The organism is Leucobacter sp. BZR 635, assembly GCF_048061935.2.
In the GTDB taxonomy this organism is placed as follows: Bacteria; Actinomycetota; Actinomycetes; order Actinomycetales; family Microbacteriaceae; genus Leucobacter.
In genome coordinates this window covers 1-115,343 of sequence record NZ_JBLUNZ020000022.1, presented here as the reverse complement: position 1 = coordinate 115,343, position 115,343 = coordinate 1, and the positions used below count along the sequence as shown (strand labels likewise).

The 115,343-nt window shown below is 66.2% G+C and carries 94 protein-coding genes and 1 other RNA gene (1 of these 95 running past the window's edge); 62 read left to right on the top strand and 33 right to left on the bottom strand.

The window, feature by feature from the left end:
• Positions 1-152: the 5' end (the start) of an N-acetylglucosamine-6-phosphate deacetylase gene (nagA, locus tag ACI1US_RS03700; protein WP_461638257.1), read on the bottom strand. Its footprint begins 1,039 nt before the window's first position; the window shows 152 of its 1,191 coding nt (coding positions 1-152); it begins with the start codon at positions 150-152; the stop codon falls past the left edge of the window.
• A gap of 114 nt (positions 153-266) precedes the next feature.
• Here nagA and ACI1US_RS03695 point away from each other — a divergent pair, with 114 nt between their 5' ends.
• Together ACI1US_RS03695 and ccsB are read left to right on the top strand one after the other, a co-directional pair.
• Positions 267-1,010 (top strand): VTT domain-containing protein, encoded by a 744-nt coding sequence (locus tag ACI1US_RS03695; protein WP_461638255.1) that lies wholly within the window; start codon positions 267-269, stop codon positions 1,008-1,010.
• A 90-nt stretch (positions 1,011-1,100) separates the two neighbouring features.
• Complete coding sequence (ccsB, locus tag ACI1US_RS03690; RefSeq protein WP_461638332.1) at positions 1,101-2,033, top strand: c-type cytochrome biogenesis protein CcsB; 933 nt, start codon at positions 1,101-1,103, stop codon at positions 2,031-2,033.
• Positions 2,034-2,201: 168 nt separating this feature from the next.
• On the opposite strand, the gene ppk2 is transcribed toward ccsB, so the two are convergent.
• The 10 genes from ppk2 to ACI1US_RS03640 all read right to left on the bottom strand — a co-directional run bounded on the left by ppk2 (position 2,202) and on the right by ACI1US_RS03640 (position 12,011).
• The gene (gene ppk2 / locus ACI1US_RS03685; protein ID WP_461638252.1) at positions 2,202-3,152 is read right to left on the bottom strand and encodes a polyphosphate kinase 2; all 951 of its coding nucleotides are present in this window, start codon (positions 3,150-3,152) and stop codon (positions 2,202-2,204) included.
• Positions 3,153-3,185: 33 nt separating this feature from the next.
• The gene (locus ACI1US_RS03680) at positions 3,186-3,500 is read right to left on the bottom strand and encodes a metal-sensitive transcriptional regulator (protein WP_461638250.1); all 315 of its coding nucleotides are present in this window, start codon (positions 3,498-3,500) and stop codon (positions 3,186-3,188) included.
• Between the two features lie 10 nt (positions 3,501-3,510).
• Positions 3,511-4,467 (bottom strand): EamA family transporter RarD, encoded by a 957-nt coding sequence (gene rarD, locus ACI1US_RS03675; RefSeq protein ID WP_461638248.1) that lies wholly within the window; start codon positions 4,465-4,467, stop codon positions 3,511-3,513.
• Positions 4,448-4,900: a GNAT family N-acetyltransferase gene (locus ACI1US_RS03670; RefSeq protein ID WP_461638246.1), complete on the bottom strand. Its 453-nt coding sequence runs from the start codon at positions 4,898-4,900 to the stop codon at positions 4,448-4,450. The genes rarD and ACI1US_RS03670 overlap by 20 nt, the downstream gene beginning before the upstream one ends.
• A gap of 40 nt (positions 4,901-4,940) precedes the next feature.
• Positions 4,941-5,849 (bottom strand): ROK family protein, encoded by a 909-nt coding sequence (locus tag ACI1US_RS03665; RefSeq protein WP_461638244.1) that lies wholly within the window; start codon positions 5,847-5,849, stop codon positions 4,941-4,943.
• Positions 5,846-7,444: a glycoside hydrolase family 3 protein gene (locus ACI1US_RS03660; protein WP_461638242.1), complete on the bottom strand. Its 1,599-nt coding sequence runs from the start codon at positions 7,442-7,444 to the stop codon at positions 5,846-5,848. The genes ACI1US_RS03665 and ACI1US_RS03660 overlap by 4 nt, the downstream gene beginning before the upstream one ends.
• Complete coding sequence (locus ACI1US_RS03655) at positions 7,441-8,361, bottom strand: carbohydrate ABC transporter permease (RefSeq protein WP_461638240.1); 921 nt, start codon at positions 8,359-8,361, stop codon at positions 7,441-7,443. Before ACI1US_RS03655 ends, ACI1US_RS03660 begins: the two co-directional genes overlap by 4 nt.
• Entirely contained in the window at positions 8,358-9,299 is a 942-nt protein-coding gene (locus ACI1US_RS03650) for a carbohydrate ABC transporter permease (RefSeq protein WP_461638238.1), read from the bottom strand. The genes ACI1US_RS03655 and ACI1US_RS03650 overlap by 4 nt, the downstream gene beginning before the upstream one ends.
• Positions 9,300-9,376: 77 nt before the next feature.
• A complete protein-coding gene (locus tag ACI1US_RS03645; protein ID WP_416550070.1) occupies positions 9,377-10,720 on the bottom strand; it encodes an extracellular solute-binding protein in 1,344 nt (447 codons plus the stop codon).
• A 100-nt stretch (positions 10,721-10,820) separates the two neighbouring features.
• The gene (locus ACI1US_RS03640; protein WP_461638236.1) at positions 10,821-12,011 is read right to left on the bottom strand and encodes an ROK family protein; all 1,191 of its coding nucleotides are present in this window, start codon (positions 12,009-12,011) and stop codon (positions 10,821-10,823) included.
• 311 nt (positions 12,012-12,322) lie between these two features.
• Here ACI1US_RS03640 and ACI1US_RS03635 point away from each other — a divergent pair, with 311 nt between their 5' ends.
• The 5 genes from ACI1US_RS03635 (at position 12,323) to ACI1US_RS03615 (ending at position 21,702) form a co-directional block, all read left to right on the top strand.
• Positions 12,323-16,849 (top strand): ExeM/NucH family extracellular endonuclease, encoded by a 4,527-nt coding sequence (locus tag ACI1US_RS03635; protein ID WP_461638234.1) that lies wholly within the window; start codon positions 12,323-12,325, stop codon positions 16,847-16,849.
• A gap of 207 nt (positions 16,850-17,056) precedes the next feature.
• Positions 17,057-18,124, top strand: coding sequence for an ABC transporter ATP-binding protein (locus tag ACI1US_RS03630; protein WP_416550072.1), 1,068 nt, complete (start codon positions 17,057-17,059; stop codon positions 18,122-18,124).
• A 184-nt stretch (positions 18,125-18,308) separates the two neighbouring features.
• Positions 18,309-19,523 (top strand): NADP-dependent isocitrate dehydrogenase, encoded by a 1,215-nt coding sequence (locus tag ACI1US_RS03625; protein ID WP_416550073.1) that lies wholly within the window; start codon positions 18,309-18,311, stop codon positions 19,521-19,523.
• 247 nt (positions 19,524-19,770) lie between these two features.
• The gene (locus ACI1US_RS03620) at positions 19,771-20,568 is read left to right on the top strand and encodes an SDR family NAD(P)-dependent oxidoreductase (RefSeq protein WP_461638231.1); all 798 of its coding nucleotides are present in this window, start codon (positions 19,771-19,773) and stop codon (positions 20,566-20,568) included.
• Between the two features lie 204 nt (positions 20,569-20,772).
• Complete coding sequence (locus ACI1US_RS03615) at positions 20,773-21,702, top strand: acetamidase/formamidase family protein (protein WP_461638229.1); 930 nt, start codon at positions 20,773-20,775, stop codon at positions 21,700-21,702.
• A 136-nt stretch (positions 21,703-21,838) separates the two neighbouring features.
• On the opposite strand, the gene ACI1US_RS03610 is transcribed toward ACI1US_RS03615, so the two are convergent.
• Both ACI1US_RS03610 and ACI1US_RS03605 read right to left on the bottom strand, forming a co-directional pair.
• Positions 21,839-22,915, bottom strand: a complete 1,077-nt coding sequence (locus ACI1US_RS03610) for an LLM class flavin-dependent oxidoreductase (RefSeq protein ID WP_461638330.1) — start codon at positions 22,913-22,915, stop codon at positions 21,839-21,841.
• A 272-nt stretch (positions 22,916-23,187) separates the two neighbouring features.
• Positions 23,188-23,556 carry a DUF2568 domain-containing protein gene (locus ACI1US_RS03605; protein WP_461638227.1) on the bottom strand — a complete coding sequence of 123 codons (369 nt, stop codon included), beginning with the start codon at positions 23,554-23,556 and terminating at the stop codon, positions 23,188-23,190.
• 167 nt (positions 23,557-23,723) lie between these two features.
• Between ACI1US_RS03605 and ACI1US_RS03600 the strand changes: the two genes are divergently transcribed.
• The 10 genes from ACI1US_RS03600 (at position 23,724) to ACI1US_RS03555 (ending at position 36,816) form a co-directional block, all read left to right on the top strand.
• Positions 23,724-25,358 (top strand): ABC transporter substrate-binding protein, encoded by a 1,635-nt coding sequence (locus ACI1US_RS03600; protein WP_461638225.1) that lies wholly within the window; start codon positions 23,724-23,726, stop codon positions 25,356-25,358.
• A gap of 38 nt (positions 25,359-25,396) precedes the next feature.
• On the top strand, positions 25,397-26,425 hold the full coding sequence (locus tag ACI1US_RS03595; protein WP_461638223.1) for an ABC transporter permease: 1,029 nt from the start codon (positions 25,397-25,399) through the stop codon (positions 26,423-26,425).
• Entirely contained in the window at positions 26,422-29,133 is a 2,712-nt protein-coding gene (locus ACI1US_RS03590) for an ATP-binding cassette domain-containing protein (RefSeq protein WP_461638221.1), read from the top strand. Before ACI1US_RS03595 ends, ACI1US_RS03590 begins: the two co-directional genes overlap by 4 nt.
• A gap of 58 nt (positions 29,134-29,191) precedes the next feature.
• Entirely contained in the window at positions 29,192-30,556 is a 1,365-nt protein-coding gene (locus ACI1US_RS03585) for a sigma-54-dependent transcriptional regulator family protein (RefSeq protein ID WP_461638219.1), read from the top strand.
• Between the two features lie 141 nt (positions 30,557-30,697).
• The gene (gene adh, locus ACI1US_RS03580) at positions 30,698-32,221 is read left to right on the top strand and encodes an aldehyde dehydrogenase (RefSeq protein ID WP_416550074.1); all 1,524 of its coding nucleotides are present in this window, start codon (positions 30,698-30,700) and stop codon (positions 32,219-32,221) included.
• Between the two features lie 108 nt (positions 32,222-32,329).
• Positions 32,330-33,349 (top strand): alcohol dehydrogenase AdhP, encoded by a 1,020-nt coding sequence (adhP, locus tag ACI1US_RS03575; protein WP_416550078.1) that lies wholly within the window; start codon positions 32,330-32,332, stop codon positions 33,347-33,349.
• 87 nt (positions 33,350-33,436) lie between these two features.
• On the top strand, positions 33,437-33,853 hold the full coding sequence (locus ACI1US_RS03570; RefSeq protein WP_416550075.1) for a DUF779 domain-containing protein: 417 nt from the start codon (positions 33,437-33,439) through the stop codon (positions 33,851-33,853).
• A 66-nt stretch (positions 33,854-33,919) separates the two neighbouring features.
• Positions 33,920-34,480, top strand: coding sequence for a hypothetical protein (locus ACI1US_RS03565; protein ID WP_416550076.1), 561 nt, complete (start codon positions 33,920-33,922; stop codon positions 34,478-34,480).
• 51 nt (positions 34,481-34,531) lie between these two features.
• Positions 34,532-36,103 (top strand): flotillin family protein, encoded by a 1,572-nt coding sequence (locus tag ACI1US_RS03560; protein ID WP_461638216.1) that lies wholly within the window; start codon positions 34,532-34,534, stop codon positions 36,101-36,103.
• Between the two features lie 50 nt (positions 36,104-36,153).
• Entirely contained in the window at positions 36,154-36,816 is a 663-nt protein-coding gene (locus tag ACI1US_RS03555; protein ID WP_461638214.1) for a PH domain-containing protein, read from the top strand.
• Between the two features lie 180 nt (positions 36,817-36,996).
• On the opposite strand, the gene ACI1US_RS03550 is transcribed toward ACI1US_RS03555, so the two are convergent.
• Positions 36,997-37,593 carry a YqaJ viral recombinase family protein gene (locus ACI1US_RS03550; protein ID WP_416550080.1) on the bottom strand — a complete coding sequence of 199 codons (597 nt, stop codon included), beginning with the start codon at positions 37,591-37,593 and terminating at the stop codon, positions 36,997-36,999.
• A gap of 183 nt (positions 37,594-37,776) precedes the next feature.
• Here ACI1US_RS03550 and ACI1US_RS03545 point away from each other — a divergent pair, with 183 nt between their 5' ends.
• The 3 genes from ACI1US_RS03545 (at position 37,777) to rplL (ending at position 39,782) form a co-directional block, all read left to right on the top strand.
• Positions 37,777-38,499, top strand: a complete 723-nt coding sequence (locus ACI1US_RS03545; protein ID WP_416550081.1) for a response regulator transcription factor — start codon at positions 37,777-37,779, stop codon at positions 38,497-38,499.
• Between the two features lie 323 nt (positions 38,500-38,822).
• Positions 38,823-39,332 (top strand): 50S ribosomal protein L10, encoded by a 510-nt coding sequence (gene rplJ / locus ACI1US_RS03540; protein ID WP_059060291.1) that lies wholly within the window; start codon positions 38,823-38,825, stop codon positions 39,330-39,332.
• A gap of 72 nt (positions 39,333-39,404) precedes the next feature.
• Complete coding sequence (gene rplL, locus ACI1US_RS03535; protein ID WP_059060289.1) at positions 39,405-39,782, top strand: 50S ribosomal protein L7/L12; 378 nt, start codon at positions 39,405-39,407, stop codon at positions 39,780-39,782.
• A gap of 393 nt (positions 39,783-40,175) precedes the next feature.
• Here the strand turns inward: rplL and ACI1US_RS03530 are convergent, their stop codons facing one another.
• The 3 genes from ACI1US_RS03530 to ACI1US_RS03520 all read right to left on the bottom strand — a co-directional run bounded on the left by ACI1US_RS03530 (position 40,176) and on the right by ACI1US_RS03520 (position 43,305).
• Positions 40,176-41,285: a baeRF11 domain-containing protein gene (locus ACI1US_RS03530; RefSeq protein ID WP_461638210.1), complete on the bottom strand. Its 1,110-nt coding sequence runs from the start codon at positions 41,283-41,285 to the stop codon at positions 40,176-40,178.
• A 143-nt stretch (positions 41,286-41,428) separates the two neighbouring features.
• A complete protein-coding gene (locus ACI1US_RS03525; protein ID WP_461638208.1) occupies positions 41,429-41,566 on the bottom strand; it encodes a putative transporter small subunit in 138 nt (45 codons plus the stop codon).
• Between the two features lie 8 nt (positions 41,567-41,574).
• Entirely contained in the window at positions 41,575-43,305 is a 1,731-nt protein-coding gene (locus tag ACI1US_RS03520) for a sodium:solute symporter family protein (RefSeq protein WP_461638206.1), read from the bottom strand.
• A 577-nt stretch (positions 43,306-43,882) separates the two neighbouring features.
• Between ACI1US_RS03520 and ACI1US_RS03515 the strand changes: the two genes are divergently transcribed.
• The 3 genes from ACI1US_RS03515 (at position 43,883) to ffs (ending at position 47,918) form a co-directional block, all read left to right on the top strand.
• The gene (locus tag ACI1US_RS03515; RefSeq protein ID WP_416550082.1) at positions 43,883-45,619 is read left to right on the top strand and encodes an ABC transporter ATP-binding protein; all 1,737 of its coding nucleotides are present in this window, start codon (positions 43,883-43,885) and stop codon (positions 45,617-45,619) included.
• Positions 45,619-47,808 (top strand): ABC transporter ATP-binding protein, encoded by a 2,190-nt coding sequence (locus ACI1US_RS03510; protein WP_416550083.1) that lies wholly within the window; start codon positions 45,619-45,621, stop codon positions 47,806-47,808. Before ACI1US_RS03515 ends, ACI1US_RS03510 begins: the two co-directional genes overlap by 1 nt.
• A 13-nt stretch (positions 47,809-47,821) precedes the next feature.
• Positions 47,822-47,918, top strand: an RNA gene (gene ffs / locus ACI1US_RS03505) — signal recognition particle sRNA small type.
• 174 nt (positions 47,919-48,092) lie between these two features.
• Here the strand turns inward: ffs and ACI1US_RS03500 are convergent.
• Positions 48,093-48,686, bottom strand: a complete 594-nt coding sequence (locus tag ACI1US_RS03500; protein ID WP_461638203.1) for a MarR family winged helix-turn-helix transcriptional regulator — start codon at positions 48,684-48,686, stop codon at positions 48,093-48,095.
• Positions 48,687-48,827: 141 nt separating this feature from the next.
• Here ACI1US_RS03500 and ACI1US_RS03495 point away from each other — a divergent pair, with 141 nt between their 5' ends.
• The 14 genes from ACI1US_RS03495 (at position 48,828) to ACI1US_RS03430 (ending at position 69,388) form a co-directional block, all read left to right on the top strand.
• Positions 48,828-49,643 carry a hypothetical protein gene (locus tag ACI1US_RS03495; RefSeq protein WP_461638201.1) on the top strand — a complete coding sequence of 272 codons (816 nt, stop codon included), beginning with the start codon at positions 48,828-48,830 and terminating at the stop codon, positions 49,641-49,643.
• A gap of 141 nt (positions 49,644-49,784) precedes the next feature.
• Entirely contained in the window at positions 49,785-51,890 is a 2,106-nt protein-coding gene (pta, locus tag ACI1US_RS03490; RefSeq protein WP_461638199.1) for a phosphate acetyltransferase, read from the top strand.
• Positions 51,887-53,104, top strand: coding sequence for an acetate/propionate family kinase (locus ACI1US_RS03485; RefSeq protein ID WP_461638197.1), 1,218 nt, complete (start codon positions 51,887-51,889; stop codon positions 53,102-53,104). Before pta ends, ACI1US_RS03485 begins: the two co-directional genes overlap by 4 nt.
• Before the next feature lie 100 nt (positions 53,105-53,204).
• On the top strand, positions 53,205-54,032 hold the full coding sequence (locus tag ACI1US_RS03480; protein WP_461638195.1) for a nitrilase-related carbon-nitrogen hydrolase: 828 nt from the start codon (positions 53,205-53,207) through the stop codon (positions 54,030-54,032).
• Between the two features lie 271 nt (positions 54,033-54,303).
• Positions 54,304-54,858: a hypothetical protein gene (locus ACI1US_RS03475; protein ID WP_461638193.1), complete on the top strand. Its 555-nt coding sequence runs from the start codon at positions 54,304-54,306 to the stop codon at positions 54,856-54,858.
• A 104-nt stretch (positions 54,859-54,962) separates the two neighbouring features.
• Complete coding sequence (locus ACI1US_RS03470) at positions 54,963-55,571, top strand: S24/S26 family peptidase (RefSeq protein WP_461638191.1); 609 nt, start codon at positions 54,963-54,965, stop codon at positions 55,569-55,571.
• Positions 55,572-55,576: 5 nt separating this feature from the next.
• On the top strand, positions 55,577-56,230 hold the full coding sequence (locus ACI1US_RS03465; RefSeq protein ID WP_461638189.1) for a hypothetical protein: 654 nt from the start codon (positions 55,577-55,579) through the stop codon (positions 56,228-56,230).
• 104 nt (positions 56,231-56,334) lie between these two features.
• Positions 56,335-58,887, top strand: a complete 2,553-nt coding sequence (locus tag ACI1US_RS03460) for a LuxR C-terminal-related transcriptional regulator (protein ID WP_461638187.1) — start codon at positions 56,335-56,337, stop codon at positions 58,885-58,887.
• Between the two features lie 133 nt (positions 58,888-59,020).
• Positions 59,021-61,507, top strand: coding sequence for an RCC1 domain-containing protein (locus tag ACI1US_RS03455; RefSeq protein WP_461638185.1), 2,487 nt, complete (start codon positions 59,021-59,023; stop codon positions 61,505-61,507).
• 152 nt (positions 61,508-61,659) lie between these two features.
• Entirely contained in the window at positions 61,660-64,944 is a 3,285-nt protein-coding gene (locus tag ACI1US_RS03450) for a DNA polymerase III subunit gamma and tau (RefSeq protein WP_461638183.1), read from the top strand.
• 3 nt (positions 64,945-64,947) lie between these two features.
• A complete protein-coding gene (gene recR, locus ACI1US_RS03445) occupies positions 64,948-65,556 on the top strand; it encodes a recombination mediator RecR (RefSeq protein WP_461638181.1) in 609 nt (202 codons plus the stop codon).
• Positions 65,557-65,655: 99 nt separating this feature from the next.
• Positions 65,656-66,933: an aspartate kinase gene (locus ACI1US_RS03440; protein ID WP_461638179.1), complete on the top strand. Its 1,278-nt coding sequence runs from the start codon at positions 65,656-65,658 to the stop codon at positions 66,931-66,933.
• A gap of 136 nt (positions 66,934-67,069) precedes the next feature.
• Positions 67,070-68,137 carry an aspartate-semialdehyde dehydrogenase gene (locus ACI1US_RS03435; RefSeq protein WP_461638177.1) on the top strand — a complete coding sequence of 356 codons (1,068 nt, stop codon included), beginning with the start codon at positions 67,070-67,072 and terminating at the stop codon, positions 68,135-68,137.
• Positions 68,138-68,164: 27 nt separating this feature from the next.
• Positions 68,165-69,388, top strand: coding sequence for an LL-diaminopimelate aminotransferase (locus ACI1US_RS03430; RefSeq protein WP_461638175.1), 1,224 nt, complete (start codon positions 68,165-68,167; stop codon positions 69,386-69,388).
• A 305-nt stretch (positions 69,389-69,693) separates the two neighbouring features.
• Here the strand turns inward: ACI1US_RS03430 and ACI1US_RS03425 are convergent, their stop codons facing one another.
• Together ACI1US_RS03425 and ACI1US_RS03420 are read right to left on the bottom strand one after the other, a co-directional pair.
• Positions 69,694-70,683, bottom strand: a complete 990-nt coding sequence (locus ACI1US_RS03425; protein ID WP_461638173.1) for a metallophosphoesterase — start codon at positions 70,681-70,683, stop codon at positions 69,694-69,696.
• Positions 70,684-70,686: 3 nt separating this feature from the next.
• The gene (locus ACI1US_RS03420) at positions 70,687-73,218 is read right to left on the bottom strand and encodes a transglycosylase domain-containing protein (protein ID WP_461638171.1); all 2,532 of its coding nucleotides are present in this window, start codon (positions 73,216-73,218) and stop codon (positions 70,687-70,689) included.
• Between the two features lie 185 nt (positions 73,219-73,403).
• Between ACI1US_RS03420 and ACI1US_RS03415 the strand changes: the two genes are divergently transcribed.
• On the top strand, positions 73,404-73,571 hold the full coding sequence (locus ACI1US_RS03415; RefSeq protein ID WP_416550086.1) for a DUF4177 domain-containing protein: 168 nt from the start codon (positions 73,404-73,406) through the stop codon (positions 73,569-73,571).
• A gap of 1 nt (position 73,572) precedes the next feature.
• On the top strand, positions 73,573-74,049 hold the full coding sequence (locus ACI1US_RS03410; RefSeq protein WP_416550087.1) for a RidA family protein: 477 nt from the start codon (positions 73,573-73,575) through the stop codon (positions 74,047-74,049).
• Between the two features lie 76 nt (positions 74,050-74,125).
• On the opposite strand, the gene acs is transcribed toward ACI1US_RS03410, so the two are convergent.
• From acs to kdgD, 3 genes are all read right to left on the bottom strand, one after another.
• A complete protein-coding gene (gene acs, locus ACI1US_RS03405) occupies positions 74,126-76,132 on the bottom strand; it encodes an acetate--CoA ligase (protein WP_416550088.1) in 2,007 nt (668 codons plus the stop codon).
• 513 nt (positions 76,133-76,645) lie between these two features.
• Positions 76,646-77,848, bottom strand: coding sequence for a pyridoxal phosphate-dependent aminotransferase (locus ACI1US_RS03400; protein ID WP_461638168.1), 1,203 nt, complete (start codon positions 77,846-77,848; stop codon positions 76,646-76,648).
• Between the two features lie 68 nt (positions 77,849-77,916).
• Positions 77,917-78,831 (bottom strand): 5-dehydro-4-deoxyglucarate dehydratase, encoded by a 915-nt coding sequence (gene kdgD / locus ACI1US_RS03395; protein WP_461638327.1) that lies wholly within the window; start codon positions 78,829-78,831, stop codon positions 77,917-77,919.
• A 255-nt stretch (positions 78,832-79,086) separates the two neighbouring features.
• Between kdgD and ACI1US_RS03390 the strand changes: the two genes are divergently transcribed.
• Positions 79,087-80,541 carry an aldehyde dehydrogenase (NADP(+)) gene (locus ACI1US_RS03390; RefSeq protein WP_461638166.1) on the top strand — a complete coding sequence of 485 codons (1,455 nt, stop codon included), beginning with the start codon at positions 79,087-79,089 and terminating at the stop codon, positions 80,539-80,541.
• A 42-nt stretch (positions 80,542-80,583) separates the two neighbouring features.
• Here the strand turns inward: ACI1US_RS03390 and ACI1US_RS03385 are convergent, their stop codons facing one another.
• The 5 genes from ACI1US_RS03385 to ACI1US_RS03365 all read right to left on the bottom strand — a co-directional run bounded on the left by ACI1US_RS03385 (position 80,584) and on the right by ACI1US_RS03365 (position 86,104).
• Positions 80,584-81,498, bottom strand: a complete 915-nt coding sequence (locus tag ACI1US_RS03385; protein ID WP_461638164.1) for a LysR substrate-binding domain-containing protein — start codon at positions 81,496-81,498, stop codon at positions 80,584-80,586.
• 118 nt (positions 81,499-81,616) lie between these two features.
• Positions 81,617-83,275, bottom strand: a complete 1,659-nt coding sequence (locus ACI1US_RS03380) for a M24 family metallopeptidase (protein WP_461638162.1) — start codon at positions 83,273-83,275, stop codon at positions 81,617-81,619.
• Positions 83,276-83,325: 50 nt separating this feature from the next.
• Positions 83,326-84,108 carry an ABC transporter ATP-binding protein gene (locus ACI1US_RS03375; RefSeq protein ID WP_461638160.1) on the bottom strand — a complete coding sequence of 261 codons (783 nt, stop codon included), beginning with the start codon at positions 84,106-84,108 and terminating at the stop codon, positions 83,326-83,328.
• A gap of 28 nt (positions 84,109-84,136) precedes the next feature.
• Positions 84,137-85,198, bottom strand: coding sequence for an ABC transporter substrate-binding protein (locus tag ACI1US_RS03370; protein WP_461638158.1), 1,062 nt, complete (start codon positions 85,196-85,198; stop codon positions 84,137-84,139).
• Positions 85,199-85,246: 48 nt separating this feature from the next.
• Positions 85,247-86,104, bottom strand: a complete 858-nt coding sequence (locus tag ACI1US_RS03365; protein ID WP_461638156.1) for an ABC transporter permease — start codon at positions 86,102-86,104, stop codon at positions 85,247-85,249.
• 245 nt (positions 86,105-86,349) lie between these two features.
• On the opposite strand from ACI1US_RS03365, the gene ACI1US_RS03360 reads away from it, so the two are divergent.
• The 6 genes from ACI1US_RS03360 to ACI1US_RS03335 all read left to right on the top strand — a co-directional run bounded on the left by ACI1US_RS03360 (position 86,350) and on the right by ACI1US_RS03335 (position 90,742).
• Complete coding sequence (locus tag ACI1US_RS03360; RefSeq protein WP_461638154.1) at positions 86,350-86,814, top strand: RidA family protein; 465 nt, start codon at positions 86,350-86,352, stop codon at positions 86,812-86,814.
• Between the two features lie 354 nt (positions 86,815-87,168).
• Positions 87,169-88,167 carry a CpaF family protein gene (locus ACI1US_RS03355; protein ID WP_461638152.1) on the top strand — a complete coding sequence of 333 codons (999 nt, stop codon included), beginning with the start codon at positions 87,169-87,171 and terminating at the stop codon, positions 88,165-88,167.
• On the top strand, positions 88,148-89,155 hold the full coding sequence (locus ACI1US_RS03350; protein ID WP_461638150.1) for a type II secretion system F family protein: 1,008 nt from the start codon (positions 88,148-88,150) through the stop codon (positions 89,153-89,155). The genes ACI1US_RS03355 and ACI1US_RS03350 overlap by 20 nt, the downstream gene beginning before the upstream one ends.
• Before the next feature lie 236 nt (positions 89,156-89,391).
• Complete coding sequence (locus tag ACI1US_RS03345) at positions 89,392-89,913, top strand: DUF4244 domain-containing protein (protein ID WP_461638148.1); 522 nt, start codon at positions 89,392-89,394, stop codon at positions 89,911-89,913.
• Positions 89,914-89,921: 8 nt separating this feature from the next.
• Positions 89,922-90,377 (top strand): TadE/TadG family type IV pilus assembly protein, encoded by a 456-nt coding sequence (locus ACI1US_RS03340; protein ID WP_461638146.1) that lies wholly within the window; start codon positions 89,922-89,924, stop codon positions 90,375-90,377.
• Positions 90,374-90,742 (top strand): Rv3654c family TadE-like protein, encoded by a 369-nt coding sequence (locus ACI1US_RS03335; RefSeq protein WP_461638144.1) that lies wholly within the window; start codon positions 90,374-90,376, stop codon positions 90,740-90,742. The genes ACI1US_RS03340 and ACI1US_RS03335 overlap by 4 nt, the downstream gene beginning before the upstream one ends.
• Here ACI1US_RS03335 and ACI1US_RS03330 read toward each other — a convergent pair.
• Complete coding sequence (locus tag ACI1US_RS03330; protein ID WP_416550089.1) at positions 90,732-91,670, bottom strand: DUF808 domain-containing protein; 939 nt, start codon at positions 91,668-91,670, stop codon at positions 90,732-90,734. The genes ACI1US_RS03335 and ACI1US_RS03330 overlap by 11 nt on opposite strands.
• A gap of 256 nt (positions 91,671-91,926) precedes the next feature.
• On the opposite strand from ACI1US_RS03330, the gene topA reads away from it, so the two are divergent.
• From topA to ACI1US_RS03315, 3 genes are all read left to right on the top strand, one after another.
• A complete protein-coding gene (topA, locus tag ACI1US_RS03325) occupies positions 91,927-94,755 on the top strand; it encodes a type I DNA topoisomerase (protein ID WP_416550090.1) in 2,829 nt (942 codons plus the stop codon).
• Positions 94,756-94,762: 7 nt separating this feature from the next.
• Entirely contained in the window at positions 94,763-95,383 is a 621-nt protein-coding gene (gene tmk, locus ACI1US_RS03320) for a dTMP kinase (RefSeq protein WP_416550091.1), read from the top strand.
• A gap of 392 nt (positions 95,384-95,775) precedes the next feature.
• Positions 95,776-96,615, top strand: a complete 840-nt coding sequence (locus ACI1US_RS03315; RefSeq protein WP_461638141.1) for a lysostaphin resistance A-like protein — start codon at positions 95,776-95,778, stop codon at positions 96,613-96,615.
• Positions 96,616-96,636: 21 nt separating this feature from the next.
• Here the strand turns inward: ACI1US_RS03315 and ACI1US_RS03310 are convergent, their stop codons facing one another.
• Positions 96,637-97,974 carry a glutamyl-tRNA reductase gene (locus ACI1US_RS03310; protein ID WP_461638139.1) on the bottom strand — a complete coding sequence of 446 codons (1,338 nt, stop codon included), beginning with the start codon at positions 97,972-97,974 and terminating at the stop codon, positions 96,637-96,639.
• Between the two features lie 110 nt (positions 97,975-98,084).
• On the opposite strand from ACI1US_RS03310, the gene hemE reads away from it, so the two are divergent.
• The 6 genes from hemE to ACI1US_RS03280 are packed head-to-tail and all read left to right on the top strand — an operon-like array spanning position 98,085 to position 105,011.
• Complete coding sequence (hemE, locus tag ACI1US_RS03305; RefSeq protein ID WP_461638137.1) at positions 98,085-99,194, top strand: uroporphyrinogen decarboxylase; 1,110 nt, start codon at positions 98,085-98,087, stop codon at positions 99,192-99,194.
• A complete protein-coding gene (locus tag ACI1US_RS03300) occupies positions 99,184-100,812 on the top strand; it encodes a protoporphyrinogen/coproporphyrinogen oxidase (protein WP_461638135.1) in 1,629 nt (542 codons plus the stop codon). The genes hemE and ACI1US_RS03300 overlap by 11 nt, the downstream gene beginning before the upstream one ends.
• Entirely contained in the window at positions 100,809-101,819 is a 1,011-nt protein-coding gene (gene hemC / locus ACI1US_RS03295; RefSeq protein WP_461638133.1) for a hydroxymethylbilane synthase, read from the top strand. Before ACI1US_RS03300 ends, hemC begins: the two co-directional genes overlap by 4 nt.
• The gene (locus ACI1US_RS03290) at positions 101,816-102,643 is read left to right on the top strand and encodes a uroporphyrinogen-III synthase (protein ID WP_461638131.1); all 828 of its coding nucleotides are present in this window, start codon (positions 101,816-101,818) and stop codon (positions 102,641-102,643) included. The genes hemC and ACI1US_RS03290 overlap by 4 nt, the downstream gene beginning before the upstream one ends.
• A complete protein-coding gene (gene hemB / locus ACI1US_RS03285) occupies positions 102,640-103,614 on the top strand; it encodes a porphobilinogen synthase (RefSeq protein WP_461638129.1) in 975 nt (324 codons plus the stop codon). Before ACI1US_RS03290 ends, hemB begins: the two co-directional genes overlap by 4 nt.
• Complete coding sequence (locus tag ACI1US_RS03280; RefSeq protein WP_461638127.1) at positions 103,611-105,011, top strand: glutamate-1-semialdehyde 2,1-aminomutase; 1,401 nt, start codon at positions 103,611-103,613, stop codon at positions 105,009-105,011. The genes hemB and ACI1US_RS03280 overlap by 4 nt, the downstream gene beginning before the upstream one ends.
• 77 nt (positions 105,012-105,088) lie before the next feature.
• On the opposite strand, the gene purL is transcribed toward ACI1US_RS03280, so the two are convergent.
• Positions 105,089-107,416 (bottom strand): phosphoribosylformylglycinamidine synthase subunit PurL, encoded by a 2,328-nt coding sequence (gene purL, locus ACI1US_RS03275; RefSeq protein WP_416550093.1) that lies wholly within the window; start codon positions 107,414-107,416, stop codon positions 105,089-105,091.
• A 127-nt stretch (positions 107,417-107,543) separates the two neighbouring features.
• On the opposite strand from purL, the gene ACI1US_RS03270 reads away from it, so the two are divergent.
• From ACI1US_RS03270 to ACI1US_RS03245, 6 genes are all read left to right on the top strand, one after another.
• Entirely contained in the window at positions 107,544-108,590 is a 1,047-nt protein-coding gene (locus ACI1US_RS03270; RefSeq protein ID WP_461638125.1) for a hypothetical protein, read from the top strand.
• A gap of 102 nt (positions 108,591-108,692) precedes the next feature.
• A complete protein-coding gene (locus tag ACI1US_RS03265) occupies positions 108,693-109,751 on the top strand; it encodes a GNAT family N-acetyltransferase (protein WP_461638124.1) in 1,059 nt (352 codons plus the stop codon).
• Positions 109,752-109,914: 163 nt separating this feature from the next.
• Positions 109,915-110,928: a siderophore ABC transporter substrate-binding protein gene (locus ACI1US_RS03260; RefSeq protein ID WP_461638122.1), complete on the top strand. Its 1,014-nt coding sequence runs from the start codon at positions 109,915-109,917 to the stop codon at positions 110,926-110,928.
• 5 nt (positions 110,929-110,933) lie between these two features.
• Positions 110,934-112,010, top strand: a complete 1,077-nt coding sequence (locus tag ACI1US_RS03255) for an iron chelate uptake ABC transporter family permease subunit (protein ID WP_461638120.1) — start codon at positions 110,934-110,936, stop codon at positions 112,008-112,010.
• A complete protein-coding gene (locus ACI1US_RS03250; RefSeq protein WP_461638118.1) occupies positions 112,003-113,031 on the top strand; it encodes an iron chelate uptake ABC transporter family permease subunit in 1,029 nt (342 codons plus the stop codon). Before ACI1US_RS03255 ends, ACI1US_RS03250 begins: the two co-directional genes overlap by 8 nt.
• The gene (locus tag ACI1US_RS03245; protein ID WP_461638117.1) at positions 113,028-113,789 is read left to right on the top strand and encodes an iron ABC transporter ATP-binding protein; all 762 of its coding nucleotides are present in this window, start codon (positions 113,028-113,030) and stop codon (positions 113,787-113,789) included. The genes ACI1US_RS03250 and ACI1US_RS03245 overlap by 4 nt, the downstream gene beginning before the upstream one ends.
• A gap of 206 nt (positions 113,790-113,995) precedes the next feature.
• On the opposite strand, the gene purQ is transcribed toward ACI1US_RS03245, so the two are convergent.
• The gene (gene purQ / locus ACI1US_RS03240; RefSeq protein ID WP_416550094.1) at positions 113,996-114,700 is read right to left on the bottom strand and encodes a phosphoribosylformylglycinamidine synthase subunit PurQ; all 705 of its coding nucleotides are present in this window, start codon (positions 114,698-114,700) and stop codon (positions 113,996-113,998) included.
• Complete coding sequence (gene purS, locus ACI1US_RS03235; RefSeq protein WP_416550095.1) at positions 114,700-114,966, bottom strand: phosphoribosylformylglycinamidine synthase subunit PurS; 267 nt, start codon at positions 114,964-114,966, stop codon at positions 114,700-114,702. The genes purQ and purS overlap by 1 nt, the downstream gene beginning before the upstream one ends.
• Before the next feature lie 114 nt (positions 114,967-115,080).
• Here purS and ACI1US_RS03230 point away from each other — a divergent pair.
• Positions 115,081-115,343, top strand: a 263-nt coding sequence (locus ACI1US_RS03230; RefSeq protein WP_461638114.1) for a nitronate monooxygenase, incomplete at its 3' end; no start/stop codon positions are given.

The window sequence follows — 115,343 nt, the reverse complement described above, 5'->3', positions numbered from 1 at the left end:
ATTGAACCAGCTGCTTCTCCGGTGCCAGCACTCCGCCAGGAATTGCCCATCCCAATCGCGCTCACGCGGCCGCCCGCAAACCGCACCCAGGCATTTGACGCTGGGACGCCGCCGGTGATGAGGAGGACGCTGTGGATCACGGTTGCGGGCATATGCTCTCACTCCGAACTGGCTGGCCTCGGTCGTTGAGGCGGTGCGAAGCGGGAAATCCCGCAATTCATGTCGCCTCCAAGTTTACGCGAGGCTGCTGCTGGTAGCTTAAAGACGTGATTTCGCTTCTCGCTCTGACCCCCGCGCTCCTCGGCATCGACTGGCTCGACCCCGAGACCCTGCTCAAGGCCGGTGGGTGGGCCGCGCTCGTGCTCGCCTGCGCGTTCGTGTTCCTCGAGACAGGCGTGCTCGTGCTCGCCTTTCTCCCCGGTGACTCGCTACTCTTCACTGTCGGGCTCTTCAGCGCCACTGGCATTATCGACGTGCCGATCTGGATCACCTGTGTCCTGCTGTTCATCTTCGCCTTTGCTGGCGATCAGCTCGGCTTCTATCTCGGGCGAAAGCTCGGTCCTTCGATCTTCAACCGGCCGAAGAGCAGGCTCTTCAACCCTGAGAACATTGCCCGCACGCACGAGTTCTTCGAGAAGCACGGCCCGAAGGCGATCATCATCGCCCGCTTCCTCCCGATCTTCCGCGCGTTCGTGCCGGCCGCAGCGGGCGTCGGCAACATGACCTACCGCCGCTTCGTCGCGTATAACGCGGTCGGGGCGCTGCTCTGGGGCGTCGGTGTCACCCTCATCGGCTACTTCCTCGGGCAGATCCCGTTCGTGCAGCAGTACAGCGAAGTCTTCATCATCGTGCTCGTGCTCATCCCGGGCATCCCGATCCTCTTCGAGATCTACCGAGCGTTCAAACACTCACGCGCGAAGAAGAAGGCAGCCGCAGCCGGGGAATCGACTGCGAGCGCCGACACCTCAGCCGCTGACGCTACGGCAGCTGATCCCGAGAGCATCGCCTAACTCTCAGCGAGCAGTCCGGGGCAGCGGGTAGTCTGGGGAATTGTGCTGACAGAGCTTGAAACCTATTCCACGATTGCCCTGTATTCGGGGATGATCGTGTACGCGATTGCCTTCGTCTTCTACGTTGTAGATCTCGCGAACCGAAGTGGCGATGCCCACCTCGCCGCCGCGGTACCGGCCGCTGGAAATGCCCAGGCCGGGGCCCAGGGCGGCACCGCCACCCTGGTGAAGGCTTCGCGCGCGGGTGCGCCCACGAAGCTGCCGCGCTCGCGCTGGCTCCGCGCGGGCTTCGCACTCACCGTGCTCGGCTTCCTGCTGCACCTTGCGGCAACCGTGCTGCGCGGTATCGCCGCGGGTCGTGTGCCCTGGGCCAACATGTACGAGTTCGCGCTCACCGCGACGCTCGCCGCCGTCGGCATCTTCCTCATCGTGCAGTTCTTTGTGGATCTCCGATTCCTCGGCACGCTCGTCACCGGCATGACGATCATGTTCCTCGGCATTGCGAAGATCAACTACTACGTCGCGATCGTGCCGCTCGTACCCGCGCTGGACTCGTACTGGCTCGTGATCCACATCATCGTTGCGGTGCTCGCGGTCGGCTTCTTCACGCTCTCGTTCGGCCTCTCGATTCTGCAGCTGCTGCAGGCGCGACGCGGCGCGAAGGTGAAAGCCGGCGACACGAAGTCGATGGCGTTCATGGTGAGCTACCCGAATCAGGTGCGGCTCGAAGACCTCGCGTACCGGCTCGCGATCATCGGCTTCGCGTTCTGGACATTCACGCTCATCGCCGGTTCGATCTGGGCGGAGGCCGCCTGGAGCCGCTACTGGGGGTGGGACGTCAAGGAAGTCTGGACCTTCATCATCTGGGTGCTCTACGCGGGCTTCATCCACGCGCGGGCGACGCGCGGCTGGCGCGGCACCCGGTCGGCCTGGCTGAACATCGTGTCCTACGCGGCAGTGATCTTCAACTTCTCGGTCGTGAACGTGTTCTTCAAGGGGCTGCACGCTTACTCGGGGCTGTAACCCCGGGCCAGACGCAGCCACCCTGCTTGAGCCCTGCCCGGCTCTCCCCGGCCTGACGCAACTGCTGGTCAGTCTGCGCCAAAACGCTGCAGAATCGCAGCGTGTCTTGGCGCAAACTGACCAGCAGTGGGGGCGGTGGGCAGGCCCGCCGCCCACCGGCAGCCCCGCCTAGTCGCCGTTGACGACCGGGAACGACCCGGTAGGGGTCTCCCCGTCGTCGTAGACGTCATCCGGCGAACCGATGATCTTGGTGTCTGGCGTGCCGACGAGCGCGTGATCCTTATTCGGGTAGTCAAACTTTGCGAGCACCCAGCGCATAGCTTCGAGCCGCGCGCGCTTCTTGTCGTTCGACTTCACGACCGTCCACGGCGCGTGCGGAGTGTCCGTGTAGAAGAACATGGCCTCTTTCGCGCGGGTGTAGTCCTCCCACTTGTCGAGGCTCGCGAGGTCCGTCGGTGAGAGCTTCCACTGCTTCACCTTGTCCTGCGACCGGGAGGCGAAGCGGGCGCGCTGCTCTGCCTTGCCGACCGAGAACCAGAACTTGATGAGGTGAATGCCCGAGTTCACGAGGAGCTCTTCGAAGTCGGGGGCCGAGCGGGTGAACTCGAGGTACTGCTGCGGCGTGCAGTAGCCCATGACGCGCTCCACCCCTGCCCGGTTGTACCAGGAGCGGTCGAACATCACGATCTCGCCCGCGGCGGGGAGGTGCGTCACATAGCGCTGAAAGTACCACTGGGTCTGTTCGCGCTCGGTCGGGATCTCGAGGGCGACGACGCGCGCCCCGCGGGGGTTCATGTACTCGGTGAAGCGCTTGATTGCGCCGCCTTTGCCGGCGGCGTCACGGCCCTCGAAGACGATGACGATCTTCTCGCCGGACTCCTTTACCCACGCCTGGAGCTTGAGGAGTTCGATCTGCAGCTTGCGCTTGGTCTTCTCGTACTCTTTGCGCCCGAGCTTCTCGTCGTAGGGGTAGCCCTGCCGCCAGGGTGCGTCGGGGGCGTTGTTGTCAATGTCGGTTCCGAGGAGCTCGCCGAGCTCGTCGATCTCGGGGGTGATGTCTACCTGGCCTGTGGTGGCCATCTCAAACTCTGGTGCCTGGTGTTCGGGGTGCTGACGCATAGCGCTCCTTGCCTGCTGGAATTGGCGCGTCAATCATCCCACGAAGCGTGAAATTGCCTGGGTAGCTTCGCGCAGTTTTTCCTGAGCGACCTCGCCGCCCTCAGCGGCGGCTTCCGCGACACAGTGCCTGAGGTGGTCATCGAGGAGCGACAGCGCGACCCGCTCGAGCGCCTTCGTGGCTGCCGAGACCTGGGTGAGGATGTCGATGCAGTAGGTGTCTTCTTCGACCATGCGGTGCACACCGCGTACCTGGCCCTCTGCTCGACGGAGTCGCTTGAGAAGGTCCTCTTTGTGGTCGATGTACCCGTGCTCGTTGCCCGAATGCCCGTGTCCCTGCTGCTCACCCATGTATCTGAGCTTACCCTGTCGCTGTTTCTGGTGGATCTGGATCGGCTGGGCCGCGACGCCGCCCTCGGGCCGTGCGAATGGCCTGCACGGACCCGCCCACGACGAGGATGCCGACCGCGCCCCAGACGGCGATGTACATGGGCCACTCGCCGCTGCTGATGCGCTCACCGATGAGGAGCGAGGCGACGACGAGGAGGGCTGGTTCGAGATAGCTCATGAGCCCGAAGATGCTGATGGTCAGGTACCGCGAGGCGAGGAGGTAGCAGATGAGCGCGATGCCGCTCCAGACGCCGAAGAGGGGAGCGAACCAGGCGAGGCTCGGGTTTGCTTCGAGCACGTCGCCGCTTGCGAACTCGCGCACCGCCAGCACGACCGCGAGGGGTACGAGCAGCAGAAACTCCCAGAGCATGCCGCCGAGGTGGTTGGTTCCGATCGCTCGACGCAGCACGAAGTAGATGGGGTAGCCGAAGGCGACAAGCATGGTTTCCCACGACACCGTGCCGACACGGAATACCTCAAAGATCACGCCGATGGCGGCGACCGCTGCTGCGGCCCAGTGCCACCAGAGCAGGCGATCCCGGTAGAGAAACTTTCCGATGATGACAAGCACGAGCGGCAGCAGGAAGTAGCCGAGCGCGACCTGGAGGCCTCGCCCGTTCAGGGGTGCCCAGCTGAACAGCCACAGCTGTGCGGCGACGAGAAAGCCGCACGCAATGAGTGGCAGCAGCAGGAGTGGCCGCGCCCTGATCCGCGATCCAATCTCGGTGAACAGCGGCAACTGCCTGAGCGCCGCGAGGATCGCCACGATGAGCGGGATCGTCACCATATTTCGCACAGCCCACAGCGACTCGGCCGAGGCCGGGGCGAGCATGGGTGTGACGAAATAGACGCCAGCGAAGAGGAAGGATGAGACAACCGAGACGACGAGACCGCGCTCGGTAAAAGACTTAGAGGGCGATTTCTCCAATGACCTCTCCGTACGGGGTCTCGCCCACCGGCTTGAAGCCGATGTGGAGGAAGAACTCTTCCGGCCCTTCTTCGCCGCGCTCCCAGAGCACGGTGAGGCGATCTACCTCGCGGCGACGCGCTTCCTCGATGAGCGCGTTCACGGCAAAGGTGCCGACGCCGCTGCCCTGAACGCGGGCGTCAACGTTGATGCGCCAGAGCGCAGCACGGAACTCCTCCTGCGTCGCATCCGGGTCGAAGTTGCCGTGAATAAACCCGACGACCTTGTCATCAAGCAGCACGACGCGCTGCCACGCGCTCTCCGCTGGGGTCACAGCGGCAGCCGCAGCGTAGGAGACGGGCGTGATGAACTGCTCCTGGCCGGGCTTCAGGCCAAGGGTGTTCACCGCAACGATCGTCGCTGCTGAGAGTTCTTCAAGTCGCAGTTCACTCATAACGACAGGCTACCCTGTGAAGCCGTCTTCGCAACTGTGACTAGTCATTTACTGCAATAGCTGCGCCGATTGCGGCGGCCGGCGAACCCTCAGGCAAGACCTGCACACGCTCTGCGAGCCGCAGCGCCGCAATAAATTCGGAAGCTCGGGCCCAGCCGGTGAGCGTGTCGCGCACGCCGGCAAAGAGCGGCTCCCCGATGAGGCGCAGTCCGCCCCCGATGACGATCGTGCCTGGGTTGACCGCGAGGCCGAGCACCCGCACCGCCTGGGCTGCTCCGTCGATGAGGTAGTCGAGCGCCTGTTTCGCGTCCGAATCCCCGGCCGCTACTGCTGCGAGCAGGGTGCGCCCGGGGTGTGCTCCTCCCGCGGGCCAGTGCGTCTTCAGCGCGGATCCACTCGCGACGGTCTCGAGACAACCGAACTGGCCGCAGAGGCACGCACGCTGCCGGGGGTCGACCGCCAGATGACCGATCTCTCCCGCGTAGCCGTCGGTACCGCGAACGGGCACACCGTCGATCGTGGTGCCGGCGGCGAGCCCCGTGCCGAGGTTCACGTAGGCGACGGTGCCGCCGAGCTGCATGATGTGGGCGGCACCAATTGCTGCCGCAGTGACATCGTTGTCGAGCGAGACGGGGATCCCGACCCGAGCGGCGAGCTCCTCGCCGAGTGCGAGCTCCGACAGCCCCATGTTGTAGGCGTTGCGCACCGTTCCGCTCGCGCGATCGACCTGGCCGGGGATCCCGATCCCGACCCCGGCGAACTCGGTGAGTGGCAGGCCTGCCGCTGCGGCGAGCGTGTCGACGAGGCCGCGCGTGGACTGCAGTACCGATTCGGGCCCGGGCACGGTCGGCACGACCTGGCGGGCGATGATTTCGCCGGCGGCGTCGAGTGCAATGCCCTCAATCTTGGTTCCGCCAATGTCGAGGCCGATGCGTGGGGCAGTGATCATGGGAGAGTACTTTCGAACAGCTGAAGGAGCGCGGCGCCAACGAGCGCCGACGATCCGTAGGTTGAGAGACCGGCGTAGGTGCTCCCGGATCCCTCTGATAGTAGTGCAGCGGGCCAGCCCATTTCGATGACGAGTACGTGAACGCCGTCGCTGCGCAAGGCGTCGATGGCGCTGCGCGCAAAGTCGTGCCTGTGGATCTCCCGGCCGACGATGATGACCCCGGAAGTGAGCGCTTCGGGGGCGGGGAGCAGGATCGGGGCGCTATTGCTGGCATCGTCGGCCTGCGGCGTGAGCTCGTGCTGGGGCCGTGCGGCGAAGCCCGCTGCGGCATCTTCTTGCTCTGGGAACGGCCTGCTGGCGGCCGCGAAGGGGCCCCACGGAGCGAACCCGACGGCCATGTTTGCTTGGGTGTTCACGCGCATCACGGCGGCCCCGGGGTGCGCGCGCAGCCACGCGCGTGTGTCGTCCACGCCCGCGAAGGAGGCGGCGATACGCGCGAGCTCCGCGGGTGTGACGGCCGCGCGGGGCTCGGCCGCGGGCGGGTCGCCGTCGGGCTGCGCCGCGCCTGCCGAGGTGCCCTCGCTGGCCGCTGCGCTCAGCGTGCGCACACGCTCGGCAGCCTCCGCGACCCGCGCTCGTTCGAGCCTGCCCTCGGAGACGGCGACCGCGATTTGCTGGGTGATCTCCGCGAGCTGCTCTGGGGTGGTATCAACTCCGACGCAGAGCAGGTCGCAGCCGGCTGCGAGCGCCCGCACGGCGGCCTCGGGGATGCCGATGCTGCCGCTTGCGCCCTGCATGTCGAGCGCGTCAGACACGATGACCCCTGAGAAGCCGAGCTCCTCGCGGAGGAGGCCCCGGAGGATCTCCTCGCTGAACGTGGCCGGCCGCTCGGGGTCGAGTGCGCTGAGCACGATGTGCGACGTCATGACCGAGCGAGCTCCCGCGCGGAACGCTGCGCCGAACGGTGGCAGGTCGCGGCGCGTGAGGAGTTCGCGCGAGGCGTTGACTGTCGGCAGTTCGTGGTGCGAGTCCTGCCCCGTGTCGCCGTGGCCCGGGAAGTGCTTCGGACAGGCGATCGCGCCCTCGCCCTCGAGTCCGCGCACCCAGGCGGCGACGTGGCGCGACGCGAGCTCGGGTGTCGCCCCGAAGCTTCTCGTGCCGATCACGGGGTTCAGCGGATTGCTGTTGACGTCGGCGACCGGGCCGAGCGCCAGGTTAAATCCTGCGCTCAAGATCTCGCGTGCCACCCGCCGCCCGATCTCCTCTGAGTACGCCTCGTCGTCGATACGACCCATCACGGCCGCTCCGGGGTACGGCGAGCCCTCGAGGTAGCTCAGACGCGTGACCTCACCGCCCTCCTCGTCGATCGCGAGGAGGGCGTGCGGGGCAGCCTCGCGTAGGGCCTGCCCGAGCGCACGTAGCTGGGCGCGGTCGCGCACGTTGTTGCCGTAGACGCACGCGGCCATGAGGCCGCGGCCGAAGGCCTGCGAGAGCCACTCGGGCGGCTCGAAGCCGACAAAGCCCGGCATGAGCGTCGCGAGGACGTCGCGCTCGAGCGCGGTCTGATCCGCTGCGCCGTGTTCCGTCGCGGTCATCCCTTCACCGCCCCGCTCACGAGCCCGCTCGTCATGCGGCCCTGGACGAACATGAAGAAGATGATGACGGGAACGGCGACGAGCGTCGAGGCGGCCATCACCTGGCCCCAGTCGATCGAGGAGCTCGCCGACTGCTGGATGAAGCCGCGCAGCCAGAGCGGCAGCGTCTTATTGTCTGCGTCGAGCAGCACGAGCGCGACGGTGAACTCGTTCCATGCCTGCAGGAAGGCGTAGATGCCGCTCGCGACAAGGCCGGGCGCGAGTAGCGGGAAGGTGATGCGCAGGAACGCCTGGGTGCGGCTCAGCCCGTCGACCATCGCCGCCTCCTCGAGGTCGGCGGGGATGCCCGCGACGAAGCCGCGCAGCATCCAGATGGTGAACGGCACCACCGCGGCGATGTAGATGATGCTCACGCCGATGATCGAGTTCAGCAGCCCCAGGTTGCTCATGAGCTTGTACTGGGCGATGAACATGCCCTCAGCCGGGAGCATCTGAATGAAGAGCACTGCAAGCACGAAGCTGCGGCGGCCCTTGAACCTGAAGCGGCTGATGGCGAGCGCCGCGAGAAACGCGAACAGTAGACACACGACGACGACGATTGCCGCGATCGACAGGCTGATGCCGAGCGACCGGAAGAACGAGCCGTCGGCGACGACCGCCTGGAAGTTCTTGAATGACCCGCCGAACGGCAGCAGCGTCGGCGTGGTCTTCTCGAGCACCACGTTTGGCAGGAGCGCGGAGTTCACCATCCAGTACACCGGAAACGCCCAGATGAGCGCGAGCGCGATCGCGAGCGCGTTGAGCGCGATCCGCCACGGCTTCGTCGCGCGGAAGCTGCCGCGCGCCCGAACAATGTCGACGGGGGCGGTCATGGTTTCGGTGCGCGGTGCTGCGCTCGTGAGTGAGGCCTGGCTCATGACTCGTCATCCTCCTTGATGAGGTTGCGCACATAGACCCAGCTCAGCGCGATCGTGAGCAGGAGCACGAAGATCGACATTGCGCTCGCCATCGCGAAATCGCTTGAGCCAACGCCGAGTTGGTAGATGTAGGTGCCGAGCACGTCGGTCTGTGACGCGATCGATCCGCGATCCTGCAGCAGCTTGATCTGCGTGAACACGCGCAGGTCCCAGATGATCTGGAGCAGCATCACAATGCCGAGGATCGGCTTGATGATGGGAACGATGATGAGGCGCAGGCGCTGCCACGGGCTTGCGCCGTCCATCTGGGCAGCCTCGAGAACCTCGCCGGGCACCTGGGTGAGACCCGCGTAGACGCTGAACGCGACGAAGGGAACGCTCATCCAGACGACGATGATGAGCGCGACGAGGAAGAAGCTCAGCGGCTCCTGCAGCCAATTGTGGCCGTTGAACGGGAGCCCGAGAGTCGTGAGCAGCCAGTTCACGAGCCCGCGCCGCCAGTCGAAGATCCAGTTCCAGATTGTCATTGCCGCGACCACGGGGGTCGCCCAGGCGAGCAGCAGCGCGATCTGCAGGGCGATCCGGATCCCCTTCGACGTCGCCTGCATGAGGAGCGCGAGGCCGATACCGATTGCCATCGTGACCGAGGCAGCCGCGAGGCAGAACGCCACCGAGCGGGCGACCACGAGCCACGTCGCGGGGCTCGTGAACAGCGTCACGTAGTTGTCGAACCAGACCCACTCCGGGGGAGCGCCGAACTGTTGGGCGAGCCCGAAGTGCTGCATCGACGTGATGAGCTGCCAGAAGACGGGATAGGCCATCGCGACGAGCACGATGATCGTTGCCGGGATGAGGAGCAGATACGGAGTGAGATGCTTGGGCCGTCTGCGCGAGACCGGGGCTGTGCCGGCGGGTGACGTGGTGGCGTCAACGCTCATCACGGCTCTCCTTTGCGGGGTTGGGGTGTGGCCGGGGCCCGCGTGCGCCGATACGCACGCGGGCCCCGGTTCAGACGTTACTGCTGGTTGAGCAGGCCGTCGAGCTTCGCGTTCGTCTCAACCGCGAGCGCCTTCAGGTCGCTCGCGTCGCGGATCTGCGCGAAGAACTCCTCCATGATGTTCTTCGACTCGATCGCTGCCCAGCCCGGTGCGGCGGGGGTGAGCTTCGAGTTCGATGCCGACTCGATGAGTGCCTTCGCGAACTGGTCGTCGCCGAGCGAGTCAGCGTACTTCGAGTTCGCCGGGCCCAGGCCGTTCTCGCCGAGCATCGTCTGGTACTCCTCGGAGTAGATGATGCGCATGAGATCCTTCGCGAGCTCCGGGTTCTGCGTCTTCGCCGAGATGCCCACGTTCGAGCCGCCCGCGAACACCGGCGCGGGCTTGCCGTCGTTCCCGGGGAGCACGAGGGTGCCGAAGGTGTCGTCATTCCACTTGCGCACGGGCTCGCCCTTCTCGTCCGTGGTGAGGTCGCCAATCGACCAGTGCGCCCAGCCCGGCGCCATGATGGTGGCGGCGGCGAGCGAGAGATCCTCGGTGACGTTCCCGTCCTCGTCCTTCACCTCATCCGAGTCGTTGAGGAACTGGTACTGGTTCGCGTCCTTCATATCGTTCGGTGCGAACGAGGCGTTCTTGTAGAGGTCCTGCAGCTGCTCGAGGCCCTTGAGCGACTCCGGTGAGTCCAGGGTTGCCGTCCACTTCTCGCCGTCGAACTCGGCGATCTCGCCGCCGTTGGCGAAGATCCACGAGATGCCGTCACGCCAGTCCTGACCGCCCAGGAAGAAGCCGGAGAAGTTGTCGATCCCCTTCGGGTTTGCCTCGGCGATGGCCTTGACCGACGCGTTGAAATCGTCGAGCGTTGCGGGGTTCATGTCTTGGCCGGCTGCCGTCCAGACGTCCTTGCGAAGGAAGGTGTAGCGCGACCCGAAGTAGTAGGGGAGCGTGTAGTTCTTGCCGTCGACCGCGCCGACCTCGACGAACGACTGCAGCAGGTCGCTGCCGCCGAGCTCGTCGTACATGTCGCTGATGTCGAGGAACGCGCCCGCGTTGGTGAACGCCGGCGACTGCGTGTTGCCGATCTCGGTGACGTCGGGGGTGTTCTTGGCGTCGGGGAGCTTGGTGGTGAGGTTTGTGATGATGTCGCCCCAGCCCTGTTCCTGGATCTTGAGCGTCGCGCCGGTCTCTTCCTTGAACTCCGTTGCGAGGTACTCACGGAGCTCTTCGGGGGTGTCTCCGCCGATGACCCACATGGTGAGGGTCTTGTCCGAGCTCTCGCCGCCGCCCGAGGCCGCCGGGCTGCAGCCCGCGAGGACGAGAGTGGAAGCCATAGCCGCAGCCGCGAGGCCTACGAACTTTCTCTTCATGATTGCTTTCCTTTCGGTGTGCGGCTCGGACGGTGCCGAGTCGCGGTTTCGTGTCTTCATCGATACGGGTTGGTCGGTGTGTCTGGGGTGGCGGTCCCGGTTAGCTGACGCCGAGGCGTTCCTTGATCACTACTGCGGTAGCGCCGCGGAGGATGAGGTCTTCCCCGTGGCTGCTCGTGCGAATCACGAGGGCGTCGTGCGAGGTTGGCATCGTGCGCCGGGTGAGGATCTCAAACGCCGCGTCGGCGAGCGTTCCCTCGACGAGCTCCGGCGGTCCGGCGAGCACGATCTCGGCGAGGTTGAGCATGCCAACGACGGCGGTGAGCGCGACGCCGAGCCGGTTGCCGGCCGCGCGGAGCACCTCGTCGCGGTTCTCGGGCCCGGCGTCCGCGAGTGCGCGGGTGAGCGTCGGAACAGAGAGCCAGTGCTCCAAGACCTGATCGCGGGCGTAGGGGGCGTCGATCCCGAGGTCGGTTCCCACCATGACCTGCCCGATCTCGCCCGAGGCGAACTGGCTGCCGGGTACGCTGCGGCCGCCGAGGATGAGGCCTGCGCCGACGCCGTATCCGATGCGAACGAGCACGAAGTCCTCGCTCGTGTCGCCGAAGCTGTACTCGGCGAGGGCCGCGACGTTCGCGTCGTTGCCGACCGTGGTCGCGAGGCCGGTGCGCTCAGTGAGAATCTCGCGCAGGGGTAGGCTCTCCCAGCCGAAGTTGGGGGCGACGCGCACGACGCCCTCGTCATCGACGACGCCGGGGGTGCCGACGCCGAGCCCCAGGATCGGGATCTCGCATCGGTCGCGAAGCGTGAGCGCGAGCTCAACGACGAGCTCGCAGGCGGCCTCGCCTGTGACGGCGGAGCCGTCGGCGTCGAGCCGCGGGGTTTCTGCGCGAGCGAGCGTGCGGCCGGCAAGGTCGATTACCGCGCCGCGGAGCACCTGATCGTCTGAGAGGTCGAGCGCGACGACCGCGTGCGAGGATCTGGCGAGGTCGACGAGAATCGCGGGCTTTCCTGGCCGGTGCGACTCTTGCTGGCCGAGCTCCTGTACGAGGCCCTCAGCGATGAGCTCTGCCACGAGGCCGGAGATCGTGACCTTCGTGAGCTCGGTTGCGCGGGCGATGTCGGCGCGGCTCAGGGGGCCAGAGATGAAGAGTGTCTGAAGCACGAGGGTGCGGTTATGCACCTTGGCGTCACCGGGCGTTGCTTTTGGGGCTACCCTGAGAGTGCGGGCCCGGCGAGGGTTGATGCCCCATTCGGTTGCATCCTCTGGACGCGTCGTTACGTGCTTCATAAAGGTTAGTAAAACTAATGAACTAAATAAAAGCAAGTCCGGGCACGAAGTTTTTTCACCCGTGACGCAACCGTAATGATGAGCGAGCCGCGGGATGACGGCTTTCTGTCCGTTGTATGACGCTCATGGTGTTCCTGGGGCCGAACTGCTTACGATTTGCAGGGCGGCGCGAGCGAAGCGATTTGTTGTGCGAGCCAGCTGCCCAATCGACAAATCACTCACAACCGAGGAGCGCAGGATTCATGAAGCCAGTATTTGGCCGAACAACGGGCGAAGTATGCCTCAGGCAACATCGCCGCCGACCAGCCCTCGTGGCATTCACAACTGCTGCGCTCAGCCTCGGCATGGCCGGACTGGTCGGCATCGCCCCCGCGAGTGCGACGACCCAGCCGGGGGCAGAGTCGACCACCGGGGTCGTCATCAACGAGGCGTACCTCTCAGGCGGCAGCACCGGGGCGGCATTCACGAATAAGTTCGTTGAGCTGTTCAACCCGACGGCTGAGGCGATCCGGCTCGACGGCACGTCGTTGCAGTACCGCAAGGCGACGGGCGACGGGCCATTCAGCGGGATTGCGCCGCTCACCGGCATCATTCCGGCGGGTGGTCATTTCCTCGTCTCGGGTGGGAGCAACGGTGCGCAGGGGGCCGAACTTCCGGCTCCAGACCAGACAAGTGGCTTGAACCCGAGTGGAACAAGCGGCACGATCGCCCTCGTCGAAGGTACCGCTGCCGTGGCTCTCACGCCCGGTTCAGTCGCTGGTGTCCCGGGCGTCATCGACGCGATCGGTTACGGCAGCTCGAACACGTTTGAGACCGCTCCGGCGACGGCGCCGAGCGGCAACTCCGACGTGAAGTCACTGAACCGCACAGCCGCAGCCGATAGCGACAACAACTCCGCTGACTTCGTGCTCTCAGCGACGATCACGCCGACGAACGCCTCGGGCGCGACCGCCCCAGACACCGGCACCGATCCGGATCCCGATCCGGGTCCGGGCCCCGACCCAGATCCGGGCGAGACCACGAAGCGTAGCATCGCCGAGGTGCAGGGCACGAGCGATGTCTCGCCGCTGGTCGGACAGACCGTGCAGGTTGAGGGCGTCATTACCGCCGACTACCGCACGGGCGGCTACGCAGGCGTCGCGATCCAGACCGCCGGCTCAGGCGGCGACGCCGCACCGCGCGAGGCATCCGACGGCATCTTCGTCTACCTCGACGGGAAGGATGTCGCGGGCGAGATCGGCGACCTCATCTCCGTGACCGGAGCGGTCAGCGAGTACTTCGGACAGACCCAGATCACCCCGTCCGCCGTCAGCGACGTCGCACTCGTGCAGCAGGAGGCCGGCGTTCCCGCTGCGACCCCGCTGCCCGACTCCGTCGTCGGTGACGCCCGCGAGGCCTACGAAAACATGCTCGTCGCGCCGACCGGCGACTACTTCGTCGCATCCAGCCACCAGCTCTTCAACTTCGGCGCGCTCTGGCTCAACCCCGGCGAATTGCAGGTGAAGAGCACCGAAACGACGCGCCCAGGCCCGGACGCCGACGCGATCGCGCAGGCAAACGCCGACGCCCGCATCTTGCTTGACGACGGCTACTCGATCCAGACGACGAACAACGCCCACCCCGGCGAGCAGCCCTACTTCACGAAGGACACGGTCGTGCGTAACGGCGACACCGTGAACTTCGCCGAGCAGGCGTTCGTGCTGCAGTATGGCTTCGACGAGTGGCGGCTGCAGCCTCAGGCCCCGCTCGACAACACCTCGGCCGAATCGCAGCGCGTGAGCTTCACCGCGAAGAACGCCCGGCCCGCGGCGCCGACGGTCGGAGGCGACGCGAAGGTCGCCGCGTTCAACGTGTACAACTACTTCACGACGCTGCAGAGCGACAACAAGAACGCACGCGGTGCGAAGACCGCCGCGCAGTTCAAGACGCAGAAATCAAAGATCGTCACCGCAATCAACGAGCTCGACGCCGACATCGTCGGCCTCATGGAGATCGAAAACTCGGTGAAGTTCGGCAAGCCCGCAGACACGGCACTCGCTGATCTCGTCGACGGCCTGAACGAGGCGGCAGGCGGCGCGGTCTGGAGCTACGTGCCGACGCCGAAGGCGCTGCACAACGCGGGCACGACCGACTTCATCACGAACGCGATCATCTACAAGAACGACGCCGTGAAGCCGAAGGGCGACAGCCAGACGATCATCGACGAGAACGTGTGGGGCAACGCTCGCGAACCCATCGCGCAGGCCTTCGACATCGACGGCCGCACCGTCACCGTCGTCGCGAACCACTTCAAGTCGAAGTCGGGCAAGGGAGCCGAGCCCGCAGACGGCCAGGGCCACTTCAACGGCGACCGCGTCGCGCAGGCGAAGTCGCTGCTCAGCTTCACCGAGCAGCTCGAGACCAGCTCGGGCAGCCCCGACATGCTGCTCGTCGGCGACTTCAACGCCTACGGCCAGGAGGACCCGGTCTTCGAGTTCACCTCGCAGGGCTGGATCAACACGGTGCCGGCGCTCGCCGCAGGCCAGTACAGCTACACCTTCAACGGTGAGCTTGGTTCGCTCGACCACGTGATCGCCTCGCCGTCGCTTAAGGACTCGCTCACCGGTGCCGCGATCTGGGCATCGAACTCCGCAGAGTGGGGTGACCGCGGTTACGGCTTCGGCGCCACCGATCCGGGAAGCCCGTTCCGCGCGAGCGATCACGATCCCATCGTCGTCGGTGTGAACGCTTCCGCGACTGCACAGCCCGTGAGTATCGACGTTGCGACGATCAACGACTTCCACGGCCGCATCGAGGCTGACGGCAAGGCGGCTGGCGCAGCCGTCATCTCGGGTGCAGTCGCGGAGTTCCGCAAGAACAATCCGAACCTCATCTTTGCAGGCGCGGGCGACCTCATTGGGGCGTCGACGTTCACGTCGTTCATCCAGAAGGATGAGCCGACGATCGATGCGCTGAACCTCGCGGGCCTCGACGTGAGCGCTGCGGGCAACCACGAGTTCGACGAGGGCTGGGAGGACCTGCGCGACCGCGTGCAGGACCGCGCAGACTGGGAGTACATCTCCTCAAACGTGTTCGTCACCGAGACGGGCGAGCCAGCGCTCGCCCCGTCATGGGTGCGCGAGGTCGACGGCGTGAAGGTCGGCTTTGTCGGCGCAGTCACCGAGGATCTCGACACGCTTGTCTCGCCCGAGGGCATCAAGGACCTCGAGGTGCGCAGCGTCGCCGAGTCCGTCAACGACGCGGCAGCAGCGCTGCGCGACGGCGACGACGCGAACGGCGAAGCTGACGTCGTGATCCTGCTCGTGCACGAGGGCGCGGCCACCACCGATCCCGCGACCATCACGCCAGAATCGCAGCTCGGCAAGATCGTGAACGGTGTCGGAGACGACGTCGACGCGATCGTCTCGGCGCACACGCATCTTGCATACAACCACGTCATCGACGGCCGGCCCGTCGTCTCGGCGGGACAGCATGGCGAGAACCTCGGCCTCATGAACCTGCAGGTCGACCGCGACACCAAGGAACTCATCTCGATCAAGAACGAGATCAAGCCCCTCGTTGTCGACGGCGAGCCACAGTACCCAGCCGACCCCGCGGTGCAGGAGGTCGTTGACGCGGCAAAGGCCGAGGCCGACGTGCTCGGCGGCGTTTCGGTCGGATCCATCACCGGCGACTTCAACCGTGCTCGCCAGAGCGACGGCAAGACTGAGAACCGTGGCGGCGAGTCGACGATCGGTAACTTCGTCGCCGACGCACACCTCTGGTCGACTGACGCGGATATCGCGCTCATGAACCCGGGCGGCATCCGCGCGAACCTCGCCCACGCCTCCTCAGGCGAGGGCGATCCCGATGGCAACGTCACCTACCGCGAGGCCGCAACCGTGCAGCCGTTCGCGAACGCGCTCACCACGATCCAGCTCACGGGAGCCCAGGTGAAGAGCGTGCTTGAGGAGCAGTGGCAGCCTGAGGGATCAGCCCGGCCGTTCCTCAAGCTCGGCGTCTCGAAGGGGCTGAACTATCAGTACGATCCGGCAGCCGCGCGCGGCGAGCACATCACCTCGCTCACGCTTGACGGGAAGCCGCTCGACATGGCGAAGACCTACACGGTTGCAGCGAACGCGTTCCTCGCGGGTGGCGGCGACAACTTCGTCACCTTCCGCGAGGGTACCGACCTCCGCGACACCGGCCGCTCCGACCTGCAGTCCATGGTCGAGTGGTTCGCCATCAACAAGGAGGCGACGCCGGATCTCGCACAGCGCGCCGTTGGGGTTCAGATCAGCGCACCCGCGGCTCAGGCGGCCGAGGCGGCCAAGGCGGCTGCGGCCGACGCAGGTGAGTACGCTGCAGGCGACAAGGTGACGGTCGATCTCAGCTCGTTGGCGTTCTCCGCTGGTGAAGCAGTGCCTGAAGCGGTGACTGCGACGCTCGCAGGAAAGGAGATCGCGACGGCCCCCGTCGACACCGCGGTCACTGACGCCTGGGATGAGGCTGGACGCGCAACCCTGAGCTTTACTGTCCCAGCCGGGCTTGCGGGCGCGCAGCAGCTTGAGATTGTCACGAGCGATGGTCTCACGCGGGTTGCTGTTCCGCTTACCCTCGCTGGCGGCGACACTGATCCGGTCGATCCGACCGATCCCACCGGCCCGACCGATCCGACCGATCCCACCGACCCGACCGGTCCGGCCGACGGAGACAAGAACGGCGACGTGAAGCGGGGCGACATCGCCACGACCGGCGGTGACGTGAGCTGGGTCTTCGTGGCCACGCTGGGGCTGCTCGCCCTCGGGGGCGGTTTGCTGCTTGCAGCGCGACGTCGCTTGGTTCGCGATTCCGAGTAATCACTACCCCGCACAGCGGTCCGCCCGTCGCCCTTCGCGGGCGGCGGGCGGACCGCTTGCTGTGTCCAGCAGTGACCCTGAGAGCGTTCACATCGGCGACGCATTGCCGTGCTAGTCTGACGATGCCCAATGACGGGCAGCGGCGGGGACACCCGCCGTCATTCCACAACGGATCGTCCGGCACGTACCTGCCGGTGGAGGAAAATCATGGCATCAGTCACGTTTGAAGGCATTACTCGTGTGTACCCAGGCGCAGATCGCCCCTCGGTAGACCAACTCAGCCTCGACATCGAAGACGGCGAGTTTCTTGTGCTCGTCGGCCCCTCGGGTTGCGGCAAGTCGACCACGCTGCGCATGCTCGCCGGCCTCGAAGAGGTGGATCAGGGCCGCATTCTCATCGGCGATTCAGATGTCACCGACATCGCTCCGAAGGATCGCGACATCGCGATGGTCTTCCAGAACTACGCGCTGTACCCACACATGACGGTCGCAGACAACATGGGCTTCGCCCTGAAGATCGCCGGCGTCTCGAAGGAAGAGCGCGCGGAGCGCGTCCTCGAAGCTGCGAAGCTGCTCGATCTTGAGGACTACCTCGACCGCAAGCCGAAGGCGCTCTCCGGCGGCCAGCGCCAGCGTGTGGCAATGGGCCGCGCGATCGTGCGCCAGCCCCGCGTCTTCCTCATGGATGAGCCTCTCTCGAACCTCGACGCGAAGCTCCGCGTGCAGACCCGCACCCAAATCGCGTCGCTGCAGCGCCGCCTCGGAGTGACGACGGTTTACGTCACGCACGACCAGACTGAGGCGCTCACCATGGGCGACCGCATCGCGGTGCTCAAGGACGGCGTGCTGCAGCAGGTCGGGACCCCGAGCGACCTCTACGAAACCCCAGTCAACGTGTTCGTGGCCGGCTTCATCGGCTCGCCCGCGATGAACCTCTTCCCGACCACGCTCACGGCCGAGGGCGTGATGTTCGGCTCGCTCGCGGTTCCCGTGGGTGTCGGTGGCGCGGCTTCGAGCTCGGTCACCGTGGGCATCCGACCCGAGGATCTCGTGATCGCGGCCCCGGGTGAGCCCGGCATCAAGGTGCAGATCGACCTCGTCGAGGAGCTCGGCGCAGACGGCTACCTCTATGGCCACATGGTGGAAGGCGAGGGCGCGCAGATCGTTGCCCGCGTCGACGGCCGCAACCACCCGCAGGCAGGCGAGACCGTCACGCTCGTGCCGAACCCGAAGCACCTCCACGTATTCGACACCGCTACCGGCGAGCGCCTGTAGCCCGGAGACAACGTTCCTGCTCCAGCCCGGATGCCCCGGTGACGCTTTGGCGTTGCGGCATCCGGGCTGGAGTGCGTCGGGGGCTTCTCAGCTCGGCGATCCCGATATCTTGACGTCGAGATAAATTTGCTTGTTTCAGGTAGACTGGACCGCGGAAATCTGATCGTTGAAACAGGGAGTTACGTTGGCGAAGATCAAGGTTGAAGGCACCGTCGTTGAGCTCGACGGCGACGAGATGACACGAATCATCTGGCAGTTCATCAAGGATCGTCTGATCCACCCATACCTCGACGTGACACTCGAGTACTACGACCTCGGCATCGAGCACCGCGACGAGACCAACGACCAGGTCACGATCGACGCAGCGCACGCGATCCAGAAGCACGGCGTTGGCGTGAAGTGCGCGACCATCACGCCCGACGAGGCACGCGTCGAAGAGTTCGGCCTGAAGCAGATGTGGAAGAGCCCGAACGGCACGATCCGCAACATCCTCGGCGGCGTGATCTTCCGCGAGCCGATCATCATCTCGAACATCCCCCGCCTCGTGCCGGGCTGGAACAAGCCGATCATCATCGGCCGCCACGCATTCGGCGACCAGTACCGGGCGACCGACTTCCGCTTCGCTGGCGAGGGCACCCTCACCGTCGAGTTCGCGCCGAAGGATGGCGGCGAGCCCCAGAAGTTTGAGGTCTACCAGTCGCCCGGCGACGGCATCGCACAGGTGCAGTACAACCTCGACGCGTCGATCGTTGACTTCGCTCGCGCATCGCTGAACTACGGCCTCTCGCGCAACTACCCCGTGTACCTCTCCACGAAGAACACGATCCTCAAGGCGTACGACGGCCGCTTCAAGGACATCTTCCAGGAGATCTTCGACACCGAGTTCAAGGAGCAGTTCGAGGCTGCCGGCCTCACCTACGAGCACCGCCTCATCGACGACATGGTCGCTTCGGCCATGAAGTGGGAGGGCGGTTACGTCTGGGCCTGCAAGAACTACGACGGTGACGTACAGTCGGACACCGTCGCGCAGGGCTTCGGCTCGCTCGGCCTCATGACCTCCGTGCTGGCAACGCCGGACGGCAAGATCGTTGAGGCAGAGGCAGCTCACGGCACCGTGACCCGCCACTACCGCCAGCACCAGCAGGGCAAGCCGACCTCGACGAACCCGATCGCGTCGATCTTCGCCTGGACGCGCGGCCTCGCGCACCGCGGCAAGCTCGACAACAACCAGGCGCTCATCGAGTTCTCGCACACCCTTGAGGACGTTGTCATCAAGAGCGTCGAGTCGGGCAAGATGACCAAGGATCTCGCGCTCCTCGTCGGCCCCGAGCAGGGCTACCAGACGACCGAGGAGTTCCTCGCGACGATCGACGAGAACCTCGCAGCTCGCCTCGCGTAATCTCGCTTCGCTCAGCTGAGTAAGCAGTAGGGGGAGCCGGTGCACAAGCACCGGCTCCCCTTTTGCGTCCCCGCCGGCCGCGCTGCTTCGCTTGCGGCCCCGCCGGTCTCCGCCCGCCCGCCCGGTTGCGACCCTTCACGACCCGATTAATCTATTCTGAGCCTTTCGCGGGCTGCATTGGGCTCACCCTCACGCATTAGGGGCGGAATGGATGTGGATCGCGCGCGATCCCGGCTAGCATCGGGGTATGTCAACGAAGACCTCTGCGGGGGCCGCTGCGCCCTCCCGCACCACGCTCATCACGGGCGCGAGTTCCGGGCTCGGCGCCGAGTATGCGAAGCAGCTTGCCGAGCGGGGCGGCTCGCTCGTGCTTGTCGCCCGCGACCAGGCCGCGCTCGAGGCGTTCGCCGCTGACCTGCGCAAACAGCATGGTGTGCAGGTCGAGGTGCTCGCCGCAGACCTCCTCAACCCGGAAGACCTCGCCCGCGTAGCCCGCAGGCTCACCAGCCGTGAGCTTCCGGTGCACACGCTCATCAACAACGCCGGCTTCGGCCTCCCGCTCGCGTTCGAACAGAATGACATCGAGGCCGAAGCTCGCCACCTCCATCTCCACAATGAGGTGCCGATGCGACTCATGCACGCAGCTCTCCAGCCGATGCTTGCGCGTGGCACCGGCCAGATCATTAACGTCGCATCGGTGGCGGCCTTCATTCCCCGCAGTACCTATTCGGCCGTAAAGCAGTGGCTCGTGACATTCTCCCGCTGGGCGAACGGCCGCTATGCGCCGCAGGGCGTTACGGTCACCGCTGTGTGCCCCGGGTACACGCACACGAATTTCCACGAGCGGCTCGGGCTGCCGCCCGGCGAGGAGGGCATCCCGAGGTGGATGTGGCTCGAGGCCCCGGAGGTCGTCACAGACTCGCTGCGTGATGCGGATCGCGGTAAGGCCGTCTCGATCCCCTCCCTCAAATACAAGCTCATCGTTGCCGCGGCGCGCGTTGCGCCGCCCAGGCTCGCCGCCCGGCTAGCGGAGCGAGGCCGCTAGCGGGGCTGCGCCCCGGTCACTTCCTCAGCCCGCCCAGCAGTACAGTGGAGGAAGTCTGAGCGCGCCACCGCGTGCCGCGGATTCGGGGTCACCGGTCCGCTTGAGTTCGCGGTCTCGCGTTCGGTGCAGGGCAGTCGCGGGTGACTCCCGCCCGGGTAGCCCGCTGCTGCCCACGGGTCGAAGCAGAATATTGAAGGAGTTCTGGTGAGTTTTTTCATCGGTAAGGATCAGGCACACTCGGGGTTCTCGGCGGAGGACGAGCCGGCGCTGCGGATCGACCCCGGCACGGGCGAGCACATCCTGTTCGAGACGTCTGATTGCTCGTACGCGGAAACCGCTGAGAAGGGCAGCAGCGACAACCTTGAGTCGATCATGAACCCGATCACCGGGCCCGTCTACGTGAACGGTGCGGAACCGGGTGACACCCTCATCATCGACATCGTTGACATCACGCTCGGCCACGAGGGCTGGTCGGGATACTTCACCGGATCCGGCGCGCTCGCGGGGGTCATGGGCGACGAACCCTACATGCGCCGCGTCCCGATCTCCGACGGAATGGTGCACCTCACGGACACGATCTCTGTGCCCGCGAAGCCCATGGTTGGCTGCTTCGGTACCGCGCCCGCGACGGGCCGCAACTCGTCGATGGCGCCCGTCTACACCGAGGGCGGCAACCTCGACCTCACCTACGCGGGCATCGGTTCGCGACTGTACCTTCCGGTGCGGGTGGCTGGCGCATACCTCGGTCTCGGCGACATTCACGCAGTGATGGCCGAGGGCGAGGCCTCCGACGTTGCGATCGAGGCTGCCGGCACGATCACGGCGAAGATCTCGCTGACGAAGGAGTTCCAGGTGTCGGCCCCCGCGATCGAGACCGCAGACCAGGTCATCTTCGTCGGGCTCGGTGACACGATCCAGGAGTCCCTCGCTCACGGCTACCAGCGCGCCTTCCGTTTCCTCACCGAACAGCACGGCTTCAGCCGCGGCGACGCGTTCACGGTGATGAGCGCGATGGTCGACTCGGCGATCGGGGGCCCCGCGGGCTCCGCTGCGGTCCCCGAGGGCTCGCCGCTCGCAGCCGGCTCGATCACGACGCACCACGTGCCGAAGTCGATCCTCACCCAGCAGGCCTAACTGAGCCGACGGCCTGCCGGGCGTTCAACCCGCCGCTTCCTCTCCCACCCGATTTTTCTATTCCGACCCTTCCGTGACCTGCACAGGGCTCAGAATAGAAAAAACGGGTGGGTTGAGGTGCCAGAGGTGAGCGCCGCTACCCGGCCAGCAGCTCCCGCACCCGCGGGATCACGTCGCGGCCGTAGAGCTCGATGCTGGTCATGAGCTGCGCGTGCGGCATCGTGCCGTTCGCGTACTTCAGGTCGAAGCGGTCGGCACCAAGCGTGCCGACGGTCGCGGCGATCTTCCGGGCCACGGTCTCGGGGGAGCCCACGTAGAGCGACCCCGAGTCCACCTCGCTGTCGAACTCCGCGCGCGAGGCCTCGGGCCAGCCGCGCTCGCGGCCGATGCGGTTGCGGTTCGCGGCGAAGTGCTCCCAGAGTTCTTCGCGGGCCTGTTCGTCGGTCGCGGCAACGTGGCCGGGGGAGTGCACGCCGAGCGGCATCGGGTCGCGCCCGAGCTCCTGCTGCGCGCTGCGGTAGAGGTCAGCGAACGGCAGGAACCGCGCGGGGTCGCCGCCGATGATCGCGAGCATCATCGGGATCCCGACCTGCACCGTGCGGACGACCGACTGGGGGCTGCCGCCGACGCCGATCCACGCGGGTACGCCGCCCGGGTGCTCGGTCTTCGGGTGCACCTCCTGGTTCACGAGCGGGGTGCGGTGGCGGCCGGCCCACGTGACGGGGCCCTCCTCGCGGAGCTTCGCGAACAGGTCGAGCTTCTCAGCGAAGAGCGTGTCGTAGTCGGCGAGGTCGTAGCCGAAGAGTGGGAAGGATTCGGTGAAGGATCCGCGGCCGAGGATAACCTCTGCCCGGCCGCCGCTCACGCCGTCGAGCGTCGCGAATCGTTCGTAGACGCGCACCGGGTCGTCGCTCGACAGTACGGTGACACCGGTGCCGAGGAGGATCCGCTTCGTCGCCCCCGCGATTGCACCGAGCACGATCTCGGGCGAGGAGATCGCGAAGTCGTCGCGGTGGTGCTCGCCGAGCGTGATGGCGTCGACGCCGAGGGAGTCAGCGAGCTGCGCTTGCTCGACGACGTCGCGGAGCACCTGCGCGGGGTGCGTTGGGGTGCCGTCGGGCTGCCGGGTGATATCCCCAAACGTGTCGAGGCCGAGGACGAGCTGTTCGGGGGTGGCACCTGCGACGGTGCGTGCGTGCGGTGAGGTTTCCATGACGGGTACAACCACGCACCCGCCACCAGCATTCCATGCGCACGAATACAGTTTTCGGGCTAGCCGAGAATGAGGGTGTGGCGCCGACAAACGCGAGTCGCGATCAGTGATGAGCGCGGCCTCATCGCGCTCAGAAGATATGTCCTCAGCGAAGTCAGGAGTGATCTGCAGCACAAAAGACATGGCCTCGCTGAGGACATATCCTTTGAGCGCTTCTGGCTGGGGAGCTTTGCGCCTTCAAAGGGGTGAAGGGGGGGGCTTGCGCGCTGGCGCTACTTGCTGCGGATCGAGGCGATGAAGCCGAGCGTCGCGCCGACGATGCCGAAGGCGACGGCGATGATCCAGTGCACGCCGAGGCCGAGCATCGCACCGACGCCGGCGGCGAGCAGCAGGAGCTCGATGAGAGCGCGACCATAGCGATCCGTCGCGAGCACGGGACGCGGTGACAGGAAGAGTGCCCACAGCAGCACGCTGAGGGCGAGCAGGCCGAGACCTACGAGGATTCCGGGGTAGGGCATCTCCCACCCAATGAAGCCCCACGCGGTGATCACGGCGATCGCGGTGAGATGGAAGAGACCGCGCACCGCCTGCTGCATCATCTGGGTGCGGGCCTGCTTGTCGGATCGAGTTACGCTGCTCACTCGATCCAGTCTACCCGGCGCAACTGGGCGGATCGGCCCGCGGGTGGTTCACCGGCCCGGTAGGCATGTGGTCCATGTGGGCGGGGGATCATAGCCTGGTCAAATAGACCAGATTGCAGCGTGATGCGACGGAGGGTTCGCGATCCACGGGCAACCGAGAGGAACGCATGATCCGCACATCCCATCCCCGCAGCGCCACGCGCACCGCCACGCGCACCGCCGGGCGCACCGCCAAGCGCACCGCCCCCAAGCGGGCGGCCGTCGCCCTCGGCATCGTCGCCGCCCTTGCCCTCGCAGGCTGCGCCCCCGCCGCGCAGGGAGAGGCCGGCGGCGACACCCCTACCGCGGGCGGCACGCTCACCTACGGCAGACTCGCGAGCGCGAATGACCTCGACCTGCACACCCAGATCACCGCGAACAATGCGTTCGCGATCGACAAGATCTTCGAAACCCTCGTGTCGTTCGACGAACAGGGCAAGATCATCGACTGGCTCGCTGAGAGCCACGAGATCTCCGAAGACGGGAAGACGTACACGTTTACCCTGCGCGAGGGGCTGAAGTACTCCGACGGCACCGACGTGACCGCGGGCGACGTCAAGTTCTCGCTCGACCGTAACCGCGCGAAGGAGGGCCCGCTCATGCTCACGGCCCCCATCGACACGATCGAGACCGACGACGCCGCGCGCACCGTGACGATCACCCTCACCGAGCCGTACACGCCGTTCCTCTCGGAGCTCACGAGCTTCGCCTCGGGCGTTATGCCGACCGATTTCGGCGGGAAGAGCGAGGAGGAGTTCCTCGCGGCCCCCATCGGCACCGGACCCTTCGCGGTGAGCGAGTGGGATCCGTCTGGTGACCTGAGCTACGTGAAGAACGAGCACTACTGGCAGGAGGGCAAGCCGCTCCTCGACGAGCTCGTCTACGCCTTCGTCGCCGATGACAACCAGCTGCTGCAGCGCCTGAACGCCGGGCAGATCGACGCCATCGAACAGGTGCCGGCCGCAAACGCCGCGGATGTAGACAGTGGATCGGGCACCGCGCTGCTCAAGAGCGACTCGTGGGCGATGGAGCAGATCTTCTTCAATACGCAGAAGCCCGAGTTCGCTGACCGCAACGTGCGCCGGGCGATCGCACACGCGCTCGACCTCGAGGGCATCGCGCAGGCGACGACCTTTGGCACCGCACGCGCGGCCTCCTCGCTCATTCCGCCGGCGATCGAGTACTCGGCAGCCGACGTGAACGACGGCGCCCCGCAGCTCGCACACGACATCGACGCCGCGAAGGCGGAGCTCGCGAAGTCGGGCTACGCAGACGGGTTCACCGCGACGATGCTGATCCCGAGCGGTAACTCGGCGCGGGCGCAGATCGCGCAGATCGTGCAGGAGTCGCTCGCGGGCATCGGCATCACCGTCGAGATCGAATCGATCGACCTCGCCGCATTCCGCGAACGCTTCAAGGCCTTCGACTACGACTTCATGATCAACTCGGGCCAGTCAGACGCCCCGGATCCCAACGGCCTCATCACCTTCCAGGCCGACCCCGAGGGCTTCAGCAACTCGTACTGGACGCACTACACCAACCCCGAGGTCACGAAGCTCATGCACGAGGGCCGCACGACGCCCGACGGCCCGAAGCGCGAGCAGATCTACCTCGATATCCAGGAGATCCTCGGAAACGACGTGCCCTACATCCCGGTGTACTACTCGCCGAACCTGCACGGCACGACCGCGAAGGTGCACGGGCTCGAGTCGCTGCCGAATGGCACGGTTCGGTTCCAGGACGCCTGGGTGAAGGCGAAGTAGGCCGCACGCTCGGGGGGTCGCGCGCCGCTGCCGGTAACATGAGCGGCGTGCCGGCGGCCCCCAGAACCACAGCGAGAGCGATCCCCAGCGCGCACGGGCGTAGCCTCGGTCGCGAGTTCGGCCGCGCCCTCGGCCGCGTGCTCGGGACCGTGCTGCCGGTCATGCTCGGCGTCGTCACCGCCGTGTTTTTCCTGCTGCGGCTCGTGCCGGGCGACCCCGCCGTGATGATCCTCGGCGACCGCGCGACCCCGGCGGCGATCGCCGAGCTGCGCGCCACCCTCGGCCTCGACGCTCCGCTGTGGCGGCAGTACCTCGACTTCCTCGGCGGCGTCCTCACCCGGGGCGACACCGGCGACTCGCTGCTCACAGGGGTGCCGACCGCGGAGCTCGTGCTCACCCGCGCCCCCGTGAGTCTCGGCATCGTCGCGCTCGCGCTCCTGCTCGTGATCCTCATCGCCGTGCCGCTCGCGCTCGCCGCCGCGCACCGGCCGGGCGGGTGGATCGACCAGCTCGTGCGCATAATCCCAACCGTCGCGCTCGGCATGCCGCTGTTCTGGATCGGCCTGCTCCTCATCATCGTGTTCGCCGTGAACCTCGGCTGGTTCCCGGTGGGCGGCGTCGGGAGCCCCGGAGACGCCCCGCTCGAGCCGCTCCGCAGCCTGTTCCTCCCGGCGCTCGCCGTCGCGCTCGGCATGGCGCCCCCGCTCATCCGCTCGCTCCGCGCACAACTGCTCGAGGTCACCGAGGCGGAGTTCGTGACGACGCTGCGCGCCGCCCGCGTGTCCGAGCGCACGATCCGCTGGAAGCATGTGCTGCGGGGAGCGGCGCTTCCGACCCTCAACCTGCTGAGCGTGAACCTCGCCTACCTCATCGGCGGCACCCTCGTTGTCGAGAAGGTGTTCGGTATCAACGGCATAGGCACGCTCCTGTTCCAGTCGATCTCGAGCCGCGACTTTCCCGTCGTGCAGGCCGTCGCGCTGTACTGCGCGGTGCTCGTCGTGCTCGTCACGCTTGCCGCCCAGGTGCTGTCGGCGCTCATCGATCCGCGGTTGCGGAGGGCGCGATGAGCGGCAGCGCGGGGCAGGCCCCCGTGCGGCCGCTGCCAGCGGGATCCTCCGCTGCCGTGCCAGCCCGGGCGCGCAGCGGGTTCTGGAGGCGCGCGCTCGGCTCGCGCACCTTCGTCGCGGGCGCGCTGCTCGTCACGCTCATCGCCCTGGTTGCCGCGTTCGCTCCGTGGCTCGCGCCGCACTCGCCGACCGCGCAGGATCTCACCGCGGGCCTGCAGCCACCCTCCGCCGAACACCTCTTCGGCACCGACCAGCTCGGCCGCGACGTGTTCTCACGGGTGCTCTTTGCCGCCCGCGTCGACCTCGGCATCGCGCTCGCCGCGGCGGTCACCCCGTTCATCGTCGGCGTTGCCGCGGGCCTCGTCTCCGGCTACTTTGGCCGCGGCACCGACTGGGTGATATCCCGCGTCACCGACACGGTCATCGCGTTCCCCTTCTACGTGCTCGTCATCGCGATCGTGTTCGCCGTCGGGGCCGGGCCCCCCGGCATCATCGTCGCCTTCGCCCTCGTCGGCTGGGTTGGCTACGCCAGGGTGATCCGTGCGCTTACCGCCGCGATGCGCGAACAGGGCTGGGTGCGCGCCGCGCGCGGGGCCGGGCTCTCGGACGCGCGCATCCTCGTGCGGCATCTCCTCCCGAATGTGCTCCCGCAGGCGGTCGTGCTGCTCGCCACCGAGATCGTGCTCATCATGGTCGCGATCGTCACCCTCGGGTTCCTGGGGCTCGGCATTCAGCCGCCGACGCCCGACTGGGGCACGATGATCGCCGACGGCCAGGCCTTCGTCACCTCGCACTGGTGGCTGTCGGCGCTGCCGGGGCTCGCGGTCGTCGTCACGGGTATTGCGCTGTCGCTGCTCGGCGACGGTGTCGGCGACGCGCTGCGGGTGGCGGGGGATCGGCCAGCTCTCCGAGCGCCCCGCCTCGGCAGGCTCGCTGCCCGATCCACCGCTGCCGCCGGAACCGGCCGGCCCGCCGCCCCTCGCCCCGCAACCCCAGGAACACCCCCCGGCACCCTCACCGTGCGCGGCCTCACCGTGGAGTTGGCAGTTGTTGTCGCTTCGCGGCCCGCGAAACGACAACAACTGCCAACTCGGGAGCTGGTGGGCGGTGGGGCCGGGGCCGGGGCCGACGGCACGGATAGCGCCCCCGGGTCCGGCGTCAGCTTCGAGGTCGCGCCCGGGGAAGCGCTCGGCATCGTCGGCGAATCTGGATCGGGCAAGAGCCTCACCCTGCGCGCGGTCGCAGGCCTCCTGCCGCCCGGCACCGAACAGACGGCAGGCGAGGTCGTGCTCGGCGGCCGCTTCGGCATGGTCTTCCAGGATCCAATGAGCGCCCTCGACCCGCTGACCCGCGTCGGCACGCAGCTGCGCGAGGCATGCGCGGCCGCAGGGCTCCAGCCGGCCGCCGCCGGGGCGCGGGTGCGCGAACTCCTCACCGCCGTGCGCCTGCCGGAGCCCGAACAGATCGCCAGGCGCTACCCGCACGAGCTCTCGGGCGGCCAGCGCCAGCGCATCGTCATCGCGATGGCGCTCGCGGGGGATCCCGCCGTACTCCTCGCCGACGAACCGACGACGGCGCTCGACGTGACGGTGCAGCGCGAGGTGCTCGATCTGCTCGACACGCTGCGGCGCGAGCGAGGCCTCACCCTCGTGCTCGTGAGCCATGACCTCGCCGTCGTCTCGCTGATGTGCGAGCGGGTCGCGGTGATGCGGGCCGGGCGGATCGTCGAGACCGGTCCGACGGCGAAAGTGCTTTCGACGCCCAAGCATCCCTACACGCAGCAGCTGCTGGATGCGGTGCCTCGAATTCCGCCCCCGGGGCTCACGAAACCGGCACCAGCTGGCTGCCCGGCACTCGACCCGCCCGTCCTCGACGTGCGAGGCGTCGGGATTCGCTACGGGCAGCGTGAGACCGTCACAGGAGTTTCCTTTGCGGTGCGGGGCGTGGTCGGGATCGTCGGCGAATCCGGGTCGGGGAAAACAACTATTGCGCGGGCGATCGCAGGCGAGCTCCCCCTCGCGGAGGGATCGCTGCACCTGAACGGCGCGGTACTCGGCAGGCAGCCGCGCCGCCCGGGGGCCCGCCGCCCGCGTCGCACGAAGGCCGAGCGGGCGGCGATCCAGCTCATCCCGCAGGATCCGGGCTCCTCGCTCAACCCGCGCCGCCGCGTCGGCGCGCTGCTCGCGGAGGTGGTGCGGGCCCACGTCGCGCAGGAGCGCGCGGCAGCCGCGCGCGAACGCACGACGGCCGCAGCGACCCGCGCCGCCGTGAGAGCGCGCGTGACCGAGCTGCTCGCCGAAGTGAACCTCGAAGCGCGCATCGCCGACGCCTACCCGCACGAACTCTCGGGCGGCCAGCGCCAGCGCGTCGCGATCGCCCGCGCCCTCGCGACCGGGCCGAAGCTCCTCATCGCAGACGAGGCGACGAGCGCCCTTGACGTGTCGGTGCAGGCCGAGATTCTGGCGCTGCTGCGCAGACTCAGAAGCGAGCGGGGCATCGCGCTCATCATCATTTCGCACGATCTCGCTGTGGTGCACGCGCTCTGCGACGAGGTCGTGGTGCTGCGCGCCGGGAGGGTCGTCGAGCAGGGACCGCGGGTACTCTCCGCGCCCGCGACCGACTACGCACGCCAGCTGCTCGCCGCCGTGGTCACTCTCCCTGAGAGTTCACCCCGTGCCCCGCGGGGGCATGATCCGGTACTCTCGTAGCACTCAAGCGCAACTCTGACTTGAGGCCCCACGAGTATGAGCGCAAAGGAGGGGCCGCGTGCGGAACAGTCGACAGGCCCTGCACCGGGGTGAGTCGGTGCGTGCACGGCGGTTGCTGCTCGAGCGCGCTCATGAGCGATTCATCGGCGACGACTCGCTCATCGCAGACGAGGAGTCGCGGCGCTTCTTTGCGACCCAGAGCGAGCTGCGGCCCGTCGTACTCGACTCGTGGTTGCGCGCCAGGCACCGCGCGGTCGACCCAAACCGCGCCCCGGGCGAGGGCATGCTGGAACTCGCAGAGCTTGAGGAGCTGCAGCGCCTGCACCCGATCGCGCGGGTGCTGCCCGTGATCAACCGGCTGCTGCTCGACGAGGCGACGCAGTCGGGGTTTGTGGTCGCGATCGGTGACGCGGCGGGGAGAATTCTCTGGATCGATGGGGATCGCCGCCTCCGCAGCGAGGCCGAGAACATGGGATTTGCGGTCGGCTCCGACTGGTCCGAAGACGCCGTGGGCACCTCTGCCCCGGGGGCCGCCTTGCTGCTCGACGACTCGATTCAGGTGCTCGGCGCGGAACACTACAACCGGGCGGTGCATCAGTGGAGCTGCACGGCGGTGCCCGTGCACGAGCCCGAAACCGGTTCAGTGATTGGGGTCATCGATGTCACCGGCAACGACGTCGCCGCGTCGCCGCACATCCTCCCGCTCGTCGAGGCCACCCGGGCAGCCGTCGAGGCCGAGCTCAAACTCAACGCCATGCGTGCCGCACTCGAGCGCGAGCACGGATCATCGCGCCCGAAAGCGATCGCGCGGGCGGCGTCCCAGCGGGTCGCTCGGCGGGCTGCCCCGCGCCTGATGCTGCTCGGTCGGGATCCCGCGCTGCTCGAACATTCGGGGCAGTTCGTGCAGGTCTCGGGTAGGCACGCAGAGATCCTGGCCGCGCTCGCGCAGGCCCCGAACGGGCTGAGCGCCGCGGTGCTCGCTGAGCAGGTGTACGGAGAAGACAGCGCGGATCGGCGATTGCGGCCCGAGGTGGTGCGCCTGCGCAAGTGGTTGGCGCAGCAGGGATCCGGGCTCGAACTCCTCTCGCGCCCCTACCGACTGAGCGGACCGCTCCGGCTCGACGCCACTGAGACGCTCGAAGCGCTCGAGCGCGGCGCTCACCGACTCGCGCTCGCCGCCTACGAGGGGCCGGTGCTGCCGGGATCCGACGCGCCAGCGGTTGAGCAGCTCCGCAACGAGGTCGACGCAACCCTGCGCGAGTCGATGCTGCAGGCCGCCTCAGTCGAGCTGCTGTTCGAATACGCGCAGAACTGGGCCGTGAACGACGCCCAGGTATGGGAGGCCCTGCTGCACGGGCTCCCGCCGCTCTCGCCGAAACGCACCCGCGTGGTCGCAAGGCTCGAAGCGATCGCGGCCGAATAGTAGCGTGACGCGCGTGGTTGCCGGGGCCTCCGAAGCCTCCGCAACCTAGATGCAACCTTCCTCGACTTACTCTGACATCACCAGGCCGGGCACACTCCAGGCTCGGCGCTTCAGACAACGATGTCAGAGAGAGGTAGCACCATGACTGTCTACGCATTCCCAGGACAGCCCGATTCGCTCGTGAGCTTCAAGAGCCGTTATGAGCACTACATTGGCGGCGAGTGGGTTCCGCCAGTGAAGGGTCAGTACTTCGAGAACATCACCCCCATCACTGGCAAGCCGTTCTGTGAGGTCGCGCGCGGCACCGCAGAAGACATCGAGGCAGCCCTCGACGCCGCACACGCCGCCGCCCCCGCCTGGGGCAAGACGAGCCCGGCAGAGCGCGCGCTCATCCTCAACAGGATCGCCGACCGCATGGAACAGAACCTCGAGATGATCGCGGTCGCTGAGACGTGGGACAACGGTAAGGCCGTCCGCGAGACACTCAACGCCGACATCCCGCTCGCGATCGACCACTTCCGTTACTTCGCCGGTGCCATTCGCGCGCAAGAGGGCAACCTCTCGCAGATCGACGAAGACACGGTCGCGTACCACTTCCACGAGCCGCTCGGCGTTGTCGGGCAGATCATCCCGTGGAACTTCCCGATCCTCATGGCCGTCTGGAAGCTCGCCCCCGCGCTCGCCGCAGGCAACGCGATCGTGCTGAAGCCCGCCGAGCAGACGCCGGCATCGATCATGGTGCTGTTCGACCTCATCGGTGACCTGCTGCCGCCCGGCGTCGTGAACATCGTGAACGGTTTCGGCACTGAGGCGGGCAAGCCCCTCGCCTCGAACAAGCGCATCCGCAAGATTGCGTTCACGGGTGAGACGACAACCGGCCGCCTCATCATGCAGTACGCGTCGGAGAACATCATTCCCGTCACGCTCGAGCTCGGCGGCAAAAGCCCGAACATCTTCTTCGACGATGTCGCGGCGAAGGATGACGCGTTCTGGGACAAGGCGCAGGAGGGCTTCACCATGTTCGCCCTCAACCAGGGCGAGGTCTGCACCTGCCCGTCGCGCGCGCTCATCCAGGAGTCGTTCGCCGACGACTTCCTCGACAAGGTCGTCGCTCGTACCGAGCTCATCAAGCGCGGTAACCCGCTCGACACCGAGACGATGATGGGTGCGCAGGCGTCGAACGACCAGTTCGAGAAGATCAAGTCGTACCTCGACATTGGTCGGCAGGAGGGCGCGAAGGTGCTCACGGGCGGCGGCGCTGACGACCTCGGCGGCGAGTTCGCCGGCGGCTTCTACATTCAGCCGACCATCTTCCGTGGCGACAACTCGATGCGCATCTTCCAGGAGGAGATCTTCGGGCCGGTTGTCTCGGCGACGACGTTCACCGACTTCGACGACGCGATGAAGCTCGCAAACGACACCCTGTACGGGCTCGGCGCGGGTGTCTGGAGCCGCGACGGCAGCACCGCGTACCGCGCGGGCCGCGCCATCCAGGCCGGTCGCGTCTGGGTGAACAACTACCACGCCTACCCCGCGCACGCGGCGTTCGGCGGCTACAAGTCGAGCGGCATCGGGCGCGAGAACCACCTGATGATGCTCGACCACTACCAGCAGACGAAGAACCTGCTCTGGAGCTACAGCCAGACCGCGCAGGGCTTCTTCTAAACCACCCACGAGCGGGGTGGGGGTCGCCCCCTCACGATCCCCACCCCGCTCACCCCGCTGCACCGTCGCAGCACCGAGAAAGGAATACCACCCATGACCACCAACACCATGCGTGCGGCCAGTGTGCCGGCGTTCGGCGAACAGCTCGCAGTCGGCGACCAGCCGGTTCCCACCCCCGGCCCGGGCCAGGCGCTCGTGCGCGTACTTACCACCGGCGTCTGCCACACCGACCTCCACGCGGTCGAGGGCGACTGGCCCGTGAAGCCGGCACCGCCGTTCATCCCCGGTCACGAGGGTGTCGGCTTTGTCGAGGCGATCGGCGAGGGCGTCACGAACGTCGCGGTCGGTGACCTCGTCGGTAACGCATGGCTGTGGTCGGCGTGCGGTCACTGCGAGCACTGCCGCACCGGCTGGGAGACGCTCTGCGAGCAGCAGCAGAACGGTGGCTACTCGGTTGACGGCTCGTTCGCTGAGTACATGCTCGTCGACGCCACCTACGCGGCGGTCGTCCCGGCGGGCTCGGACCCCGTCGAGGTCGCGCCCGTGCTCTGTGCGGGGGTCACCGTGTACAAGGGCCTGAAGATGTCGGGCGTGCAGCCCGGCCAGTGGGTCGTCATCTCGGGCATCGGCGGGCTCGGCCACATCGCGGTGCAGTACGCGGTCGCGATGGGGATGCGCGTCGCTGCGGTCGACATCGCAGACGACAAGCTCGCGCTCGCGAAGAAGCACGGCGCCGAGATCACTGTGAATGCGATGAAGGAGGATCCCGTCGAGGCGATCCAGCGCGAGACCGGTGGGACGCACGGCGTGCTCGTCACGGCGGTGCACCCGTCGGCGTTCGGCCAGGCGATCGGCATGACCCGCCGCGGCGGCACGATTGTGTTCAACGGTCTGCCGCCCGGGGACTTCCCTGCGCCGATCTTCGACATCGTGCTCAAGGGGCTCACCATCCGCGGCTCGATTGTGGGAACCCGCCAGGACATGATCGAGGCGCTCGACTTCTACGCGCGCGGCCTGATCCATCCGACGGTTGCCGAGCGGCCGCTTCAAGACGTGAATGACGTGCTCGACGAGATGCGGGCGGGCAAGATTGACGGACGCATAGTGCTCAGGCTCGCAAGCGCCTAAGCTGCAAGGCCCCGGGGGAAACCTCGGGGCCTTTTCCCATTGTGGGATCCGCGCCAGGATCCCATTCCAGAACAGGAAGGAGAGGACATGACTCAGGACACGATTCCAGGCACCATCGACGCTCGCCCGGAACTGGCAGGTGAGAGCGTGAGCAGGCTTGCGTTCACGCCAGACGCGCTCGCGCTCATCGAGCAGCTGTGGGCGATGCACGGGCCGCTGATGTTTCACCAGTCGGGCGGCTGCTGCGACGGCAGCGCTCCGATGTGTTACCAGGAGGGCGAGTTCAAGACCGGCGGGCAGGATCTGTTGCTTGGCACTCTCGAGCTCCCGCCGCTCGACCACGGTGCCGAGCCACGCGAGATCGGGTTTTGGATGTCGCGCGAGCAGTTCGACGTCTGGGCGCACACCCACCTCACGATCGACGCGGTGCCCGGTCGCGGCGGCGGCTTCTCGCTCGAGGCCCCGGAGGGAAAGCGGTTCTTGATTCGCTCTCGTCTGATGTGACGAGCGTGGCGACCCGGTTGCTTGCTACGCTTGAGCAACCGGGTTCCACGACAAACGAGGTGCGCTATGGGATCGATCATGAACTGGCTGAACGGCCTGCTTGATGGGTCGCTGCTCGCGGGCGGCATCTTCCTCGTCATCGGCGTGGTCGGCGGCGTGCTGCTGCTGCTCTCGCTCGTGCTGGACGGGATCTTTGACGCGTTCGACTTCGGTGACGGCCCGCTGAGCCTCACCACCATTGCGGCATTCACCGCGATCTTTGGCTTCACGGCCTTCGGCTTGGTGGGGGCCGGCGTCCCCACCCCGCTCGCGGGACTCCTTGGCGCGGTTGCAGGCGTCCTCGGCGGCGCTGCCGCCTGGTGGCTGAGCCGTGTCATTCGCGGCGCGGAGTCGACGACCGCCGTCACCGGCGACGAGCTCGTCGGGTCGGAGGCGGGCGTCGTGCTCGCGATCCCCGCGGGCGGACTCGGCGAGGTCGCGCTCGTGCGGCACGGCGAAAGGGTGTCGCTCTCGGCAACGGCCGAGACAGCGATCCCGCGCGGCGCGCAGGTGCGCATTACTCAGACGATTACCGCAACTTCGGTGCGCGTTGAGCTTGTCTCAGCAGCGGCCGGCCCAAGCCTGTAACAGCCAGCGGCGACGCTGGAATCCCGAAAACTGACCCTCCTGGGAGAGAACATGTTCTTCATTACCCCCGCCATTGTCGGCGTCTTCGGCGCGGTCGTCGCGCTCGTACTCATCGCGCTGGTCATCATCAAGCGCTACCGAATCGCGAAGCCCGACGAGGCGATCATCGTCACCGGCGGGAAGGGGAAGGAGGTCGCGGCGGCGCAGGGCGGCACGATTCGTGACCTCTCCGGTCAGAAGGTTGTCACCGGCGGCGGTGTCTTCGTGCTGCCGTTCGTGCAGAAGTCGTTCACGATCTCCCTGCGCTCGCGCCGACTCTCGATTACCACCGAGGCGCAGACGACCGACGGCATCACCATGCAGGCGCAGGCTGTCGCCGTCGTGAAGGTTGGAGGCACGCAGGAGATGATCCGCGCCGCCGCACAGCGCTTCCTCTCGAACTCTGATGAGATTGATGAGTCGACACAGGAGGTGCTGTCGGGCTCGCTGCGTTCGATCATCGGTGGTCTGACGGTGCTGCAGATCATCCGGGATCGCGCAGTCGTCGCTCAAAGCGTGCTCGAAGCTGCCGAAGAGGCGCTCACGAAGCAGGGCCTCGTCGTTGACACACTGCAGATCCAGGAGATCCGCGACGGCGCCGACTACATCACGAACATCGGGCGGCCCGAGGCTGCGAAGGTGCGCCAGCAGGCGGACATTGCCGAGACCAATGCGTACCAGGCGTCTGAGGAAGCGAAGATCGCCGCTGAGAAGGTGCTGCTCGACCGCAACCGTGAGCTGAAGCTCCGCCAGGCCGAGATTCAGGCCGAGACGGATAAGGCGAACGCGCAGGCGCAGGCTGCCGACCCGCTCGAGCAGGCGATCCAGCAGCAGGCCATCGTCGAGCAGCAGCAGATCACCGCGCAGCGCGAGGTGGCCCTCCGCACCGAGAAGCTCAACGCCGACGTGCGCGCGGTCGCCGAGGCAGAGGCCTACCGCCTCGAAGCGCTCGCGAAGGCAGAAGCCGCCGCCGCTGTGTCAGCCGCTGATGGCCGCGCGCAGGCCGTCGAGCGCGAGGGCCTCGCCGCCCGCGCCGCGCGTATCGCCGCGTCTGAGGCAGTCGCGGCCGAGGGCCGGGCAGAGGCAGAAGCGATCGAGGCAAAGGGTACCGCCGAGGCGGTCGCCGTCGAGGCGCGAGCTCGCGCACTTGAGACGCAGTCACAGGCGGTGCTCGCGCAGGAGCTCATCCACCGCCTCCCCGAGATCGCGGGCGAGTACGCGCAGGCGATCGCTGGGATCGACAGCTTCACCGTCGTCTCCGCAGACGGCACCTCGCGAGTCGCTGGCGACGCAATGGGCAACCTCAAGGGGCTGCTCGAAATGGCGAAGGAGACCGTTGGGGTCGACCTCGTCGGCATGCTCAACGGCGTCGTGACCGGCAGCGCGGCGGGTGCCGCGGCGGGTCGCGCAGCGAACCCCATGGCGGCCCGCGCCGCCGAAGGTGAGGGGCCCGCGCGCGGAGAATCGCGCGAGACCCCCGAGCTTGGCTCGATGGATTCCGCTCAGGGGCAGGCCGGGAATGCCTCCGGGCTGGCCGCTGCCGACACCGATCAGGGCCAGGACACCGCTGCTGATCCCGCGTAGTGTGCCGGGCCCATGCGCGGTAACCCTGTCCGAGAGGGCAGAATAGGGGTATGCGGCGTACCCGGAAGACTCAGGAGACGACGGTCCTCCCTGCCCAGGCAACGCACGCTGGTGGCGGGCAGGACCTCTCTTGGGCTTCCCCGCCTGCCCAGCAGTGGGCTCCGGGGAGCCAGCCGTCCGCGCTGGATACCTCGGCCCGCACGGCAGCGCTCGCGCCCGAGGAGATTGTGGTGCGTGTGCGGCGGCACGGCAGGCACCTCACGGCGCCGGTTGTCGTGATGTTCGTCGTTGCAGGGCTCGGAGGCTTCTGTATCGGATCCTTCCCCGAACTCTGGATGAACCTTGCCGCTGGGGCCGTCGCCCTGCTACTGCTCGCGTTTGCGGCGATCGCGCCGATCCTCGGGTGGCTCGCGCGGCGTGCGGTCGTCACTACTCGGCGAGTCATCGTGCACCACGGCTTCTTTGTGCGGCACCGCACCGAGGTGTCGCTCGCGCGCGTGCGCGAGGTGCGCTCGAAGCAAAATCCGGTGCAGCGGCTGTGGGGCTCAGGAGATATTGACCTGTACGTGGGGGCGGAGGCCACGAGGATCCCCGACGCGCCCGGGCTCAAGGCCTTGCACGCCGCGCTTCAGGAATTGTCCGAGCGCAGCTACGACGAGCAAGTGCGTGCGAGCGGGTACGCGGGCGGATTCATGGGTGGCCCGGTCCGTTAGTGGCCGCGCAGGCTAGCCGGTGCGCCTCCGAAGCGTCCTCTCCGCCCCTATTAATTCAGACCGACCCTTGCGTGGGCCGAAAACGGGTCGGAATGGATAACTTGGGGTCTTGGGGTCTTGGGGTCTTGGGGTCTTGGGGTTCGCGCGGGGCTGCACGCCGTTGGTGCGGCGGCATTCCGGCTAGCTGGTGCGGGCGATGAGCACGTCGATGAGCTCGCCGGCGAGGTTCACGAGCCGCTCGATCTCTGACTCGTCGCGGTCGATCCACCGAATCTCGGGTTCGCCGACGGGCACGAAGTTCTCGTGCCGCTCCCAGACCATCAGCGTGCGCTCCGCCCCAAGCACGTACTGCTGCCACCATATCTGCCGGAGGTAGTTGCGCGGAATGACCCGCCACTCCTTGTTCGTGGTCTTGATCTCGGCGAGCTCAAGCACGCCCGTATCGCGCTCCACAACGCCGTCGGGCGTCGCGAGGTGGCGCAGGTCGGTCTCGGCGTGGAACAGCGCGGAGCTCGGGCGGATCCCATGCTCTCGTTCCACCCAGGCCGCAATCTTCGGCTCCCTGGCCTTGCCGTGCTCCGTGTACGCATTGCCGATGAACCGGCTGCCGTACATCTTCTCGCGTGCGGCGGTTTCGATGGATCGTGGGGTCGAGAGCTTCGCCACGTCAGTTGCGGTGATGCCGCGGGATCGTGCCCGCATCCACGCGCTATGATCGGTTCCGTCAGTGACGATGCGCGAGAGATGCGCTCCAGAGAACACTGCTGGGGTAGACACCGCCCCATCCTCTCACGCACCGCGGCGGGCTCTCTGCCCGTGTGCCGCGTGGCGCGCAGAACGCGAAAGACCGCCAGTTTGACTGAGTATCAACTGAGTGATGTTCGAAACTTTTAGAGTATACACCTGTCTGGCAAAGTTTGCCCCCAGCCCGCGCCCAGACGAAACAGGCACTATAGACGCATGGTTGCCCAGACGCTCACGAGACAAGATGGTTCAATGGTGCGCGCACTCGTCGTAGATGACGAGGAGTCGATAACGCAACTCATTGCCATGGCCCTTCGCTACGAGGGGTGGGAGGTGAGATCAGCGGCATCGGGCGCAGAAGCGCTCGAGGCTATTGCCGAATTCCAGCCCGACGTGGCCGTGTTTGACATTATGCTCCCCGACTTCGACGGTATGCAATTGCTGTCTAAGGTCCGTGCAAAGGGGGAGGTGTTCCCCGTGCTCTTCCTGACAGCCCTCGACTCGGTCGAGGAGCGTGTGGCGGGCCTCACCGCCGGCGGCGACGACTACGTCGTAAAGCCCTTTAGCCTCGAGGAGCTGCTCGCCAGGCTCCGTGGGCTCGTGCGTCGCTCACAGGTGCGCCTTGCCTCGCAGCCAAACCCGATCCTCCGCGTCGGCGACCTCGAGCTCAACGAAGACAGCTACGAGGTCTCGCGCTCGGGCGACACGATCCAGCTCACCAACACCGAGTTCGAGCTGCTGCGCTACCTCATGCGCAACTCGGGTCGCGTGCTGTCGAAGGCGCAGATCTTGGATCGCGTCTGGAGCTACGACTTCGACGGCAAGCCCACGGTCGTGGAGCTGTACATCTCGTACCTGCGCCGCAAGATTGACGCGGGCCGCCCGGCAATGATCCACACTGTTCGTGGTGCGGGCTACATGCTGAAGCCCGCAGACTAGCGCGCTCGCGAGCGACTCGCTGAGGGCTGGGTGGTCGGAATTTCGACCGCCCAGCTTTCTTGCGTGATGGGACTGTGCTAGAGTTCTCTATGGCCCAAGACCGTCGGTAAAGTTCGCAAGAACTTCGGAACGCTCACAGATCCAGCAGTGGAAACGTGAGGACCAGCGCAGGTACGAACTCCTTGAAGCGTGAATGCGAATTCCGTGAATCTCGAAGCTCCGTGCGTGCGCGCCGGAGCTTTTTCCTTTTCCAGGAGTTGCTTCGTGCGGCACGGCCGCCGGGAGGCATTCGCCGCCCCGGATACGACAACTAAGGGAGCGCCATGGCAACGAAGGACGCTACGGTCGCCGATCTTCAGAAGCAGTTTGAAGAGTCGGGCGCCGTTCTGCTGACTGAGTACCGCGGTCTCACGGTTGCTCAGTTGCGGGATCTCCGCAACAGCATCCGCGAGCACGCGACATACGCTGTGGCGAAGAACACGCTGACCAAGATTGCAGCCAACAAGGCTGGAATCACCGCGTTTGACGACGAGCTCGCTGGCCCGTCGGCACTCGCGTTCGTGCACGGTGACACTGTCACCGTCGCGAAGGCACTGCGTGACTTCGCCAAGGCAAACCCTCTTTTGGTGATCAAGGCTGGCTACTTCGATGGCAAGCCCTTGACCGCCGCTGAGGTAGGCAAGCTTGCCGATCTCGAGAGCCGTGAGGTGCTGTTGGCTAAGGCTGCTGGCGCTATGAAGGCTTCGCTGATCGGCGCTGCACAGCTGTTCAACGCTCTGCCCGCTAAGGCCGCTCGCGGCTTCGGCGCGCTGCAGGAGAAGCAGGACGCTTAAGGATCGGCATCCGCCGACCTGAAACACACTGTTCCTGCGCGATGTGCAGGGCAAACATCAAGGAGAATCACCATGGCTAAGCTTTCGACTGAAGAACTGCTTGAGCAGTTCAAGGGCCTGACCCTCATCGAGCTCTCGGACTTCGTTAAGGCGTTCGAGGAGGAGTTCGACGTTTCGGCTGCTGCTCCCGTCGCAGTTGCTGCTGCTGCAGCTCCTGCTGCTGAGGCTGTCGAAGAGAAGGACGAGTTTGACGTCGTTCTCGAGTCGGCTGGCGACAAGAAGATCCAGGTCATCAAGGTTGTGCGCGAGCTCACCGGCCTGGGCCTCGGCGAGGCTAAGGCACTCGTCGAAGAGGCACCGAAGACCGTTCTCGAGGCTGCAAAGAAGGACGCAGCTGAAGAGGCAAAGGCTAAGCTCGAGGAAGCTGGCGCTGGCGTAAAGCTTGCGTAAGTTCTCGCTCTAGCGAACTGAAGGTGGGTCGTCCCGAAAGGGGCGGCCCACCTTTTGCGTTGCCGCGCCGAGGGCGCAAGCGCCCAGAGATCAAGCGCCCAGAGATCAAGCGCGCCGAGATCAAGCGCGCAGAGATCAAGCGCGCCGAAAGGACATGTCTTCGGCGAGGTCAGGGCTTCTCAGCTGCCGATCCCCCCTGACCTCGCTGAGAGCATGTCCTTTGAGCGATATTTGGGGAGTGGGGTGGACCTGGCGGCTCTCGGTGAGTGGGCGATGTTCCAAGACTCCGAGCGTGCAAACTACGGCGTGCGGTAGCCAGCAGCACGGCAAGAGCCCCGGTGGCGAACAGCACGTTCGCCACCGGGGCTCTTGCCCTACTGCTACCGGAAAGGCTTAGACGCTGAAGCGCACCTCGGCACCGAGCTGTTCGCCGCCCGGCACCTCGTCGCCGCGGAGCGCGAGCACCCGGCCGCCGCTCGCGAGCACCTTGGCCGCCAGCTGATCGACGAGACCGTAGCCCGCGGTGCTTTCGGCAACGAGCCCGCCAACCTGCGCGTCGAGTGTGCCCTCCGGGTGCGCGTCAATGTCGACGTAGAGCGTCGAGATTGCGCCCGCAACCGCGGCACGGCTGATGTCAGACAGGTCGGTGACCGCGCGGCCTGCGGCGCGGAGGTTACCGAACTGCTCCTGACGCTCCGCAAGCTCGGCCGCGTAGTACGAGTCGAGGATCTCACGGGCGGCGGCGTCGATCTCGCCGGCGCTGCGGTTGTCGGGGTTGCCCGAGATTCCGTCTTCGAGGAGCTTCGCGTTACGCGTCACCGAACGGAAGAGGCTGTCGAGCGGCTGAGCCGCGGCGAGGATCAGTGGGCCGCGGGTGCTGCGAAGCACCGGGGCGATCGCGCGATCGACGGCGCGGGCGAAGCCGAGCAGCCGGGCATCCTGGCCCTCTGGGCCGTGGAGCCTGCGGCGGTGTGACTCGACACCGGGATCCTCAACATTGAACGTGTCGAGCAGATCGCTCGGCAGTTCGGGTACTGGCAGCTCGGTACCGCTGTGGTCCGGGCCGATCGCGATGAGCCGTACCGCGTTCTGGCTGAGGGCGAGCACGGTTGCATCGTGCGCGAAGGTGATGGTGCGCAGCAGCGGTACGATGCGGAAGTGGTTGCCCGAGAAGAACTCCGAGTCGAGCTCGTTCGGGAGGCGGTAGGCGATGGTGCGCTCGGGGCTCGCAAACACGACGAGGCTGTGCGAGAGGTAATGCCAGAACGAAGTGTCGTCGAGGAGTGCCCGGAGTCCCGCCTCGGTTGCAGCGATCTCCGCGGGGTCGCCGCCGTGCTTGGTGTGCTCTGCGACGGCCTCGCTGACGAGGTTGCCGTAGCTGATTCGAATGGCCTCGGCCTCTGCCGTGACCGGTGAGGTGCTGAGCACGATGGTGATGAGGTTCGGGCGCTCAACCTGGGCGAGCTGCTCGATCTCGGAACGGAGCGGAATATCGGTATGCATGGGCGATCCCCCTTCAACATTGTTGTGGGGTTCGCAGGTTCGCGCCCCACTTCGTTCGACCCCAGGGGGAGAAACTCCCCAAGGGGCCCTGTCCCTACCTTGCCCGATTCACGCGGAAAAGGGAATGAGTAGGAAAACTCGGACTAAATAATCTGCCGGCCCTCGCGCTTTGCCTCGCGCCAGTCCCGAATGAACGCGCGCACAATGACGAACAGTGCGCCGATCACGATGACTGGCCAGACGAGCACGTAGGCCGTGAGCAGGATGACTTCCCAATTCATGGTGTGTCCTACTTCCCCGCGGCCGAGACCGCGTCTGAGGTGGTGGTGGCGGCCGGGGTTGCGACGGTGTCGATGGATCCGGTGGCCGCCCGAGCAACGATCTCTTCGACGGGGTCGAAGTCGCCGGTGCGCTGCTTAATGAGCTCGAAATCGAACGGTGGCTTCTTCGACGCGAGCGTGATGAGGGTGCAGAGGATCGTGCTCACCGAGTAGGCGACGAGCGACCCAGAAAGCACCGGGTAGGTGTGGAGGAAACCGATCGCGAACGGTGCAGAGGCGAGGATCGAGATCCCGGCGACCCAGAATGCCACCCGTTTGCCGAAGAAGCCGAAGGCCATGAGGCCGAGGACGACACCGATGCCGATGGTGGCGAGCACGTCGAACACGATGGCGACCCAACCGGTCATCTCGATCCACTCGAAGCGGACCGGGATGAAGGTCGCGAGTGCCACGACCACGGAGATGCTGAACGCGGCGTTCGTGACGCGGTTCCAGTAGAAGCTCGCGATCACCGGGAACACGAGGGCCCCCCAGAGTGCGCCGACAAAGACGAGGAGGTCGAGAATGTTCAGCTGTGAGCCCGCGAAGTACATGCCGGCGGTCATCGCGACGATCATCGTGACACGGCCAACGAGCACCATCGTGCGCGGGTTTGGCTTGCCCTTCGCGATGTTTTGACCGTAAATATCTGCCATCACGATCGAGGCGAGTGCCGTGAGGTCGGCATCCGCGGTCGAGGACAGCGAGCCGATGATCATGATGAAGAACAGTGCGAGCAGCGCTGGCGGCAGGTAGGTTGCGGCCATCTGCGGGATGAGGTTATTCACATCGCCGCCGGTCGGCTCGATGCCCGCGTAGAGCGCGATCACGCCGAGCATGCCGATGCCGATGATTGTCGCGCCGTACCCGAAGGTCGCGGTGACGAATGTCTTCTTGATGAGGTCCTCGCGCACGGCGAAGAGCCGCTGCGCGATCGTCTGGTTGCCGATTGCGTAGGCGAGCACCGCAGCGATGTAGGGGGCACCCTGGTTGAAGAACGCGTCGGAGGAGAAGAAGTTTGACTGCTGCGGGGTGAGGTTGTTCGCGCCCGTCACGAAGAGATCGGGGCCGCCGGCGGCGAAGAACACCACCGGAATGATGATGATCACGGCGCCGAGCATGAACAGCACCTGCATGAAGTCGGTGAGTACTGAGGCGCGGAAGCCAGACCACAGTGTGTACAGCAGCACGCCCGCGCCGATCGCGATGACGCCCTGGCCGAACGTGAACGGCGAGAGCATCGCGATGAGCGCGCCGCCGGCGATGAGGTTCGAAGTGAGGCTGATGATGGATCCGAGCACGTTTGAGCCTGCGAGCATGAGCTGGCTCGAGCGGCCGTGCCGGGCGAACATCACCTCGGCGATGGTGTGCGCGCGGGGCGCGACCTTGCGGATCCTGCGCCCGAAGGGGTAGATGAGCAGAATCATCAGCGCGCCCCACAGGCCGTAGTGGATCGGGCCAGAGAGGCCGTAGGTGTAGCCGGAGGTGGCGGACGCGTACATCGACGCGGCCCAGATCCACGTGGCGGTCATCGACGCGGACGAAATGCCGAAGCCGACGCGGCCGCCGCCGGTCATGTAGCCGTCGGCGTTTTCACGCTTCTGGCTGATGCGGAGCGAGATTACGAGGCTCGTCCCGAAGAATGCGAGAAATAGGGCGACAACGATGGGGCCCGAGAGCTGCTGGAGATGCTCTTGCATGGGTGCTTCCTTTCAGATTGCGGGTCGGCGGGAGCCGAAGGACCGAATGCGAAGGAAGGGCGCTAAGTGGGGAAGCGGAGCACCGGGGCTGGAGGGACTGAACGGCGGGCGGTCACGGGCCTGGTCTTGGAGCGCTCGCGCGGATGCGCTGAGCTGAAATTTTTCGGGGAAGAGATACGGTTGGTCCTTTCGGAAATCCGCGGCGTGCGCGCTGCTGGTTTCAAGCCGCAAGATGCCGCGCGTGCGCCGAAACTGCTGCGTGTCGGTGCACTACGAACGTCTGGCCGTGCAGCACTCGGTTCTGCCTTTTCAGAACGGCGCATGCGAACTACCTGACCTTTTAAGTAGTACAGGAGTTCGGAGATAAGTTCTAGTCCTTTCGCCAACACCGTAAACAATTGTTGCTCTATTGTGAGCTGGTCGTTACCTACGTTTGATACCTGGCCCGCCCAGGTGCTGCCGGGTATTATTGACCGCGTGGGCGGATAGCTGCGAGGTGTATCCGGCTGATCCTGCCGCGAAGGGGCAAGGGCAGTTGACCCGCCAATACGCCCCTCGCCGCGATGGAAGGAAGCCCGTGGCCCTCATATCCTTGGCCCTGCGACACGCAAAAACCTACTGGGTGTTCATCGTCATTGTGCTCGTCATGCAGCTGCTCTCAACGATGGCAACGCTCTGGCTCCCGAGCCTGAACGCCCAGATCATCGACCGCGGAATCGCAGTCGGCGACACCGGCTTCATCTGGCGCACAGGCGGAGTAATGCTCCTCGCCTCACTCGGACAGCTGGTTGTTGCCGTCGCCGCCGTGTACTTCGGTGCCCGCACCGCGATGGGTGTCGGTCGCGATCTCAGGCGCGAGGTGTACCGCAAGGTCGACACGCTCTCGACGCTTGAGGCCACGAAGTTCGGTGCGGCGACGCTCATCACCCGCGGTACGAACGATGTGCAGCAGATCCAGATGCTCGTGCTCATGACCCTGAACTTCATGGTCTCCGCTCCGATCATGGCGATCGGTGGCGTCGTGATGGCACTGCGCGAAGACGCGGGGCTCGCCTGGCTCGTCTGGGTGTCCGTCGCGATCCTGGCTGTCATCGTGAGTTTCCTCGTCTGGAAACTGCTGCCGCTCTTCCGCGTCATGCAGGACAAGGTCGACGCGATTAACGGCGTGCTCCGCGAGCAGATCATGGGCATCCGCGTGGTCCGCGCGTTCGTGCGCGAACCCTTCGAGACAAAGCGCTACGACGTCGCAAACCGCGACATCACCGACGTCTCGGTGCGAGTCGGCAACATCTTCGTTCTCATGTTCCCCATCATCATGATGGTGCTCCACCTCGCCACGGGCGCTGTGCTCTGGTTCGGCGGCCACCGGGTCGACGCGGGTGACATCCAGATCGGCTCCCTGACGGCCTTCCTGCAGTACCTCATGCAGATCCTCATGGCGGTCATGATGGGCGTCTTCATGACAATGATGATCCCGCGCGCCGTTGTCTGCGCCGAGCGCATCAAAGAACTCCTCGACACCGAGTCGACGCTTGAGTTCGCGAAGACCGAAACGGTCGCAACGCCGACGCGTGGCCGCATCGAGTTCACGAACGTCACCTTCGGCTTCCCCGGCGCAGAAGCGCCAGTGATTCGGGACGTCAGCTTCGTCGCAGAGGCTGGCAAAACCACGGCGATTATCGGGTCCACCGGCGCGGGCAAGACCGTGCTGCTCAACCTCATGCTCCGGCTGTACGACCCGCAGAGCGGGGCCGTCACGATCGACGACACCCCAGTCGCGAAGCTCACACGCGCGCAGCTCGCAGAGACGACCGGGCTCGTGCCGCAGCGGCCATACCTGTTCGCGGGCACGATCGCGTCGAACCTGCGGTTCGGGCGGCCCGAAGCGACGGACGCCGAACTCTGGGAGGCGCTGCGCATCGCCCAGGGCGAAGACTTCGTCCGCGAGAAAGAACTCGGACTCGACGAGCCCATCTCGCAGGGCGGCACGAGCGTTTCAGGCGGCCAGCGGCAGCGGCTCTCGATCGCCAGGGCGCTCGTGTCGAAACCGCGTATCTACCTGTTCGACGACTCGTTTTCGGCCCTCGACGTGGCGACCGACGCGCGGCTGCGCGCGGCGCTGCCCCAGGCCACCGAGGGCGCTACGACAATCATCGTGGCGCAGCGCGTCTCCACGATCACCGAGGCAGACCAGATCCTCGTCGTCGAGGGCGGCGAGATCGTTGGCCGCGGAACACACGAAGAGCTACTCGAGAGTAGCGACGTGTACCAAGAAATTGTGCGATCCCAGCTCGAGGAAGCAGAGGCAGCGTAATGGCGAAGCGTGACAAGTCCGCGAAGGCCAGCGCCGCGGTGACCCCCGAGGAAATCGAGGAAGACTTCTCGAACTTCGAGCCCGGGGTCGACGCGATGATGGGGGAGGACGCCCCGCCGCGCAAGGCAAAACACTTCTGGCCGTCTGCCAAACGCCTCGTCGGACTGCTCGGTGCCGAAAAGGCGAGGTTCGCCGCCGTCGTGCTGCTCGTGATCGGCTCGGTCATCCTCGCGGTGATCGCCCCCAAGGTGCTCGGGCGCGCGACCGACGTGATCTTCAACGGTGTGCTCGGGAAGGATCTCCCCGCGGGCGTGCCGCTCGAGACCATCGTGGCTGACCTGCGCGCCGACGGGAAGACCCAATTCGCAGACATGCTGCAGGGCGCAAATGTCGTGCCCGGCCAGGGCATTGACTTTGCGGCGCTCGGCGGCCTGATCCTCATCGTGATCGGCCTGTACCTCGTGTCCTCCTTCCTCATGTGGCTGCAGGGCTTCATCCTCAACCGCCTCGTGATGCGGATCGTCTACAAGCTGCGCTCGGACCTCGAAGCAAAGATCAACCGGTTGCCGCTGTCGTACTTCGACGGCCGACAGCGCGGCGACGTGCTCTCGCGAGTCACCAACGACGTCGACAACATTCAGCAGGCACTGCAGCAGGCCTTCTCACAGCTCGTGCAGTCTGCCCTCATGATCATCGGCATCATGGCGATGATGTTCGTCGTCTCGTGGCAGCTCGCACTCATCGCTCTCATCGCGCTGCCGCTGTCGGCGGTCATCGCCGGCGTCGTCGGCGTGCGCGCGCAGAAGCTGTTCGCGGCCCAGTGGAAGAACACGGGCGCGCTCAACGGGCACATCGAGGAGTCGTTCACCGGCCACGAGCTCGTGCGCATCTTCAACCGCGAGGCTGAGATGACCGAGGAGTTCGACCGTCGTAACGAGGGCCTCTTCTCTGCCTCGTTCAAGGCGCAGGCGCTCTCGGGGGCCATCATGCCGTCGATGACCTTCGTGCAGTCGCTCATCTACGTGCTCATCGCCGTCGCAGGAGCGCTCCGCGTGACCAGCGGCACGATGACCCTTGGCGACGTCACCGCCTTCATCCAGTACTCGCGCGAGTTCGCGCAGCCCGTCGGCGAGATGGCGAGCATGGCGAACATGCTGCAGTCCGGCGTTGCATCGGCCGAGCGCACCTTCGAACTGCTCGACGCGGAAGAGCAGGAGGCCGACACCGAGACGGCCACCCTGCCCGCGCGCACCGAGGGCCACGTGCGTTTCGAGAACGTGTCGTTCAGCTACGATCCTGATTCCAAGCTCATCGAGGACCTCTCGCTCGAGGCCCGCCCTGGTCACACGATCGCGATCGTCGGCCCGACCGGCGCCGGCAAGACGACGCTCGTGAACCTCATCATGCGGTTCTACGAACTCGACGGCGGACGGATCCTGCTCGACGGCGTCGACGTCACCGAGCTCTCACGCTCCGCGCTGCGCTCACACATTGGCATGGTGCTGCAGGACGCGTGGCTGTTCGACGGCACGATCCGCGAGAACATTCGCTACGGCCGGCTCGACGCCACCGACGACGAAGTGGTTGCGGCCGCCGAGGCCACGATGGTGGATCGCTTCGTGCGCCAGCTCCCCGATGGCTACGACACTGTCATCGCAGAGAACGCTTCGTCGCTCTCCGCGGGCGAGCGGCAGCTGCTCACGATCGCGCGCGCCTTCATCGCGAACCCGTCGCTGCTCATCCTCGACGAGGCCACCTCCTCAGTCGACACGCGCACCGAGGTGCTCGTGCAGCAGGCCATGCGGGCGCTGCGGAGCGACCGCACCTCCTTCGTGATCGCGCACCGCCTGTCGACGATTCGTGACGCCGACACGATCCTCATGATGGAGGCCGGCCGCATCGTTGAGCAGGGCTCGCACGAGGACCTGCTCGCGCGCCGGGGAGCGTACTACGCGCTCTACCAGTCGCAGTTTGCTGGCGAGATCGACGAGGAGCACGCCGAGGAACTGCTCACGGGCGAACCCATGGCGGCCACCGGGGCGATCCCGGTGGTTGACTCGGCTGAGGCCTCGGTGGCTGGCGGAGCGGGTGCTGGTGGACCGAGTGACGATGGATCGGCTGCCGATGGTTCAGCTGCCGATGGTTCGGTGGCTGGCGAGAACGCTGGTGGTACTCAGGGGTCCTCGTGATCCGCTAGACTAGATCCGCCCCTCACGTGGCGATATCTTGGTTAACTCCCCCAGGTCGGAAACGAAGCAAGGGTAGCCGGGCTCTATCGGGTGCGTGGGGGGCGCTTTCTTTTTCTGCTGCCTTGCTCTGCGTCCCGTTGTTGGCCGAGCGCCCCGGCCTGCCGCTGCCTTTCCAGCCACCCCGCCGCTGCCTTTCCCGCCCGCCCGCCGCTCACCACCCATGACCTCAGCGAAAAGGGGTCGTTTGGGTGGTAAAAGACCCATGACCTCGCTGAGGTCATGGGTTATGAGCGCGGCTCCTGGTGCTGTGGCCAGGCGGCGGAGAGCTTGCCGAGCAAGGCGAGGAGCTGTGTGCGCTCCGCCGCGTCGAGCGCCGCAAGCGCAGCGCCCGCGTCGTCGCGCTGCCTACTGCGTACCGTGTGGACGAGCTGCGCCCCTGACTCAGTGACGCGCACGCGGCTGCGCCGTGCATCACTTGGATCGGCCTCCCGCTCTGCGTGGCCGTGTTCGACGGCCTGCTGCACGAGTCGTGACGCCCGGGGCTGATCGACGCCGATGCGCACCGCGAGCTCGCTCACTGAGAGCGGCTCTCCCTCGTGGAGGATCGTGCTGAGGAGCCGCACCAGGGCCGGCCCGCCGCCGCGTGCGTGGGGGCCATGCTGGGCCCTGCCGTCTGCTTCGCCTGCGCCGTGGGCAGCTCGCGGGTGGTCGCCGCGCGGCCCGCGGCCGCCACCCGACCTGCCAGTTCCGCCAGCGCCCAATCCGCCTCGGTGTCCCCGGCGCCCGCGGATCTGGGCGAGCGCGTCGATGAGCGCGTCGACCTCGGTCGTGGCGGGGGGTGCTGGAGTCTCAGGCTGTGAGCTCGCTGGAATGTCCATGCAGAAAGTTTACATGTAACTTGACATGAATATATTTACATGTCACTATACATATGCATGCACAGTGACATGGACTTGTGTCGGGCCCGAGACCGGGAGCATGCGCAGCGGAGGCGATCGCCCCGCAAGAAAGGACTCCTCATGAGTAACACTCAAGACTTCACCCCCATCAACCCCCACACCAACACCCGCCCCGCCGCCGAGACAGGCGCGCACGAGATCCCGGCAACGCCGCTCGAGCCGGCTCGCAGGCCTGACTCGATCCGCCACTGGAGCCGAGTGATTGACGCGCTCATCGCCCGCGAGATCGATGCACAGTTCGCAGCTGCCGGCGCATCGCGCCGTGACCTCCGGGTACTCAACCTGCTGTCGGGGGAGCGCGAGCTGTCCGACCGCATGCGGGAGCGGATCGAGCGACGCGGCGGCCGCATGTGGTCACTCGCGGATCGCGGATGGATCCAGCGGGCGAGTGCCGAGACGATGCGCGCGACCGGGCTCTCCTGGGAGCTCACCGACGCGGGCGTGGCAGCGCGCGAGCGGCTGAACGGCATCGTTGAGACGGTGCGCGAGCGCACGACCTCGGCAGTGTCCCCGGGGGATCTCGCGACAACGCTCGCCACACTTGAGGCGGTCGCCACCGAGTTCGGCTGGGCCGAGGGCATGCGCCTTCCGCGCGGCCACCGCGGCCGCGGACGCGGATATGCGCGCGGCTTCGGTCATGGACACGGCTTCGCCCGTGGAGACGGACACGGACACGGGCACGGCTTCGGCGATGGCCACGGACACCAGCGCCGCGGCGAGGGCCAATGGCGCGGCCACGGAAGCCAGGACCACGGCTGCGGCCGTGACCACGCCCACGGCGGCACTCCCTGGGCCGGGCAGCGATCGCGCGCTCGCCGCGGGGATGCGTTCGAGCGCGGGTACGTGGCGGGCCGCGCCGCACGCAACCACGCATAGTCACACAACCACGCATAATCGGACCGTCACGAGCGGTGAACAGGGCCGGTACCCACGCTGGGTGCCGGCCCTGATGCGTGCCAGCTGCGACTTCCACAGTTTCCGGGCGGCGAGGTGAACGCGCCGAATACACTGTGAAGCGTGGCAGTCAGTATCTATCTCACATCCGCCGAGGGACGCACGGGAAAGAGCGCGGTCGCGCTCGGCGTGCTTGACGCGTTGAAGGCCGGTGTGCCCCGCGTGGGGGTCTTCCGACCCGTGATCCGGTCGCGAGACGAACGCGACCGCGTGCTCGAACTGCTCCGCGGCAGGGCTACGGCCGACTGCGCCTACGAGGATTGCATCGGGGTCACGTACGAGGAGCTTGCGCACGACGCTGACGAGGCGATGGCCAGCATCGTGAGCTCGTACCGCGCGCTGCGGGACCAGTGCGACGCAATCGTGGTCGTCGGGACTGACTACACCGATGTTGCCGCGCCCACTGAGCTCGCGACGAACGCCCGGATCGCCGCGAATCTCGATTCGCCGGTGTTGCTGGTCGTGGGTGGGCGGGACCTGTCTGAGCAGGAGGTGCTCGGGCAGTCGAGCGCCCGTGATGCCTTGACGCTCGCGAAGATTGTCGAGCTGAGCGTCGCTGAGCTCCGTGAGGAGCACGCGAGCGTGCTCGCGACGCTCATCAACCGCGCAGACGGCGAAGACCTCGGCGGGATTGTCGCCGCTGTCGAACGAGTCGTGCCCGAGGGGACCGCCGTGTGGGCGCTCCCGGAGGAGCCCATGCTGGTTGCGCCCCCGGTCGCCGAGGTGATGCGTGCGGTCGATGGCCAGCTCGTGCGCGGCAGCGAGGAGCTGCTGAGCCGCGAGGTGACACAGATCGTCATCGCGGGTATGTCGATGACGAACGTGCTGCCGCGGCTGCTCGAGGGCGCGGTCGTGGTGATCGCGGCGGATCGGGCGGAGACGCTGCTCGCGGTGTCCATCGCGCACGAGGCGGAGGGCTTCCCGACGCTCGGGGCCGTCGTGCTCAACGGCGATTTTGAGATGTCGGAAGACGTGGAGCGACTGCTCGACGGTGTGGGGGCGGTGCTCCCCGTGATCCGCACCCCGCACGGCACCTTTGAGACCGCGCAGCGCGTGGTGCACGCGCGAGGCCTCCTCACCGAGGAATCTCCGGTGAAGTTTGATACGGCGCTCGCGCTCTTCGAGGAGCATGTGGATACCGGCGATCTGCGCGAGCGACTGCGGCTGCACCGCGGCAGTGTCCGCACCCCCGCGATGTTCGCATACGATCTGTTTGCGCGGGCCGCGAAGGCGGACGCGCACATTGTGCTGCCGGAGGGGAGCGACGACAGGATCCTCCGCGCCACCAGCACGCTGCTCGCCCGCGGCGTCGCGCGCCTCACGCTGCTCGGCGAGGAGAGTGCGATCCGCAAGCGCGGAGCGGAGCTCGGCCTCGCGATCGAGGGCGCTGAGGTGATCGACCCGGCGACGTCGCCGTTGCTTGATCAGTTTGCGGCGGAGTACGCGAAGCTGCGTGCGCACAAGGGCGTCACGCTCGAAGAGGCCCGTGACCGCATGATTGACGTGAGTTACTTCGGCACCATGCTCGTGCACCTGGGGCTCGCCGACGGAATGGTGTCGGGGGCTGCGAACACCACGGCGCACACGATCCGCCCGAGCCTCGAGTTCATCAAGACTAAGCCGGGGGTATCGGTTGTCTCGAGCGTGTTCTTCATGGCGCTCGCCGACCGCGTGCTCGTCTACGGCGACTGCGCGGTCAACCCAGATCCGAACGCTGCGCAGCTCGCCGACATCGCCGCGTCGTCGGCCGAAACGGCCGCGCAGTTCGGGGTGGATCCGCGCATCGCGATGCTCTCCTACTCGACCGGCGAATCCGGTTCGGGTGCGGAGGTCGACAAGGTGCGCGAGGCGACCGCAATCGTGCGGGAAGCACACCCCGCTCTCCTCGTCGAGGGCCCGCTGCAGTACGACGCTGCCATCGACCCCGAGACGGGTGCCTCGAAGCTGCCGGGATCCCAGGTCGCAGGCCACGCGACGGTCTTCATATTCCCAGACCTGAATACGGGGAACAACACCTACAAAGCCGTGCAGCGCTCGGCGGGCGCGATTGCCGTCGGTCCGGTGCTGCAGGGCCTGAACAAGCCGGTCAATGACCTCTCCCGAGGAGCCACTGTGCAGGACATTCTTAACACCGTCGCGATCACCGCCGTGCAGGCGGGTGAACGATGAACGCCGTACTGGTCGTGAACTCCGGCTCGTCGTCGATCAAATACCAGGTCATCGATGAATCGAGCGGCGAACGGCTCGCGCAGGGCCTCGTCGAGCGCATTGGCGAGCAGGGCGCGGGGCGGATCGTGCACAGGGGGCACCGGCCCGGTTCTGGTGGTGAGTTGATGACCGAGACGGTGACAGAGCGGGATATCCCTGATCACGCCGCCGGGTTCGCCGCGATTGTCGAGGGGTTCGCTGAGAACGGCACCCCCATCGAGGGCTTCGGGATCGTTGCCGTCGGTCACCGCGTCGTGCACGGCGGCAGCGAGTTCATTGCGCCGACGCTGATCGACGCGGAGGTCGCCGAGCGGATCCTCGAGCTCGCCGAGCTTGCCCCGCTGCACAACCCCGGCCACCACGCGGCGATCATCGCGGCGCGGGCGGTGTTCCCTGATCTCCCACACGTTGCGGTCTTCGACACGGCCTTTCACCAGACCATTCCGGAGAAGGCATATACCTACGCCATTGACCGGGAGCTTGCCGCCGAGCACGGGATCCGGCGCTACGGCTTCCACGGAATCTCGCACTCGATCGTGTCGCGGCGAGCTGCGCGGCACCTCGACCGTCCGCTGGAGTCACTCAAGCAGATCGTGCTGCATCTCGGCAATGGGGCATCCATGTGCGCGATCGACGGTGGCCGGTCCGTCGATACGTCGATGGGCCTCACCCCGCTCGAGGGACTCGTGATGGGCACCCGCTCGGGCAACATCGATGCCGGGGCGATCTTCCATCTGATCCGGCGTGGCGTGAGTGTCGACGAGGTCGACCGCGAGCTCAACAAGCGGGCGGGATTTCTCGGGCTCACCGGAACGATCGACTTCCGCGACGTCCGCGCTGCCGCCGCCGCCGGAGATGCCGCGGCGCAGCTCGCGATCGAAGTGTACGTTCACCGGGCCAGGCACTACCTCGGGGCCTACCTCGCAGTGCTCGAAGGCGCCGACACGGTCGTGTTCACCGCAGGACTCGGCGAGAACGGGCCGGACCTGCGGGCGCTCATCTGCGCTGGGTTCGAGTGGTGCGGGCTGCGAATCGATCCCGATCGGAACGACTCGACCGAAACCGGCACCCGCGTCATCAGCGCGAACGACTCCCGCATCACCGTGCTCGTCGTCCCGACCGACGAGGAAGCAGAAATCGCCAAGCAGAGCATCGCGCTGGTAACGTCCAGCTAATCGGGCCGGCGGCTGGACCGGGCTTCCCGAACTCGGGGCCGCCCTCTCGGCCACGGCACCACGCGCTGCAGCTAGGCACGAAGCACCGAAGGAGATATTCGTGAAGATCGCAACCATTCAACTCACCCCGACGACTGACCCGCGCGAGAACCTCGCGCAGATGCGGGTGCGCGCGGCTGAGGCTGCCGACGCGGGTGCGCGCGTGATGGTGTTTCCTGAGCAGACCATGGTGCTGCTGCAGGCGGTGACCGTTGACGCGCTGTCGGAGGTCGCCGCGGAGTGGTGGGCACCCTTTGCGGCGTTGACCGCCGAGCTCGCCACGAGCCACAACGCCGTCGTGATCTCGGCGGGCTTCGAGCCCTCCGCCGACGGCCTGCCGTACAACACGGTGATCGCGGTCGGGCCCGACGGCTCCGAGCTCGCGCGCTACCGAAAGCTGCACCTGTACGAAGCCTTCTCGCAGAGCGAATCGGCTCACACCCGCCCCGGGCAGGAGCTCGCTCCGGTGTTCGACGTTGAACTGGGCGGCGAAACACTCCGCTTCGGGCTCGCAAATTGCTACGACATTCGATTCCCTGAGCTGTTCCGCAGCCTCGTTGATCGGGGAGCAAACACCCTCGTTGTCGTCGCCGCCTGGGCCTCGGGACCCGGGAAAGAAGACCACTGGTCGCTGCTCACACGCGCACGTGCGCTCGAGAACGTGAGCTGGCTCGTTGCGAGCGCCGCTGTGGGCGGTGGCCCCCGCAACGCGGCAACGGTCGGCCTCAGCCGTATCGTCGATCCGCTCGGCGAGGTCGTCGCCGGCCTCGGGCCGCGCGAGGAGGGCATCGCGGTCGCAGAGGTCACTCCCGCCGCAGTGGATCGAGCACGAGGCGTGCTGCCGGCGATCGCGAATCGCAGAATCACGCTCGACTACCGCGTGAGCTAACGAGGGAGTGACGAGTGCGCTGAGCGATGCGGCTCAGCGAGATAGTGGACTCTGTGCACGCGTCTGCGTGGTCTCCGAACAGAATCGGGCGTGTTCAGACGTAGCCGCGTACGTAGTACGCGTAGATGCGGGCGTTCGGCCCCGCAGATCCGGGGACTCTCCGTGGGGAGCAGTGTGATCGCCAGTTGACTCGTACTTGAGACAACAGCGATTCGGACGGCGCAGCAGCCGCGCCGCACTCGCACCCACCACTGAGAAAGGCCGTGCCCGCATGACTACCCAGAAGACGACCACCAAGAAGAAGCTCGCGATTGCTGGCGGTTCGCTGCTCCTGATCGCCGGCGTCACCGTCGGTGGCGCGCTCGTCACGATGAACAGCACGATCTTCGACAACGTGTTCAAGACCGAGGTGACCGACACGAGCGCAGACGGCGAGCTCATCGTCACCGGCGCACCGATGACGAACACCTTCACCGGTGCCATGGACGGCGAAGCCATCACCGGGTACTACACGGCGACCAACACCTCACAGAACGCCACCCTCAGCGTCGGCCTCGGCTCGATGCTGCAGCCAGGCGGCGACAAGTCGATCGAGCTCGCAGGAGCGCTCGACACCCGGGTCGCCATCGACGGCGGCTCGCTCATTGACACCGGCAAGCTCTCGAACATGAAGCTCGCAGAGGCCGAAGCATTCGAGATTGCCCCCGGCGACTCGGTGAAGGTGCGTATCGATGTCTACGTGAAGGACAGCGACGCATTCCTTGCTGCGGATCTCGACGAGGCTGAAGTCACTGCCGACTACCTCTTCAACAGCATCGCGAAGTAACCCCCCCCCAGCGAGTCCGGCGGCACCCCCCCCATCCCCAGGTCGCCGGACTCGCCCCCTTTTCCCCTGCCCGCCGCGAGCGGCGCGACCACGTGGAGGTCAGCATGCGCATCATCATCCTTACCGTCAGGGCAGCAGCCAGCCTGCTCCTCGTCGCGCTCGCGGCACCCTTCCTCTGGTCGACTGTGACGGGCGACTACTTCATGACCGTCACCGGCGGATCCATGCGGCCCACCTACGAGGTCGGCGATGTCCTCGTAGTGCAGGGGCCGGTCGGCGATGAGCTTCGCAGCACGGGCTCACCCGTGATCGTGTCGCCGGTGCCGGGAGACCGCTCTGACCAGTACGTGCACCGCGTCGTCGAGCTTGTCGACGAGGGCGCGATTTTGAAGGGCGACGGCAACGAGATCAACGATCCGTTTATCGTGACACAGGAGCAGGTTCTCGGCACGCCACGCCTCGCGCTGCAGGGCACCTGGGCGACGCTGTTCCACCTCTCGGGGCTCTGGGCAGTCCGGCTCATTGTCGGCGCTGTGTTTCTCATTGCGTTGTTTCTCCCCAGTCGCGGCCGCGGCGCGGCAGCTCAAGACCGTGTCGATGCAGACCAAGACCGTGTCGATGCCGACCAAGACCGCGCAGATAGTCATACCGACGTAGACTCCCCAAGCGCTCAGTCCACCGCGCGGCGCGAAGCGTCCGCCCTCGTACGGTGACCGCCATGCGTCTTCGTGTGCTGGCGTGCGCCGCTGGGGTGACCCTCGCATGCACCCTGAGCCCGCCCGCTCCGGCAATGGCTTCGCCGGCATCGCCGACTTCGCCGATGCCGGCGGCTGAGCAAGACCGGGCAGCGCTCACCGTCACACCCGCCACAAGGCTCTTCGATGTCTCCCTCCGGCCCGGCGAGACGGCGCTCGCCGCGGCGCAGCTACGCAACGACTCGCAGACCGAACTGCGGATCCGGCTCGCCCCAGAACAGGTCGCCTGGACGGGCCACGACCGCGCGCTCGAATCGCTCTGGATCGCCGCCCGCCACGGCAGCGAGTGCGATGCGGCAGCGATGGCAGACCTGCCACGCACACCGATGGCGAGCGCTTCGAGTCTCGACCTCGGGTCGTTGCCCGCCGGAGCGTTCGCCGATGTCTGCCTGCTAGTGACGTTCCCTGAGGCAGGCGAGACGCAGCTTCCGGCCGTCTCCACGGTGGATCTTGTCTTCACCGGCACCGAGATTGGAAACACCCAAACGGGGCCGTTGGAAGTCTCCGGTGACACCGGGACCACACGCCGCGCGCTGGCACTGCTCGCGGCGGTTCTCGTGCTGCTCGGTATCGCGATCGCGCCCAGACGCCGAAGCGCGAACAGCGCCGAGGCGTGACTGTTTCATTCGGCGAGGATTCACGTATTCTGACTACTGAACGGGGAAGCGGTGAGTGGTCGCCCGGGTACGGTGAGCGCGCGCGAGCAGGGGGAAGGAACACGATGGTCGCTCGGAGCACGCAGGTGCAACGAATTATGCAGCACGTGATCGACGGCACATCGGTGTCGATCGTCGGGCAGCACTGGTCTGGACGGAGCGAGTTGCTCAAGCAGCTCGCAGAGACGCTGCGGGGGATCGGGCTCGCCACGCTGCAACTGCGTGGCATCGAGAACACTCGCCCGTTCGAAGCGTTTCGCGCCGCGCTCCCCGCCGCCTCTCCCGTGCGCGGAGCGGACGCCGAATTCGCAGCCGAGCTCAGCCGACTCGTGAAAGAACTCGTAGCCGAGGGGCCAGTCGTGGTGCTCGTCGACGACATCGACCTGCTCGATGAGGCCTCATGGGTACTCCTTGAGCAGCTCCACAAATCGTTCCAGATCCCGATCGTTGGCACCTCCGAGGTGCGCAACGTGAGCGACCCCAACGAGCGCCTCCTCATCAAGAAGGCGCAGCCCGTCGTGAAGTTCACGCTCGACGAACTCAGGCTCGACGAGGTGCACGATCTCCTCGAGGAGCGGCTCGGAGACCAGGTGTCCCCGACGCTCAGCGGCAGGATCCACATGAAGTCCGGCGGGCTTCCCGGCTTCGCGGTCGCGTTCGTCGACGCCGCGCGGCGCCGGGGGCGGGTGCGCAAGCACGGGCTCGTCTGGCAAGACAGCCCCGACCTCTGGTCGAGCGAACTCGAGGGCGCCTTCGAGGCGCTCCTGTTCCGCTACCCGGAAGACACCCGTGAAGCGCTGGAGATGCTCGTCGCGACGGGCCCGCTTCCCGTTGAACAGGCGACGGCACTCGTCGGGCAGGAGACCCTGGAGGCGCTTGAGGGGCGCGGCCTAGTCCGGCTGTTCACAGCCGGCAGCGGGCCGCGGGTGACGGTGAACCCACCTGGGATCAGCGACTACTTCAGGCACCTGCCGCAGTCCGTGCGCAGCATTCGCCTGCGGCAGCAGATCGAGGAAGCGCTCGGTACAGACAGCAGCCCGGTGCTGGCGGAACAGCCAACCGTGCCGCGTCAGTTCGCCGACGTGATCCCACAGCCCGAGATCCCCCTCCTTGCGCGCGCGTTCCGTGACGCCTTTGAACAAGATCTCGACCAGACCTGGGTCGCCTGGCAAAGCGCGAAGGGGCCAGCCGAGGCCGTCCGCGCGCTCGAGCTCCGCTTGACCGGAGACGCGCCCGCCGGCCAGATCGAAGAGATCATCGCGGGCACCGACGCGGCTCGTGCACACCCGACGATTGCGCTGTATCTTCGCTACCTACGGGCGCGGTGGGAGACCACCAGGGAGCTCCCGCTAGCGACGATCGAGGACACCCTTCGTGGGGATCACGACCTCGGAGAACCCCTCGCGATCGAAGCACTGCTCATCGGATTCCGGGCGGAGCGAACCGAAATCACGCCGGCTGCCCTCGACCGCATTGGCGAGATCGCGCAGCACCCCGGCCTCGCTGGCGAGGTCGGGGGCCTCGTCTACGTCGCGATGCACGCGCTGGGCGGCCGCCCGTGCGAGGCGCTCGCCCGGTTTGCGCAGCTGCCAGCAACCGGATGGGTGCCCCGCTTCGCGGCCCCGCTACGGGGGCTCGCGCTCGTGACCTCCGGCCGACCCCAGGAGGCACTCGAATGGGCCTCCTCCCAGCTTGCCGCTGCCCGGGAACGCTTCGACCGCTCCGCGATGGTCGCGCAAGGCTACGTCGCGGTCATGGCACTGCTGACGATGAGCCGTTACGCGGACGCGACCGCAGCGGGCAGCATCGTCGCGAGCGGCCAGTTCCAGGCCGCAAACCTGCTTTTCGGCCCAGACCGGGCGCTGATGAACGCGCTCGCGATCGCGGCCAGGCGCAGCGGTCGGCCGGGCGCGGTCGGCACTCTCATTGAGCGTGGCAGCCGCTACCTGGGACGCAGCGATGCGCTCCCGATGGGGGCGCGCGACTTTCCCGAGGCGCTCGTCACGGAGATCGACGGTGAGCCCGCCGAGACGGGGCGCAGGTATCGGGCGCTCGCCGCAGACCTCGCGAGCCGCGGGTACGCGTTCTCCGCGGCCGGATCCACGATGCTCGCGCTGCTCATCGACTTCGACCTTGATGCCGCGATTGAGCAGCGGGCGCGGCTCGAAGAGATGGGCGGAACCGTGTTCCTCGCCTATCTCGATGCGCGGATCGCTCACCAGCGACGCGATCCCGAGGCGCTCATCGAGGCGGCCAGGTGGCTCCGGCGCGAGCACGCGAATGATTCCGCGCTGAAGTACTTCACCGCGGCCGCGCGGATGCTCCGGGAGGACAGTCTCGAAGACGAGGCGGCACGGGTGCGCGAGGAGATCGCGGCGCTCATGTCGTCGGAGGATCCGGCAACGGAGGTCGCCCTGACGCAGGCGGAGTCGACGCTCGGCTTCACGCAGCGGGAGCGGGAGATTATTGACCTTGTCGCCAAGGGGATGAACAACCCGGGAATCGCTGAGACGCTGACGCTCTCTGTGCGCACGGTCGAGACGCACCTGCGGAACATTCGCCGGAAGTCCGGAGCGCTCGCGCGTGATGAGATCGGCGAGTACTCCTCCCTGCGTTAGCGCGACCACCATCTACGCGTACGCGTCGCAGCGCACGCGTAGGTCTTCCGCGCGCACCCCGTAGATCGCGGGATCGTCACTGCGTCAGCCCTGCCGCTTTGGTGTGCTTGAAGCAATCGGAAGGGGCTTCACCATGAAGCGAAGCACGCAGCAGGAGACGGGCCGTCAGGGGCAGCGCACACCCCTCGTGCGCGCTGGGATCTGGACGGCCGCGGCGGCCGCAATTGTCGCTGTGACGCTCGGCGTCAGCAGCGGCTTCGTCGGAGCCATTGCCACCGACCGCTCGACCGTGCACGGGAACGAGTTCTCGCAGGCGCTCCGCGTGGACGCGGGAATCTATGAGCTGGTCGCGACACCTGAAGTCGGAGCCGGGTTCGGACCGGGGCAGACCGCGGGCACGGTTGGCTTCGCGATGCAGCCCGCCGGCGAACAGCCTGTGCCCCTCACCGCGGGCGAATCCCTGGCAGCGACGGTGCTGCTCCCCGCCGGGATGCGGCCTGCGGAATTGCCGCTCGAGGATTCAGCCCCGGCGTATGCGCGTGCCTGGAGTGCGGAGGAGCAGGCCGGCCAGTGGCGGGTGACGACAACGGTGGTCGCACGAACTGACGAGGGCGTTCGCCTCCCGTACGCCGAGTTTGGCGTGGTCGCCGATTTCCCCGAGATCCGCCCCGCACATGAACTTACGCTGACAGCGGCGATAGAGCTGCCCGAACGACTCACAAGCACCAGCCCCGAGGCGACCGCCGAGGTGCCCGCGATCTGGGACGTAGCGTCTGGCGTCTACGGCCTCGACTTCGCCAAGGGATCCTCGCGGTCCGACGGCACCCTCACCTTCGCGAGCCACCCAGACGAGGAGGGCGAGACGCTCTTCCTGCGGGACGGCGACATCTTCACGACCGAAGTCACGCTCCCCGCCGGTGTCACCGCGGGCGCGCTACCCGGCCCCGAGACCACGGCCGACCGTTCCATCGAATGGAGCGTCGCGCAGGCCGGGGCAGACACCGTCGTCACCCGCACGGAGCGCATCTCCGCGGACATCGCGCACGCGCCGACCGCGCGGGGCAGCTTCCCGGTGCTCGTAACGGGCGAGGCCGGGCGCGAGGGCTTCGCGGTGCGGGCGCTCGCCTCGCTTCCCGTCAGGTTTGTGAGCGCGCAGCCCGAGGCTGGTATCGAGGTCTCCGGCGGCGTCGCAACGCCCACACCCGCCCGCATCGCTGCCGGCCGAGGCCACTCCCTCGCGGTGAACGGTGCAGGAACGCCGTACGCGTGGGGGCTGGGACACCGCGGGCAGCTCGGTTCGGGGCAGGCGAAGGGCTCGGACGTCCCGGTGCTCACGCAGGCCCCCGCAGGCCGCCAGTTCACGCACGTCGCGGCGGGGTGGGAGCACTCGCTCGCAGTCGCGGATGACGGCACCCTCTGGGGCTGGGGCGACAACGATTTCAGCCAGACCGGAACTGGGCTGGTGACGTCAAAGCCGGTCACGGCTCCGGCGCCGGTGCGTGCTGCGGACGGTGCTGTCCGATTCCAGTCGGTCTCGGCCGGGTGGCGGCATTCGGTCGCCCTCTCCACCGACGGCAGGGTGTACGTCTGGGGCGACGCGAACCGGGGTGTGCTCGGCAACGGCTCGTTTGTTGGGATCACGCCCACGCCCACGCCGATGCAGGGCCTGCCGAACAAGCGCTTCGTCGCGGTTGAGGCGGGCTTCGACTCGACATTTGCCGTGACCGAGGACGGCGAGGTGTGGGCGACGGGATCTAACGAGTACGGCATGCTCGGGCTCGGAGAGGGCGTCACCGAGGTGTCGCGGCCGCAGCGCATCGCGATGCCCGTGACCGACCGCATCGTGCAGGTATCGGCGGCGAGCACGACCAACAACGTCCATGTGCTCGCCGTGACCGAGAGCGGCGGCCTTCTGGGATGGGGCGTCAACGGTGTCGGTGAGATCGGGGTTCCGCTCACGGGAGACCCTTCCTGGGCCTACTTCACCCCGACTGAAGTGCTGCTGCCCGAGGGGCTGCGGCTCGCAAACGTTGCCGCTGGCGATCAGTTTTCGCTCGGCCTGAGCGACACCGGCCGGGTGTATTCCTGGGGCGCTCAGGCGTTGGGCACAGGCAAGCCCGGGAGCAGTGCGGTTCCGGTTCCCGTGGCGCTGCCTGCTCGCGCAGTGATCACCGACATCGCGGCCGGCGATATGCACGCCTTCGCGCTTGCGGCCGATGGCACGCTGTACGGCTGGGGATCGGGGCGCGACGGGCGGCTGGGAAATGACAGCCAGCGAGACCAGCTCTCGCCGATCGTCGTCAAGCTTCGTGCACCGCGTTCGAGCGACGACGTGAGCGGGGCAGACGCGCAGCAGCCCGCGGCTGAGGCCGCAGATGAGCACGCAGCGGAGCACGCCGCGGGGAGCGACGACAGCTCAGGCGACGGGGAGGCTGCCGGGTCGTCGACGGCGACCGAGGAGGAGCCGTCTGAGGAGGATCGTGTCGAGGGCGGTGAGGATCCGGAAGCGGAACTGGGCTCGGAACTCGAAGCGGAAGCGGAGGCAGTGGCAACGCAAGACTCCTCGGCGCGGCCCGCGCCCGCAGGTCTGGGGGAGACGAGCGAACCGAGCGACGCGTGAAGTGGCGGTGAGGGAGCGATCTGGGCTCACCAAGCATCCCCGAGTTCTCCACAGACTCGCCCGCACCCACGTAAATGTCGGTGCCCGGAGGTAGCATGGGTGTCGTGGTAGCAGCACTGTATCGGCGGTATCGGCCAGAGTCATTCTCCGAAATGATTGGGCAGTCTCAGGTGACCGATCCACTCATGACGGCCTTGCGCACGGGCCGTGTCGGCCACGCGTACCTGTTCAGCGGCCCCAGGGGCTGCGGGAAGACGACGAGCGCTCGAATCCTGGCGCGCTGCCTGAACTGCGCGGAGGGCCCGACGGACACCCCGTGCGGCACCTGCCCGAGCTGTGTTGAGCTCAGCCGCGCTGGCGGCGGCTCACTCGACGTTGTCGAGATCGATGCTGCGAGCCACGGTGGCGTCGACGACGCGCGCGACCTGCGCGAGCGCGCCGTATTCGCTCCCGCACGCGACCGCTTCAAGATCTTCATCATCGATGAGGCCCACATGGTCACCGCGGGCGGCTTCAACGCCCTGCTGAAGATCGTGGAAGAGCCGCCGCCGCACGTGAAGTTCATCTTCGCGACGACGGAGCCCGAGAAGGTCATCGGCACGATCCGCTCGCGCACGCACCACTACCCGTTCCGCCTGATCCCGCCGGCGGCGCTCATCGACTACGTGCAGCAGCTGTGCGACAGCGAGGGCGTCATCGTCGAGCCCGGCGTGCTGCCGCTCGTTGTGCGCTCGGGCGGAGGGTCGGCGCGTGACACCCTGTCGATCCTCGACCAGCTCATCGCCGGTTCCGAGGGCAACACGGTGTCCGCCGAACGCGCCGCAGGGCTGCTCGGCTTCACGCACACCGAACTGCTCGACGATGTGGTGGTTGCGCTCGGCGCGGGGGATCCCGCGGCGGCGTTTACCGCGACGGACCGGGTGATTCAGACGGGACAGGATCCGCGACGCTTTGTTGAGGATCTGCTTGAGCGACTGCGCGATCTCATCATCGTCAACGCGACCTCCATTGACGGCGCTGCAGCCGTGCTGCGAGGCGTGCCGCAGGACCAGCTCGACCGCATGTTTGAGCAGGCGCGGGGCTTTGGCGCGAAAGAGCTGTCGCGCACCGCAGACACGGTGAGCGAGGCGCTCGACCAGATGACGGGTGCGACGCCGCCCCGGCTCCACCTCGAACTCATGATCGCCCGGGCGCTTGTTGAGCTCTCCGGCACTGACGAAGCTGCTGCTCAGCCGGCGACCGCCCCTGTGCGCGGCGGCATGGCCGCGGTACCGCAGCATCGGCAGGGGGCGCCCGCGGCGCAGCCCCCCGCGCCCGCGCAGTCCCCGGCCCCCGGAGTTATGCCGGGTGCCCGCGAGCAGCAGGCTGTTCCAGGTCAGCAGGCTGTTCCAGGTCAGCAGGCTGTCCCAGGTCAGCAGAGTGTCCCGGCTCAGCCCGTGGCCACGCCCGCTGCCTCAGCCCCGGTGCAGCCAGAGCGCGTCGCAAATGCTGCGGAGACCGCAGCTTCGATCCGCGAGTTCCTCCGCAACGATGACGCAGGTGCAGGTGCAGGTGCAGGTGCAGGTGCAGGTGCGCCCGCGGCCTCCGAAACGGCGGCCGCACCGGTAGCCCCGCCTGCCGCGGCAGCCCCTCCCGTGGCCGCCCCGCCCGTGGCAGCCCCGCCCGCCGCGGCTTCGGAGCCGGCCGCAACACCCACGGCTCCTGCTGCCTCGCAGCCCACCGCCGCACCGGCAAACACCGGTGCCGGACGCGCGACGCACCCCAACGAGGGCGCTGCCGGGTTCGGGCGCCCGATCTCCGACGTGCTGAGCGCCTCACAGATCGCGTCAATCGGAACCGAGCCCACCAAGCCGGCTCCGGCAGCCGCGGCGCCAGCGGCGGCAACCCCGCCACAGCCGGCTCCTGGTGCGGCCCCTGAGTCGGGCGCTCCCGTTTCTGCAGCTCCCGCCCATCCCGAGCAGGGCACGGGCGGACCGACAACGCCCGCTGTGCCCGTAGCACCTGGAGTCAGCGAGGCAGCCGCGGCGCAGCCGGAAGGGGCCGAAGATTCCGCTCCCGACGCGCTGCCGGGCTTCGAAGACCTGCGCGAGATGTGGCCGGATCTGCTCGAGGAACTGCTCGAGACCAACCGAGATGCCTGGAATGCGGTCCGCCCGGTCGAGCCACTGGGGCTCGAGGGCGACCTCCTGCTCGTGGGGGTTTCGAACCGCTCAGACCTCGAGGCGTTCAAGACTGCCGGTGCAGGGCCCCTGCGCGAGACAATCCTGGAGGCGACCGGCATTCGTGTGCGCTACGCTCCGCGACAGGTGACGGCCCCCCGCGAGACCCAGGCCCCGCCGCAGCCAGGAGCGGCCCCGGCTGACTCCGAGGAGCCTCATCGAGCGCAAGCGCAACAGCCGAAGGCCCCGGTAGACGACCTTGCGGAGCGCGCTGCTGCCAGACTGAGTTCCCTCGGCCCGAAGCTCGCCGCACCCGCCTGGGCGGATCCGGTACCTCCCGCGCCAACGGCAGCCGATACCGCCGGCGCGCCAGCCCCAGCCCCGCCGGCTGCGGGTACGGCACCCGTCGCCGAGCCCGCACCTGGGGTGCCCGTCGCGCAGCCCGCGCCCGTGGCACCGCCCACTCCTGCGGCGCAGTCCACCCCCGCGGCTTCTGCACAGGCAACCCCGTCGGAGCCGACATCGGCACCCGCGTCGCAACACGTGCAGCCCGCAGCCGAGACTGTCGCCCCACCTGCGGCCTCGCGAGCGCAGCCCGCACAAGCCACGCATAGCCCAGCACCTGCCGCAGCTGCACAGGGCGCTACGGGTACTCAGACACCTGCTCCGGCTCCCTCAACTGCCAAGGTTCCGCAGACTGACGCCAAGCAGCCCGGAGAGCGCGCCCCGAAGAACAACCGCTTCAGCGACGACGGCTACGGCGATAGCTCGCCCTACGGCGACGGTCCGAGCTACAGCGACGACGACGGATACCCCGACAGCGACCCCTACGCGGGTATGGGAAGCGGTGCTCCCGCTGCACCCCGCCAGGTAACGATGCCGGCACCGAGCCCGGCGGGCCGGGCACCCGCAACGCCACCGACGCCCGCGGTAACTCCCGCGACGGCACCGAATCCTTCGAGCCCGGCTGCTTCGACCCCGGCCGTGTCTGCTCCGCCTGCTTCGACCCCGGCCGTGTCTGCTCCGCCTGCTTCGACCCCGGCTGCGTCCACTCCGCCTGCTTCGACCCCCGCCGCGTCCGCTCCGCCTGCCCCGGCCCCGCCTGCTCCGACCGCGGCCGCGCCGTCCGCGCAAGCCGCCCAGGAAGACACCGCGCTGCCTGCTGCCGGTGCGTCAAAGTCCGCACCGAAGTTCACGCGGTACGGCGAGGCCGTCGTGCGCGAGGTGCTCGGTGCCATATTTGTTGAGGAGCGCCCGCTCCCAGAGCCCAGGAGGTAGTCGATGTACGACGGAATCGTGCAAGACCTGATCGACGAATTCGGCAGGCTCCCCGGGATCGGGCCCAAGTCCGCTCAGCGGATCGCGTTCCACATCCTGCAGACGCAGAGCTTTGACGTGTCGAAGCTCGCCTCCCTCCTCACCGATGTCCGCGAGCGCGTGCGGTTCTGTGAGGTCTGCGGCAATATCACCGAGCAGACTCGCTGCAGCATCTGCTCGGATGCGCGCCGCGATCACACCCTCATTTGTGTGGTTGAGGAGCCGAAGGACGTCGTCGCGATCGAGCGCACCCGACAGTTCCGCGGCCTCTACCACGTGCTCGGCGGCGCGATCAGCCCGATCGACGGCATCGGCCCCGACGACCTCAGCATCCCCGCGCTCATGCGCAGGCTGGGGGAGGCGACGGGCGAGGACAGGATCCGCGAGGTCATTATTGCGACCGATCCAAACCTCGAAGGCGAAGCCACTGCGGCCTATCTTTCGCGGCTGCTCACCAGCATTGACGTGCCGGTTTCCCGCCTCGCATCGGGCCTGCCCGTGGGCGGCGATCTCGAGTTCGCCGACGAGGTAACGCTCGGCCGCGCCTTCGAAGGACGCCGCGTCGTTGAGTAGCCTGACGTAACCTGTAACACCGTTGCAACGTCGCTGCAACGGTTCAGGCATGCTCCTCCGGCTAGAATGAAACCTGGCCCAGAACAAGGAGGACCCCTCGTGGCATTGATCGTGCAGAAATTTGGGGGGTCGTCTGTCGCTGACGCCGAGAGCATTAAGCGCGTGGCGAAGCGAATCGTTGAGACCCGTCGCACCGGCAACGAGGTTGTTGTCGTCGTGAGCGCCATGGGCGATACCACTGACGAACTGCTCGATCTCGCCGCAGATTGCACGCCGATCCCGGCCCCGCGCGAGCTCGACATGCTCCTGACCGCTGGCGAGCGCATCTCCATGGCGCTGCTCGCGATGACGATCAAGGGCATGGGCGTCGAAGCGCTATCGTTCACCGGCAGCCAGGCCGGAATGATCACAACGCCGGACCACGGTTCCGCGAAGATCGTCGACGTGACCCCGGGCCGAGTCCGCGAGGCACTCGACTCGGGAGCAGTCGCAATTGTCGCCGGCTTCCAAGGGTTCAGCCGAGATTCGCGCGATATCACCACGCTCGGCCGCGGTGGATCCGACACGACCGCCGTCGCCCTCGCCGCGGCGCTCGACGCTGACCGCTGCGAAATCTATACCGACGTTGACGGGGTCTTCACGACCGATCCGCGCGTCGCTCCGCTCGCGAAGAAGATCGACGCGATCTCCTCTGAAGAGATGCTCGAACTTGCCGCAGCCGGCGCGAAGGTCCTGCACCTGCGCGCCGTCGAATACGCGCGCCGCCACGGCGTCGAACTGCACGTGCGTTCGTCGTTCTCGGGCGAGCCAGGAACTGTTGTGTACACGCCCAAGACGGGGCACCCGAAGGGAGATCTTGTGGAAGAGTCGGTCATCACTGGCGTAGCCGCCGAGGCGAGCGAAGCAAAGATTACTGTGGGCGGCGTTCCCGATATTCCGGGCAAGGCAGCCCAGATCTTCGAAGTTGTCGCATCGACAAACGCGAACATCGACATCATCGTCCAGAACATTTCGGCCGCAGACACCAACCGCACCGACATCTCCTTCACCGTCCCGATGGAGGAAGGCCGCAAGGTCACCGAGGTGCTCGAGGCTTCTCGCGAGGCGCTCGGCTACGAGACGCTGCTCTACGACGACCAGATCGCAAAGATCGCCGTGGTCGGTGCCGGCATGCGCACGAGCTCGGGCGTCTCAGCGCAGCTCTTCCGCGCGCTCTACGAGGCAGGCATCAACATCGAGATGATCTCGACCTCTGAGATCCGCATCTCAGTTGTCACCCGCGCCGACCTGATGGAGAAGGCCGTGCGCGTGCTCCACACCGCATTCGGCCTCGACGCCGACCACTCGGCGACCGTCTACGCAGGAACCGGCCGCTAGCTCCGCACAGCTCCGATCCAGTCCGGCATTGATCCACCGCATCCGGACTCGTTCGAACGACACCGGCACCGGGACCGGCACAGCCGCTCCCCGCCACACCACTCTCATCCGACCCAGAAGGACAGGATCCACACACATGACCGCACAGCAGGGTTTCTCAGTCGCCATCGTTGGCGCAACGGGACAGGTCGGCGCCGTTATCCGCACGCTCCTCGATCAGCGGGACTTCCCGCTCGCCTCGCTGCGACTCTTCTCGAGCGCACGCTCAGCGGGAACGACGCTGCCGTTCCGCGGCGAAGACATCGTCGTTGAAGACGTCGCCACGGCAGACAAGACCGGCCTCGACATCGTCCTGTTCTCCGCAGGCGGTGCCGCATCGAAGCAGTACGCTCCCGAATTCGCAGCAGCGGGCGCGATCGTCATCGACAACTCGAGCGCCTGGCGGCTCGACCCGAGCATTCCGCTCGTCGTGAGCGAGGTCAACCCGGAGGCGCTCGATGCTGCCGTTGCTGCACGCAAGGGAATCATCGCGAACCCGAACTGCACCACGATGGCGGCGATGCCAGTCATGAAGGCGCTCGACGCCGAGGCGGGTCTGCAGCGCATGCAGGTCACCACGTTCCAGGCGGTCTCAGGATCGGGGCTCGCGGGCGTCGCAGAGCTCGCCGGCCAGGTCACTGCCGCCGTTGAGACTGGCAAGATCGAGGGTCTCGTGCATGACGGCCGCGCGGTCGACTTCGTCGCCCCCGAGGTGTACGCAAAGACCATCGCGTTTGACGTGATCCCCCTCGCGGGCTCGATCGTCGACGACGGTGAGGGCGAAACCGACGAAGAGAAGAAGCTGCGCAACGAGAGTCGCAAGATCCTCGGCCTGCCTGAGCTGCTCGTCTCGGGAACGTGCGTGCGCGTTCCCGTATTCACCGGGCACTCCCTCGCGATCCACGCCGAGTTCGCGAACCCCATCAGCGCGGATCGCGCCCGCGAAGTGCTCTCGGATGCCCCCGGCGTCGCGCTCAGCGATGTGCCGACGCCGCTCGAGGCTGCGGGCAACGACCCGAGCTACGTCGGCCGCATCCGCGCCGACCAGTCGGCTCCCGAAGGGCGCGGGCTCGTGTTCTTCGTATCGAACGACAACCTGCGCAAGGGCGCTGCACTGAACACGGTGCAGATCGCCGAGGTCGTCGCAGCCAAGCTCTCCGACTAACCCACCGGAACAGACAGGATCTCCCCGATGATCACCAACCAGAACTTCGGGGAGATCCCCCAGTCGTATCTCTTCAGCGAGGTCGCGGAGCGGGTTCGCCGCTTCGAGGCGCAGCATCCCGAGGCGCGCGTGCTGCGCCTCGGAATCGGTGACGTCACTCGCCCGCTTGCGCCGGCTGTCGTCGACGCGCTGCACGCAGCAGTCGACGAGCAGGCTGTGGCGGCGTCGTTCCAGGGGTACGGGCCTGAGGCGGGCTACGCGTTTCTGCGTGAGGCGATTGCTGCGGGGGAGTATGCGGCGATAGGCGTCGATGTGTCGCCGGATGAGATCTTCATCGGCGACGGCTCAAAGTCGGACTCCGCGAACATTCAGGAGCTCTTCGCCGACACCGCGCGGGTGGCCGTCACGGACCCGGTGTATCCCGTCTACGTCGACTCGAACGCGATGGCGGGACGCCTCGGCACATTCGACGGCGAGCGATGGTCTGAACTGACCTATCTGCGCTGCGACGACACGAACGAGTACCGGCCTGCGCTCCCAGCTGAGCCGGTGGAACTCGTGTACCTGTGCTCCCCGAACAACCCAACGGGCACGACAATGTCGCGGGAAGACCTCACGGCCTGGGTGGCGTATGCGCGTGAGGCGGGCGCAGTGATCCTCTTCGATGTCGCCTATCGTGCCTTCATCACGGGCGACGACGTGCCGCGCTCGATCTACGAGATCGAGGGTGCCGACGAGGTCGCGATCGAGTTCGGGTCGTTTTCGAAGACCGCGGGATTCACGGGGCTCCGCTGCTCCTGGACGGTTGTGCCCCAGAAGCTGCGGCGCGACGGGGTGTCGCTGAACGCCCTGTGGCTGCGACGGCAATCAACGAAGTTCAACGGCACGCCGTACATCGTGCAGCGCGCGGCCTCGGCGACCTACAGCGCTACCGGGCGCGAGCAGGTGCGTGCCGACGTCGACTACTACCTCGCAAATGCTCGGCTCATCCGCTCGACGCTCGAGAGTGCGGGCGTCGCCGCGGTCGGCGGGGAGCACTCGCCGTATGTGTGGTTCCGCTGCCCGGGAGGTATGGACTCGTGGGAGTTCTTTGATGTGCTGCTTGCAGAGGCGCAGATCGTTGGCACCCCCGGGGTCGGCTTCGGTCCGGCTGGCGCCGGGCACTTCCGGCTGAGCGCCTTCAATACGTCTGAGGCGACGCAGGAGGCCGCGGGGCGGCTTGCAGCGCTGCTGCCGAGGCTCGCGGCATAGGCAGCGCCCAGCGGGTTCCTGCGGGGCCTGCGGGTGCCTAGCGGCAGCATGTGCACCCTCTCTGACCCTATTTTTCTATTCTGAGCCTTGCGCGGGCAACACTAGGCTCAGAATAGAAAAATAGGGGAAGTAAGGAAACGTGCAGGGTGCGGTGCGAGAGTCGCCGCTTGAGCGATGAGTAACCTCACGCACCCTATTTTTCCTGTGTGAGGCTTTTACCGGCTGCATTACGGTCGGAAAGGAAAAATAGGGTCGGAAGAGATACTCGAAGAGACCCGCACCAGGCGCTCGGCGGCCTTGGGTAGTTAGCGCTGCGGCGCGGTGAGGGTGATGAGGCTCGCCTCCGGGCGGCACGCGAAGCGAACCGGCGCGTAGATCGAGTTGCCAAGACCTGCGCTCACATTGAGGTAGGCCGCGCGGTGTGCGTCGTACCAGACACTCAGACCACGGGCCTGGTCATTCGGCAAGTCACTGTTCGAGGTGAGCGCGCCGATACCGGGAACGCGCACCTGGCCCCCGTGCGTGTGGCCCGCGAGGATCAGGTCGGCACCCTCATCGAGTAGCTCCCCGAGCGCAGCCTGATACGGGGCGTGGACAAGCCCGAGGCGCACAGCACCCACAGCACCCACAGCACCCACAGCACCAGATCCCGAATCCTCACCTGCACCAGCGGAGCCGCGCGGGTCGAAGGTCAGGCCCTGCTCGGCAATCGCGGCGCGCATGCGCTCGCCATCGTCGAAGCGAATGTGCGGGTCATCGAGACCGAACACATCGAGCTTGGTACCGCGGAGCTGCAGCGAGGTCGCGGAGTTGTTGAGATCCATGAACCCGAGATCTTCGAGTCCGCGCGTGAGCCGCGCGTTGTCGATATCTTGCTCGCGGGTGCTCAGGCGGCTCGGCTCCCGCAGATACTTGAGCGGGTTCTTGAGCCGCGGACCGTAGTAATCGTTTGAACCGTGCACGAACACCGTTGGGGTGTCTGCGAACGCCGATAGCGTGTGCAGCAGTGCTGGCCGGGCACCCGTGTGCCCCATGAGGTCGCCGGTGAGCACGACGAGGTCAGGGCGGAGCTCGGCGAGCGAGCGCACCCAGTTCATCTTGTTCGTTTGCCACGGGGCGAGATGCAGGTCAGAAAGCTGCAGCACGCGCAGCGGGGCAGCGCCCACCGGGAGCACCGGCACCTCGTGGCGGCGCACGGTGAAGAGACGGCGCTCGATCACTGTCGACCAGAGCAGCACACCCGCGGCGGTCCAACCAAGGACCGCCGCGGCTGAGGAGCGTTCGTTACGCGCCACGGGCTACTTACACTTCACGCTGAGCGTGACGGTGTCATTGAGGCGGACCTCTTCGCCGGAAGCCGGCGAGACAGACTCGACCTTGTCCTTGCCCGCGTCGACCTTTCCGTCGGCGGCGCAGGTCGCGCTGACCGAGGAGAAGCCAGCAGAGCGGAGAGCGTTCTCGGCGTCGCGCACGGTCCTGCCGTCGAGCCCGTCGGGGATCTTCGCAGCGTTTCCGAGCGAGCGGTACAGCGTGATCTCAGTTCCCAGACCGGAGGCAGCGCCAGCACCTGGATCGGTGCGAGCAATCTGGCCGCGCGGCTCCGTGGAGTCGACCTCGCCGCCATCGCGGTACGCAAACTTCGCGTTCTCGATGATTCGGGCGGCCTCTTCAAACGACTTGCCACGGACGTCGGGGACGGTGACCATGGTCTGCTGCAGAGCGCTTGCCGACGGATCGCCGAAGCCTTCGCCGCCGTACTTCTCGTCTGCGACGTACATCACGTCCGGCCAAATGCGGCTGTCGGCTGCTGTGAGGCCCTGGTAGCCGCCAAAGTTACGGGTATCGACGCGCTCACACCCGATCTGTCCGAGGCACTGCGGGTTCGGGCCGACGTTGCCGACCCAGGTCGCGGTGGAGACGCGGCTCGAAGCACCGACGGTCCAGTTATCGATGTAGTTGTCGGTCGTACCGGTCTTCGCGAGGTGCGGGGTGCCGAACGCGGAGGCCGCGTGGCGGGCAATACCGTTCGAGATTGTGTATTGCAGCGCATAGGCGACGCCGGCAGCGACTTCCGGCGAGATCGCCTCGGAACACGTACTCTTCTTGAACGGTACGGCTTCGCCGTTGGGCCCGGTGATCGAATCGATCGCGACCGGGGTGCAGACGGTGCCCTTGCCAGCGAACGCGCCGAAGGCGGTCGCCATGGTGAGCGGCGACATTTCGTCGGTACCGCCGTAGACGTTCGACGGGTTCACCGTGAGGTCGTAGCCCTCGTAGTTCGGGAAGTCGGGGTGTGCCGCCGGCGAGGCGCGGTGCATGCCGAGCTTCTTCGCCATGTCGAAGGTGTCACAGAGGTCCATCTGCTGCTGCATGGAGACGACACCACCATTGAGGGACTGGGCCATCACCGTCAGTACGGACTGGTTGCCGCGCACGCCGAGGTTATCGTTGTTCGCTTCCCATGAGCCGCCACCGTAGACGCCGCCGTCGATACAGTGCGCGCGGAAGCTGGATTCCTGCACGGTACGACCGCTCGCGTTCACGACATCGCGAACTGAGTGGCCGGTGCGGATCCACTCGGCGAGCGTGACTGCCTTGAACGTCGAGCCGACCTGGAAGCCGTTAGAGCCGCCGTCCTTTTTATCGGTCGAGTAGTTAATCGACGTGTAGCCCTCTGCCATGAGGGCTTCCTCGTTGCTGTACGGTCTGTTTTGGGCCATGGCAAGCACGCGGCCGGTGCCGACCTCCTGGCTTACGGTCGCTCCACCAACGTCGATGCCCTCCATGAGCTGGGGGACGTTCGCGCGCATCGAGTCGACGGCCGCGCGCTGCATGTCAAGGTCGACCGTCGTGTAGATGTCGTAACCGCCGCGACGCATGTTGAAGTCGCGGGTCTCAGCGTCGGAGCCGAACTCAGGGTCCTGCTTGATCTGGTTCTGCACGTAGTCGCAGAAGTGGCCCAGGCCGTAGGTCTCCTCGGCAACCGCACAGCCCTGGATGCGCCGGTTGATGTTCGGCTCGACCGGGGTTTCGACGGCCTCCTTGTGCTGCGCCTCCGTGATCTTTCCGCGCTGGAGCATCTTGTCGAGGATGAGGTTTCGACGCTCTTCGTTGGCCGGAATGTTCTCCGGGATGTCGAGCTGATACGTCACGGGACGGTTGACGATCGCGATGAGGCTTGCAGCCTGCGGGAGCGTGAGCTCCTTCGCGGTCGTGCCGAAGTAGTAGTGCGCCGCCGACTCGATGCCGTAGACCGTGCGCCCGAACAGTGCGATGTTCAGGTAACCCGTCATGATCTCGTCTTTGGTGAACTTCTTCTCGACGCCGATCGCGAGCTTCATCTCCTTGAGCTTGCGATCCATCTTCTGTTCCATGGCGTCGTCGTACGCCTTCTGGCGCTCCTCTGGATCAGGGATCGCCGTCGACTCCTGCACGAGCACGTTGCGCACGTACTGCATGGTGATCGTCGAAGCACCTGAGGTGCCGGAGCTGCCCGCAGCGTTCTGCAGCACTGCACGCGACGCGGCGAGCGCGTCAACGCCGCCGTGGGTGTAGAAGCGCGGATCCTCAATCGCGACGAGCGCGTCCTTTACATACGGCGAGATATCGTCCCAGCCGACCGGGATCCGATCCTGGTCGTAGAACTCTGCAATCTTGACGTTCTCTTCGCCGTTCTTTGCCCAGATCGTGCTCGGCAAGGCGAGCTGTCCGGGCTTGAGGTTACTCGGCAGGTTCTCAAAGATGCTCACGGCGGAGGTCGCCGCGGCACCTGAGAGCGCCACCACTGGGGTAACTGCTGCGGTCACAAGAATGCCTGCGATGGCGCTCATCGCCACCGCTCCGAGGATTCCGCCGAGTACTCCACCAGCTGAACGTGGTTTAGCCGTGGGTACGCGCGAAGACTTTGGGGCCTTTGGGGTCATAGACTCAAGGGTAGGCGATAAAAGCTGGCAATCAGCGCCGCTCGCGCCTAATCAAGGCGATTTCACCCGTTACGTTCAAGAAGGAGTCTCGCGTGAGTGACACCCCAGAAGCACCGCGTTGGGAGTATTTCGTTACTCCGCTGCTGCTGCACAACGAAGCTCAGATCCTCAATAACTGGGGTGCCCAAGGCTGGGAGCTCGTGCAGATCATCGAAGGCCCCGCCGGTGGAAACGTTGCTTATCTGAAGAGGAAGGCCTGATATGTCATCAGTTATCGAGGATCGGATCGCCGAGCTCGGCTTCGAGATCCCGGAGATCGTCGCCGCTGTGGCGGCGTACGTGCCGGCTGTGCGCGACGGCGACTACGTCTACACGTCGGGCCAGCTGCCCTTCGCTAATGGCCAGCTCGTTGCAACCGGCAAGGTTGGAGAGGGCGAGGGTCTCGTGTCTCCCGCTCAGGCTGAGGAGCTCGCGCAGCTGTGCGCGCTCAACGCGCTCGCTGCGGTTCGCGGCGTCGTAGGATCGCTCGACAACGTCGAGCAGGTCGTCAAGGTGACCGCGTTCGTCGCATCCGATCCGTCGTTCACGGGCCAGCCCACTGTTGCCAACGGCGCTTCGATCTTCCTCGGCAAGGTCTTCGCTGATCAGGGCATCCATGCCCGCTCGGCCGTTGGTGTCGCGGTGCTGCCGCTCGACGCCCCGGTTGAGGTGGAGTTCATCTTCCGCGTCCGCGACTAGCGCTCACACGAGCGCGGCGGGAACGCGAACGGGCGGTGGATCCACAAGGATCCACCGCCCGTTTTCGTGTGCCGGGTTACTTCGCGACGCCGCGCTCCGACACCACCCGGTCAGAGATGAGCTGCATAACCATCGTGTCGGCAAGCGTCGTCGTGTCGCCGATCTTGCGGCCCTCGGCGGCGTCCTTGAGGAGCCGTCGCATGATCTTGCCGGAACGGGTCTTCGGGAGCTCGTTCACGACGTACACGTTTCGTGGCCGCGCGATCGCGCCGATATGCGCGGAGACGTGGGAGCGCAGTTCTTGCTCGGCCCCGTCCTCGGTGAGGAGCTGCTGCTGCGACTTGAGGATCACGAAGGCGACAACCGCCTGGCCCGTCGTCTCGTCGTCCGCGCCCACCACGGCTGCCTCCGCGACCGCGTGGTGGCCGACGAGCGCCGATTCAATTTCGGTCGTCGAGAGCCTGTGGCCCGACACGTTCATCACGTCGTCGACGCGGCCGAGGAACCAGATGTCGCCGTCCTCGTCGAGGCGGGCACCGTCGCCGGCGAAGTACTTGTCGCCGAACTTGTCCCAGTAAGTATCGATGAACCGCTGCGGATCCCCCCACACGTTACGCACCATCGCAGGCCACGGGCGCTCGACGACGAGCAGACCGCCCTGCCCGTTCGACACGGGATTGCCCTCGTCGTCGACGACGGCGATGGAGATGCCGGGCTGCGCGACCTGTGAGCTGCCGGGTTTGAGCGAGGTGAGGCCTGGGAGCGGGGCGACCATGATCGCGCCCGTCTCCGTCTGCCACCAGGTGTCGACAATGGGGGTCTTGCCGCCGCCGATGACGTCGCGGTACCAGCGCCACGCTTCCGGGTTGATGGGCTCGCCGACGCTGCCAAGCAGGCGCAGGCTCGAGAGGTCGTACTGCTCGGGAATCTGCCTGCCGACCTTCATGCACGAGCGGATCGCGGTGGGCGCGGTGTAGAAGATCGTCACGCCGTACTTCTCGATGATCTGCCACCAGCGGCCCCAATCGGGGGAGTCCGGGGTGCCCTCGTACATCACCTGCGTCGCGCCGTTCGCGAGCGGGCCGTACACGATGTAGGAGTGGCCGGTGACCCAGCCGACGTCTGCCGTGCACCAGTACACATCGCTCTCGGGCTTGAGGTCGAAGATGTCGCTGTGCGTCGTCGTGACCTGGGTGAGGTAGCCGCCGGAGGTATGGAGGATCCCCTTCGGGCGGCCCGTCGTGCCGGACGTGTAGAGGATGAAGAGTGGGTTCTCCGCGGGGAAGCCCTGGGGGGTGTGCTCGCCGTCGAACGACGTGATTTCTTCGTGCCACCACAGATCGCGGCCATCGGTCATTTCGATGTCGTTGCCGCCGCGCTTCACGACGAGCACGTGCTTGACGGTGCTCGGCTTGCCGTCGGCGTCGTCGAGCACAAGCGCCTGGTCGACGACGGGCTTGAGCGGCGAGACGCGGCCCTTCCTGAAGCCGCCATCTGCGGTGATGACGAGCTCCGCCTCGACGTCGTCGATGCGTGCGCGCAGGCTCTCGGCGCTGAAGCCGCCGAAGATTACGGAGTGCGTGGCACCGAGTCGAGCCACTGCGAGCATCGAGATCACGGTCTCGGGGATCATGGGCATGTAGATGGCTACGCGATCCCCCGCGGTCACCCCGAGGCTCGTGAGCATGTTCGCGGCCCGCTTCACCTCGTGGGTGAGCTCCGCATAGGTGAGCGTGCGGGTGTCGCCCGGTTCGCCCTCGAAGTGAATGGCGACGCGGTCGCCGAGCCCGTTCGCGACGTGCCGGTCGAGGCAGTTCTCGGCGACGTTGAGTTCGCCGTCTTGGAACCACTTCGCGAACGGCGGATTCGTCCAGTCGAGGATCTCGGTGAAGGGTTTCTGCCAGGTGAGGCGGTTCTGCGCCTGCTCGGCCCAGTAGCCTTCGGGATCCGCCGCTGCGCGGAGGTAAACTTGCGAGGAATTCTGATTCGCCTGCGCACGGAATTCAGGTGACGGGGGGTAGCTTTCCCCGGCATCGTGGGCGAGGGAGGAAAGACTCTCGATAGTGCCGTGATCGTCGCTCATGGCTACCCTTTCAATCAAAACATCATTGTCTGGCTCAATGCTAGACCCCAAAGCTTTACACCCAGACCCCCCGAAAGTGGGTGTGGCGGGGGAGCTGTCCACATTCGCATGTTTGCTCTTGGCAGTGCGAGCCCGACAGGTTTTCCTCGAGGGATGGACCCCAGAAACTCCCGCACCGCGCTTCCCAGATCCTCCGCTCTCGGCAGCGATGCCCGGCGTGCGCTGGGCGGTGGGGTGCCACAGCGCTTGCTCTGGCCGTGGAACTCAAACTCAACCGAACACACACAGTAAAGCTCATGATCGAAGCTGATGCCGAAGAGTTATTCGATCCGTTTGCGGTGTTCACCTGGGCTGCTCAGTCCTGGCGGTCAAAATGGTTCAAGTTCACGGACGAGGGTCGCAGCACTGGTGACGCATATGCTCCCCTTGCTTCCCTCAGCAGGCCTAGGAATTAGGTCACTTGTGGTTCGCGATGCTGCACAAGGTCTAGCTCTCAGTGGATTGCTCAGCGTCCTAGCGATTCACGAAGTCCCTGAAGCGTTCGAGGCCCTCCACAAGATGCCGAGTAGCAAGTGCGTAGGAGAAACGGAGGTGGCCAGGCGCTCCAAACGCCTCGCCGGGAACAGCGGCGATGTCAATTTGTTCTAGTAAGAACTTAGAGAGCGAGAGTGAAGAAGTCACTGGTTCTCCATTGAACACGTAGCGGCCGTCAAGAAGTGAGTCGACGCGTACAAAGAAATAGAAGGCCCCTTGCGGTATCCGGGTCTCCACCCCTTGTATCTGCGCAAATATTTCCGCCGCGATGAGCCGTCGCTTGTCGAAAGTTTCACGGAGATTTTCCGGCACATCTTGCGCAAGGTTGAAAGCAGCAATAATGGCTCGTTGCGAGAGATTGGCTACGTTTCCGGTGGTGTGCGATTGGATGTTCTTCAACACTGAGATCATACGTTTTGGTGCAATAATCCAACCCGCGCGCCATCCGGTTAAGGCGTGACTCTTTGCAACACCGTTGATGATCACGAGCTGCTCTGCTGGGACGTGACGCGCAATTGACTCAAAGGAAGCTTCGTCATACACGAAGTTGTGATAGATCTCGTCGGCAATGACCCAGCAACCAACTTCCGCGGCCCACTGCCCTATTTCCGTGAGTTCGGCGGCCGAATAGACACTGCCGGTAGGATTTGACGGCGTTGTGAGAACTAGAGCACGTGTCCGAGGAGTATGAACCTGGCGTAGGGCCGAGACAGTCACTTTGTAGTCGTCTTCAAGCAACGTTGGAACGGGCACCGCTTGCGCTTGGAGGAGAGAGATCTGTTCCGGGTATGTAGTCCAGTAAGGGGCGGGGAGAATGACTTCGTCTCCCGCATCAAGCAACGCCGAGAAAACGTTCCACACGGCCTGCTTGCCGCCGTTCGTTACGGCAACGTTGTCAGCAGTGAAAAGCCGCGCCCTGAGGTAAGTGTTCGTGTACTCCGCGATTGCTTCACGCACCTCAGGGATGCCGAGGGGCGGAGTGTATCGGTGGTTCTCTGATTTGAGCGCGGCTGCCTGCACAGCAGCGACGATCCGCGCGTCAGTGTCCGCGTCGGGTTCTCCAGCGCCGAAGGCTATGACAGGTCTACCCTCGGCGCGGTACCGCTTCGCGAGTGTGTCTATTGCGAGTGGTGCAGATTCGGTAATGCCGCTGGAACGTCGTGAAAGCGCAGGATATGTCATTGTTTCCGTCTCTTGGGGCGTGGCCGGCGAACGGGGAAGCCCCAGAATGGGGCCTCCCCGGGAGTGAGTTACTGCACTCGTGCGATGAGATCTCCGAGGACCGCAGTTTCCTCTTCTGTGAGGTCAGTGAGGGGAGCGCGGACACTGCCGATCGGACGATTCGTGGCGTTCAAGCCAGCCTTTACGATTGAGACCGCGTAGCCGTCCTTGCGATTGCGAAGATCGAGGTACGGCAGTACGAAGTCGCGGATGGAGTCGTCGACAAAGCGGTGGTCACGCGAGCGCACTGCCGCGTAGAACTTGAGTGCGAACTCGGGAACGAAATTGAACATTGCTGAGGAATAGGTTGTTACGCCAAGTTCGAGGTATGGGCGGGCAAAAGTCTCAGCGGTTGGGAGCCCGCCGATGTAGGTGAGCCGGTCCCCAAGCGAGCTATGGATGCGCGTCATCTGATCGATGCTTCCGGCACCGTCTTTGAACCCGATGAAGTTCGCATGGCGTTCAGCAAGACGAGCTACTGTGTCTGCCTCAAAAATCATGTTGGCGCGGTTATAGACGATCACTCCGAGAGAGGTGGAAGCGCAAATCGCAGATACATACTGCTCGAGGCCGTCCTGCGAAGCTTCGGTCAAGTATGGCGGGAATAGCAGAAGGCCTGCGGCTCCAGCGTCTTGCGCAATCCTGGCCTGGGCGATGCCGTTTGCGACGGAGCCGCCCGCTGACGAAAGGACGGGAAGCTTGCCTGCGGTTTCGTTCACTGCTGCAGTGATCACTCGCTTGATCTCGTCATTAGTGAGCGAGAAATACTCACCCGTACCGCCCGCGGCAAAAAGGCCTGCGACGTCATACCCGTTGAGGTAGGCGATGTGCTCGCGGTAGCGCTCCTCGTCGAAATTCAGTTGTGCATCGAAAGCGGTCACGGGGAAGGAAAGGAGTCCGCTTCCGATCACCTGGGCTAGTTCCTGGGGGCTATACGCTGTCACGTCATTCGATCCTTTGATCTCGATATTTACAGGGCTTTCTGGTTCCTGCTTCAGAGCCAGCGTATTGAGGCAACGCATTCATAATCAACACCTGTATCGTATGACTTGATACCTTTAGAGCATTGGTAATCTCATGCTCAAGAATGCGCTGTCCATACCTTTTTCGCCCTGTGGAGACTGCATTCTCGTGGCTACCTTGGGATGAGCTGGGCAGTTACTTTGGTGCTCGGCAAGGACCAAAGAATGAGGAACTTCGTGGCACCCGAGACCACCGTGACGGAAATCGAATTGATCGCTAAGGCTGCGGAGCGTGCTGCCCGTTCTTGGCGTCAAAGATCTGCGCAGCAGCGCGCTCTTGGTTTGGTCGGAATTGCAGATGCTCTCGATGCGGCTGGCGACGAGTTGGTAGCTATCGCAATGGAAGAGACGCATCTTCTGGAGGATCGCCTTCGAGGGGAGCTCCGGCGAACAACCTTCCAGTTACGTCTGTACGCTCAAGCCCTTGATCGGAGTGAGTACCTCGACGTGCGGATCGACCATGCTGACGATGATTGGCCTATGGGCGCACCGCGACCGGACCTGCGTCGAACCCACATACCTCTCGGTCCGGTTCTAGTATTTGCCGCCAGTAATTTTCCGTTTGCGTTCTCGGTGGCTGGAGGAGATACCGCATCAGCGCTCGCCGCGGGGTGCAGCGTGATTGTGAAGGCTCATCCTGGGCATCTTCAGTTGTCTGCACAGACCGCGAAAGTTGTGGAACGGGCGCTACGGGCCGTTGCCGCGCCGGAGGGATTGTTCTCTCTGATCGTAGGCAACGACGCAGCGCAGGCGGCGCTCAGGCATCCGCTCGTCAAGGCCGGTGCGTTCACCGGCTCTATTGCAGCGGGACGTCAGCTCCTTGATATTGCGAACGCGCGGCCAGAACCTATTCCGTTCTTCGGAGAACTCGGCAGCGTCAATCCTGTATTCGTGACCGGGCAGGACGCAGTTCTAGACACGATGTTGGCAGGGTTTATCGGATCGTTTACTTCCAGCAACGGTCAGCTCTGCACGAAGCCCGGAGTGCTTGTCGTGCCTCGTTCAGCCCGTGTTCCGCAACGCTTGGCTCGTATGATCCTCCCTGTCGCCGCACCCATGTTGAATGAGGCGATTCAGGCGGGCTACATCACGGGAATAGAGCGGCTAGCAGATGCTCCTGGTGCCTCGTTGCTCGTGGGACGGTCTAACTGGCTAGCTGACCCACCGGCTCCGACCTTGTTTCAAGTAGAGATCGCGGAGGTACTCAACGCCCCGTTTGTCCTCCTGAGCGAGGTCTTTGGCCCAGCGGCGATTGTCGTCGAGTATGACGACCATCAAGATGCGACTCGGCTGTGCCGCGAGTTAGAGGGACAACTGACCATCTCAGTCTTCGGTGACGTCGGAGACCCGGGAATAGCTGAACTCGTGGACACGGCGGTCGGTCGGGCTGGCCGGGTGTTGTGGAACCAGTGGCCTACCGGGGTCTCGGTGACGCACGCCCAGCAGCATGGCGGGCCTTACCCAGCGACGACGTCGGTTGCCTCTACCTCCGTGGGCACAGCGGCGATCACCAGGTTTCTGCGACCCGTCACCTTTCAAGGATTCCCGGATGCGCTTCTCCCGGAAGAACTACGTGAGTCCAACCCGTTGGGTATCGCCCGCATGGTCAACGGGACGCTGGTGGTGCCGTGACAAAGTGAGGCGCGCGTGTGGGACGTTTTCCTCCAAGGATATTCAACCGATGGGAGTGCGAGGGTCTGCTTTGCGCTTGTGCAGCTGGTACAACCGTTTGACAACCACTCTGAACGCGGGATTCGAGTTGTCTTTGCGCCATACGGCGTAGAGGGGGATGGTGCGCTCGCGAAAACCAGCGATCGGCCGAAATACGACGCCCGCCATCTGCAATGCCATTGCAGACTCGGGGACGAAAGCTAGTCCGTGGTTGTTGGCCGCGAGGGCGATCACACTGTGGACTTGGGTGACCTGCTGGCTGTAGTGCACCGGAGTATCGCGCAGGACCGACTGAACGAGTTCGTGGAAGTACGCTGCCTGGACCGGGTGATACTCGATGAATGATTCATCTCGAAGGTCTGACACCCGGACGGGAGCGTTTGTCACTCCCAAAGGGTGCCTGCTGCTGATAGCGGCAACAAGCCCCTCCGTATGCACCAACACGGAGTCTAGTTCCGGGGCATCCGGTGGACGTCGGACAAGGCCCACGTCAATCTGGCCACCAAGTACCGCGACGATCTGATCGCGCGTCACCATCTCTTGGACCTCGATTTTGAGACGAGGTGCATGCTCCCCGATGTCATCGAGTAGAGTCGGGAGCAGCGCCAGAATTGCCATTCCCGTCAGTCCTACTGAAACCAATCCGTCCTTTCCGTCAGCGATACGCCGGGCGAGCTCTTGGGACTTCTCCGCGATAGCCAGAAGCTTCGTTGCTTCATCGAGGAATGTCTCTCCGGCGATCGTGAGCGTCACCTGGCGTTTGGTTCGATCGAACAGTTCAAAGCCGACCTCGTCTTCCAACTTGCGTATCTGCCGGCTCAGTGGCGGCTGCGTCATCTGAAGCTGCTCAGCGGCCCTGCCAAAATGGAGCTCCTTTGCCACCACTACGAAGCTCTTGAGTTGCACGAAAGTGAACACTCTGCCTCCTCCCTTTCCCCCACAATTGCAGATGCGCCGCTGGCTCGGGCCGCGGCGCGCGATGAGAAGGGGCTGCGGGCATGGAGTATCACCCCGCACCCGCAGCGCCTCCGCTTCTCTAACTCAGCGTCAGGATGAAGGTGCGTTCTTCACCGATGAACCAGAGATCTTCGGTGCTGATCCCAACGTTCCCAAAACGCCATGGTGTCTCGGCGGCCCCGTAATCCCCGACGCGGAGCACGTGTGAATAGCCGGGGCGGAGCTCGTTCGCGAACGACTCTTGCTTGCCCATAAGGTGGCCAACGTTGCGTTTCTTGTACCAGGAAACGAAGTCGGTTTGGGGGTCCAGGACTCCTGCGTCCTCGAGCTCCACTCGGACAGCTGTGAGCGAGGTGAGCGCCTGCGAGTGGACCTCACTCACCGGCACTCCAGGGCGGATTGAAGGAATGATGCTCTCGCGGATCACATCGGTCAAGACACGAAAGGCGCGAGTTGCCCCCGGAGTGAGAGTGAGCGTTCGGGCCATGTCTGAGGTAGCGAGAACAACACCGTTAACTGTGATCTTGACCCCAGCATCCAATTCGATGCAGCGACTCGCTGCTGTGATTCGAGCCGCTGCCGGTGGCGTTGGGAACAGCGTCCTGTCAGACGCGTGAAGATTGGTGAAATACGGCTCGATGGCGAACGGTACTTCGTACTGGACCCGGAATTTTTGTAAGCCATCGAGGTAGTCACTATAAACCTCATACTCAGTGCTCTCGCCACCGTCAGCGAGGCGTTGGCTGAGGTTCTCCAAAGCTCCTTCGATAGCGCTGGTGCTCGCGCGCGCCGCAATGATTTGGAAGACAAGGTCCTCAACGTCACGCAGGTCGCGCCAGTTCCCGAGCGGAGTAGACGCGTTGCGCAGTTCAAATCCGGCTGCAATGAGGGTTTGAGCGAAGGAAGCAGTTATCCAGTCCTCTTCAACTGCCAGCCCCGGCCCCGTGACCAATGTTCGTATAGCGTGTGCCCTGGACGCGTAGCGGGCTACTGGCTCACCTCCGATAGCACGTGCATCGTCACTTGCTATGACGAAGACGCTCTCTGACCCGGGCTCCCAGAGTGCGCCGAGCCCCTCTCCGTCTTGGAACCCAGTGACTTCGGAAAAGTTTGGCGGAGCGGAGAGATACAGCGCACTCGCTCCGAGATCTGTAGCTACGGCTGCAAGCTCGCTGAATCGCGTGTCGACGTTCGAATCAAGATATGCATCGATCCCCTCAAGCCCCGGGAACTTTTTCACGAAGTCGAGGCCGAACTCAACGCCTGCTGCGCGCCATCCGGCAAACTGCTCCAGGACCGAGGCCACGGCAAAGCGATAGACCGTTACCGGGAGGCTGTCGAGCGGATCCTCTTCAACCGCTATCGACACACCCTTATGGTCCTGAAACTCTTGGAGATGGGCAAGGCAGATGCCGGGTGCTACCTGAACCTGCTCACCCTTTGAAAGCTCTGCGATGAGACTCGGTAGGTTCGGCGCGACGTCGAAGCCTTCGACGAGGCGTCGGTCGAACGTCACCCATCCGGTGTGGAACCGAACGCGTTCAGCAGGAATATTTGCGGCGAGCACACCGCCAGACTCCTGCTGCCGTACCAACAGAATGCTCTGTCCTTCAACCTCTGCAACGATCGGCTTCACGATCTTGCTTGAATCGCGCCGAATGTTGGTGAAGAGTAGATTCTCTGTGGGGTCGAGGCCGAACTCTTCAGTAATACGTAAGGTGTCGTTGTTCAGTCGCACGTGTACCTCCGGTGCCGTGGTGTGGTTTTAGATGTGTGAAAAGCGAAGCGCTAGCTGATTGCGCCAGGCGCTCCAATGAGAGTCTCGATTTCGCTCACATAGTTAGCGAAATCGGGAGTAAAACGAGACTCCTTGGTTCGCATGCGGGGGATATCTATCTTGATATCGGCAATCACTCGGCCCGGGCGGTCCCCGATGACCAGCACACGATCACCCAACCAGACGGCCTCGGATATCGAATGCGTGATAAACAATACTGATTGATTGGTCTCCTTCCAGATGCGTTGCAGTTCGATGTTCATCGTGTCCCGAGTCATGGCGTCGAGAGCGCCGAAAGGCTCATCCATCAATAAGATTTCGGGCCGGGAGACGAGCGCGCGAGCGATGGACACACGCTGCTGCATGCCTCCGGAGAGTTCGTACGAATACCGTTTTTCACTCCCGGACAGGCCGACCATATCCAGCAAGTGCTGGGCGTACTTCCTGACTTCGGGAGTGACCGCCTTGCGGAACTCCATTGGAAGCAAAATATTTGCGAGGTTGTTGCGCCACGGTAGCAACACCGGGTTCTGAAACACCATCGCGAGCTCCCGTAGTGAATCTGCGACGGGATTTCCCTTGACCAGAACCTCGCCCTGCGTATTCTCTAGCAGTCCAGCGATGATTCGGAGCAAAGTGGTCTTGCCACTCCCCGACTGTCCGACGATGGAGATGAATTCCCCCCTCTGCACCGAAAAATCGCAGTTGTCGAGAACCGTGACTTCTCCGCCTTCACGGGACTTGTAGGTCATACCAACGTTCTTGATATCGATGACCGGCTGGGTTGTACTCATTTTGAATCCTAAGGTCTGTGGCGAAGCGTCAGTTCCGGGGGCTTGTAATCTGCTCATCTATGGCAACAGGGTCAACGAAGTCGCTGCTGTAGATGTCTGCGGGAGAAATCTCTGCGGCGTTTTCCAGGCCGAGGTACTTTCCTCCGAGATCGATGAGCTTTTGCACGCCTTCATCGCTCATATGTCCAAGTCCGACTGACTCGTTCTCATCGTTCCAACGAGCGTCACACTGCATCTCAATTGCCGTCGTGAGTGCTGTCTCACTGAAGCCGGCGATCTGGTTGTTGAAGCTCTTCACAGTCTCAGGTACGTTGGCGCAGGCCCACATAAATCCCTTAGTAGCAGCGCGATTGAACGCTTTTACGAGCTCAGGGCGCTCTGTGAGTGTCTTGTCATTCGCGAGAATGCCATCTCCGTAGACGCTGAGGCCCTGATCCGCCCAGGGGAGCACGACCGGATCTTCTCCCTGGTCGATAAAGCCGGGAACGTCTGTGGTCGCGTTGGCGAAGTTCGCGTCCCACTGGCCAGCGAGGAGGCCAGGAACCTTCGCGTCGCCGGTTGCGTGGATGACTTCGACGTCGCCTTCGGAGAAGCCGAGATTGTCGCGCACGATGGGCCACATAGCAGGCATGGCGCCGCTGGCTTCTGTCGCAACGGTCTTGCCCTTGAGGTCATCCCAATCTGTGATGCCGCTTTTCTCTAGCGCGACGACTGCGTAGGTGCTCGAACCTTGCAAAAGATTGACCTGCTTCACCTTGCTGCCTTGGGCGATGCTTAGCATTGTGACTCCGAAATCTGCCCAGGCAAAGTCGACCTTTCCAGAATCCACAGCGGAGACCGCGTTAGCGGAACCCGTGCCAGGCATAATCTCAAGATCGATGCCTTCTTCCTCAAAGAATCCTTGATCTTTCGCAGCAAAAAGTGGGGCGTGACGAGGGGTGAATGCGATGCCCATCATGAGCACTGCATTTTCCAGCTCCTGGTCGCCGGAGCCGCTCGGTGAGCCGGAGCTGCAAGCGGAGAGGAGTAGCGCTGAGGTGGCCGCAATCGTGGTGGCAGCGGCAAAGCGCTGTCTCATCGTCTTCTGCACTGTAGTGTTCCTTTCAAGGAGTAATCGAATGGTCTTCTTTGACGCTGGTTACTTGACAAAACTTCTCCAGGGCACGAGCTTTCTACCGATGAAATCCACCAGGGCAAACAATAGGAGTGAGATCAGGGCTAGAACCATGAATGCGGCGAACATCGAGGGTAGATTCACCTGACTATTCGCCAACAAGATGACGTAGCCCAGGCCGCTCGAGCCTGCAATGAACTCGCCGACCACTGCGCCGCCGACTGCTATTGAGATCGCGATCTTCATTCCCGTGAACACGTAGGGCAACGCATAGATGAACTCAATCTTGCTCATCCGCATCCACGTTGATGCCCGGTTTATTCGTGCGAGTTCTTTGAGCTCTGCGGGCACTGAAGAGAGGCCCTCATAGGTGTTGATCACTAACGGGAAGAACGCGATGAGCATCGACACGAATGCCTTTGATTCAAAACCGAATCCGAACCAGAGGATAAATAGTGGAGCGAGCGCGACCTTGGGGATCGTATCGACAGCAATGAGCATTGGGTAGACGAAATGGCGCAGAAACGGGAGGTAATAGAGAATCGCGCCGAAGAGCACGCCGAGTGCTGCTCCGAGCGCGAAACCCGCGAGTGCCTCTGTGAGAGTCACCCAGCTGTGGGACAAATAGAACTCGGGGCGTGAAAAGAGTTCCGCGAAGGCGGATATCGGCCCAACGAGAAGATACGCCGGGAAATCGAAGATGCGAACGACGAGTTCCCATAGGGCGAGCGCGATGAGGATGCCCATAACGGCTTTGGCTCCGGGTGAAGTGAGGACCGCCCCTAGCGTTGGTCCGTGCTTTGCGCCGGAGGGGAGAGCTAATTGTTGGGTAGAGAGATCCTCCCGCGCCTCCATGTTCCTTTGACCGTTCACCAGACTCATTGCGGTTGTCTCCGTCCTTCTCGTCTTTGAGATTCTTCGAGCCTCTAAAGTTCGGTGTGTCCAGAGGGTGTTCTCTGCGCCGTTCAGGCTTGCTCGATGGATTTCAGTATGCCAGCCCGTTAGATACCTGTCTAAGTCCTAAAGTGAACTATTTAATACCCAAATGGGCATAGCAAGAAGTGGGATAGATCGCTGCTGACGGGTTTAGATTGAGGGCATCTAAGATCGTTGAGAAAGAAGGCCTCATGCCTAACCAGATCATCCAAAATCTCGCAGCCCGAGGCTTGTCATTGCCCCTTGCGGCACCACCAAACTACGCATATTCGGCCGCCGTACTCACGGGAAACCTTCTATTTGTCTCTGGACAGATTCCAAAGCTCGACGGACAGCTGTCATGCCACGGGCTCGTGGGGGCGGATCTCTCAGTTGAGGAAGGAGCGCTGGCCGCAGAGCTTGCTGCGCTCAACCTCCTTGCCCAGGTCGAGCAGGCCGTTGGCTTGAGCAGGATCTCACGCGTCGTCAAGCTCAACGGGTATGTCGCGAGTGCCCCGGGATTCTTTGCTCAACCGAGTGTTATTGATGGCGCGAGCAATCTCCTGAGAGTCGCATTTGGTTCCGAGATCGGTAACCACGCACGCACGTCCCTGGCGGTTCCGCAGCTCCCGCAGAACGCTCCCGTCGAAGTCGAAGCGGTCTTCGAGGTCAACTAAACTTCGCTTCGCAGAGTACCGAACCCGATAGCAGCTGGGTGGAGCGAACTAGGGCTACAAGGCCGCCGGGAACCGAGTGCTGTCTCGTCAGCGGAATCGAGTTGCACTGTTGTGCCATGATCTTGCCTGAAGATCTCACCTTGCTTATAGGATGCGCAGAATGCCGCGTCCTATAACGCAGACACGCAGCTTCTCATGAGTCTTTGGTTCCGGTCCCAAAACATCATTGTCTGGCTCAATGCTAGACCCCAAAGCTTTACACCCAGACCCCCCGAAAGTGGGTGTGGCGGGGGAGCTGTCCACATTCGCATGTTTGCTCTTGGCAGTGCGAGCCCGACAGGCTTTCCTCGAGGGATGGACCCCAGAAAATCCCGCACCGCGCTTCACAGATCCGCCGCTCTCGGCAGCGATGCCCGGCGTGCGCTGGGCGGCCTGCTCCCGCTGCTCGACGACCCAGAGGTGCGCGATCTCATGGTGCATGTTCGTGACGGCACGGGGCAGCTGTGGGTGGATCGGGGACGCGGCGCGGCGCGAGTTGACGGGTGGGCGACCCCGGCTGTTGAGGTTCGCCGGCTCGCGATTGCGCTGATCGCCGCTGGCGGGCGACACCTTGACGAACTGAACCCCGTCGCCGATGTGCGGTTGGGCGATGGGATCCGCGCGCACGCCGTTCTCGATCCCGTGGCAGTTGCCGGCCCGGTGCTGTCACTGCGGCTCCCCGCGCTGCGGGTGCCCGCACTCGCTGAGCTGGCGGGCGGTGGTTTGTGTTCACCGCGGCAGGCGGCGCTCCTGCAACGAAGCGTCGCCGAGCGGCAAAATCTCCTCATCACCGGAGGCGCCGGGAGCGGCAAAACCACGCTGCTCAACGCGCTGCTCGCGCTCGTTGCGCCCCACGAACGGATCGTATCGATCGAAGACGTTGCCGAGTTACGGCCAGACCACGCCCATCACATTGCCCTCGAAGCGCGACAGGCGAATATCGAGCAGGCCGGGGAGATCGGCTTGGAACGCCTACTGCGTGAAACGCTCAGGATGCGACCCGACCGGATCGTGTTGGGCGAGTGCCGGGGTGCTGAGATCGTTACCCTGCTGTCGGCGCTGAACACCGGGCACGAGGGCGGGGCTGGCACCCTGCACGCGAACAGCATCGCCGATGTCCCGGCCAGGCTGGAGGCGCTCGGGATGCTTGCGGGTCTGAGCCCGCAGACGCTCGCGAGGCAGGCGATGGCGCTTGACCTCATCGTGCATGTGAGCCGAGGTGGTGGCGCGCACCGGATCGAACAATTGGGAGCGTTACGGCTTAACCGCGGCGGCACGCTGGAGGTGGGTGCCTATGCGGCGGAGGCGACGTAGCGCGGGCCACAAGTTCTGGCGGCCGGGGAGTGGCTCGCAGCGACGCGAGCGGGAGGACGCTGAGCCAGCGGCACTGACTGCTGCTGCCTCGCCCGCTGCTGCCGTGACGGCTGCGGCCACGGCGACGCGCTGCGCGGCGTTGCTGCGCGGCGGAATGTCACCCACGCAAACTGTGTCGGCGGTCGCGCAGGACCTCAGAGGATCCGAGACGATCGAGGTTGCGAGGCTGGTTGGCGACGGAAGCGGGGTGGGGGCGGCGTTTGCGCGCGTTGACGGCCCTGAGTGGCGGGTGCTCGGGGCTGCATGGATGCTCGCTGAGACGAGCGGGGCCCCGTTTGCGCCCGCGCTTGACCGGATCGCTGCGGCCCTCAACGGGGTTGCGGATGTGGAACAGAAACGAGAGGTGCTGCTTGCGGGCCCCCGAATGACCGCGCGACTGGTCGGGTGGCTCCCGCTCGCGGCCGTCGCGGTCGGGTTTCTCTTGGGATTTGATCCGCTCCCGGTGTTCTTCACGCCGCTTGGGGGAGTGTTGCTCATCGGTGGCCTGCTGCTGCAGTACCTCGGTCTGCGCTGGGCAAACTCCCTGACCGGGCAGGTCGCGGGACTGGACCGGGTAGCTGGGCTCGAGTGCGAGCTGATGTGGATCGCTCTGGCTGGTGGGGCTCCGCCGAGCGAAGCGCTGCGGAGAGTGGCTGACGCGGCCTCCGACTGCCGCGCCGAGTGGATCGAGTTTGCAAGCCTGCGAGCAGGTAGGCCACTCGCGAGCGCGCTCGCGACGGCAACCGCGGTGGGAGTGTCAGCATCGCCTCTGCTAGTGGACGCCGCGAATAAGCTCCGGGCAGCGACTCAGTCGCAGCTCGAGCGTGAGGCGGAGCGCCTGGGAGTGCGCATCCTGATTCCGCTCGCGTGCTGTGTGCTCCCGTCATTCGTCGCGATCGGTGTTGTTCCCGTCATCGTGACGTTGCTCGGTGACCTACTGCTCAGGTGAGCGCCGCGGCTGGGGCTCACCACCGGAGCTTTCCCCACATTGGCCGACCGCAGCAGTTTTCGCTCGTCCCGTCCACATTTAGCAACCCGCAGCGCTACGCCGCCCCCGCCTCGGTGAATATCGACCCCAGACGCACCAAGCATCAAGACCGTGCAACAGCTCGGCTCTCAGTCGTCAACAACCCCAGAACCAGAACCGGAAACCGAAACAGAAACAGAAACACGAGGAGATCAACGATGCACTCACACACGACAACAGTGAAGGGCCGCACCCCGGAGAGAGCAGCAGCACGAAACCGTACGGGGTTCGAGTCCCGAGGTACCGCCGAGGCCACAACCGAGACAGCAACCGATACTGAGGAGCGGCTGCTGCTCAGGTCCCTGGGGTTCCCGGCCGCAGGCACTGAGCCGGTCTCGCTGCCCCAGAGGCAGCCGCTGCAACGATTGCCGCGGAGCCCCCGGCTGCCCGGGCTGCGACGGCAACCCCGGATGGCCTGGCCTCGACGGTTGCCCTGGCTGCGCAGTGCGTACCTTGTGGAGATCTTCAGGGCGACGCGGAGCGGATTCCTGCGGACGCTGAGATCCGGCCGGGCCGCGTCTCTCCGTGAGGACGAACGGGGCGCGGTCACGGCAGAGTATGCGTTGGTGATAGTTGCAGCGGTTGCATTCGCGGGGCTCCTCATCGTGATTATGCGCTCCGAAGAGGTGCGGGCGATGCTGCTGTCGCTCGTACAAAACGCGCTGGGGAGTGCGGGGTAAACGCGCTGATGCGGGGGCAGACACGGCCACGGAGCGTGCGGCTGCGCCGGCGCATCGCAGCGCTCGGCACAGCACTCGTCGCGGACTCGCGCGGGTCAGTCACCGCGGAGTTCGCCATCACTGTGCCGGCGGTGCTGCTGGTGCTGGGTCTCGTCGTGGGGAGCGTGCAGATCGCCGCACAACGGGTCAGCCTCACCGCGCTGGCGGGCGACCTCGCCAGACTCGAAGCCCGAGGCGACAGTGCGCTCGCCGCAGCCCGCCTCGAGAGCTTCAGCGGAGACCCGCGCATTTCGCGTGACGGTGATGGCCGGGTTCTCTGCGTCACTGCGAGTTCCGGCCCGAAGGCCGGACTGCTTGCGACGCTGTCGGTGACCGGGCATGGGTGCGCCGCTGTGGCCGAGGGCTCAAGCCCAGACCGCTTGAATGGAACGGTTATCTTCCAACACCAGCGGGTGGACTCATGAGTGTGCCGCTGATGGTCGGAGTCGCTGCGGGAACACTGCTTCTCGGGGTGCCAGTGCTTGTCGCCTCAAACGCGGTGGTCGCGGGGGCTCGTGCCGCGAACGCCGCGGACGCTGGTGCCCTCGCCGCAGCAGATGCGTTGCTCGGCCGAGCGGCAGCCGTCGACGTTGGGCCCTGCGAATTGGCGGCCGAGGTTGCCGTGCTGCACGGTGCGGCAGTGGCTCGCTGTGAGCTCGACGAAGCCGCGCTCGACGCGCGAGTGCGTGTGACTGTGCAGCTGGGAGTGATCTCGGTGAGTCGTGAGGCCCGCGCCGGCCCTCCGAACCTGAATGTAGTGAACTCTCGCCGGCGAGGAGCTAGTGCGTGACGGGCTTCTTGAACCGCAGCCGCGCGACAACCGCGAGCACGAGCATCACAACCGCGCCCCACGCGAGACCAAAGACTGCAGAAAGGCCAGAATCGATGAACCAGGTGACAATGCCAGGAGCGCTGACCGCACCAACGATCGAACTGACAACCTCGTACGGAGCCGTGAAGCCTACCTCGCCGAGATTCACGAGCAAGATATGCCCGCCGACCCAGAGCATCGCGAGCGCGCCAACGACGGTGAGCCCCTTGAATACCCACGGCATCGCTCGGACAAGGCCCGTACCGATTGACTTCAGCCAGCGCGCGGGCTTCTTCATGAGCCAGAAGCCCACATCGTCCATGCGGATGAGCAGGGCGACGGTGCCGTAGACCGCGACGGTCATCAGGAGCCCGACGACGATCAGCGTGGCGAGACGAATGCCCCAGGAAGAGGCCTCGATGTTCGCGAGCGAGATGAGCATGATCTCGATACTCAGGACGAGGTCGGTGCGAACCGCGCTCGACACCATCTGTTTTTCATCAGTGGCGGTGCGCTCGACGACCTGCTCGACTCCTGCTTCGCCCGAATGGGCGGGCCGAATCCAGTGCCACACCTTCTCGGCTCCCTCGTAAGCGAGGTAGGTGCCGCCCAAGATCAGCAGCCACGGAAAGATCCAGGGTGCCCACGTGCTCAACAGCATGATGCCGATGATGATGAGGGCCTTGTTCATCAGGGAGCCGCGCGTGATCTTCCAGACCACTGGGAGCTCCCGCTTCGGCGTCAAGCCTTGCACGTACTGCGGCGACACCGCAGCGTCATCAATGACCACGCCAGCGGCCTTTGCAGAAGCCTTGGCCGCACCCGCAACAACATCGTCGATTGACGCGGCCGCGGCGCGCGCGAGCACCGCGATGTCGTCGAGAAGGGCGAAGAAACTAGCGCTCACGTGGGGGCCTTTAAATAGAGGGGACTCGGTGCAGTTCAGGATAACCCGTGTCCAAGCTATGCGTGCCGGGTTCACGGATTTCCATTCTCCCCGGCGTCGGCAATCAAGTTGCTGAAAGGTCGCCAGGACTATGCCCAGGGCGTCGGGCAGCCAGAAGAATGACAGATTCTCACGTGACTGTGTGTATCGTTGCCGTGCAGGGAACCCTGCGCGACGAATCGCGTGTACGGGATGTGAACGCAAGAATTGGAGTGCCGTGGGCAAGAAGCTTGTCATCGTGGAGTCGCCGACAAAGGCACGCACGATCGGTGGTTATCTCGGAGACGACTATCACGTCGTCGCCTCCGTCGGGCACATTCGAGATCTTGCCGAGCCCTCAGAACTCCCTGCCGAGCTCAAAAAGGGCCCCTTCGGCAAGTTCGGCGTTGATGTCGAAGACGGCTTCACTCCCTACTATGTCGTGAACGACAACAAGAAGAAGACGGTCACCGAGCTCAAGCGGGCCCTGAAAGATGCGGACGAGCTGTGGCTCGCAACTGATGAGGACCGCGAGGGTGAGGCCATCGCGTGGCACCTGCTTGAAGTGCTGAAGCCGAAGGTGCCAGTCCACCGCATGGTCTTCCACGAGATCACGAAGGAAGCGATCGAAGAGGCCAAGGCCAACACTCGCGACCTCGACATCGCCCTCGTCGACGCCCAGGAGACCCGGCGTATTCTCGACAGGCTCTACGGCTACGACATCTCGCCGGTGCTCTGGCGCAAGGTTGCCCCGAAGCTTTCGGCGGGCCGCGTGCAGTCCGCAGCGACACGTCTCGTGGTGGACCGCGAACGCGAGCGTCTCGCCTTTACCTCCGCCGAGTACTGGAGCATTGACGCCCGGTTCGAGCCTGCTGATGACGCGGTCGACCGCGTGCCGTTCGAGGCCAAGCTCGTGCGCCTCGATGGCAAGCGCGTCGCCTCCGGCGGCGACTTTGACGACAGCGGCCAGCTGAGCCCGAAGGCAGTGAAGGCCGGAGCGATCGCGCTTGACGGCACGCGCGCCGAGGTGCTCGCAAGTGCGCTGGAAGCGGGCCCGAAGGCCGCCGTGCGCTCGCTCGAAACCAAGCCGCACACGCGCCGCCCCGCCGCTCCGTTCACGACGTCGACGCTGCAGCAGGAGGCTTCGCGAAAGCTCCGCTACAGCTCGCGCCAGACCATGTCGTTCGCGCAGTCGCTGTACGAAAACGGTCACATCACCTATATGCGTACCGACTCGCCCACGCTTTCGAAGCAGGCAGTCGAGGCTGCACGCTCGCAGGCAGCGGCGCTCTACGGAGCAGAGACCGTGCCCGACGCCCCCCGCGTTTACACCGGCAAGTCGAAGGGTGCCCAGGAGGCGCACGAGGCAATCCGCCCCGCTGGCGACGTCTTCGAACGCCCGAGCGAGCTCAAGGGCACGCTCACGCAGGGTGAGTTCGCCCTCTACGACCTCATCTGGAAGCGCACGGTCGCCAGCCAGATGGCAGACGCGAAGGGCTCAACCGCGACGGTCACCGTCGGCGTCGCGGTGGCAGAAAACAACGGATCCACTGACGCGGAATTCACCGCGAGCGGCACCGTCATCACCTTCCCCGGCTTCCTCCTCGCCTACGAAGAAGGCAAGGACGAGAAGCGCGGCGACGCCGACAAGGCGAACGTCTCGCTCCCGCAGCTTGTCGAGAACCAGCAGCTCGGCATCAACGAGCCGCAGGCGAAGAAGCACGAGACGAGCCCGCCCCCGCGCTACACCGAGGCGAGCCTCACGAAGCGCCTCGAGGAGCTCGGCATCGGCCGCCCCTCGACGTACTCCGCCATCGTGAGCACCATCATGGATCGCGGCTACGTGTCGAAGCAGGGCCAGGCCCTCGTGCCGAGCTGGATCGCGTTCTCCGTGGTGCGGCTGCTCGAGGAGCACTTCGCGGCGCTCGTCGACTACGACTTCACCGCTGAGATGGAGAGCGACCTCGACGAGATCGCCGCAGGCAAGACCGACCGCTCCGCCTGGTTGAAGGACTTCTACTTCGGCAGCGACAACCACCCGGGACTCCGCGGCGTCGTCGATAACCTCGGCGAGATCGACGCGCGCGCGATCAACACGATCCGCATCGACGACCAGATTTCACTCCGCAACGGTAAGTACGGCCCCTACCTCGAGGTGTACGACGAGAAGAGCGAGGTCGACGAGAACGGCGAGCTCAAGCCGCGCAGCGTGAACATTCCCGACGGCATGGCTCCTGACGAGCTCACACCGGCGCGCGCGCACGAGCTCGCGGACGCCGAGCCGCTCGAGGATCGCGTCGTCGGCCTGCATCCGGTCACCGGCAAGCGCGTCATCGCGAAGAACGGCCGCTTCGGCCCGTACGTGCAGGAGCTGCCGAACGAGGACGAGGAGCTGCCAAAGGGCGAGAAGCCGCGCACCGCGTCGCTGTTCAAGACGATGGATCCGGCGACCGTCGACCTCGACACCGCCGTCGCACTGCTCGATCTACCCCGTACCGTCGGCAACGATCCCGAGTCGGGCGACCCGATTACCGCGCAGAACGGTCGCTACGGCCCGTACCTGAAGAAGGGCTCCGACACCCGCACGCTGCCGAGCGAGGACGCGATCTTCTCGATCGACCTGCCCGGCGCGCTCGAGGTGCTCGCGCAGCCGAAGTACGGCGCGAAGAAGGCAAGCTCCTCGCTGAAGGAATTCGAAGCTGACCCTGTGAGCGGCAAGCCCGTGAAGGTGAAGGACGGCCGCTTCGGTCCGTACGTTACTGACGGTGAGACGAACGCGACGATCCCGCGCGGCGACTCCGTTGAGGACATCACCTTCGAGCGCGCGATCGACCTGCTCGCAATCAAGCGCGCGAAGGGCCCGGCCAAGAAGAAGAAGGCTCCCGCGAAGAAGGCTCCCGCGAAGAAGACGGCTGCCAAAAAGCCAGCTTCGAAGACCGCCGCTGCGAAGAAGGCTGTTGACCCGGCCCGCTCGGCTGCCGCGAAGAAGGCGGCCGAGACCCGCAAGGCGAACGCCGCGAAGAAGGCCGCAGAAGCAGCCGAGGCTGCTGCGGCAGCTGCGGAGTAGCCGGCGCATGTTCATCACGCTCGAGGGCGGGGACAGCGTCGGGAAGACGACGCAGGCAGCCCTGCTCGAGGACTGGCTGACGGGCGAGGGCCGTGAGGTGGTGCGCACGCGCGAGCCAGGCGGCACCCCGCTCGGCGTTGAGGTGCGGAGAATCCTGCTGCACGGCGGCGACGAGATTGGGGCGGTGGATCCGCGCGCGGAGGCGCTGCTGTACGCGGCGGATCGCGCGCAGCACATCGCCCAGATCGTGCGCCCGGCGCTCGCTCGCGGCGCGGTCGTCGTGCAGGATCGCTACATCGATTCCTCCCTCGCCTATCAGGGCGCGGGCCGTGTGCTCGACGTCGACGAGGTGCGGCGCATCAGCGAATGGGCAACCCAGGGGCTCTGGCCCGACCTGACCGTGCTCTTCGACCTCGCACCCGAGGTCGCGGCCACGCGCCGCGCATCGCGTGATGACGACCGCCTTGAGGCCGAAGCGCAGCAGTTCCACGAGGCCGTGCGGAGCGCGTACCGCGAGCTCGCGGCTGCCTCACCCGACCGCTTCCTCGTCGTCGACGCCTCGGGCACCCCCGAGCAGATTCACGCGGTCGTCCGGGCCAGCGTCGCCGAACGACTCTCGGCGGGCTAACGCGCCAAACCGCGGAGGCGCCCACGGCAGCCGCGATCCCGTGCAGCCGTCCGCGGCAGCCTCGCTCCGGGGCATCCGCCCGCCCGACCCACCGCCGCGCTCGCGCCGTGATGCCCGGCCCACCTCCCGGCATGCATCCGCACCCCCCCCGTTTAATCCATTCCGACCCCTCTGTGGCCTTCGTAAGGGTCGGTCTGAATTAATCGGGGCGGAGAGGAATCGAGGCAGGACCCCGCGCGGCAGGACCCCGCGCGGCAGGACCCCGCGGCGCACCGGGCGCACCGGACGCACACCCTGGGATGTGAAGAACCGCTTTTCGTGCGGGCTCGCAAGGAGTACGATTTTCCGCACAGACGCAGCCGGCCGGCGGCGTTCGCGAACGGGGGATCGCCATGCACGAATCGGACACCGGACGCGGGGAATCCCGCTGGCGCACGTTTTGGGGTCGGGGCGGTTGGTGGCGGGCGCTGCTCGTAGTCGCTGGGTATGCGGTGGCCTATCAGCTTGCCCCGTTCGTGTTTCTGCCGGTTACCCGAGAACTCGTAGCCGAGAACGTCTTCGCGACGCCGGGCAGCGTGTTCGCCAGCCTCGGCTTGCCCGTCATGATCGGGGCGGTGATGCTGCTCGCGTTCGCGTGGTCGCTCGGCTGGCTGCCGCGCCCGCTGTTCACCGCGCAGCCGGTCGGGCGTTCCTGGTGGATGTGGCTCGCGCCCGCTGTCGTCATGCTGCCGATCGTGCTGCGACTCATCGGGATCGACTACGGCGCGTACGGCCCAGGGGTCGTCGCGATGGCGTTTGCGTCGGGACTGTTCATCGGGCTCTCCGAAGAGTTGCTCTTTCGCGGCCTAACGGTCTCCCTGCTGCGACGCGGCGGCTACTCCGAGTGGGTCGTGGTGGCGGTGTCCTCGCTGCTGTTCGCGGCGATGCACGCCGTGAATATCTTCACCGGGCAGTCGCTGAACACCGTGCTTGGCACGCTCGCTTACACCTTCGTATTCGGTGTGCTCATGTACCTCGTCATGCGGGTGACGGGCAACCTCATCTGGGCGGTCTTGCTTCACGGCCTCACAGACCCGAGCACTTTTCTCGCAACCGGTGGCATCGACGCGCACGGTGACGGCGGTGGCGCGGGCCTGAGTCTCGAGCTTGCCGGGCCGGCCACGGTGCTGCTCATGTTTAGTGGGCTCGTGATGCTCGTGTTCGTTCGGGGCAAGGCGCGGCGGCTGAGCTAGTCGCTGACACGGGTGCCCCGGTTACTCGTGGCCGCTGCCGAGGGCTGCCGGATCGATGCCGAACAGCGTTTCCAGCGCCTCCGCGGCGTCGGGCACGCGGCCCTCGCGGCCCAGCGAGCGGATCCGCGTCATCGGGGTGTGGAGGAGCTTGCCGGTGAAGCGACGCAGGGCAGCCTCGACCTCCGCGGTGCGAGCGGCAGCGGAACCGGCAGCGGAACCGGCACGCGCGGCGTCTGCGGCCTCGCCTGTGGCCGCGTCTGTGGCGGAGCCCGCTGAGGCATCCGCAGCGGAGCCAGAGGCGATCCTCGCGCGGCAAAGCTCGTCCTCAAGGATCCCGAAGACGTGGGTGCGGAGCGCGAGCAGAGCAGGGAGGGCGTCGCGTTCGGCGCGCGAAGCGGAAAACTCTGCCGCGGCCTGGCTCACGATCTCCTGCGCCTCTGCTGCGGCGCTGAGCTCCGCCACGGGTGCGTGCTTCGCGATCCCCTCGATGTCGAGTAGGTCGATGCCGGGCAGCTCGGCCACCGCGTGATCGATGTTGCGCGGCATGCCGAGGTCGATGAGCAGGCGAGCGCGGTGCGGGTCGGCGATCGGGCGGAGGATCTCGGCGGTGAGCACCGGCTCCTCCGCACGGGTGCACGCGATGACGAGGTCGGCCTCGGCTAACGCGGCCCCCAGATCGTCCCGGTGCGTCACGGCGAGGTCGTGCTGTTCGGCGTAGGCTTCGGCGCGGCCGGAGGGGGAGAACACGCGGATCGTCTCGACGCCGCGGGCCCGGAGCGCGGTCACCGTCGCGCCAGCGTAGGCACCGGTGCCGATGAGGAGCACGCGCACGGTGCCCCAGTCGGGTACCCGGGCCTCGGAGATCCGCAGCGCGAGCCGCACGAGCGAGCGGCCGGCCGAGCGAATGTCGGTGCGGTGCCCGACGTCGCGCGAGGTGCGCGTTGCGGTGCGGAACAGGTGCTCGAGGTCGTGGGTGAGTGTGCCGCGATCGCGGGCGTCGTCGTGCGCGCGCCTGACCTGGCCGGCGATCTCGCTTTCGCCGACGACCGCGGATTCGAGGCCGGCCGCGACCGCGAACAGGTGCTGGGCGGTGGCGTGCTCGGTCGCGAGGGCCGCGACGGCTCTGAGTTCCGCCGCGTCGATGTGTGCGGCGGCCGCAACCCGCGCGAGGATCTCGGCGCTGCGATCCTGCCCGGTTTCCGCGTACACCTCGAACCGGTTGCACGTGGCCACGACGACGGAGCCGGCGGTGAGCGTGGGGTCGTCGAGCCCCGCAGCGATCTCTGTTGAGCGCTTCGAGAGCGACTCGAGGAGCTCAAACGGGGCGCGATCGAGGCTGATGGAAAGCGAAATAAGCATGGAATGATCTCGGTTCGAGCGGGCGGTACGTGGGTCGGCACCCAGCAAACCATCCCAAGCTGAACACATCTGATCTATCACATCAGATCTATGGGTTACTATCTCGATCGATGAAACTTCTCAGCGAAACTCACCCACTTGTCTCCGGCGCAACGAGCGACTCCCCGCTCGTGAAAGCCCTCCGCGGCGAGCGGCCAGAACGCGCCCCCGTATGGCTTATGCGGCAGGCGGGGCGGTCGCTCCCCGAATACCGCGCACTGCGATCTGAGCATCGTATGCTCGACGCCTGTTTGAACCCTGAGGTGGCGAGCGAGATCACGCTGCAGCCCGTCCGCAGGCACGGTGTCGACGCCGCAGTGTTCTTTAGCGATATCGTCGTGCCGCTGCTCATCGCGGGTGTCGACGTCGACCTCGTCGCCGGCACGGGCCCCGTGTTTGCTGAGCCCGTGCGGACCGCCGCGGACGTCGCCAGAGTGAAGGCGGAGTTCACGCCCGAGCGGATGCGGGAGGCGATCGGACCGATCCGCGACGCCGTCGCCCTCACGGTTGCCGAGCTCGGCGAGACCCCGCTCATCGGGTTTGCGGGTGCTCCGTTCACGCTCGCCGCCTACCTCGTTGAGGGCGGGCCGTCGCGCGAGCACCTGCGTGCGCGTGCGCTCATGCACTCGGACCCTGAGACCTGGCGAGAGCTGCTCGCGTGGGCGGCGGATCTCAGCGCGGTCTTCCTCGAAGCACAGATCGAGGCCGGCGCGAGCGCCGTGCAGCTCTTCGACTCGTGGGCGGGCTCGCTGAGCGTGGAGGCGTACCGTGTGAACGTCGCCCCGGCATCGCGACGCGCACTCAGCCTGGCGCGCGAGTTCAGGTTCCCGAACCCGCGGGACGCGGCGACGCAGCTGCGGGTGCCCGTGATCCACTTCGCTGTCGGATCGGGCCACCTGCTTGAGGAGCTCGCCGCTCTCGACCCGGATGCGGTCGGTGTCGACTGGCGGCTCCCGCTGGACGAGGCGAGCGCCCGGCTGCGCGACCTCTTCCCCCTCCAGGGAAACCTCGACCCGGCGTTCCTCAGCGCACCTCCCGCCGTGCTTGAGGCGCACGTCGCCGATGTGCTCGCGCGAGGCGAGCGGGCACCGGCGCACATCCTCAACCTCGGCCACGGCGTCCCGCCAACGACCGACCCCGATGTGCTCACGCGCATCGTGCAGCTCGCGCATGCACGCTAGCCCACACGTCGCCGTTGTCGGCGGCGGCGTCGCAGGCCTCGTCGCTGCACGGGAGCTCGCGCTCGCGGGCGCACGCGTGACGGTCTTCGAAGCGGAGCGTGAGCTCGGCGGGCGGCTCCGCGCGACCGATCTCGCAGGCGCCCAGTTCGACATGGGGGCTGAAGCATTCGCGACCAGGGGTGGCGCGGTTGCCGGACTGCTGTCCGAGCTCGGACTCAGTGAGCACATTGTGCAGCCTGCCGCCGCGGGGGCCTGGGTCGTCGGCGCAGGCGGCGCGCTGCCGCTGCCGCCGGGCGGGGCGCTCGGGATCCCCGCGAGGCCTCTCAGCGCCGCCGCGCGGCGGCACCTGGGCGTGCCAGGCGCGATCCGAGCTGCGCTCGAGCCGCTGCTGCCGCGACTGCGGAACCTGCCAGCTGACACCACCGTTGCCGCGCTCGTGCGCCGCCGCGCTGGCAGCCGGGTGCTCGACCGGCTCGTGCGCCCGATCACGCTGGGGGTCTACTCGACGGGGCCGGAACAGCTGCGGCTCTCCGCGGTGCCCGGACTGCAGGCCGCCGTCGCGCGCACGGGTTCGCTCGTGCGCGGAGCGCGTGAGCTGCGCGACGCGAGTCTGGCCGCCGGCGGCGCGGTCGCGTCGCTCGCCGGCGGCATGACGACCCTCGTCGCCGAACTCAGGGCCGACCTCGAGCGGCTCGGCGTCGAGATGCGTGTCGGCGTGCGGGTCGCCTCGCTGGCCACCGGGCCGGCCGCCGGAGCAGCCGCGGGAACAGCCGCGGCAACAGGTGTGGGATCGGTCGAGGGCGCGCAGTGGATCCTCGCCGATGACACGGGCGAGCTCGTCACGCGGTGCGACGGGGTGGTCCTTGCCGTACCCGAGGCAGCAGCGAATGCCCTCATCGGATCGCTTCGCACGGACGCAGACGCGGCCCAGTCGACGGCCCCGCTGGCGGCCCAGGACCCGCCTGCAGAGCACGCCATCGAGGTGATCGCGCTCGCGGTCGCCGATGCACGGCTTGACGCGGCTCCCCGCGGCACGGGCGCGCTCGTCGCCGCTCGAGCTGGAGCTGGAGCTGGTTCTGACGCGGGCTCGGGCGCTGGGACGGGCGAGCCGATCGCGGCGAAGGCGCTCACACACGTCACCGCGAAGTGGCCGGACCGTGCCGGGCACGTCGCCCCCGGCACACACGTTCTGCGGTTATCGTATGGGCGAGCGGGTCTCGCCCCCGAGACCGCGGGGCTCAGCGACGACGAGGCTGTCGCTCTCGCCCGCAGGGACGCGAGCGCGATCCTCGGTATTGCCATCGCGCCCGAGCACATCGTCGACTGGGCGAGGCAACCCTGGCACGTCGGCGCCCCTCCCGGCCCCACGCCCAGGATCGCCGCCCCCGCGGGCATCGCGCTCGCCGGCGACTGGGTGTTCGGTACGGGGCTTGCCTCCGTGATCCCCGGCGCCCGCGCAGCGGCAACCGAGTTGCTGCGCGCACTCGACCGCGGCGATAGCGCCGCCTCCCACCGCGCCCCGCCTCACGGTGCCGTTCCTCACGGCGTCGTACCCCGCACTGATCCACACCAACGCACCACCGCATCGACCCCCGAAGGCCCGGTATCTCCAGCATGACCAGCTCCACCACTCACACTCCCGGCAGCGTCACCCGTGCAGCGGGGCCCCTCGCCGCGGCCCCTGGGCTGCTCCGGATCGGCACACGCGGCAGCGCGCTCGCCGTCGCCCAGACCACGCGCGTCGCCGAGGCGATCGCCGACGCCACGGGGGTCGACGTCGCGCTCGTGATCATCGCGACCCAGGGCGACGTCTCGCGTGCCCCGCTCGCGCAGCTCGGCGGCACCGGCGTCTTCGTGAGCGCGCTGCGCGAGGCACTCGTCGCGGGGGAGTGCGACCTCGCCGTGCACTCGCTCAAGGATCTCCCGACCGGACCCTGCGACGGCATCGCGCTCGGTGCCGTGCCGGTGCGCGCGGATCCGCGCGACGCGCTCTGCGCACGCGACGGTCTCACGCTCGGGACCCTCCCGATCGGGGCGAAGGTCGGGACCGGATCGCCGCGCCGCGCCGCGCAGCTGCTCGCTCGCCGCCCCGACCTGGCGGTCTCCGACATCCGCGGCAACGTCGATACACGGCTCGCGCGCGTCGACGCGGATCTCGACGCCGTCGTGCTCGCGGCGGCCGGCCTCGACCGGATCGGCCGTGGTGACGCGATCTCCGAGCGATTCGCGCTCGACGTCGCCCCGCCGGCTCCCGGTCAGGGTGCGCTCGCGATCGAGGTCCGCGCCGCCGACGCCGAGTCCGCGCCGTTCGCGCAGGCGCTCGCCGCGCTCAATGACCCGCAGGCACGCGCCGAGGCGATCGCCGAGCGCGTGCTGCTCGGCACCCTCGAAGCGGGCTGTGCCGCGCCGATCGGCGCGTCTGGCAGCATTGCGGACGGGATCCTCACCCTCACCGCCACCGTCTACCGGCTCGACGGCAGCGAACAGCTCACCGCCGCGGCCTCGCTGCCGTGGGACGCGAGTATGCCCGACGGCGCAGCACCGACCGAACTCGGCCGCCAGGTCGCACGGGAACTCCTCGCTCGCGGTGCCGAACAGCTCGCCCCGCTCGGAGCCGCGCGATGACGGACGCCCCGCAGACCGATGTGCAGCCTGACCGGCAGCCCCTCGCGCGGCTGCTCGGAGGCAGACCCGTGCTCGTGCCGCGCGGCGGGGAGCGCGGCGAGGCGATGGCTCTGCTCCTCGCAGAGCACGGCGCGCAGGCAGCGCTCGTGCCCCTCATCGAGCAGGTGCCCCCGCGCGATAACGCCCCGCTGGAGGAATCCGTCACGCAGCTCAACCGCGGAGCATTCGACTGGGTCGCGGTGACGAGCGTGCACGGCGCCCAGGCGCTCATCGCGGCGGGAGCCCGCCCTGGCTCTGCCCGCGTTGCCGCCGTCGGTCCGGCGACAGCCGCCGCGCTCACGACAGCCGGCTTTGCGGTGGATCTCGTGCCGCCCGAGTTCACGGGTGCCGAGCTCGCTGCCCGCCTGATCGACACCATCAGTGCCGAGCGAAGCCCAGGGGGCCGCGTGCTGCTGCCGCTCTCCGAGATCGCCGAACCCACCCTCGAAGAGGGGCTGCGCGCCGCGGGGTTCGCGCCCGACCGGGTCACCGCCTACCGGACGGTCCCAGCCCATGCAGACCCCGCGGCCGACGCCGCGCTTCGCCCCCGCCTCGGGGCCGCCCTCGTGCTGAGCTCGTCGGGGGCGCGTGCCCTCGCCGCGCGCTTCGCCCCGCTGCCACAGACCGTTGTCGTTGTCGCCATCGGTGCGCCCACCGCGCGGGAACTCTCCCGTCTCGGACTCCCACCCGCAGTGATCGCACCCGTGCACACTGCCGCGGGAACGGTCGCAGCCCTCGTCGACTACGCCGCCCGCACCATCAACCCAGAAGGACAAACCACATGACCCCCACGATCCGCCCGCGGCGCCTGCGCGCCACCCCCGCGCTGCGCGGGCTCACGGCCGAAACCCGACTGCACCCGCGCGAGCTCATCCTCCCGATGTTCGTGCGCGAGGGGCTCGCCGAGCCGTTGCCGATCGGCTCGATGCCGGGCGTCGTGCAACACACGCTCGACTCGCTCCGCGCTGCGGCCACGGACGCCGCGGAAGCCGGGGTGGGCGGCGTCATGCTGTTCGGCATTCCTGCCGAGCGCGACGCGCGGGGGAGCGCGGCCGACGACCCGCAGGGCATCCTCAACGTGGCAACAGCCGCTGTTCGTGCCGAGGCCGGCGACGCGCTTGTCGTGCAGACGGACCTCTGCCTCGACGAGTTCACCGACCACGGTCACTGCGGGGTGCTCGGCAGCGACGGGGCCACGGTCGACAACGATGCCACGCTCGACAGGTATCGCGCGATGGCGCTCGCGCAGGCGGAGGCCGGGTCGGAGATCCTCGGGCTCTCCGGCATGATGGACGGGCAGGTCGCCGCGGTGCGAGGCGCACTCGACGAGGCCGGCTTCAACGACACCTCGCTGCTCGCGTACTCCGCGAAGTACGCGTCCGCCTTCTACGGGCCGTTCCGCGAGGCGGTCGACTCGCAGCTCACGGGCGACCGCAAGAGCTACCAGATGGACCCGGCAAACCGGCGCGAGGGGCTCCGCGAGGTCGAGCTCGACATCACCGAGGGCGCCGACATCGTGATGGTGAAGCCGGCGATGAGCTACCTCGACGTGCTCGCGGACGTCGCCGCGATGAGCTCAGTGCCCGTGTGGGCCTACCAGGTCTCGGGCGAAGCCGCGATGATCGAAGCGGCAGCAGCGAACGGCTGGATCGACCGCAGGCGAGCAATCGAGGAATCGGTGGTCGGTATCAAACGGGCCGGGGCCGATGCGATCCTCAGCTACTTCGCGACCGAGCTCGCGGGGTGGCTCCGATGAGCGCCGCGCAGCAGGCCGCAGCGTCGCAGGCCGCAGCGTCGCACCCCGCAGCGTCTCACCCCGATGGGCCGGAGCGCGCAAGCCAGCCGACCGCCCGCAGCGCCGAATACGCTGCGAGAGCCTCGAACGTCATCCCCGGCGGCGTGAACTCGCCAGTGCGGGCCTTCGGGTCAGTCGGCGGCACACCGAGGTTCTTCGTGCGCGGCAGCGGTGCGACGGTGACTGACGCCGACGGCACCGAGTACGTCGATCTCGTCGGCGCGTGGGGGCCGGCGCTGCTTGGGCACGCGCACCCCGCAGTGGTGGCGGCCGTGCAGGAGGCGGCGGGCAACGGGCTGGGCTTCGGTGCGTCGGTGCCGGGCGAGTTTGAACTCGCCGAGGAGATCATCGCCCGCATGCCCGACGTCGAACGCGTGCGGCTCGTGTCGACAGGCACGGAGGCGACGATGACGGCGATCCGGATCGCCCGCGGCGCAACCTCGCGGCCGCTCATCATCAAGTTCGCCGGGCACTACCACGGCCACTCTGACGGGCTACTCGCAGCTGCAGGCTCTGGGCTCGCGACTTTCGGACTCCCCGGCTCCGCGGGCGTCACCGCCGAGAACGCCGCGCAAACCCTCGTGTTGCCCTACAACGATCTCGCAGCGCTCGAACACGCCTTCCAATCGCACGAGGGGCAGATCGCGGCGGTCATCACCGAATCGGCAGCGGCGAACATGGGCATCCTGCCGCCGGACCCGGGCTTCACCGAGGGCCTGATCCGCACGGCGCACGCGCACGGCGCGCTTGTCATCACCGACGAGGTGCTCACCGGGTTCCGGGCGAGCGCTGCAGGCTTCTGGGGGATCGAACGCGAGACCATGCCGACCGGGCTCGCACCAGACCTCTTCACCTTTGGGAAGGTCGTCGGCGGCGGGCTGCCGCTCGCAGCCATCGGAGGTCGGCGAGACCTCATGGAGCTGCTCGCGCCGCTCGGCCCGGTGTATCAGGGCGGGACGCTCTCGGGCAATCCGCTCGCGGTTGCCGCGGGGCTCGCGACGCTGCGGGGCGCCGACGCCGCCGTCTACGAACGACTCGCGGCGGCGGCTGACGCGCTCGCCGTGGAGGTCGAGGACGCGCTCACCGCGGCCGGAGTTGCGCACCGCGTGCAGCGTGCCGGCACGCTGCTCAGCGTGCTGTTTGGGGATTACCCGGTCGCGCCAGCAAACTACGACGACGTGCTGCGGCAGAACACCGACCAGCACCGCGCGTTCTTCCACGCCATGCTCGCCGGCGGCGTGAACCTCCCACCGAGCGCGTTCGAGGCGTGGTTCGTGAGCGCCGCACACGACGATCGGGCCATCGGGCGCATCGCAGAGGTGCTGCCGGCTGCCGCTCGGGCCGCGGCCGCGGTCTGACACCGCGGGACCTCAGCACAGAAAAGGGGGAGGGTGCCACCTGACGGTGACACCCTCCCCCTTTCGCGCCTCGCGAGTTACTCGGCGATGACCGGGCCGAAGGCCGCGGGCAGCGTCGCGTTCACCGCGGTGCGGAGCTCAGCGAGCGGCAGCGTGAAGCGATCCTGCAGCTCGAGTGCCGCGTCGTCGCCCGACTGGTCGGTGACGCCGATCTTCAGCACGGGGTAGTTGCGGCCCTCGCAGAGTCCACGGAACTTCACGTCCTCCTCGTGGGGCACCGCGACGAGCACGCGGCCCTGCGACTCCGAGAAGAGAGCGGCAACAGCGTCGACACCGTCGCGCTGCATGATTTCGTCGATCCACACGCGAGCGCCGACACCGAAGCGGAGCACGCCGTCGACGAGGGTCTGCGCGAGGCCACCCTCGGAGAGGTCGACCGCTGCGGAGAGCAGGCCGCCCTGCGAAGCCGCGTGGAGCAGCTCAGCGAGCGTGCGCTCGGCGTCGAGGTCAGCCTTCGGGGGCACGCCACCGAGGTGCGAGTGCACCGACTCAGCCCAGGCCGAGCCGTCGAGCTCGTCGCGGGTGACGCCGAGGAGGTACAGGTGCTCGCCCTGATCCTGCCAGCCCGAGGGCACGCGACGCGCGACGTCGTCGATGATGCCGAGCACGCCAACGACGGGGGTCGGGTGGATCGGGGTGTCACCGGTCTGGTTGTACATCGAGACGTTGCCGCCCGTGACCGGGACCTCGAGGTGGAGGCAGGCGTCCGAGAGGCCCTCGACGGTCTGCGCGAACTGCCACATGACCTCGGGGTTCTCGGGGCTGCCGAAGTTCAGGCAGTCGGTGACGGCGGTCGGGACCGCGCCGGTGGTTGCGACGTTACGGTACGCCTCGCCGAGGGCGATCTGTGCGCCGACGTACGGGTCGAGGTACGAGTAGCGGCCGTTCGCGTCGGTCGAGATCGCGATGCCGAGGCCGGTCTCCTCGTCGACGCGGATCATGCCCGCGCCGTCGGGGAAGGACAGCGCGGTGTTGCCGCCGACGTAGTAGTCGTACTGGTTCGTCACCCACGACAGGTCCGCCTGGTTCGGCGCGCTCGTCACGGTGAGCAGCTGCTCGCGGAGCGCGTCGGCCGAGCCGTTGCGCTCGAGGCCCGCTGCGTTCACGGTGTCGGCCTTGAGAGCGTCCATCCACGTCGGGTAGGCGACCGGGCGGTCGTAGACCGGGCCATCAACCGCGACCGTGGAGGGATCGACGTTCACGATCTCCTCGCCCTGCCAGTTGATGATGAGGCGGTTGGTGTCGGTGACCTCGCCGAGCACGCTTGCCTCGACGTCCCACTTCTTCGCGACCGCGAGGAACGCGTCGAGCTTCTCGGGCGCGACGATTGCCATCATGCGCTCCTGGCTCTCCGACATGAGGATCTCCTCAGCGGTGAGCGAGGGATCGCGCAGCAGCACGCTATCGAGCTCGACGAACATGCCGCCGTCGCCGTTTGCGGCGAGCTCCGAGGTGGCGCAGGAGATGCCAGCCGCGCCGAGATCCTGGATGCCCTCGACGAGGTCAGCCTGGAACATCTCGAGGCAGGCCTCGATGAGCACCTTCTCCGCGAAGGGGTCGCCGACCTGTACCGCGGGGCGCTTCGACGGGCCGTCCTCCTCGAAGCTCGAGGAGGAGAGCACCGAGGCGCCGCCGATGCCGTCGCCGCCGGTGCGCGCGCCGAAGAGCACGACCTTGTTGCCGAGGCCCGAAGCGTTTGCGGTGTGGAGATCCTCGTGGCGGAGCACTCCGACACCGAGGGCGTTCACGAGCGGGTTGCCCTGGTAGACCGAGTCGAACACGGTCTCGCCGCCGATGTTCGGCAGGCCCAGGCAGTTCGCGTACGACGAGATGCCGGCGACGGCGCCGTGCACAACGCGTGCGGTGTCCGGGTGATCGATCGCTCCGAAGCGCAGCTGATCCATGACCGCGACGGGGCGAGCGCCCATCGAGATGATGTCGCGGATGATGCCACCGACGCCGGTTGCAGCTCCCTGGAACGGCTCGATGTAGGAGGGGCTGTTGTGGCTCTCGACCTTGAAGGTCACCGCCCAGCCCTCACCGACGTCGACGACGCCAGCGTTCTCACCGATGCCGACGAGCAGGCGCTCGCGCATCTTGTCGTTGACCTTCTTGCCGAACTGGCGAAGGTAGGGCTTGGAAGACTTGTACGAGCAGTGCTCGGACCACATCACCGAGTACATGGCGAGCTCGCCAGAGGTCGGGCGGCGGCCGAGGATCTCGCGGATCTTCTCGTACTCGTTGGTCTGGAGTCCGAGGGCCGCGTACGGCTGCTCTTTCTCGGGGGTGGCAGCCGCGTCGGCGACCGTATCGGGGCGGGATGAAGAGGCAGCGAAGTCAGTCACCCCCCAAGTCTACGCCGCTTTGCGCTGACGGTTTGCCCCCGCCGCGACGACCGGGGAGAAGCCCTGAGTTTCGACCCGAACAAACGATTTCTCACAGTTCGCAGCCCGCAAGTGCCAGACTGGGGGTATGAGCGAAAATCACGCCCCGCAGGACGTTCGTGAGGCAGGCCCGGCTGGTACCCAGCTCGGTGCCTCGCCGGAAGCTGCCCCTGGCAAGAAGAAGCTGTCAGTGTTTCTCCGCGTCAGCATCATCTTGCTGATCGGCCTCACACTGGCCTCGATCTCGCTGCTGTTCATTGGCGACTTCGAGGGCCGCTTCGAGCGAGTCTTCTCGACCTTTGCGCTGTTCGCCGTCTTCGTCGTACTGACGGCGGTCGACACCAGCCGTGAACGCGCAAACGAGTGGTACGCGCCCGTGGCACTCATTGCGAACACGTACATCCTGGGGCTGCTGCTCGTCGTGATCTGGATGACGCCATACGATCCGTTCTCGCTCGTGCTCGAGATCTTCTGGAAGTCGCTCCTGGTCATCGCCGTGACGCGCCTCGTTATCGTGTGCTGCGAGGTGCTGCTGCGCCTCGGGGACGAGTCCGACGACGCCGGCAACCGCTTCGCGTTTATCACGAGCGTGTTGGCAGTGCTTTCTGGCATCCTGTTCACCGCACCCGTAGGGATCGAGGCCTTCAGCCTGCACATCCCTGATCTCTACTGGAAGATCGCCACGGCGGTCCTCATCCTTACCGCGCTGGGGCTGTCGGTGACGCTGCTGCTGCGCTGGGCGAACGGTTCCGATGAGCGGGCACGCAAGCGCGCGACCGCCGCGGGGCAGGCGCACACGCGCGCGACCGCCGCGGGGCAGGCGCACACGCGCGCGGACGCCGCGGCGCAGGCCGCTGCGGCGCAGGCCGCTGCGGCGTCCCAGGCCTCGCCGCAGCCCGCGCAGCTCGCCCAGCTGAACCAGCAGCCCGCGCAGCTCGATCAGCAGCTTTCCCAGCCGATCCAGCCCGGCCAGCAAGCCCCGCAGCCACTCGCACCCGGCGCGCCCATCGCGAATGCGGACGGCGTCGTGCTGCTGCCGTGGCCGACGTTCGCCGACGGCCGACCGATCCCGGCACGCCCCGACGGGCAGCCGGACTTCTCGGTGCCCGGGGCCCCGCTGCCGCCTCAGCTGTAGCCGGAGCGGTTGCTGCGGGCGGAGCGGGGCCGATGGCGCGGGGCCGATGGAGCGGGGCCGGCGGAGCCGCGAGGGCTGCCCACGCGGTTCTAGAATGGCCGGGTGACTGTTGCAGACTCCCCGCTGATCCGCCCTATCCGAACCGAGGAATACCCAGCCGAGGCGCAGTTGCTCCGGGCCGCGTACTCCGCGGGCCCGTATGCAGCAGAGCTCGCGGGGAACGCTGAGTGGGAACGATCCGAGAGCGACACCGCTGGCCGCGATGCTGACGGCAGGGTGCTCGTGTTCGAGGATGCCGGTGAGATCCTCGGCGCGGCATCGGTGCTGCGCCCAGACAGTTCCCACGCGAAGCTCGCCGTGCCAGGGGAGGCGGAGCTGCGGCTCCTTGCGGTCTCTCCCGCCGCGCAGGGACGCGGGATTGGCGAGGCGCTTGTGCGTGCCGGCCTCGAAGAGGCGCTCCGCTGGGGCGTGAGCGCGCTGCGGCTCGACACTGGCTCGCGCAATCCCGCCCAGCGGCTCTACGAGCGGCTCGGATTCGAGCACACTCACGAACTCGACAGTGCGCGTTCGGCCTCGGGCTATGGGAGCTCGCTCACGTACCGGTACCCGCTGCAGGAACGCCCGGACGTGCGGGTGCGGCTGATCCGCGAGGACGAGATCGGTACGGTGAGTGACATGGTGCTCGCCGCCTATCGCGATGACTACGCGCACCTGGATGCGTCGTACCTCGCCGTCATCGCCGACGTTGCGTCGCGGGCAGCCACGTGGCTCGTGTGGGTGGCCGAAGATGTCGTCACGGGCGAGCTGCTCGGCACGGTGACGACGCCCCGGCAGCGGGAGCTCATCACGCTGGTTTCGGAGCCGGGAGAGATGGATATCCGGCTGCTCGGTGTTGCGCGTGCCGCGCGCGGGCGGGGGATCGGCGAGCTGCTCACCAGGCACAGCCTGCGACTGGCGAGGATCCGCGGAGCGAAGCAGCTGTCGCTTGAGACGAGCCCGATGATGCCGGGTGCCGTGAGGCTGTACGAACGGCTCGGATTCGACCGGCTCCCGGACCGCGAGCGGTTGATCCACCTCGACGATGGCTCGGAGCTGCAGCTGCTCGCCTACGGATACGCGCTGAGGGCGCACGCTGAAACCCCTGTTCCTAGTAACAAATAGCGCACCCCTCTTGAACATCAGATGAATTCAAGGTTAGGCTTACCTAAGCAGGAACCGATGATGGGAATTTGCCCAGTGCACGGGCCCTCTCTTGGAACCTCGTTACTTCCACCCGGAAGTTGGCGTGCCATCAACTGACTTCGTACTAAGGAATTCATTCATCGTGACTCTCCGTACCTCCCGCAGGCCGCGCCTGCTGAGCATCGCAGCGCTCGCCGCCGGTGCAGCCCTCGTCCTCTCCGCCTGCAGCTCGACGCCCGCGGAAGAATCCGAGACGAAGCCCGCCGAGGGCTCGAGCTCAACGGTTTCGATCACCGATAACTACGGCACCGTTGAGGTCCCAGTGAACCCCGAGACCGTCGTCGCCCTCGACAACCACCTCTTTGAAACCCTCGACAGCTGGAACGTCGAGCTCGCTGCAGCCCCGAAGGGCATCATGGGTTCGGTCTGGCCGGGCTACACCGACAACGACGCTGTCGTAGACGTTGGCTCGCACCGCGAACCCAACCTCGAAGCGATCGTCGCCGCTGAGCCCGACGTCATTTTCGCCGGGTACCGCTTCAGCAGCCACTACGAAGACATCAAGAAGCAGAACCCCGACGCCGTCGTGCTCGACTTCTCGCCCCGTGATGGCGAGGACCTCATGAGCGAGCTCAAGCGCAGCACCACCATCCTCGGCGAGATCTTCGACCACAAGAACGAGGCAGCCGAGCTGAACACCAAGTTCGACGCGGCGATTGCCGACGCGAAGCAGGCCTACAACGGCACCGACACCGTCATGGGGCTCATCACCTCCGGCGGCAAGGTTGAGTACGTCGCAGCCACCACCGGCCGCAGCGTTGGCCCGGTATTCCCCGCACTCGGACTCGTTCCCGCCATCGAGCAGGAGGCCGAAGACACCTCGCACGGCGATGACATCTCGGTCGAGGCCATCGCCGCGGCGAACCCCGACTGGGCGATCGTGCTTGACCGCGACGCCTCGTTCGCCCCCGAAGATCTCGAGCCGGGCGCAGCGCCCGCAGACGAGCTCATTGCCGGCTCGGAGGCACTCCAGAAGGTCACCGCGGTTGAGAAGGGGCAGATCGTCTACCTCGACGCAAACTTCTACCTCACCGAAGATATCCAGGCTTACACAGCCCTCTTCGAGCAGATCCGGGACGCCTTCCAGGCTGCGTGAAACAGATGAATCAGGCCACCGAACCCGGTGGCGGAGAGGCGCCCGCTTCATTAAGCGGGCGCCCTCGTGTTGCCGGGAGAAACAGTTCAGGGATCGCCGCGATCTCGCCAAAAGACATCGAGGTCCCTGAGGCTCCCCGCACGAAGGTGTGGCCGCTCGCCATCGCCATTGTGGTGGTGGCGGGTCTGCTCGTGCTCTCCCTCTTCGTCGGCGTGTACGACATCTCCGAGGGCGAGATGGGGAGCGAGATGATCTGGATCACCCGCGTGCCGCGCACCCTCGCGCTGCTGCTCGCGGGAGCCGCGATGGCGGCGAGCGGACTCGTCATGCAGATGCTCACCCAGAACCGTTTCGTCGACGCAACCACCTCGGGCACGACGGAATGGGCGGCGCTCGGGCTGCTGCTCACGACCCTCCTGGTGCCCGACTTCGGCCTCGTCGGGCGCATGGTCGTCTCGAGCGTGTTCGCCTTCGTCGGGGCGATGACGTTCATGCTCATTCTGCGGCGGATCGTGATCCGATCCACCCTCGTCGTGCCCCTCATCGGCATCATGCTCGGGGCCGTCGTCAGCGCCGTGACCACCTTCCTCGCGGTGCAGTTCAACCTGCTCCAGATGGTGGGCACCTGGTTCATGGGCAGCTTCACGAGCGTCGTCCGCGGCCGCTACGAGGTGCTGTGGATCGTCGCGATCGTCACCCTCCTCGTCTTCCTGCTCGCCGACCGGATCACCGTGGCCGGGCTCGGCCGAGACGTCGCTACGAGCGTCGGGATGCGGTACGAGACGATCCTCATCGCTGGCACCGCGCTCGTCGCCGTAGCCGCCGGCGTGACGACGGTCGTCGTCGGCTTCCTGCCCTTCATTGGGCTCGTGGTGCCGAACATCGTCGCGATGCTCCGCGGCGACAACGTGCGGAGCAACCTGCCGTGGGTCTGCATCGGCGGCATCGCCCTAGTCACCGCGTGCGACCTCGTCGGGCGAACGATCCGGATGCCGTTTGAGGTGCCAGTGTCGATGGTGCTCGGGATGATCGGCTCGGTCGTGTTCATCGCCATTCTCTTGAGGAGCAGGGTCCGTGACTGATATCGCAAGGCTCAGCCCGGAGGGCGTGCTCCCAGAGGGCCCCGATCCCAGCCCATCGCGCCTCCGCCAGGCGCTCCCCGTCATCATTGTGTTCTCGGCCGCGATCCTCTTCGCCATCGCGATCCTCGTCTACGGCAACCCCGCAGCCCCCGGGAGTGACGGATACTGGGTGATCGTGCGGTCGCGCCTCGGGTCTCTCGGCACGATCGCACTCGTCGCGGTCTGCCAGGCGGTCGCCACCGTCCTGTTCCATACGGCGACATCGAACCGGATCCTCACCCCGTCGATCCTCGGCTTCGACGCGCTCTACGTGCTCACCCAGACCGCGCTGGTGTTCTTCTTCGGGTCGGCGGCGGCGGGACTCGAGGGGATCCCGAAGATTCTCGCGCAGAGCGGGCTCATGATCCTCTTCGCGACCGGACTGTACGGCTGGCTGTTCTCGGGCAAGCGCGCGAACCTCCACCTCCTGCTGCTCGTGGGCATCGTGCTTGGCATTGGGTTCGGATCGGTGTCGACGTTCATGCAGCGGATGCTGACGCCAAGCGACTTCGACGTGCTCAGCGCGAAGCTGTTCGGCAGCATTGGCCAGGGCAATATCGCGTACCTGCCCTACGCTGCGGCAATCGCGCTCGCAGTGTTCATCTATGTGTGGCGCAAGCGCAAGACCTACGATGTCGTCGCTCTCGGCCGCGACACCGCGGTGAGCCTCGGCATCAACTACCGCCGCGAGGTGGTGATCGTGCTCGTGCTCGTCTCAGTGCTCATCTCGGTCTCGGTCACGATGGTCGGGCCGATGACCTTCTACGGCTTCTTGGTTGCGACCCTCGCATACCAATTCGCGCGCAACGACTCGCACGGCGAGATCCTTCCGCTCGCGATCGGCATCGGCCTCGTCACCCTCATCGGCGCGACGTTCGTGCTCAAACACATCTTTTCCGCGGGTGGCCTCGTCACCGTCATCATCGAGTTCGCGGGCGGTCTGCTCTTCCTCATCGTGCTGCTCAGAAAGGGGCTGCGTTGATCCAGCTCACATCAATTGGCAAGAACTACGCGGGTAAGCGCGTGCTCGGGCCTGTCGATCTTACGATCGAGCCCGGCGGGATCACCGCGCTCATCGGACCGAACGGTGCCGGGAAGTCGACGATGCTCACGATCATTGGCCGTCTCCTCAGCGCGGACGAGGGGCAGGTCACCGTTGGGGGACTCGACGTTGCCACCGCGAAGCCGAAGACGCTTGCGCAGATGGTGTCGATCCTCCGCCAAGAAAACCACTTCATGGCGCGGCTGACGGTGCGCCAGCTCGTGACGTTTGGGCGCTTCCCGCACTCGGCCGGCCGCACGACGGAGGCGGATCGGCGCGCGATCCACGCCGCAATCGCGTTCCTCGATCTCGCCGGCATGGAGGATCGTTTCATCGACGAACTCTCCGGCGGGCAGCGGCAGCGCGCCTTTGTCGCGATGGTGCTCGCGCAAGACACCAACTATGTGTTGCTCGATGAGCCGCTGACGGGGCTCGACATGCGCCACGCGGCCGGCATGATGCGGCAGCTGCGTGCGGCGGCCGATGCGCTCGGGAAGACGATCGTGCTTGTCGTGCACGACGTGAACTTCGCCTCCGCGTACGCCGATCGCATCATTGCGCTCGCGGACGGCGAGCTCGTGGCGTCTGGCACGCCCGAGGAGATTATGACGCCGGAGGTGCTCGAGCGGGTGTTCGGCACCGAGGTTGAGGTGATCGAGCACGCGGGCCACAAGGTCGCGATCTACTACCGCGTGTAGGTTGCGCTCCTGCCCACCCATTCCGACCCGTTTTTTCTATTCCGAGCCCTGCGCAGGCCGCGCAAGGCTCGGAATAGAAAAATAGGGGCACGGAGGATGCCGGAAGGGGGCGCAGCGGCGGCACCCACCGCACCCAGACGCAGAAAGGGCCGGGGAGCAGTAGCTCTCCCGGCCCTTGCCGTGCGCGGCCCGAGGGCCAGTCGCCGCTAGACGCGCGCGGCGATTGCGTTCAGTGCGCTCTCGAAGAAGCCAAGACCGTCGACGCCCGAGCGCATGGCCTCGGGGGTGTTCGGGCCGAAGCCCTCCTCGATGGCGTGCTCGGGGTGCGGCATGAGGCCGACCACGTTGCCCGCGGGGTTCGTGAGCCCGGCGATGTCGTTGAGCGAGCCGTTCGGGTTGATTCCGGCGTAGCGGAATGCCACGAGGCCGTCGCCCTCGAGCTGCTTGAGGGTCTCGTCGCTCGCGATGTAGCCGCCGTCGCCGTTCTTCAGGGGGATGACAATTTCCTGCCCCTGCTCGAACGTGTTCGTCCACGCGGTCGAAGCGTTCTCCACAACAAGGCGCTGGTCGCGGCGAATGAACTGCTGGTGCGCGTTGCGGATCAGTCCGCCGGGCAGCAGCTTCGCCTCGACGAGCATCTGGAAACCATTGCAGATGCCGAGCACGGGCATGCCCTTGCCCGCCGCGTCGATGACCTCGGTCATGATGGGAGCGAGCGCGGCGATCGCGCCGGGGCGCAGGTAGTCGCCGTAGCTGAAGCCGCCGGGGAGGATGATCGCGTCGACGTTCTGCACATCGTGGTCTGCGTGCCAGAGCGCAACGGGCTCCGCGCCGATGAGGCGAACCGCGCGCTGTGCATCGCGGTCGTCAAGCGACCCGGGGAAGGTGACTACACCGATACGGGTCGCCATTAGCGTGCCTCGACTGCGACACCGTCGACGGAGATCGCGACGACGTCTTCGATCACCGAGTTCGACATGATCTCGTCGGCAACCTGGCGGACCTCAGCGAGCACCGCTTCGGTGACCTCGCCCTGCACGGTGAACTCGAAGCGCTTACCGATGCGTACGTTCTCAAACTTGCCGTGACCGAGACGCTCGAGCGCCCCCGTCGTCGCCTTACCCTGCGGGTCGAGGAGTTCGGCCTTGGGCATGACATCAACAACAATCGTGGGCAAGGAGTGCCTCCAGGTTCGCGAAATAAACGGGATGCGTACCGAATAAGTCTACCCTGGGCAGAGCGGTGGTTTTCCGCCTCCGCCACGCCGGTTCCGCTCGCATCGGAGGATCCAATGACCTCACGCTTTCTGCACTCCGCAACCCCGATCGTCGCAGCCCCGATGGCGGGCGGGGCGACGACCGTGGCGCTGACCGCGGCCGCCAGCGCAGCGGGTGCCTTCGGGTTTCTCCCGGCCGGATACCGGAGCGCACCGCAGCTGGCCGCCGACATCAGTGAACTCCGCACGCACACGGGGGAGTTCGGCGTGAACCTGTTCGTGCCTGACCGCGCGGCGGTCGACGTTGCGGCGTTCGCGCGGTACGCCGCGTCGATCGC

What these genes read in the sequence shown, in the direction of transcription:
- ccsB (WP_461638332.1), top strand. Translation starts at nt 1,101, where the DNA reads ATGATCGTGTACGCGATTGCCTTCGTCTTCTACGTTGTAGATCTCGCG.
- ppk2 (WP_461638252.1), bottom strand. Translation starts at nt 3,152, where the DNA reads ATGCGTCAGCACCCCGAACACCAGGCACCAGAGTTTGAGATGGCCACC.
- ACI1US_RS03680 (WP_461638250.1), bottom strand. Translation starts at nt 3,500, where the DNA reads ATGGGTGAGCAGCAGGGACACGGGCATTCGGGCAACGAGCACGGGTAC.
- ACI1US_RS03670 (WP_461638246.1), bottom strand. Translation starts at nt 4,900, where the DNA reads ATGAGTGAACTGCGACTTGAAGAACTCTCAGCAGCGACGATCGTTGCG.
- ACI1US_RS03665 (WP_461638244.1), bottom strand. Translation starts at nt 5,849, where the DNA reads ATGATCACTGCCCCACGCATCGGCCTCGACATTGGCGGAACCAAGATT.
- ACI1US_RS03660 (WP_461638242.1), bottom strand. Translation starts at nt 7,444, where the DNA reads ATGACCGCGACGGAACACGGCGCAGCGGATCAGACCGCGCTCGAGCGC.
- ACI1US_RS03655 (WP_461638240.1), bottom strand. Translation starts at nt 8,361, where the DNA reads ATGAGCCAGGCCTCACTCACGAGCGCAGCACCGCGCACCGAAACCATG.
- ACI1US_RS03650 (WP_461638238.1), bottom strand. Translation starts at nt 9,299, where the DNA reads ATGAGCGTTGACGCCACCACGTCACCCGCCGGCACAGCCCCGGTCTCG.
- ACI1US_RS03645 (WP_416550070.1), bottom strand. Translation starts at nt 10,720, where the DNA reads ATGAAGAGAAAGTTCGTAGGCCTCGCGGCTGCGGCTATGGCTTCCACT.
- ACI1US_RS03640 (WP_461638236.1), bottom strand. Translation starts at nt 12,011, where the DNA reads ATGAAGCACGTAACGACGCGTCCAGAGGATGCAACCGAATGGGGCATC.
- ACI1US_RS03630 (WP_416550072.1), top strand. Translation starts at nt 17,057, where the DNA reads ATGGCATCAGTCACGTTTGAAGGCATTACTCGTGTGTACCCAGGCGCA.
- ACI1US_RS03620 (WP_461638231.1), top strand. Translation starts at nt 19,771, where the DNA reads ATGTCAACGAAGACCTCTGCGGGGGCCGCTGCGCCCTCCCGCACCACG.
- ACI1US_RS03610 (WP_461638330.1), bottom strand. Translation starts at nt 22,915, where the DNA reads ATGGAAACCTCACCGCACGCACGCACCGTCGCAGGTGCCACCCCCGAA.
- ACI1US_RS03600 (WP_461638225.1), top strand. Translation starts at nt 23,724, where the DNA reads ATGATCCGCACATCCCATCCCCGCAGCGCCACGCGCACCGCCACGCGC.
- ACI1US_RS03595 (WP_461638223.1), top strand. Translation starts at nt 25,397, where the DNA reads ATGAGCGGCGTGCCGGCGGCCCCCAGAACCACAGCGAGAGCGATCCCC.
- ACI1US_RS03590 (WP_461638221.1), top strand. Translation starts at nt 26,422, where the DNA reads ATGAGCGGCAGCGCGGGGCAGGCCCCCGTGCGGCCGCTGCCAGCGGGA.
- adh (WP_416550074.1), top strand. Translation starts at nt 30,698, where the DNA reads ATGACTGTCTACGCATTCCCAGGACAGCCCGATTCGCTCGTGAGCTTC.
- adhP (WP_416550078.1), top strand. Translation starts at nt 32,330, where the DNA reads ATGCGTGCGGCCAGTGTGCCGGCGTTCGGCGAACAGCTCGCAGTCGGC.
- ACI1US_RS03570 (WP_416550075.1), top strand. Translation starts at nt 33,437, where the DNA reads ATGACTCAGGACACGATTCCAGGCACCATCGACGCTCGCCCGGAACTG.
- ACI1US_RS03565 (WP_416550076.1), top strand. Translation starts at nt 33,920, where the DNA reads ATGGGATCGATCATGAACTGGCTGAACGGCCTGCTTGATGGGTCGCTG.
- ACI1US_RS03560 (WP_461638216.1), top strand. Translation starts at nt 34,532, where the DNA reads ATGTTCTTCATTACCCCCGCCATTGTCGGCGTCTTCGGCGCGGTCGTC.
- ACI1US_RS03555 (WP_461638214.1), top strand. Translation starts at nt 36,154, where the DNA reads ATGCGGCGTACCCGGAAGACTCAGGAGACGACGGTCCTCCCTGCCCAG.
- ACI1US_RS03545 (WP_416550081.1), top strand. Translation starts at nt 37,777, where the DNA reads ATGGTTGCCCAGACGCTCACGAGACAAGATGGTTCAATGGTGCGCGCA.
- rplJ (WP_059060291.1), top strand. Translation starts at nt 38,823, where the DNA reads ATGGCAACGAAGGACGCTACGGTCGCCGATCTTCAGAAGCAGTTTGAA.
- rplL (WP_059060289.1), top strand. Translation starts at nt 39,405, where the DNA reads ATGGCTAAGCTTTCGACTGAAGAACTGCTTGAGCAGTTCAAGGGCCTG.
- ACI1US_RS03530 (WP_461638210.1), bottom strand. Translation starts at nt 41,285, where the DNA reads ATGCATACCGATATTCCGCTCCGTTCCGAGATCGAGCAGCTCGCCCAG.
- ACI1US_RS03525 (WP_461638208.1), bottom strand. Translation starts at nt 41,566, where the DNA reads ATGAATTGGGAAGTCATCCTGCTCACGGCCTACGTGCTCGTCTGGCCA.
- ACI1US_RS03520 (WP_461638206.1), bottom strand. Translation starts at nt 43,305, where the DNA reads ATGCAAGAGCATCTCCAGCAGCTCTCGGGCCCCATCGTTGTCGCCCTA.
- ACI1US_RS03510 (WP_416550083.1), top strand. Translation starts at nt 45,619, where the DNA reads ATGGCGAAGCGTGACAAGTCCGCGAAGGCCAGCGCCGCGGTGACCCCC.
- ACI1US_RS03500 (WP_461638203.1), bottom strand. Translation starts at nt 48,686, where the DNA reads ATGGACATTCCAGCGAGCTCACAGCCTGAGACTCCAGCACCCCCCGCC.
- ACI1US_RS03495 (WP_461638201.1), top strand. Translation starts at nt 48,828, where the DNA reads ATGAGTAACACTCAAGACTTCACCCCCATCAACCCCCACACCAACACC.
- ACI1US_RS03485 (WP_461638197.1), top strand. Translation starts at nt 51,887, where the DNA reads ATGAACGCCGTACTGGTCGTGAACTCCGGCTCGTCGTCGATCAAATAC.
- ACI1US_RS03475 (WP_461638193.1), top strand. Translation starts at nt 54,304, where the DNA reads ATGACTACCCAGAAGACGACCACCAAGAAGAAGCTCGCGATTGCTGGC.
- ACI1US_RS03470 (WP_461638191.1), top strand. Translation starts at nt 54,963, where the DNA reads ATGCGCATCATCATCCTTACCGTCAGGGCAGCAGCCAGCCTGCTCCTC.
- ACI1US_RS03465 (WP_461638189.1), top strand. Translation starts at nt 55,577, where the DNA reads ATGCGTCTTCGTGTGCTGGCGTGCGCCGCTGGGGTGACCCTCGCATGC.
- ACI1US_RS03460 (WP_461638187.1), top strand. Translation starts at nt 56,335, where the DNA reads ATGGTCGCTCGGAGCACGCAGGTGCAACGAATTATGCAGCACGTGATC.
- ACI1US_RS03455 (WP_461638185.1), top strand. Translation starts at nt 59,021, where the DNA reads ATGAAGCGAAGCACGCAGCAGGAGACGGGCCGTCAGGGGCAGCGCACA.
- ACI1US_RS03450 (WP_461638183.1), top strand. Translation starts at nt 61,660, where the DNA reads ATGATTGGGCAGTCTCAGGTGACCGATCCACTCATGACGGCCTTGCGC.
- recR (WP_461638181.1), top strand. Translation starts at nt 64,948, where the DNA reads ATGTACGACGGAATCGTGCAAGACCTGATCGACGAATTCGGCAGGCTC.
- ACI1US_RS03435 (WP_461638177.1), top strand. Translation starts at nt 67,070, where the DNA reads ATGACCGCACAGCAGGGTTTCTCAGTCGCCATCGTTGGCGCAACGGGA.
- ACI1US_RS03430 (WP_461638175.1), top strand. Translation starts at nt 68,165, where the DNA reads ATGATCACCAACCAGAACTTCGGGGAGATCCCCCAGTCGTATCTCTTC.
- ACI1US_RS03420 (WP_461638171.1), bottom strand. Translation starts at nt 73,218, where the DNA reads ATGAGCGCCATCGCAGGCATTCTTGTGACCGCAGCAGTTACCCCAGTG.
- ACI1US_RS03410 (WP_416550087.1), top strand. Translation starts at nt 73,573, where the DNA reads ATGTCATCAGTTATCGAGGATCGGATCGCCGAGCTCGGCTTCGAGATC.
- acs (WP_416550088.1), bottom strand. Translation starts at nt 76,132, where the DNA reads ATGAGCGACGATCACGGCACTATCGAGAGTCTTTCCTCCCTCGCCCAC.
- ACI1US_RS03400 (WP_461638168.1), bottom strand. Translation starts at nt 77,848, where the DNA reads ATGACATATCCTGCGCTTTCACGACGTTCCAGCGGCATTACCGAATCT.
- ACI1US_RS03375 (WP_461638160.1), bottom strand. Translation starts at nt 84,108, where the DNA reads ATGAGTACAACCCAGCCGGTCATCGATATCAAGAACGTTGGTATGACC.
- ACI1US_RS03365 (WP_461638156.1), bottom strand. Translation starts at nt 86,104, where the DNA reads ATGAGTCTGGTGAACGGTCAAAGGAACATGGAGGCGCGGGAGGATCTC.
- ACI1US_RS03360 (WP_461638154.1), top strand. Translation starts at nt 86,350, where the DNA reads ATGCCTAACCAGATCATCCAAAATCTCGCAGCCCGAGGCTTGTCATTG.
- ACI1US_RS03355 (WP_461638152.1), top strand. Translation starts at nt 87,169, where the DNA reads ATGGACCCCAGAAAATCCCGCACCGCGCTTCACAGATCCGCCGCTCTC.
- ACI1US_RS03350 (WP_461638150.1), top strand. Translation starts at nt 88,148, where the DNA reads ATGCGGCGGAGGCGACGTAGCGCGGGCCACAAGTTCTGGCGGCCGGGG.
- ACI1US_RS03345 (WP_461638148.1), top strand. Translation starts at nt 89,392, where the DNA reads ATGCACTCACACACGACAACAGTGAAGGGCCGCACCCCGGAGAGAGCA.
- ACI1US_RS03340 (WP_461638146.1), top strand. Translation starts at nt 89,922, where the DNA reads ATGCGGGGGCAGACACGGCCACGGAGCGTGCGGCTGCGCCGGCGCATC.
- ACI1US_RS03335 (WP_461638144.1), top strand. Translation starts at nt 90,374, where the DNA reads ATGAGTGTGCCGCTGATGGTCGGAGTCGCTGCGGGAACACTGCTTCTC.
- tmk (WP_416550091.1), top strand. Translation starts at nt 94,763, where the DNA reads ATGTTCATCACGCTCGAGGGCGGGGACAGCGTCGGGAAGACGACGCAG.
- ACI1US_RS03315 (WP_461638141.1), top strand. Translation starts at nt 95,776, where the DNA reads ATGCACGAATCGGACACCGGACGCGGGGAATCCCGCTGGCGCACGTTT.
- ACI1US_RS03310 (WP_461638139.1), bottom strand. Translation starts at nt 97,974, where the DNA reads ATGCTTATTTCGCTTTCCATCAGCCTCGATCGCGCCCCGTTTGAGCTC.
- hemE (WP_461638137.1), top strand. Translation starts at nt 98,085, where the DNA reads ATGAAACTTCTCAGCGAAACTCACCCACTTGTCTCCGGCGCAACGAGC.
- ACI1US_RS03300 (WP_461638135.1), top strand. Translation starts at nt 99,184, where the DNA reads ATGCACGCTAGCCCACACGTCGCCGTTGTCGGCGGCGGCGTCGCAGGC.
- hemC (WP_461638133.1), top strand. Translation starts at nt 100,809, where the DNA reads ATGACCAGCTCCACCACTCACACTCCCGGCAGCGTCACCCGTGCAGCG.
- ACI1US_RS03290 (WP_461638131.1), top strand. Translation starts at nt 101,816, where the DNA reads ATGACGGACGCCCCGCAGACCGATGTGCAGCCTGACCGGCAGCCCCTC.
- hemB (WP_461638129.1), top strand. Translation starts at nt 102,640, where the DNA reads ATGACCCCCACGATCCGCCCGCGGCGCCTGCGCGCCACCCCCGCGCTG.
- ACI1US_RS03280 (WP_461638127.1), top strand. Translation starts at nt 103,611, where the DNA reads ATGAGCGCCGCGCAGCAGGCCGCAGCGTCGCAGGCCGCAGCGTCGCAC.
- ACI1US_RS03270 (WP_461638125.1), top strand. Translation starts at nt 107,544, where the DNA reads ATGAGCGAAAATCACGCCCCGCAGGACGTTCGTGAGGCAGGCCCGGCT.
- ACI1US_RS03255 (WP_461638120.1), top strand. Translation starts at nt 110,934, where the DNA reads ATGAATCAGGCCACCGAACCCGGTGGCGGAGAGGCGCCCGCTTCATTA.
- purQ (WP_416550094.1), bottom strand. Translation starts at nt 114,700, where the DNA reads ATGGCGACCCGTATCGGTGTAGTCACCTTCCCCGGGTCGCTTGACGAC.